110 protein-coding genes, 2 tRNA genes and 4 pseudogenes (1 of these 116 cut by a window edge) are annotated in these 110,799 nt (G+C 65.6%); 58 read left to right on the top strand and 58 right to left on the bottom strand.

Annotation, left to right across the window (positions count from 1 at the left end; all coding sequences use genetic code 11):
- From yjjJ to solA, 4 genes are all read right to left on the bottom strand, one after another.
- Positions 1-439, bottom strand: partial view of a type II toxin-antitoxin system HipA family toxin YjjJ gene (gene yjjJ, locus QF040_RS08665; RefSeq protein WP_429610696.1) — the beginning only. 890 nt of this gene lie to the left of the window's left edge; 439 of the gene's 1,329 nt are visible here — the first part of the coding sequence; it begins with the start codon at positions 437-439; its stop codon lies beyond the left edge, outside the window.
- Between the two features lie 90 nt (positions 440-529).
- A complete protein-coding gene (locus QF040_RS08660) occupies positions 530-1,225 on the bottom strand; it encodes an Asp/Glu/hydantoin racemase (RefSeq protein ID WP_429610695.1) in 696 nt (231 codons plus the stop codon).
- 31 nt (positions 1,226-1,256) lie between these two features.
- A complete protein-coding gene (gene panE, locus QF040_RS08655) occupies positions 1,257-2,189 on the bottom strand; it encodes a 2-dehydropantoate 2-reductase (RefSeq protein WP_429610694.1) in 933 nt (310 codons plus the stop codon).
- Between the two features lie 63 nt (positions 2,190-2,252).
- Positions 2,253-3,491, bottom strand: coding sequence for an N-methyl-L-tryptophan oxidase (gene solA / locus QF040_RS08650; protein WP_429610693.1), 1,239 nt, complete (start codon positions 3,489-3,491; stop codon positions 2,253-2,255).
- Positions 3,492-3,623: 132 nt separating this feature from the next.
- Between solA and QF040_RS08645 the strand changes: the two genes are divergently transcribed.
- Positions 3,624-4,181, top strand: a complete 558-nt coding sequence (locus QF040_RS08645; RefSeq protein WP_429610692.1) for an NADPH-dependent FMN reductase — start codon at positions 3,624-3,626, stop codon at positions 4,179-4,181.
- A 92-nt stretch (positions 4,182-4,273) separates the two neighbouring features.
- Here the strand turns inward: QF040_RS08645 and QF040_RS08640 are convergent, their stop codons facing one another.
- Positions 4,274-4,921 carry an FMN-dependent NADH-azoreductase gene (locus tag QF040_RS08640; protein WP_429610691.1) on the bottom strand — a complete coding sequence of 216 codons (648 nt, stop codon included), beginning with the start codon at positions 4,919-4,921 and terminating at the stop codon, positions 4,274-4,276.
- A gap of 132 nt (positions 4,922-5,053) precedes the next feature.
- On the opposite strand from QF040_RS08640, the gene QF040_RS08635 reads away from it, so the two are divergent.
- From QF040_RS08635 to QF040_RS08585, 11 genes and pseudogenes are all read left to right on the top strand, one after another.
- Positions 5,054-6,022, top strand: a complete 969-nt coding sequence (locus QF040_RS08635) for a LysR family transcriptional regulator (protein WP_429610689.1) — start codon at positions 5,054-5,056, stop codon at positions 6,020-6,022.
- Positions 6,023-6,098: 76 nt separating this feature from the next.
- Positions 6,099-6,740, top strand: a complete 642-nt coding sequence (locus tag QF040_RS08630) for a peroxiredoxin (RefSeq protein ID WP_108134338.1) — start codon at positions 6,099-6,101, stop codon at positions 6,738-6,740.
- A gap of 22 nt (positions 6,741-6,762) precedes the next feature.
- Positions 6,763-7,338, top strand: a complete 576-nt coding sequence (locus QF040_RS08625) for an RBBP9/YdeN family alpha/beta hydrolase (RefSeq protein ID WP_429610688.1) — start codon at positions 6,763-6,765, stop codon at positions 7,336-7,338.
- On the top strand, positions 7,335-8,351 hold the full coding sequence (locus QF040_RS08620; RefSeq protein ID WP_013541122.1) for a sulfate ABC transporter substrate-binding protein: 1,017 nt from the start codon (positions 7,335-7,337) through the stop codon (positions 8,349-8,351). Before QF040_RS08625 ends, QF040_RS08620 begins: the two co-directional genes overlap by 4 nt.
- The gene (cysT, locus tag QF040_RS08615; protein ID WP_429610687.1) at positions 8,352-9,239 is read left to right on the top strand and encodes a sulfate ABC transporter permease subunit CysT; all 888 of its coding nucleotides are present in this window, start codon (positions 8,352-8,354) and stop codon (positions 9,237-9,239) included.
- Position 9,240: 1 nt separating this feature from the next.
- The gene (gene cysW, locus QF040_RS08610) at positions 9,241-10,143 is read left to right on the top strand and encodes a sulfate ABC transporter permease subunit CysW (protein ID WP_280806923.1); all 903 of its coding nucleotides are present in this window, start codon (positions 9,241-9,243) and stop codon (positions 10,141-10,143) included.
- Between the two features lie 15 nt (positions 10,144-10,158).
- Entirely contained in the window at positions 10,159-11,256 is a 1,098-nt protein-coding gene (locus QF040_RS08605) for a sulfate/molybdate ABC transporter ATP-binding protein (protein WP_306879155.1), read from the top strand.
- Complete coding sequence (locus QF040_RS08600; RefSeq protein ID WP_429610686.1) at positions 11,253-11,756, top strand: disulfide bond formation protein B; 504 nt, start codon at positions 11,253-11,255, stop codon at positions 11,754-11,756. The genes QF040_RS08605 and QF040_RS08600 overlap by 4 nt, the downstream gene beginning before the upstream one ends.
- A gap of 205 nt (positions 11,757-11,961) precedes the next feature.
- Positions 11,962-13,128, top strand: a complete 1,167-nt coding sequence (gene macA, locus QF040_RS08595) for a macrolide transporter subunit MacA (protein WP_429610685.1) — start codon at positions 11,962-11,964, stop codon at positions 13,126-13,128.
- Positions 13,125-15,107, top strand: a complete 1,983-nt coding sequence (macB, locus tag QF040_RS08590) for a macrolide ABC transporter ATP-binding protein/permease MacB (protein ID WP_429610684.1) — start codon at positions 13,125-13,127, stop codon at positions 15,105-15,107. Before macA ends, macB begins: the two co-directional genes overlap by 4 nt.
- Positions 15,064-16,487, top strand: a pseudogene (locus QF040_RS08585) (efflux transporter outer membrane subunit). Before macB ends, QF040_RS08585 begins: the two are co-directional and overlap by 44 nt.
- A gap of 242 nt (positions 16,488-16,729) precedes the next feature.
- On the opposite strand, the gene QF040_RS08580 reads toward QF040_RS08585, so the two are convergent.
- From QF040_RS08580 to QF040_RS08565, 4 genes are read right to left on the bottom strand one after another with little or no spacing between them, the layout of a single operon-like run.
- Positions 16,730-17,506, bottom strand: coding sequence for a glycosyltransferase family 2 protein (locus tag QF040_RS08580; protein WP_429610683.1), 777 nt, complete (start codon positions 17,504-17,506; stop codon positions 16,730-16,732).
- A complete protein-coding gene (locus tag QF040_RS08575) occupies positions 17,473-18,270 on the bottom strand; it encodes a lysophospholipid acyltransferase family protein (RefSeq protein WP_429610682.1) in 798 nt (265 codons plus the stop codon). Before QF040_RS08575 ends, QF040_RS08580 begins: the two co-directional genes overlap by 34 nt.
- A 41-nt stretch (positions 18,271-18,311) precedes the next feature.
- Complete coding sequence (locus QF040_RS08570; protein ID WP_429614633.1) at positions 18,312-19,349, bottom strand: Rid family hydrolase; 1,038 nt, start codon at positions 19,347-19,349, stop codon at positions 18,312-18,314.
- A 2-nt stretch (positions 19,350-19,351) separates the two neighbouring features.
- Positions 19,352-20,140: a class I SAM-dependent methyltransferase gene (locus QF040_RS08565; protein WP_307644441.1), complete on the bottom strand. Its 789-nt coding sequence runs from the start codon at positions 20,138-20,140 to the stop codon at positions 19,352-19,354.
- Between the two features lie 117 nt (positions 20,141-20,257).
- Between QF040_RS08565 and QF040_RS08560 the strand changes: the two genes are divergently transcribed.
- The 8 genes from QF040_RS08560 to rng all read left to right on the top strand — a co-directional run bounded on the left by QF040_RS08560 (position 20,258) and on the right by rng (position 27,257).
- A complete protein-coding gene (locus QF040_RS08560; protein ID WP_306879167.1) occupies positions 20,258-20,983 on the top strand; it encodes a YebC/PmpR family DNA-binding transcriptional regulator in 726 nt (241 codons plus the stop codon).
- 46 nt (positions 20,984-21,029) lie between these two features.
- Positions 21,030-22,328: a phosphoribosylamine--glycine ligase gene (purD, locus tag QF040_RS08555; RefSeq protein WP_307644442.1), complete on the top strand. Its 1,299-nt coding sequence runs from the start codon at positions 21,030-21,032 to the stop codon at positions 22,326-22,328.
- The gene (gene hemF / locus QF040_RS08550) at positions 22,328-23,245 is read left to right on the top strand and encodes an oxygen-dependent coproporphyrinogen oxidase (protein WP_429610681.1); all 918 of its coding nucleotides are present in this window, start codon (positions 22,328-22,330) and stop codon (positions 23,243-23,245) included. The genes purD and hemF overlap by 1 nt, the downstream gene beginning before the upstream one ends.
- Positions 23,242-23,874, top strand: a complete 633-nt coding sequence (nadD, locus tag QF040_RS08545) for a nicotinate (nicotinamide) nucleotide adenylyltransferase (RefSeq protein ID WP_429610680.1) — start codon at positions 23,242-23,244, stop codon at positions 23,872-23,874. Before hemF ends, nadD begins: the two co-directional genes overlap by 4 nt.
- Positions 23,874-24,563 (top strand): ribosome silencing factor, encoded by a 690-nt coding sequence (rsfS, locus tag QF040_RS08540; RefSeq protein ID WP_429610679.1) that lies wholly within the window; start codon positions 23,874-23,876, stop codon positions 24,561-24,563. The genes nadD and rsfS overlap by 1 nt, the downstream gene beginning before the upstream one ends.
- Positions 24,560-25,027: a 23S rRNA (pseudouridine(1915)-N(3))-methyltransferase RlmH gene (gene rlmH, locus QF040_RS08535; RefSeq protein ID WP_429610678.1), complete on the top strand. Its 468-nt coding sequence runs from the start codon at positions 24,560-24,562 to the stop codon at positions 25,025-25,027. Before rsfS ends, rlmH begins: the two co-directional genes overlap by 4 nt.
- A 93-nt stretch (positions 25,028-25,120) precedes the next feature.
- The gene (locus QF040_RS08530) at positions 25,121-25,723 is read left to right on the top strand and encodes a Maf family protein (protein ID WP_429610677.1); all 603 of its coding nucleotides are present in this window, start codon (positions 25,121-25,123) and stop codon (positions 25,721-25,723) included.
- A 7-nt stretch (positions 25,724-25,730) separates the two neighbouring features.
- Complete coding sequence (gene rng, locus QF040_RS08525) at positions 25,731-27,257, top strand: ribonuclease G (RefSeq protein ID WP_429610676.1); 1,527 nt, start codon at positions 25,731-25,733, stop codon at positions 27,255-27,257.
- Between the two features lie 12 nt (positions 27,258-27,269).
- Here the strand turns inward: rng and msbA are convergent, their stop codons facing one another.
- Positions 27,270-29,054 carry a lipid A export permease/ATP-binding protein MsbA gene (gene msbA, locus QF040_RS08520; RefSeq protein WP_429610675.1) on the bottom strand — a complete coding sequence of 595 codons (1,785 nt, stop codon included), beginning with the start codon at positions 29,052-29,054 and terminating at the stop codon, positions 27,270-27,272.
- A 253-nt stretch (positions 29,055-29,307) separates the two neighbouring features.
- Between msbA and tolB the strand changes: the two genes are divergently transcribed.
- The 5 genes from tolB to QF040_RS08495 all read left to right on the top strand — a co-directional run bounded on the left by tolB (position 29,308) and on the right by QF040_RS08495 (position 32,815).
- Positions 29,308-30,534, top strand: a complete 1,227-nt coding sequence (tolB, locus tag QF040_RS08515; RefSeq protein WP_307604406.1) for a Tol-Pal system beta propeller repeat protein TolB — start codon at positions 29,308-29,310, stop codon at positions 30,532-30,534.
- A gap of 24 nt (positions 30,535-30,558) precedes the next feature.
- On the top strand, positions 30,559-31,077 hold the full coding sequence (gene pal, locus QF040_RS08510) for a peptidoglycan-associated lipoprotein Pal (protein ID WP_429610674.1): 519 nt from the start codon (positions 30,559-30,561) through the stop codon (positions 31,075-31,077).
- Positions 31,077-31,826: a tol-pal system protein YbgF gene (gene ybgF / locus QF040_RS08505; RefSeq protein ID WP_429610673.1), complete on the top strand. Its 750-nt coding sequence runs from the start codon at positions 31,077-31,079 to the stop codon at positions 31,824-31,826. The genes pal and ybgF overlap by 1 nt, the downstream gene beginning before the upstream one ends.
- Positions 31,827-31,845: 19 nt before the next feature.
- Entirely contained in the window at positions 31,846-32,691 is an 846-nt protein-coding gene (locus tag QF040_RS08500; protein WP_429610672.1) for a tRNA threonylcarbamoyladenosine dehydratase, read from the top strand.
- 48 nt (positions 32,692-32,739) lie between these two features.
- A tRNA-Lys gene (locus QF040_RS08495) sits at positions 32,740-32,815 on the top strand.
- Positions 32,816-32,986: 171 nt separating this feature from the next.
- On the opposite strand, the gene QF040_RS08490 is transcribed toward QF040_RS08495, so the two are convergent.
- Complete coding sequence (locus QF040_RS08490) at positions 32,987-34,705, bottom strand: RecQ family ATP-dependent DNA helicase (RefSeq protein ID WP_429610671.1); 1,719 nt, start codon at positions 34,703-34,705, stop codon at positions 32,987-32,989.
- On the bottom strand, positions 34,705-35,031 hold the full coding sequence (locus tag QF040_RS08485) for a hypothetical protein (RefSeq protein ID WP_429610670.1): 327 nt from the start codon (positions 35,029-35,031) through the stop codon (positions 34,705-34,707). Before QF040_RS08485 ends, QF040_RS08490 begins: the two co-directional genes overlap by 1 nt.
- Before the next feature lie 127 nt (positions 35,032-35,158).
- Here QF040_RS08485 and QF040_RS08480 point away from each other — a divergent pair, with 127 nt between their 5' ends.
- Complete coding sequence (locus QF040_RS08480; protein ID WP_429610669.1) at positions 35,159-35,320, top strand: hypothetical protein; 162 nt, start codon at positions 35,159-35,161, stop codon at positions 35,318-35,320.
- Between the two features lie 89 nt (positions 35,321-35,409).
- Here the strand turns inward: QF040_RS08480 and QF040_RS08475 are convergent, their stop codons facing one another.
- Positions 35,410-35,790 (bottom strand): hypothetical protein, encoded by a 381-nt coding sequence (locus QF040_RS08475; RefSeq protein ID WP_429610668.1) that lies wholly within the window; start codon positions 35,788-35,790, stop codon positions 35,410-35,412.
- A gap of 552 nt (positions 35,791-36,342) precedes the next feature.
- Between QF040_RS08475 and QF040_RS08470 the strand changes: the two genes are divergently transcribed.
- Positions 36,343-36,663, top strand: a complete 321-nt coding sequence (locus QF040_RS08470; RefSeq protein ID WP_429610667.1) for a hypothetical protein — start codon at positions 36,343-36,345, stop codon at positions 36,661-36,663.
- A gap of 44 nt (positions 36,664-36,707) precedes the next feature.
- Here the strand turns inward: QF040_RS08470 and QF040_RS08465 are convergent, their stop codons facing one another.
- Genes QF040_RS08465 through QF040_RS08455 form a run of 3 tightly spaced genes read right to left on the bottom strand, consistent with a single transcriptional unit; the run spans position 36,708 to position 38,799 of the window.
- Positions 36,708-37,946, bottom strand: a complete 1,239-nt coding sequence (locus QF040_RS08465) for a glycosyltransferase (protein ID WP_429610666.1) — start codon at positions 37,944-37,946, stop codon at positions 36,708-36,710.
- Positions 37,943-38,614, bottom strand: a complete 672-nt coding sequence (locus tag QF040_RS08460) for a TetR/AcrR family transcriptional regulator (protein WP_429610665.1) — start codon at positions 38,612-38,614, stop codon at positions 37,943-37,945. Before QF040_RS08460 ends, QF040_RS08465 begins: the two co-directional genes overlap by 4 nt.
- Complete coding sequence (locus QF040_RS08455) at positions 38,614-38,799, bottom strand: hypothetical protein (protein WP_429610664.1); 186 nt, start codon at positions 38,797-38,799, stop codon at positions 38,614-38,616. Before QF040_RS08455 ends, QF040_RS08460 begins: the two co-directional genes overlap by 1 nt.
- Between QF040_RS08455 and QF040_RS08450 the strand changes: the two genes are divergently transcribed.
- Complete coding sequence (locus QF040_RS08450; protein WP_429610663.1) at positions 38,798-39,358, top strand: fasciclin domain-containing protein; 561 nt, start codon at positions 38,798-38,800, stop codon at positions 39,356-39,358. The genes QF040_RS08455 and QF040_RS08450 overlap by 2 nt on opposite strands.
- Before the next feature lie 315 nt (positions 39,359-39,673).
- On the opposite strand, the gene QF040_RS08445 is transcribed toward QF040_RS08450, so the two are convergent.
- A complete protein-coding gene (locus tag QF040_RS08445; RefSeq protein WP_429610662.1) occupies positions 39,674-40,384 on the bottom strand; it encodes a helix-turn-helix domain-containing protein in 711 nt (236 codons plus the stop codon).
- Positions 40,385-40,452: 68 nt separating this feature from the next.
- Between QF040_RS08445 and QF040_RS08440 the strand changes: the two genes are divergently transcribed.
- Positions 40,453-40,695: an XRE family transcriptional regulator gene (locus QF040_RS08440; RefSeq protein ID WP_306879224.1), complete on the top strand. Its 243-nt coding sequence runs from the start codon at positions 40,453-40,455 to the stop codon at positions 40,693-40,695.
- A gap of 181 nt (positions 40,696-40,876) precedes the next feature.
- Here QF040_RS08440 and QF040_RS08435 read toward each other — a convergent pair whose 3' ends face one another.
- From QF040_RS08435 to QF040_RS08390, 10 genes are all read right to left on the bottom strand, one after another.
- Complete coding sequence (locus tag QF040_RS08435; protein WP_307650578.1) at positions 40,877-41,386, bottom strand: hypothetical protein; 510 nt, start codon at positions 41,384-41,386, stop codon at positions 40,877-40,879.
- A gap of 52 nt (positions 41,387-41,438) precedes the next feature.
- Positions 41,439-43,409, bottom strand: coding sequence for an ABC-F family ATP-binding cassette domain-containing protein (locus QF040_RS08430; protein WP_429610661.1), 1,971 nt, complete (start codon positions 43,407-43,409; stop codon positions 41,439-41,441).
- Between the two features lie 170 nt (positions 43,410-43,579).
- The gene (gene prmB / locus QF040_RS08425; RefSeq protein ID WP_429610660.1) at positions 43,580-44,458 is read right to left on the bottom strand and encodes a 50S ribosomal protein L3 N(5)-glutamine methyltransferase; all 879 of its coding nucleotides are present in this window, start codon (positions 44,456-44,458) and stop codon (positions 43,580-43,582) included.
- Positions 44,455-45,630 carry a succinyl-diaminopimelate desuccinylase gene (dapE, locus tag QF040_RS08420; protein WP_429610659.1) on the bottom strand — a complete coding sequence of 392 codons (1,176 nt, stop codon included), beginning with the start codon at positions 45,628-45,630 and terminating at the stop codon, positions 44,455-44,457. Before dapE ends, prmB begins: the two co-directional genes overlap by 4 nt.
- 15 nt (positions 45,631-45,645) lie before the next feature.
- On the bottom strand, positions 45,646-46,794 hold the full coding sequence (locus QF040_RS08415) for a PilT/PilU family type 4a pilus ATPase (RefSeq protein ID WP_013541234.1): 1,149 nt from the start codon (positions 46,792-46,794) through the stop codon (positions 45,646-45,648).
- Between the two features lie 50 nt (positions 46,795-46,844).
- Entirely contained in the window at positions 46,845-47,678 is an 834-nt protein-coding gene (dapD, locus tag QF040_RS08410; protein WP_429610657.1) for a 2,3,4,5-tetrahydropyridine-2,6-dicarboxylate N-succinyltransferase, read from the bottom strand.
- A gap of 60 nt (positions 47,679-47,738) precedes the next feature.
- Complete coding sequence (gene dapC, locus QF040_RS08405) at positions 47,739-48,950, bottom strand: succinyldiaminopimelate transaminase (protein WP_429610656.1); 1,212 nt, start codon at positions 48,948-48,950, stop codon at positions 47,739-47,741.
- 100 nt (positions 48,951-49,050) lie between these two features.
- Complete coding sequence (locus tag QF040_RS08400) at positions 49,051-49,689, bottom strand: LysE family translocator (RefSeq protein WP_429610655.1); 639 nt, start codon at positions 49,687-49,689, stop codon at positions 49,051-49,053.
- Positions 49,690-49,714: 25 nt separating this feature from the next.
- Positions 49,715-51,061, bottom strand: a complete 1,347-nt coding sequence (gene argA / locus QF040_RS08395) for an amino-acid N-acetyltransferase (protein ID WP_013541239.1) — start codon at positions 51,059-51,061, stop codon at positions 49,715-49,717.
- Positions 51,062-51,101: 40 nt separating this feature from the next.
- Complete coding sequence (locus tag QF040_RS08390; protein ID WP_429610654.1) at positions 51,102-53,084, bottom strand: AAA family ATPase; 1,983 nt, start codon at positions 53,082-53,084, stop codon at positions 51,102-51,104.
- Between the two features lie 382 nt (positions 53,085-53,466).
- On the opposite strand from QF040_RS08390, the gene hrpA reads away from it, so the two are divergent.
- The gene (hrpA, locus tag QF040_RS08385) at positions 53,467-57,330 is read left to right on the top strand and encodes an ATP-dependent RNA helicase HrpA (protein ID WP_429610653.1); all 3,864 of its coding nucleotides are present in this window, start codon (positions 53,467-53,469) and stop codon (positions 57,328-57,330) included.
- A gap of 45 nt (positions 57,331-57,375) precedes the next feature.
- Here hrpA and QF040_RS08380 read toward each other — a convergent pair whose 3' ends face one another.
- The 8 genes from QF040_RS08380 to lptF form a co-directional block, all read right to left on the bottom strand.
- Entirely contained in the window at positions 57,376-57,534 is a 159-nt protein-coding gene (locus tag QF040_RS08380) for a DUF3309 family protein (protein WP_013541242.1), read from the bottom strand.
- A gap of 99 nt (positions 57,535-57,633) precedes the next feature.
- On the bottom strand, positions 57,634-58,086 hold the full coding sequence (locus QF040_RS08375) for a DUF3592 domain-containing protein (protein WP_429610652.1): 453 nt from the start codon (positions 58,084-58,086) through the stop codon (positions 57,634-57,636).
- A gap of 12 nt (positions 58,087-58,098) precedes the next feature.
- A complete protein-coding gene (locus tag QF040_RS08370) occupies positions 58,099-58,467 on the bottom strand; it encodes a rard protein (RefSeq protein ID WP_429610651.1) in 369 nt (122 codons plus the stop codon).
- A gap of 34 nt (positions 58,468-58,501) precedes the next feature.
- A complete protein-coding gene (locus QF040_RS08365; protein ID WP_429610649.1) occupies positions 58,502-59,674 on the bottom strand; it encodes a pyridoxal phosphate-dependent aminotransferase in 1,173 nt (390 codons plus the stop codon).
- On the bottom strand, positions 59,671-60,612 hold the full coding sequence (locus tag QF040_RS08360) for a CysB family HTH-type transcriptional regulator (protein WP_013541245.1): 942 nt from the start codon (positions 60,610-60,612) through the stop codon (positions 59,671-59,673). Before QF040_RS08360 ends, QF040_RS08365 begins: the two co-directional genes overlap by 4 nt.
- A 62-nt stretch (positions 60,613-60,674) precedes the next feature.
- Positions 60,675-61,046: a sirohydrochlorin chelatase gene (locus tag QF040_RS08355; RefSeq protein ID WP_429614632.1), complete on the bottom strand. Its 372-nt coding sequence runs from the start codon at positions 61,044-61,046 to the stop codon at positions 60,675-60,677.
- A gap of 2 nt (positions 61,047-61,048) precedes the next feature.
- Complete coding sequence (gene lptG / locus QF040_RS08350) at positions 61,049-62,158, bottom strand: LPS export ABC transporter permease LptG (protein ID WP_429610648.1); 1,110 nt, start codon at positions 62,156-62,158, stop codon at positions 61,049-61,051.
- Positions 62,155-63,294: an LPS export ABC transporter permease LptF gene (gene lptF, locus QF040_RS08345; protein ID WP_429610647.1), complete on the bottom strand. Its 1,140-nt coding sequence runs from the start codon at positions 63,292-63,294 to the stop codon at positions 62,155-62,157. Before lptF ends, lptG begins: the two co-directional genes overlap by 4 nt.
- Positions 63,295-63,315: 21 nt before the next feature.
- Here lptF and QF040_RS08340 point away from each other — a divergent pair, with 21 nt between their 5' ends.
- The 4 genes from QF040_RS08340 to QF040_RS08325 all read left to right on the top strand — a co-directional run bounded on the left by QF040_RS08340 (position 63,316) and on the right by QF040_RS08325 (position 67,019).
- The gene (locus tag QF040_RS08340) at positions 63,316-64,836 is read left to right on the top strand and encodes a leucyl aminopeptidase (RefSeq protein ID WP_429610646.1); all 1,521 of its coding nucleotides are present in this window, start codon (positions 63,316-63,318) and stop codon (positions 64,834-64,836) included.
- Complete coding sequence (locus tag QF040_RS08335) at positions 64,833-65,276, top strand: DNA polymerase III subunit chi (RefSeq protein ID WP_307506137.1); 444 nt, start codon at positions 64,833-64,835, stop codon at positions 65,274-65,276. The genes QF040_RS08340 and QF040_RS08335 overlap by 4 nt, the downstream gene beginning before the upstream one ends.
- A gap of 1 nt (position 65,277) precedes the next feature.
- A complete protein-coding gene (locus QF040_RS08330; RefSeq protein ID WP_429610645.1) occupies positions 65,278-65,673 on the top strand; it encodes a hypothetical protein in 396 nt (131 codons plus the stop codon).
- A gap of 137 nt (positions 65,674-65,810) precedes the next feature.
- A complete protein-coding gene (locus QF040_RS08325; protein ID WP_429610644.1) occupies positions 65,811-67,019 on the top strand; it encodes a branched-chain amino acid ABC transporter substrate-binding protein in 1,209 nt (402 codons plus the stop codon).
- 96 nt (positions 67,020-67,115) lie between these two features.
- Here the strand turns inward: QF040_RS08325 and QF040_RS08320 are convergent, their stop codons facing one another.
- From QF040_RS08320 to QF040_RS08300, 5 genes are all read right to left on the bottom strand, one after another.
- Complete coding sequence (locus QF040_RS08320) at positions 67,116-67,505, bottom strand: response regulator (protein ID WP_429610643.1); 390 nt, start codon at positions 67,503-67,505, stop codon at positions 67,116-67,118.
- Between the two features lie 102 nt (positions 67,506-67,607).
- Positions 67,608-67,964 (bottom strand): hypothetical protein, encoded by a 357-nt coding sequence (locus QF040_RS08315; RefSeq protein ID WP_429610642.1) that lies wholly within the window; start codon positions 67,962-67,964, stop codon positions 67,608-67,610.
- Positions 67,965-68,166: 202 nt separating this feature from the next.
- Positions 68,167-68,257 (bottom strand) — tRNA-Ser (locus QF040_RS08310).
- A gap of 24 nt (positions 68,258-68,281) precedes the next feature.
- Positions 68,282-69,211, bottom strand: a complete 930-nt coding sequence (locus QF040_RS08305) for an SPFH domain-containing protein (RefSeq protein ID WP_116907582.1) — start codon at positions 69,209-69,211, stop codon at positions 68,282-68,284.
- Between the two features lie 39 nt (positions 69,212-69,250).
- Positions 69,251-69,676, bottom strand: a complete 426-nt coding sequence (locus tag QF040_RS08300; RefSeq protein WP_306879250.1) for an NfeD family protein — start codon at positions 69,674-69,676, stop codon at positions 69,251-69,253.
- 197 nt (positions 69,677-69,873) lie between these two features.
- Here QF040_RS08300 and QF040_RS08295 point away from each other — a divergent pair, with 197 nt between their 5' ends.
- On the top strand, positions 69,874-72,171 hold the full coding sequence (locus QF040_RS08295) for an arginine/lysine/ornithine decarboxylase (protein WP_013541259.1): 2,298 nt from the start codon (positions 69,874-69,876) through the stop codon (positions 72,169-72,171).
- Between the two features lie 10 nt (positions 72,172-72,181).
- On the opposite strand, the gene QF040_RS08290 is transcribed toward QF040_RS08295, so the two are convergent.
- Together QF040_RS08290 and fabI are read right to left on the bottom strand one after the other, a co-directional pair.
- Entirely contained in the window at positions 72,182-73,036 is an 855-nt protein-coding gene (locus QF040_RS08290) for a DNA ligase (protein ID WP_429610641.1), read from the bottom strand.
- 70 nt (positions 73,037-73,106) lie between these two features.
- The gene (gene fabI / locus QF040_RS08285; protein WP_429610640.1) at positions 73,107-73,889 is read right to left on the bottom strand and encodes an enoyl-ACP reductase FabI; all 783 of its coding nucleotides are present in this window, start codon (positions 73,887-73,889) and stop codon (positions 73,107-73,109) included.
- Between the two features lie 37 nt (positions 73,890-73,926).
- On the opposite strand from fabI, the gene QF040_RS08280 reads away from it, so the two are divergent.
- From QF040_RS08280 to QF040_RS08225, 12 genes and pseudogenes are all read left to right on the top strand, one after another.
- Positions 73,927-75,741, top strand: a complete 1,815-nt coding sequence (locus QF040_RS08280) for an extracellular solute-binding protein (RefSeq protein ID WP_429610639.1) — start codon at positions 73,927-73,929, stop codon at positions 75,739-75,741.
- Between the two features lie 18 nt (positions 75,742-75,759).
- Positions 75,760-76,800 (top strand): microcin C ABC transporter permease YejB, encoded by a 1,041-nt coding sequence (locus QF040_RS08275; protein ID WP_307644521.1) that lies wholly within the window; start codon positions 75,760-75,762, stop codon positions 76,798-76,800.
- Positions 76,784-77,833, top strand: coding sequence for an ABC transporter permease (locus QF040_RS08270; protein WP_429610638.1), 1,050 nt, complete (start codon positions 76,784-76,786; stop codon positions 77,831-77,833). Before QF040_RS08275 ends, QF040_RS08270 begins: the two co-directional genes overlap by 17 nt.
- Positions 77,834-77,838: 5 nt before the next feature.
- Positions 77,839-79,471: pseudogene (locus QF040_RS08265) on the top strand (ABC transporter ATP-binding protein).
- 19 nt (positions 79,472-79,490) lie between these two features.
- Positions 79,491-80,687, top strand: a complete 1,197-nt coding sequence (locus QF040_RS08260) for a YbfB/YjiJ family MFS transporter (RefSeq protein ID WP_429610637.1) — start codon at positions 79,491-79,493, stop codon at positions 80,685-80,687.
- 198 nt (positions 80,688-80,885) lie between these two features.
- Positions 80,886-81,533, top strand: a complete 648-nt coding sequence (gene rimP, locus QF040_RS08255) for a ribosome maturation factor RimP (RefSeq protein ID WP_429610636.1) — start codon at positions 80,886-80,888, stop codon at positions 81,531-81,533.
- Between the two features lie 16 nt (positions 81,534-81,549).
- The gene (gene nusA, locus QF040_RS08250; RefSeq protein WP_013541268.1) at positions 81,550-83,043 is read left to right on the top strand and encodes a transcription termination factor NusA; all 1,494 of its coding nucleotides are present in this window, start codon (positions 81,550-81,552) and stop codon (positions 83,041-83,043) included.
- A gap of 24 nt (positions 83,044-83,067) precedes the next feature.
- On the top strand, positions 83,068-86,022 hold the full coding sequence (gene infB, locus QF040_RS08245; RefSeq protein ID WP_429610635.1) for a translation initiation factor IF-2: 2,955 nt from the start codon (positions 83,068-83,070) through the stop codon (positions 86,020-86,022).
- A gap of 117 nt (positions 86,023-86,139) precedes the next feature.
- Positions 86,140-86,511, top strand: a complete 372-nt coding sequence (gene rbfA, locus QF040_RS08240) for a 30S ribosome-binding factor RbfA (RefSeq protein ID WP_429610634.1) — start codon at positions 86,140-86,142, stop codon at positions 86,509-86,511.
- A gap of 2 nt (positions 86,512-86,513) precedes the next feature.
- The gene (gene truB / locus QF040_RS08235; protein ID WP_429610633.1) at positions 86,514-87,482 is read left to right on the top strand and encodes a tRNA pseudouridine(55) synthase TruB; all 969 of its coding nucleotides are present in this window, start codon (positions 86,514-86,516) and stop codon (positions 87,480-87,482) included.
- Positions 87,479-89,317: a translational GTPase TypA gene (gene typA / locus QF040_RS08230; protein ID WP_429610632.1), complete on the top strand. Its 1,839-nt coding sequence runs from the start codon at positions 87,479-87,481 to the stop codon at positions 89,315-89,317. The genes truB and typA overlap by 4 nt, the downstream gene beginning before the upstream one ends.
- 36 nt (positions 89,318-89,353) lie before the next feature.
- Positions 89,354-90,277, top strand: a complete 924-nt coding sequence (locus QF040_RS08225; RefSeq protein WP_429610631.1) for a DMT family transporter — start codon at positions 89,354-89,356, stop codon at positions 90,275-90,277.
- 11 nt (positions 90,278-90,288) lie between these two features.
- On the opposite strand, the gene QF040_RS08220 is transcribed toward QF040_RS08225, so the two are convergent.
- The 6 genes from QF040_RS08220 to smpB form a co-directional block, all read right to left on the bottom strand.
- Positions 90,289-91,731 carry a hypothetical protein gene (locus QF040_RS08220; protein WP_429610630.1) on the bottom strand — a complete coding sequence of 481 codons (1,443 nt, stop codon included), beginning with the start codon at positions 91,729-91,731 and terminating at the stop codon, positions 90,289-90,291.
- A gap of 85 nt (positions 91,732-91,816) precedes the next feature.
- The gene (locus QF040_RS08215; RefSeq protein ID WP_429610629.1) at positions 91,817-92,209 is read right to left on the bottom strand and encodes a COG4315 family predicted lipoprotein; all 393 of its coding nucleotides are present in this window, start codon (positions 92,207-92,209) and stop codon (positions 91,817-91,819) included.
- A gap of 81 nt (positions 92,210-92,290) precedes the next feature.
- Entirely contained in the window at positions 92,291-93,127 is an 837-nt protein-coding gene (locus QF040_RS08210; RefSeq protein WP_429610628.1) for an anti-sigma factor family protein, read from the bottom strand.
- 10 nt (positions 93,128-93,137) lie between these two features.
- A complete protein-coding gene (locus tag QF040_RS08205; protein WP_307506175.1) occupies positions 93,138-93,653 on the bottom strand; it encodes a sigma-70 family RNA polymerase sigma factor in 516 nt (171 codons plus the stop codon).
- Between the two features lie 27 nt (positions 93,654-93,680).
- Positions 93,681-94,061, bottom strand: a complete 381-nt coding sequence (locus QF040_RS08200; protein WP_429610627.1) for a COG4315 family predicted lipoprotein — start codon at positions 94,059-94,061, stop codon at positions 93,681-93,683.
- A gap of 97 nt (positions 94,062-94,158) precedes the next feature.
- Positions 94,159-94,635, bottom strand: a complete 477-nt coding sequence (gene smpB / locus QF040_RS08195) for an SsrA-binding protein SmpB (protein WP_013541279.1) — start codon at positions 94,633-94,635, stop codon at positions 94,159-94,161.
- 62 nt (positions 94,636-94,697) lie between these two features.
- Here smpB and QF040_RS08190 point away from each other — a divergent pair, with 62 nt between their 5' ends.
- Both QF040_RS08190 and QF040_RS08185 read left to right on the top strand, forming a co-directional pair.
- A complete protein-coding gene (locus QF040_RS08190; protein WP_429610626.1) occupies positions 94,698-95,144 on the top strand; it encodes a type II toxin-antitoxin system RatA family toxin in 447 nt (148 codons plus the stop codon).
- Positions 95,145-95,480, top strand: a complete 336-nt coding sequence (locus QF040_RS08185; protein WP_429610625.1) for an RnfH family protein — start codon at positions 95,145-95,147, stop codon at positions 95,478-95,480.
- 22 nt (positions 95,481-95,502) lie between these two features.
- Here the strand turns inward: QF040_RS08185 and QF040_RS08180 are convergent, their stop codons facing one another.
- Positions 95,503-96,027, bottom strand: a complete 525-nt coding sequence (locus tag QF040_RS08180; RefSeq protein WP_429610624.1) for a DUF4124 domain-containing protein — start codon at positions 96,025-96,027, stop codon at positions 95,503-95,505.
- A 128-nt stretch (positions 96,028-96,155) separates the two neighbouring features.
- Here QF040_RS08180 and guaB point away from each other — a divergent pair, with 128 nt between their 5' ends.
- From guaB to QF040_RS08150, 6 genes are all read left to right on the top strand, one after another.
- Entirely contained in the window at positions 96,156-97,625 is a 1,470-nt protein-coding gene (guaB, locus tag QF040_RS08175; protein WP_013541283.1) for an IMP dehydrogenase, read from the top strand.
- A 77-nt stretch (positions 97,626-97,702) separates the two neighbouring features.
- Positions 97,703-97,951, top strand: a complete 249-nt coding sequence (locus tag QF040_RS08170; RefSeq protein ID WP_013541284.1) for a type II toxin-antitoxin system Phd/YefM family antitoxin — start codon at positions 97,703-97,705, stop codon at positions 97,949-97,951.
- 11 nt (positions 97,952-97,962) lie between these two features.
- Positions 97,963-98,382 (top strand): type II toxin-antitoxin system VapC family toxin, encoded by a 420-nt coding sequence (locus QF040_RS08165; RefSeq protein ID WP_306879688.1) that lies wholly within the window; start codon positions 97,963-97,965, stop codon positions 98,380-98,382.
- 11 nt (positions 98,383-98,393) lie between these two features.
- Positions 98,394-100,010 carry a glutamine-hydrolyzing GMP synthase gene (gene guaA / locus QF040_RS08160; RefSeq protein ID WP_429610623.1) on the top strand — a complete coding sequence of 539 codons (1,617 nt, stop codon included), beginning with the start codon at positions 98,394-98,396 and terminating at the stop codon, positions 100,008-100,010.
- Positions 100,011-100,233: 223 nt separating this feature from the next.
- Positions 100,234-101,586, top strand: coding sequence for a tyrosine-type recombinase/integrase (locus QF040_RS08155; RefSeq protein ID WP_307683483.1), 1,353 nt, complete (start codon positions 100,234-100,236; stop codon positions 101,584-101,586).
- A 220-nt stretch (positions 101,587-101,806) separates the two neighbouring features.
- Positions 101,807-102,133 (top strand): NIPSNAP family protein, encoded by a 327-nt coding sequence (locus QF040_RS08150; protein WP_307506200.1) that lies wholly within the window; start codon positions 101,807-101,809, stop codon positions 102,131-102,133.
- Between the two features lie 167 nt (positions 102,134-102,300).
- Here QF040_RS08150 and QF040_RS08145 read toward each other — a convergent pair whose 3' ends face one another.
- A complete protein-coding gene (locus QF040_RS08145) occupies positions 102,301-102,522 on the bottom strand; it encodes a hypothetical protein (RefSeq protein WP_307506203.1) in 222 nt (73 codons plus the stop codon).
- Between the two features lie 465 nt (positions 102,523-102,987).
- On the opposite strand from QF040_RS08145, the gene QF040_RS08140 reads away from it, so the two are divergent.
- The 3 genes from QF040_RS08140 (at position 102,988) to QF040_RS08130 (ending at position 105,163) form a co-directional block, all read left to right on the top strand.
- The gene (locus QF040_RS08140; protein ID WP_429614631.1) at positions 102,988-103,986 is read left to right on the top strand and encodes a Bug family tripartite tricarboxylate transporter substrate binding protein; all 999 of its coding nucleotides are present in this window, start codon (positions 102,988-102,990) and stop codon (positions 103,984-103,986) included.
- Positions 103,987-103,996: 10 nt separating this feature from the next.
- Positions 103,997-104,383: a chorismate mutase family protein gene (locus QF040_RS08135; protein WP_429610622.1), complete on the top strand. Its 387-nt coding sequence runs from the start codon at positions 103,997-103,999 to the stop codon at positions 104,381-104,383.
- A gap of 72 nt (positions 104,384-104,455) precedes the next feature.
- Positions 104,456-105,163, top strand: a complete 708-nt coding sequence (locus QF040_RS08130) for a hypothetical protein (protein WP_429614736.1) — start codon at positions 104,456-104,458, stop codon at positions 105,161-105,163.
- Between the two features lie 123 nt (positions 105,164-105,286).
- Here QF040_RS08130 and QF040_RS08125 read toward each other — a convergent pair.
- From QF040_RS08125 to QF040_RS08090, 8 genes and pseudogenes are all read right to left on the bottom strand, one after another.
- Positions 105,287-105,511 (bottom strand): annotated as a pseudogene (locus tag QF040_RS08125) (YbaN family protein); the annotation flags it as partial.
- Positions 105,502-105,720 (bottom strand): tannase/feruloyl esterase family alpha/beta hydrolase, encoded by a 219-nt coding sequence (locus QF040_RS08120; protein WP_429610621.1) that lies wholly within the window; start codon positions 105,718-105,720, stop codon positions 105,502-105,504. The pseudogene QF040_RS08125 and the gene QF040_RS08120, both read right to left, overlap by 10 nt.
- Positions 105,710-105,889, bottom strand: a complete 180-nt coding sequence (locus QF040_RS08115) for a hypothetical protein (RefSeq protein WP_429610620.1) — start codon at positions 105,887-105,889, stop codon at positions 105,710-105,712. The genes QF040_RS08120 and QF040_RS08115 overlap by 11 nt, the downstream gene beginning before the upstream one ends.
- 678 nt (positions 105,890-106,567) lie before the next feature.
- Complete coding sequence (locus tag QF040_RS08110) at positions 106,568-107,707, bottom strand: ATP-binding protein (RefSeq protein WP_429610619.1); 1,140 nt, start codon at positions 107,705-107,707, stop codon at positions 106,568-106,570.
- A 30-nt stretch (positions 107,708-107,737) separates the two neighbouring features.
- A pseudogene (locus QF040_RS08105) lies at positions 107,738-108,334 on the bottom strand (IS66 family transposase); the annotation flags it as partial.
- 198 nt (positions 108,335-108,532) lie between these two features.
- On the bottom strand, positions 108,533-109,174 hold the full coding sequence (locus QF040_RS08100; protein WP_429610618.1) for an AAA family ATPase: 642 nt from the start codon (positions 109,172-109,174) through the stop codon (positions 108,533-108,535).
- Positions 109,175-109,179: 5 nt separating this feature from the next.
- The gene (locus QF040_RS08095) at positions 109,180-109,527 is read right to left on the bottom strand and encodes a type II toxin-antitoxin system prevent-host-death family antitoxin (RefSeq protein ID WP_429610617.1); all 348 of its coding nucleotides are present in this window, start codon (positions 109,525-109,527) and stop codon (positions 109,180-109,182) included.
- Between the two features lie 505 nt (positions 109,528-110,032).
- A complete protein-coding gene (locus QF040_RS08090) occupies positions 110,033-110,437 on the bottom strand; it encodes a helix-turn-helix domain-containing protein (protein ID WP_429610616.1) in 405 nt (134 codons plus the stop codon).
- Positions 110,438-110,799 lie beyond the last annotated feature (362 nt).

The following is a 110,799-nucleotide window of genomic DNA, read 5'->3' as shown; positions in this document are numbered from 1 at the left end:
CGGGGTTCGCAGGCAATCCCAGTTCGGGGTGACCTTGGGCGAATGCGCGGCCAATGAAACCCTGGGGACGCATGTCGGACAGGAACCAGGGCAGGCCGTCATGCAGCGCGCTGCGGCCCTCCCGCTCGTCCATCCAGCAACGGCCGCCCTGGAGGGGAACGATGCGGCCGAATGGCAAGGCATTGCCTGCGTCATCGATCTTGACGACCGGCACTTCGGTGCCGACGCGCTCGACATGCCGCGGAACCACATACATCTGGGAGCGTGCGGCGCCCACCTTGAGCATTTCCGCGCTGCGGATCAGCGGTGCCAAGGTTCGCGAGGCAGTCGCCTGGCTGACACCGAGGTGAGCCTGTATCTCGGCGCTGGTGACCGCACCCCGTGCGCGGACCAACGCAAGCACGGCGGCGGCGTTCTGGGATGGTGCGGGGAGAGGCATTGAATATCAAAGTGAATAGATAAATTATCCTATTCCTCATTGACGTATTCAAGTCATATGAATATTTTTATGAATAGATACTCGAAGCTATCACGGCGCATTAATGGTACTGAGATTCCACGCAGTGCCCGACGCCCGCAGCGTTGCCACCGCATGCGCAACGCCCAACCCCGGGCTGCTGAGCACATCGATGCCGAGGTCGGCAAGCAGCGGCGTCACTGGCGCCATCGAGGCCTGCGCCAGCACCACGACATCGGCCTTGCCGACCGCCCCGCGGATCGCGGCTGCCAGCGTCTCCACATAGCGGCCGGTGTCACCGGCCTGGAAATGCGTCCATGCTTCTTCGACGAGCAGCGTGCTCGGCCGCGTGCCGACGCCGGCCTGTGTCGCCGCCGAGAGGATCAGCGCCGTCGTCGGCTCCAGCGTGCTTTCGACGGCCGCGACGATCAGCACGCGCGGGCCGGTGCGCACCGCGCGGTCGGCCATGGCGCGGTCGATGCGCAGGGCCGAGAAGGCGCCGCCTGTGGCGGTTTTCTCGGCGATGCCGCCGATGGTCGAACAGGTGCACACGACCACCGCGGCGCCGTCCGACGCCGCCTCGCGCATGGCTTCCTGCACGCGCCTGACCAGCGCCGCATTGTCGACGCCCACGACGCGCGCATCGTCCAGGAGCTCTTCCATCACCAGGTGGCGCACCTCCAGTTCGGGCGCCATCTCGTTGACCAGGCGCCCGAAGGTCTGTACGTGCGACTTGGCCGTGTGGAGGAAGGCGAGCGCGTCGGCCATGGTCGGTGGGCGTGGGATCGCGGGTTCGGGATCAGCCGGCTTCGCGAGCGCGGCGGGCCTCGTAGGCCTTGAGGTGGACGTACGCGGTGCGCAGTACCGTGGGCACGGGCGAATCGCTTTTGGGCGCTCGGCTGAGGAGGTCGCCGACGATGTGGTCGGCCTCCACCGCTGCGCCGCGCACCATGTCCTTGTACATCGATGCCGTCATCGGCGAGCCGGCGGTGGTCACCACCGCGCGGCCGCGCTGGATGGCGGCGGGGCGCGGCGCGAAGCCGTTGTGCGCGGCGATGGCGCAGCATTCGTCGAAGATCGAGAGCGCCACGTCCTGGCCTCCGGCCGCGACGATGTCGCCGATGGAGGCGCGCATCAGGCTCGTGAGGCCGGCCGCGGAGGCGATGAAGACCCACTTCTCCCACATGTCCTGCGCGATGGTTTCGCTCGCGGTGGCTTCGAACTTCGCACCCGCGAACTGGGCCGCGATGGCATCGACGCGCGCCGAGCGTCCACCGGCGCGCTCGCCATAGCTCAGGCCGTGCAGGTCGTTCAGGTGCAGCACGCGGCCTTCGTCGTCCAGCGTGGCCGAGATCATGCAGAGGCCGCCGAGCACGCGCTCGTCGCCGAAGCGTTCGACCAGCTGATCGATGTGCTTCATGCCATTCAGGAGCGGGAGGATCACGGTGTTCGGGCCGACCGCGGGCGCGAACGAATCCATCGTCGATTCGAGGTCGTAGGCCTTGCTGCCGACGACCACCACGTCATAGGGGCCGTCGATGTTCTCGGCCAGCACATGCTTGGGTGCGGGAAGTTCGAGGTTGCCGAAAGGGCTCTGCACCACGAGCCCGGTTTTCGCGAGCTGGGCCGCACGGCGCGGACGAAGAAGAAAGGTCACATCGCGCCCGGCCTCGAGCAAACGGCCGCCGAAATAACCACCGAGTGCACCGGCACCCACCACCAGGAATCTCATCGCACATTGCTCCAGAAATCAAAAGATCGGGAGCGATGATGCCCGCGTTCGCGCCGGGCCGCTCTAGGCAGTTTCCTTCTCCAGCAGGCGCTGGCGGGCAAAGGGGCGCAGGTCGAGGCCGTGGGACACGGCGCGGCCGAGCACCTGGTCGGCGATCGCTTCGCCCAGACCGGCCGAATGCTTGAAGCCGTGGCCCGAGCAGGCCGAGGCGATCAGCACGTGGGGAAGGCCCTCGAGCGCGTCGATGACGAAGCGGCGGTCGGGCGTCACGGTGTACATGCAGGCGCGCGCCTTGAGGGCGCGGCCGCCGATCTGCGGGAAGCGGCCAGCGACGCGGTCGCGGTACATCGCCGCGGTTTCCTCGGGGCTCACGCTGCGGTCGATGGTGTCCGGCGTGGTGGCGGCGACGTACTGCTCGGTCGCGACCTTGAGCGCGGGCTGGGCGGGGTCGGAGGACGGGAACCCGTACATGTAGTCCTCCTGCCCGTCGCCGAACATCCAGATGAAGATCGGGAAGCGGCCGGGCGAGAAGTCGGCCGCCGCGCTGCCGGTGTCGAACCAGTGCATCACCTGCCGATGCACCGAAAAGTTCGCCTGCCAGTCGGCACGGGCCTGCCGGCCGAGGAATTCGGGCAGCCACGCGCCCGCTGCAATCACCACGCGATCTGCCGTGAAGCTCGCCGTTTCCGTTCGCACGCGGACCGTGTCGCCGTTGCCCACCGGTTCGACGGACTGCACGCGCTCGCCGGTGCGTGTCTGCGCACCCGAGGCGCGAGCGACCGCGAGCTGCGCGCCGATGGCGGCCTCGGGGCGCACGAAGCCGGCGTCGCGCTCGTGGTAGCCGATTTCGTCGCCCTGCAGGACGAACTGCGGAAAGCGCGCTCGGATGCCGGCAGCGTCGAGCACTTCGTGTGCGATGCCGAAGCGCTCGGCGCAGGCGATGGTGCGGCGCACGAAATCCGATTTGCCGTGGTGCTCGGCCACGCGGTCGCGCGGCGCGAGGACGAGGCCGCCGGTGGTGGTCATGAGCGGCGTGCCGATGCGGGCTTCGAGCTCGCGCCAGATGGCGTGCGAGCGCTGCACGAAGGGCACGTACTCGTCGCCTTCGCCGACCGCCAGCCGCGTGATGCGCGAGTCGCCGTGCGAGGAGCCCTGGTCGTGCGGCGGCGCGAACTGGTCGATGCCGAGCACGCGGGCGCCGCGCTGCGAGAGTTGGTAGAGCGTGGCCGCGCCGAGGGCGCCGAGGGCGCCGAGGCCGACGACGATGACGTCGTAGTGGGTGGAAGAGGCGGGCTGGGTCATGGGCTCCAGCATCTTTCAGGGCGTGGGACAGCACAAGAGCTTTTCCAGAAAAGGTCATGGGCGATTCGCATAATCGCTTTCGTCCTCGGACCTTCCCTCCAGATCTCTCATTCACACCAAGGAGTTTTACCCATGGCACAGACCCGGATCGCCGTCGTTGTCGGCAGCCTTCGCAAGGATTCGTTCAACCAGAAGCTCGCGCTCGCGCTGGCCCATCTCGCGCCCGCGGACTTCACTTTCGAACACCTGCGCATCGACGACCTGCCGCTCTACAACCAGGACGACGATGGCAACCAGGCGCCCGCTGTGAAGCGCCTGAAGAGCGAAATCGCGGCCGCGCAAGGCCTCCTGTTCGTAACGCCCGAATACAACCGCTCGATCCCCGGCGTGCTCAAGAACGCCATCGACCACGCCTCGCGCCCCTACGGCCAGAGCGTCTGGGGCGGCAAGCCGGCCGGCGTGGTCGGCATCTCGGTGGGCGCCATCGGCACCGCGCTGGCACAGCAACACCTGCGCAACATCCTGGCGTACCTGGACGTGCCCACGCTGGGCTCGCCCGAAGTGTTCCTGCAGACCAAGGACGACCTGTTCGACGACAAGGGCCACATCGGCAACGAAGGCTCGAAGAAATTCCTGCAGGGGTGGATGGACAAGTACGTGGCGTGGGTCAAGAGCCATTCGGCAGTCTGATCGACGACGAACCCATTGAATCGGGTGCCGGCAGGCGTCCATGAAGAAAGCCGCCCTCGGGCGGCTTTCTTCTTTTGGAGCCGAGGCTTGGCTCAGGCCACCTGGGCCACATCCTTCTGGTTCGCGGCTTCGGCCGTTGCCACCAGGACGTCCGAACGCGCTGCAGCCAGCGCGGCAGCCTTCGGCTCGTCGCCCATCGCCACGCCTTCGGCGCGCACGATGCGCACATCGGTGATGCCGAAGAAGCCGAAGATGACCTTGAGGTAGCTCTCCTGGTGCTCGGCGCCCTGGCCCCAGTCGCTGGTCGAGTAAATGCCGCCGCGGCTGGAAGCCACGATCACCGTCTTGCCGCCGGCCAGTCCGACGGGGCCGGTCTCGGTGTACTTGAAGGTGCGGCCGACTTGGCCGAGGCGGTCGATCCAGGCCTTGAGCTGGGTCGGAATCGAGAAGTTGTAGAGCGGGGCGCCGATGACGACCACGTCGGCGGCCAGGAACTGGCTCACCAGCTTTTCGGACAGCGCGTTCTCGCGCTGCTGGGCTTCGGTCGGCTCGGCCTGCGGGCCGGTCTTGATGGCCAGGGCGTCGGCGCTGAAGTGGCCGGGGGCGTCGACCGCGAGATCGAGGTATTCGACGGTGGTGTCGGGGTGCGCGGCCTTCCAGGCGGCGACGGTTTCCGCCGTCAGCAGGCGGGAGGTCGAGTAGGCACCGAGGATGCTGGAGTCAACATGGAGCAGCTTCATATCAATCACTTTCGAGTGGATGGTGTCGGCGCTCAAAGTGGCCGGCGTTGAGAGAATTCTATTTTTGAGTCGAGTGATTGATAAGTAGCCAAAATTTGCATAGATCGTCCTGATTGCAGGACAATCTACGGCATGCAAGATCTCAACGACATGGTTTTTTTCGCCGAAGTGGCAGAGCGGGGCGGGTTTGCCGCGGCCAGCCGGGCGCTCGGCATTCCCAAGTCGCGCCTGTCGCGCCGCGTGGCGGAACTGGAGGAGCGCCTGGGCGTGCAGCTCATGCAGCGCAGCACCCGGCGCCTGTCGCTCACGCCGGCCGGCGAGATCTACCTGCGGCACGCCGCCGCCATGCGCGATGCGGCGCAGGCCGCGGCCGAATCGGTGGCGCAGGTGCAGAACGAGCCGAGCGGGCTGGTGCGGCTTAGCGTGCCGATCACGATGGCGTACAGCGGGGTGGCCCAGCTGCTGCCGCTCTTCATGGAGCGCTACCCGGCGGTGCGGGTCGATGTGCGGGTCATCAACCGCCCGGTGGACCTGATCGAGGAGGGCTTCGATATCGCGCTGCGCGTGCGGCCCGTGGTCGAGGAAAGCGCCACGCTGGTGGCCAAGATCCTGGGCACCGGCCGCGGGGTGCTGGTGGCCAGCCCGACACTGATGCAGCGGCAGGGGCCGGTGGAAACGCCGGCCGATCTGGCCCGGCTGGACACCATGGCGATGTCGGTCAACGGCGAGGGCCGCGCCGAATGGCGGCTGGCGGGCCCCAAAGGCAAGACCTATGTCCACACCCACACGCCGCGCTACGTGGCGGACGACATCGCGACGCTGCAGATCGCCGCGATCGCCGGCATCGGCGCCACGATGCTGCCGGGCTACATGTGCGCGGCCGATGTCGAGGCGGGCCGGCTGGAAAAAGTGCTGTGCGACTGGGGGCCGGAGGAAGCCATCGCGCACATGGTGTTCCCGCCGCGTCGCGCGCTGGTGCCGGCGGTGCGGCGGCTGATCGATTTTCTCTTCGAGCACCTGCAGGGCATCGAGGGTGCGCCTCTGCTCAGGCCGGACGGGGAACCCTGCAATTCCCACCCCGATATGCGGAAACCGACATAACCAAACAAGTAGATATTCGTTTGTCATCCTTGCCGGGCTTCGCACAATCCAGGGCTCCATCCATCCAGGAGCGACCATGGCTACTCTGCGACTCGGCGATACCGCCCCTAATTTCACCCAGGACTCCAGCGAAGGCCCCCTCGACTTCTATCAGTGGGCCGGCGATTCGTGGGTCGTGTTCTTCTCGCATCCGGCCGATTTCACGCCCGTCTGCACCACCGAACTGGGCAAGACGGCGGCGCTGTCGGGCGAATTCGCCAAGCGCGGCGTCAAGCCCATCGCGCTGAGCGTCGACCCGGCCACCAAGCACAAGGAATGGATCGGCGACATCAACGAAACGCAGAACACCACGGTCAACTTCCCGATCATTGCGGACGCCGACCGCAAGGTGGCCGACCTGTACGACCTGATCCACCCGAACGCCTCGGCCACCGCCACCGTTCGCAGCGTGTTCATCATCGATCCGAAGAAGGTGATCCGCACCACCATCACCTACCCGGCATCGACCGGCCGCAACTTCGACGAGATCCTGCGCGTGATCGACTCGCTGCAGCTCACCGACAGCCATAAAGTGGCGACCCCCGTGAACTGGAAGGACGGCGACGACGTGGTCATCGTCCCCAGCATCCAGGACCCGGCCGAACTGGCCGAGCGCTTCCCCAAGGGCTTCAAGGCCGTGAAGCCCTACCTGCGCATCACGCCGCAGCCCAACAAGTAAGCGGCACGGGCGGCATTCGCAGATGCAGACGCGCGTCGTCATCGTCCCCGGCTGGAGGGACTCGGGCCCGGGCCATTGGCAGAGCCTGTGGGAAGAGCGCATCCCGGGCGCTGCGCGCGTGGTGCAGGACGACTGGGCCTCGCCCAAGCGCGACGCCTGGGTGCCGGCGCTCGCCAGGCTGGTGATGGAGACGCCCGGCCCGGTGGTGATTGCGGCGCACAGCCTGGGCTGCATCGCCACAGCCCACCTGCCGCCCGAAGCCGCCGCCCGTATCCAGGGCGCGCTGCTGGTGGCCCCGGCCGACCCCGAGCGCCGCGCGGTGCTCTCCGACTTCGCGCCCGTGCCCTACGCGACGCTGCCGTACCGCAGCATCGTGGTGGCCAGCAGCAACGACCCCTACTGCCCGATCCGGCTGGCAGGTGCATATTCGCGGGCCTGGGGCAGCGAATTCGTGCGCATGCAGAATGCGGGCCACATCAACATCGATTCGGGGCACGGAGACTGGCCGCTCGGCCTGGCCTTGCTCCAATCCTTGACCGACGAGCCCGCCGCCTGGTCGGCGGGCCGTGATTTTTCAGAAACCTTGGCAATCACATGACTTCCAGAATCAAGACCTTCGTCGCCGTGCTCGCGCTGGCGTCCTCCGCACTCGCCGGCAGCAGCGCCTTTGCCCAAGGCACGACGCTGCTGAACGCCTCGTACGACGTGGCCCGCGAGTTCTACAAGGACTACAACGCAGCGTTCGTGGCGCACTACAAGAAGGCCACCGGCAAGGACGTGAAGATCGACCAGTCGCACGGCGGCTCCAGCGCCCAGGCGCGCTCGGTGGCCGACGGTCTCGATGCCGATGTGGTGACCATGAACACCTCGACCGACATCGACTTCCTGGCCAACGCCGGCGTGGTCGCCAAGGACTGGAACAAGAAATTCCCCGAGAACGCATCGCCGACCACCTCGACCATGCTGTTCCTCGTGCGCAACGGCAACCCCAAGGGCATCAAGGACTGGGACGACCTGGTCAAGCCCGGCATTCAGGTCGTGATCGTCAACCCCAAGACCGGCGGCAACGGGCGCTATGCCTACCTCGCCGCATGGGGCTACATCAAGAAGAAGGGCGGCACCGACGCGCAGGCTGCCGAGTTCGTGGGCAAGCTCTTCAAGAACACGCCGGTGCTGGCGCGCGGCGGACGCGACGCCACCACCGCCTTCCTGCAACGCAACATCGGCGACGCGCTGATCACTTTCGAATCCGAAGTGGTCTCCATCGACCGCGAATTCGGCACCGGCAAGGTCGACTCGGTGTACCCGTCGATCAGCATCGTGGCCGAGAACCCGGTCGCCGTGGTCGAGCGTACGGTCAACAAGAAGGGCACCGGCGAACTCGCCAAGGCCTACCTCGACTGGCTCTATTCCGAAGAAGCACAGGAAATCGCCGCCAAGCATGCGCTGCGTCCGCGCTCGCAAGCTGTGCTCAAGAAGCACGCCGCGACCTTCAAGCCGCTGCAGCTCTTCACCGTGCAGGAACTGTTCGGCAGCCTGACCGAAGCACAGAAGGTGCACTTCAACGACGGCGGCCAGTTCGACAAGCTCTACACGCCTGGCGCGAAGTAAATGAGCGGCGCTGTTTCTTCGGCGCTCCCGTCGGCGGGAGCGCCTTTTTCGCGTGCCAACCGGGCAGGAGGCGCCAAGCGCGTGCTGCCCGGTTTTCACATCACGCTCGGCTTCTCGGTTCTGTACCTGAGCCTGATCGTGCTGATCCCGCTGTCGGCGCTGGTCTTCAAGACCTTCACGCTGACCTGGGACCAGTTCTGGGTGGCCGTGACCGCACCGCGCGTGATGGCCTCCTACCGCCTGACCTTCGGCGCCTCGCTGCTTGCGGCCATCGTGAATGCGGTGTTCGGCCTGCTGGTGGCCTGGGTGCTGGTGCGCTACAAGTTTCCCGGCAAGCGCATCGTCGATGCGCTGGTCGACCTGCCGTTCGCCTTGCCGACGGCCGTGGCCGGCATCTCGCTCACGGCGCTGCTCGCAGGCAACGGCTGGATCGGGCAACTGCTCGAGCCGCACGGCATCAAGCTGGCCTTCACGCCGGCGGGCATCGTGATCGCGCTGATCTTCATCGGGCTGCCGTTCGTGGTGCGCACGGTGCAGCCGGTGCTCGAAGACGCCGAGAAAGAACTCGAAGAAGCCGCGACCTCGCTGGGCGCGACTCGGTTGCAGACCTTCACCAAGGTGATCCTGCCTTCCATCGGTCCTGCGCTGCTCACCGGCTTTGCCATGGCCTTCGCGCGCGCGATCGGCGAATACGGTTCGGTGATCTTCATCGCCGGCAACATGCCGATGATCTCGGAGATCACGCCGCTCATCATCATCGGCAAGCTGGAGCAGTACGACTACGCGGGCGCCACGGCGGTCGCGCTGGTGATGCTGGTCATCTCGTTCCTGCTGCTGCTGGTCATCAACGGCCTGCAGGCGTGGCAACGTCGCAGGGCGGGGGGCTGACATGAGCGCACCTTCCAAGATCATTCGCCGGGCGCAGGCCGGCACCACCGAAGCCGCCTGGGTCCGCTGGACGCTGATCGGCATCGCGCTCGCGTTCATGTTCCTGTTTCTCGTGCTGCCGCTGGCGGCCGTGGCGACCGAGGCGCTGCGCAAGGGCGTTTCGGCCTACCTCGAGGCGCTGAAGGAGCCCGACGCCTGGAGCGCCATCCGCCTCACGCTGATCACGGCCGCCATCACGGTGCCGTTGAACCTCGTGTTCGGCGTGGCCGCGGCCTGGGCCATCGCCAAGTTCGAGTTCCGCGGCAAGGCCTTTCTCACCACGCTGATCGACCTGCCGTTCGCGGTGTCGCCGGTGGTGGCGGGCCTGATCTACGTGCTGGTGTTCGGCGCACAGGGCTGGCTTGGCCCGTGGCTCGCCGAGCACGACATCAAGATCATCTTCGCCGTGCCCGGCATCGTGCTGGCCACCGTGTTCGTGACCTTCCCCTTCATCGCGCGCGAACTGATCCCGCTGATGCAGGCGCAGGGCACCGACGAGGAGCAGGCCGCCATCGTGCTCGGCGCGACCGGCTGGCAGACCTTCTGGCGCGTGACGCTGCCCAACATCAAGTGGGGCCTGCTGTACGGCGTGATCCTCTGCAACGCGCGCGCCATGGGCGAGTTCGGCGCGGTGTCGGTGGTGTCGGGCCACATCCGCGGCCAGACCAACACCATGCCGCTGCATGTGGAAGTGCTCTACAACGAATACCAGTCGGTGGCCGCGTTCGCGGTGGCGTCGCTGCTGGCGATCCTGGCGCTGGTCACGCTGGTGATCAAGTCGGTGATCGAGTGGCGCCATGAGCGCGAGATGAAGGCCATTGCAGAACTGCCCCCCGAGCGCCCGCCCGAAACGACGGCGGCCTGAGAGAGAGAAGAAATCATGAGCATCGAAATCCGCAACATCAGCAAGCAGTTCGGCGACTTTCGCGCGCTGCGCAACGTGAACCTCGACGTGGAATCGGGCGAGCTCGTCGCGCTGCTCGGCCCCTCGGGCTGTGGCAAGACCACGCTGCTGCGCATCATCGCGGGGCTGGAGACGGCCGACACCGGCAGCATCCATTTCTCGGGCGAAGACACCACCGACGTGCATGTGCGCGAACGCCAGGTCGGCTTCGTGTTCCAGCACTACGCGCTGTTCCGCCACATGACCGTGTTCGAGAACGTCGCCTTCGGCCTGCGCGTGAAGCCACGCAAGGAGCGCCCGAGCGACGCGCAGATCAAGGCCAAGGTGACCGACCTGCTCAAGCTCGTGCAGCTCGACTGGCTGGCCGACCGCTATCCGTCGCAGCTCTCGGGCGGCCAGCGCCAGCGCATTGCGCTCGCGCGTGCGCTCGCTGTGGAGCCCAAGGTGCTGCTGCTCGACGAACCCTTCGGCGCGCTCGATGCCAAGGTTCGCAAGGAGTTGCGCCGGTGGCTGCGCCGGCTGCACGACGAACTGCACGTCACCTCGATCTTCGTCACGCACGACCAGGAAGAAGCGCTCGAAGTGGCCGACCGCGTGGTGGTCATCAACAAGGGGCAGATCGAACAGGTCGGCTCGCCGCAGGACGTGTGGGACAAGCCCGCGAGTCCTTTCGTCTACGGCTTCCTGGGCGACGTGAACCTGTTCCACGGCCGTGCCGACAACGGCCAGGTGCAGCTCGACGGCATGCGGCTGGATTCGCCCGAGCACAGCGGCGCGCGCGATGCCAAGGCCATGGCCTACGTTCGGCCGCATGACCTGGATGTGACACGGTATGTTTCGGGTGCCACCGGCATCGTCGCCACGCTGTCGCGCGCGATCGTCGTCGGTCCCATCGCGCGGCTGGAACTTGAGCCCACCGAATCGAATCCAGATAATCCGGGCTCCGGAACCATCATCGAGGCGCAACTCCCTGCGCAACAGTTCCGCGACCTGGGCTTGAAGGAGGGCGACACCGTCGTCGCCAATCCGCGCAAGGCCAGGGTGTTCGTAGAAGAAGATTGGGTGTCTCCTTGATCGATTGGTACTTCGGCGCGCCGCGCCGCGCGCTCGGGCTGATCTGCCTGGCCTGTGTCCTCATGCTGGCCTTCGGGCTCTACCTGCAGCACGTGGTGGGGCTCGAGCCCTGTCCCATGTGCATCGTGCAGCGGTATGCGCTGGTGCTGGTGGCGCTCTTCACCGGGCTGGCCGCCATCTTCCGCAGCCGCCCGTTGCAGGTGACCGGCGGGGTGTTGGCACTGGTGTCCGCGGTGGGCGGCGCCTACACGGCGGCCTCGCAGAGCTGGCTTCAGTGGTATCCGCCTGAAGTCGTGTCCTGCGGGCGCGACCTCTACGGAATGATCGAGACCTTCCCGCTCAAGCGCGCACTGCCGCTGATCTTCCGCGGCGGCGGCGACTGCTCCAAGGTCGACTGGTCGCTGTTCGGGCTGACGCTGGCGAACTGGTCGTTCGTCGCGTTCGTGGTGCTCTCGCTGCTGCTGATCACGCTGCTCCTGCGCCGCCGCACCGCGCGCTGAGTTCTTTCTTCGCATCCAAGAAAACGGCGTGGCTCGCCGGCCCTGGAAGGGGCGGCGGGCCACGCCGTTTTTTTCATGCACGCCGGCGACAACAATGGCACGAAGTAGCCCTTTGCGGGAACTCCCTCTTTAGCAGGCCTTCAGAAAGCGGGGCTAGGATCGATTCGCTCCTGTCCCGCAGCCTGTTCCACTCCCGCCTCATTGCATGCCTAACACCCCCCCGCGGCGATCGCGCAAAGTCCTTCTCGGTATTGCAGCGCTCGTCGTCCTGGCCGCCGTCGCCTTCTTCTGGCTGAGCCCGGCCAAGAAAACCGAATACCTCACCGCCACCGTGCAGCGCACCGACCTGGAGAACGCGGTGCTCGCCACCGGCGTGCTGCAGGCGCTCCGGCAAGTGGAGGTGGGCGCGCAGGTCAGCGGCCAGCTGAAGTCGCTCAAGGTGGCGTTGGGGCAGACGGTGAAGAAGGGCGATTGGCTCGCCGAGATCGATCCGGTCATCTCGCAGAACACGCTGGCGCAGGAACAGGCCAAGCTGGAGAACCTGCAGGCCCAGAAGCTCGCGAAGGAAGTGCGCATCAAGCAGGCCGAGCTCACCTGGGCCCGGCAGCGCGAAATGCTGGCGCAAGACGCCGCACCGCGCCAGGACATGGAAAGCGCCGATGCCGAGTTGCGCGCATTGCGTGCCGACGGCGTTTCGCTGGAGGCGCAGATCCGCCAGCAGAAACTGGCCATGGCCTCGGCGCAGACCAATCTTTCGTACACCCGCATCGTTGCGCCCATCGACGGCGACGTGGTCTCCATCAGCACGCTCGAAGGCCAGACCGTGGTGGCCGCCTTCCAGGTGCCCACGCTGATGAAGCTGGCCGACCTCTCGACCATGACGGTGAAGGCGCAGGTCTCCGAAGCCGACGTGGTGCGGGTGAAGGCGGGGCTGCCGGTGTACTTCACCATCCTCGGCGACCCCGACAAGCGCTACCACGGCACGCTGCGCGCGGTGCAGCCGTCGCCCGAGAAGATCAACAACGCGGTGTTCTTCAACGCGCTGTTCGACGTGCCGAACCCCGACCGCACGCTGCGCGTCGACATGACGGCGCAAGTGACCATCCTGCTCGGCGAAGCGAAACAGGCGCTCACGGTGCCGCTCACCGCGCTCGGCGCGCGCGACAAGGACGGCCGCCAGGAAGTGCGCGTGCTCAAGCCCGACCACACCGTGGAAAAGCGCCAGGTGCGCGTGGGCATCAGCAACAACTTCCAGGCGCAGGTGCTCGAAGGGCTGAAGGAGGGCGATGTCGTCATCACGGGCGATGCCTCCGCACTCGACCCGGCGAGCAGCGGCAACGAAGGCGGCGGCAACAGAGGAAAGCGCCAGTGACCGAGCCGCTGCTGAAGCTGCGAGGCATCGGCCGCAGCTTTCCCTCGGGCGAGCAGGAAGTGCAGGTGCTGAAAGACGTCGACCTGGACATCGGCAACGGCGAAATGCTGGCCATCGTCGGCGCCTCGGGCTCGGGCAAGTCGACGCTGATGAACATCCTCGGTTGCCTCGACCGGCCGAGCAGCGGCACCTACACCGTCTCGGGGCAAGACGTGGGCACGCTCGACAGCGACGCGCTCGCCCAGCTGCGTCGCGAGCATTTCGGCTTCATCTTCCAGCGCTACCACCTGATGCAGCACCTGACGGCCACAGGCAACGTCGAGGTGCCCGCCGTGTATGCCGGCACAGACGGCGAGGCGCGCGAGGCGCGGGCGCGGCAACTGCTCGCGCGCCTCGGCCTCGAAGACCGTACCGAGCACAGGCCGAGCCAGCTCTCGGGCGGCCAGCAGCAGCGTGTGAGCATCGCGCGCGCGCTGATGAATGGCGGGCAGGTCATCCTGGCCGACGAGCCGACCGGCGCGCTCGACAGCAAGAGCGGCCAGGAGGTCATCGGCATCCTGCGGGAACTGCATGCGCAGGGGCACACGATCATCATCGTGACGCACGACATGCAGGTGGCGAGCTGCACCGAACGCATCATCGAGATCGCCGACGGCGTGATCGTGGGCGACAGGCCCAATGTGCCGACCGTCGCGGCGCCTGCGCAGACGGTCGGCGCCGATGCGTCGACGCCGCCCGCGATGACCAGGCCCAACCTCGGCATCGCGCGCTTCAGCACCGGCTGGGCCCGCTTCGCCGAAGCCTTCCGCATGGCGTGGCGCTCGATGATGGCGCACCGCATGCGCACGGCGCTCACCATGCTGGGCATCGTCATCGGCATCACCTCGGTGGTGTCGATCGTGGCCATCGGCGAGGGCGCCAAGCGCTTCGTGCTCTCGGACATCCGCGCCATCGGCACCAACACGCTCGATGTGTATCCGGGCCGCGACTTCGGCGACGACAAGGCCGCGAGCATCCGCACGCTGACGCCGCCCGACCTGCAGGCCATCGCCGCGCAACCCTATGTGCACAGCGTGACGCCCACCACCATGCGCGGCCTGCGCCTGCGCTACCGCAGCGCCGACATCAACGGCAACGTGAACGGCGTGAGCGATGCGTTCTTCCGCGTGCGCGACATCCAGATGGCGAGCGGCACCGCCTTCACCGCCGAGGACGTGCGCCACCAGTCGCAGGTGGTGGTGATCGACCAGAACACGCGGCGCAAGCTTTTCCCCGATGGCACCGAGCCGGTCGGCAAGGTCATCCTGGTCGGCAACCTGCCGTGCACCGTGATCGGCGTCTCGCAGGAGAAGAAGAGCATGTTCGGCGAGAACAAGTCGCTCAACATCTGGCTGCCCTACAGCACCGGCGCGAGCCGCCTCTTCGGGCAGCAGCACTTCGATGGCATTACGGTGCGCATCCGCGACGACCAGCCGACCAAGGCGGCGGAGGACAGCATCGTGCGGCTGCTCACGCTGCGCCACGGCACCAAGGATTTCTTCACCTTCAACATGGACAGCATCGTGAAGACGGCCGAGCGCACGAGCCAGTCGCTCACGCTGCTGCTTTCGCTGATCGCGGTGATCTCGCTCGTGGTGGGCGGCATCGGGGTGATGAACATCATGCTGGTGTCGGTGACCGAGCGCACCCGCGAGATCGGCATCCGCATGGCCGTGGGCGCGCGACAGAGCGACGTGCTGCAGCAGTTCCTGACCGAGGCGGTGCTCGTGTGCCTGGTGGGCGGTTTCATCGGCGTGGTGCTGTCGTACGGCATCAGCTTTCTGTTTTCGTTGTTCGTGACGCAATGGCAAATGATCTTTTCGATGGGCGCCGTGGTGTCGGCATTTCTTTGCGCGTCGCTGATCGGCGTGCTGTTCGGTTACCTGCCGGCGCGCAATGCGGCGCGGCTCGACCCCATCGAGGCGTTGGCCCGTGAGTAGCGCGCGTCTGGCTCTGGGTTCGCTCGCCGTGGTGATGGCGCTGGGCGGCTGCACGCTGTTCCAGCCGGAGCAGCGCGAGCAGCGGCCGCTCGAAGTGCCGGGGGCGTGGCAGCAGCCGCAGCCCGGTACGCCGAGCGCGGCCGCGGCGTTTCCGGCGCGCTGGTGGCGCGCGTTCAACGATCCGCAGCTCGATGCGTTGATCGACGACGCACTGCGCACGAACAACAACCTCGCCGCGGCCGGCATTCGCGTGCAGCGCGCGCAGTTGCAGGCGGGGCTGGCGAACACCAATCTCACGCCCAGCGTGGTGGGGCAGGCCAGCACCGGCCGCAGCTACGACTTGAAGCGCGGCGGCGTGGCCGGGTCGAGTTCGACATCCCTCGTCACGCTGAGCTACGAGTTCGACCTGTGGGGCCGGTTGGCGGCGCAGCGCAGTGCCGCCGATTGGGAACTGAAAGCCACCGAGTCGGACCGGCAGGCCACGGCGCTTTCGCTGGTCGGCACCACTGCAGGGCTCTATTGGCAAGTGGGCTATCTGAACCAGCGGATCGTGTTGAGCGAAGCGGGTATGGAAGACGCGCGCCGCATCCTTGCGTTGGTGCGCGCCAAGTACGCCGCGGGGGCGGTGTCGGGGCTCGACGTCGCGCAGGCTGGCCAGAACCTGGCGAGCCAGGAGGCGGCGCACACGCAACTGCTTCAACAGCGCGTCGAGGCGCGCAATGCGCTCGCGATCCTGTTCGACCGTCCACCGGAAATCGCAGCGCGGGAGCCCTCTCGCAACTGCCGAACATCGCGTTGCCCACGATCGATGCCGGCCTGCCCGCGAGCCTGCTGAGCCGCCGGCCCGACTTGCGCGCCGCGGAGCAGCGCCTGCGCGGATCGCTGGCGAATGTCGATGCGACGCGGATCAGTTTCTATCCGGCGCTGAGCCTGACCGGTTCGCTCGGCACATCGAGCACTGCGCTGGGCGAGCTGTTGAAGAACCCAGTCGCCACGCTCGGCGTCGGGCTGGCGCTGCCTTTTCTGCAATGGAACACCGCGCGGCTGACGGTGGCCGTCTCGCAGACGCAGTACGAAGAGGCTGTGCTCGGCTTCCGCCAACCGCTCTACACGGCGCTGTCGGAGGTGGAGAACACCTTGTCATCGCGAACCCAGTTGCGTGACGAAAGCGAAAAGCTGGCCGTGGCGCTGCAACAGGCGCAGCGCGCGGAAACGCTGTCCGAAGTCCGTTACCGCGCAGGTGCCACCGCATTGCAACCCGTGCTCGATGCCAAGGACCGGCGCCGCTCGGCCGAAGTGTCACTGGCCCTCAACCAGTTGAACCAGCTCAACGCGACGATGACGCTCTACAAGGCACTGGGCGGCGCTGCGGCCGAATAGATAACGGGAAGGGCACCGACCTTCACGCCACGACAGGCGCTCGGGATACGGTGCGGTGCGGACGGCCCCTCTGTGCCGCCGAGGAGCGCAGCGTTTCGCGGATCGGGGCTCGCAGCTGTTTGAGCCGCAGGCGAGTTCTGCGAGACCCCGCGAAGCGCGAGCACCGCAGGGGAGCCCGAAGGGCCGGCACAGTGGGGCCGACCGCGCCGCACCGTGTCCCGGGCGCGCCCCCACAAGAAGCGCTACTTCTGAAAAGGCGGCGCCCCCCGCAGCTTGCGAAAAATCAATCCAGGCAGCCGCAGGACAAACTCCACCATCAACCGCGTGTGCATCCACGTCAGCAGCACGTTGTCGCGCCCGTACCGGAAGTGCGAAACCCCACCTTCCTCAGCCGTCAGGTACTTCACCGGCGCATCGATGTTGACGGGCTTGACGCCGCGCCAGGCGAGGCGCACGACCGCTTCGGTATCGAAGTCGAAGCGACGCATCCACGGTTGACGTGCCATCACCGCGATCAGGTCGGCGACCGGGTACACGCGAAAGCCGTAGAGCGAATCGCCGATGCCCGCGAACAGCGTCTCCAGTTGCGTCCACCCGTTCGACACGCGACGCCCGCGCACCCGCAGCAATGGCGCGCTGGCGTCGAACACGGGCCTACCGAGCACCATCGTCTCGGGCCGGGCGAGCGAGGCCTGCATGAACGAGGGGATGAGGTCCGCCGGATGCTGCCCATCGGAATCCATCGTGAGGGCGTGCGTGAAGCCGGCGTCCTTCGCCATGCGCAACCCGTGCAACACGGCCGCGCCCTTGCCCTGGTTCTGCGGCAGCACCCACACGCGCAGGCCCGGATCGCTGGCCGCCAGTTGCTGCAGCCGCTCGCCGGTGCCGTCGTCGCTGCCGTCGACGACCACCCACACCGGGTTCCACTGCGCCCGCGCGCCCTCGACGGTCGAGAACAGGCGTTCGCCCGCGTTGTAGCTGGGGATCAGGACAAGGTGGGTGCGCGAGGCGTCTGGCATTCGGGGGACGCGTCGGTTGCGCGCTGCTCCATGTTTTGGCGGAAGTATTGTTCGAGATCGGCCTGCAGGATGTCGCTGTCGGACGTCGGCGAAAAGCGCTGGCCCAGCCGCAGGGTGAACACGATCGGCAGCGGCGGCACGCGCCACAGCGGCCAGCCCTTGCTCAGATAAGGCGAGTCGGTATCGATGAACACCGTCTGGATCGGCGCCTGTGCCAGCTTGGCGATGAGCGTCACGCCGGGGCGAAACGCGTTGAGCGGCGGCGTCACCGTGCGCGTGCCCTCGGGAAAGATCACCAGCTGGCCGCCGTTGCGCAGGTCGTCCACCGCCAGCCGCACCATCATGCGTGCCGACTCGTTGCTGATGTAGCGCGCGAGCCGCGCACCCGCGCCCAGGAAGATGTTGCGCAGCAGGTCCGCCTTCATGATGCAGGCGCTGCGCGGCAGGCGCGCCACCAGCAGGAGCGCATCCAGCATCGTCGGATGGTTGGCCACGAAGATCACGCCGGGCTCGTTGCGCATCGGGTCGAGGCAGGCCGCGTCGATGCGCATCATGCCGGTGACGGAAGCGAGCCACCAGAACATGCGGTAGGCGAAGGCGATCGTCATGCGTCCCAGCGTGCGCGCGGGCGCGACCGGCATCACCGGATAGAGCAGCATCGCGACGAAGTTCCAGACCAGCGATATCAGGCCGAGGAACAGCAGCAGCGCGTAGAGCATCAGCGCGAGCGGGATCGTCCAGAGAATGCGCAGCACGCGGGTCATCTTCGCGGAGTGAATGGTGCCCCGATCGGTCGCGCCGCGGCTCAAACCCGCAGCCCGCCGGCGGCAACCGTGTGGGCCTCGATCTCGACCAGCAGATCGCTGCGGCAGATGTCCGCTTCCAGGTACACCGCGTGACGCACCATCGGGGCGTCCGAGCCGAGCGCGCTTTCGATCACGTCGCGCACCGCGTCGGTGTCCGAGGGATGACGCACGTACACCACGCAATCGAGTTCGGCCAGAGAGAAGGTCGCGGTGACCCGCTCGTTGGCGGCAGCGATCACGGCGGCGAGGTTGCGCAGCGTTTCGCGCGTTTGCTCCTGCACGTCGTCGTGGTGCTGCGTCTCGTGACCGACGATGCTCGCGGTGCCGGAGATGAAGAGGGCGATGTTGCCGTCGCCGATGTCCGACAGCGCGGCGCGCGAGAAGGTCGGCGAACGGGGACCATAGGTTTCGGGATAGCGGTAGGCCGAAACCTGCCGGGGGTTCTCAACCGGCAGCGGCGCCGCCTGGCCTGCCAGGAAACGGATCGACAGCATGCCCTGATGAATGCCCAACGCACACGCCGCCGGAGCACCTTCGAATGCGGCGCGCCCGGCTTCGAAGAAAGCTTCCTGCCGGCCGAGATTGAACTGGCGATAGCGCTCAAGCCCGCCGCCATCGGCGTTGATCTGCGGCAGGTAGTTCCAGATGCGCTGCAGGTGCGGCGTGCCGGCCTGCTCGAGCGTCTTGAAGAGATCGCGGTAGGCGCGGTGCGCGAGTTCGGCGAGACCCTGCTTCTCCGCGGCTTCATCGAGGTCGATGGCGCCGAGCAGCCAGTGGCCGTCGGTGCGCCAGCGCGCAATGCCGGTGGTGCCCGACTCGATGTGCTGCGCGCCCGTCACGTCCCACACATCGGCCATGGCACCGTGCGACGACAGCACGCGTGCATTGACGGTCGGCATCCATGCCACGCTGTGCGGCGTGCCGTAGCCGAGGGCGGCGAAGGGCGCCTTGCCGGCCGTGGCCAGCGCGAGGCTGTCGGTCAGCGAAAGGCGCTCGACGCGCAGGTGGGAGGAAGAGTTGTCGTCCTGAACTCGCACTGTCAAGCGGCCTTAGCGATCTGTTCTGGTTTGCGGGCGGTGTAGGAAGAAAAGACGCCCAGACTCGGATGGCGGCGCACCTCGGTGAAGCCCGCATCGCCCAGCGCCTGCATCACCCGCTCGGGCGGAATGCAGGCCTCGATGGTGTCCCAGTAGTAGCGCCACAGTTCGGAGGTGTTGCGCTGGCGGCCAACCACGCGGGCGATCAGCGGCACCACGGCGCGCATGTAGCCCTTGAGCAGAGCCGTTGCGATGCGGCCTTCGGGCTTGGTGATTTCGAGCACGATCACGCGTCCGCCCGGTCGCAGCACGCGATGGAATTCGCTGAAGGCGGCCGCCACGTCGCTGATGTGGCGCATCGCGTAACCCATGCTCACGAAATCGGCGCTGGCATCGGGGCGGGGAATTGCTTCGGCCACGCCTTCCAGCAGTTCGACGCCAGGCAGCTTGACCTGTTCCATCATGCCGGCGCTCGGGTCGACGCCGGTGAGTTTGCCCGTGGGGCCGATGATCTTGAGCGCCTCGCGCGCCACGAGGCCGGTGCCGATGCCCACGTCGAGCACCTCTGCGCCGGCGGCAAGGCCGGCTTGCTGCAGTGCAGCGCGGCGGTACGAGGGGCCGGTGCCGAAGGCCAGCACGGCCTCGATGCGATCGTAGTCCGCCGCGGTGCTGTCGAAGATGCGGCGAAGGAATGCCTGGTGCTCTACCTCATTGTTGTAATACAGCGGAAGGGGCGCGTGAGGCGCGAGGGTGTCGGGATTCCCGGTTCCGACGGTAGGCGATGGCGTCATCGAAAGATTATCGCCAAAAGCCCCGGTCCGAATTCCGGGGTGCCGGCGGGCGTTGCGTGCGCCGGACAGTAAACTCGCACCTTGCTTTGAAAACACAAGACAGCGAGATAGAAAGCCATGGCCGGACACAGCAAATGGGCGAATATTCAGCACCGGAAGGGCCGCCAGGACGAGAAGCGCGGCAAGCTCTGGACCCGCGCCATCCGTGAAATCACCGTGGCCGCCCGCGCCGGCGGCGGCGACCTGAGCGCCAATCCGCGGCTGCGGCTGGCGGTCGAAAAAGCCAAGGCGGTCAACCTGCCGATCGACACGGTCAAGCGCAACATCGACAAGGCCACCGGCAACCTCGAAGGCGTCAACTACGAGGAAATTCGTTACGAGGGGTACGGCATCGGCGGCGCGGCGATCATCGTCGACACCATGACCGACAACCGCGTGCGCACGGTGGCCGAAGTGCGCCACGCCTTCTCCAAGCACGGCGGCAACATGGGCACCGAAGGCTCGGTGGCCTTCCAGTTCAAGCACTGCGGCCAGATCATCTTTGCGCCCGGCACCGATGAAGACAAGGTGATGGAAGTGGCGCTCGAAGCGGGCGCCGAAGACGTCGTGACCGACGACGACGGCGCGATCGAGGTGATCACCGCCGTCGGCGATTTCGAAGCCGTGAAAAACGCGCTCGAAGCCGCCGGCCTCGCTCCCGACGCCGCCGAAGTCACCATGCGCGCCGAGAACCCGATCGAGGTCGCTGGCGAAGACGCCGCCAAGATGCAGAAATTGCTCGACGTGCTCGAGGACCTGGACGACGTGCAGGCCGTCTATCACAACGCCTCACTCACTGAATGAGCGAGCGAATGAACATTGATCCACAGCGAATGAAGAAGGCCCACGAATGAAGGTACTGGTTATTGGAGGAGGGGGCCGTGAACACGCCTTGGCATGGCGACTGGCACAGGCCGCCCGTGTCAGCCGCGTGTACGTGGCGCCGGGCAACGGCGGCACCGTGAGCGACGAGCGCTACGACTGCATCGACATCACCGAGCCCGCCGCGCTGCGCGAGTGGGCCATCAAGGAAAAGATCTCGCTGACCGTGGTCGGCCCCGAGGCGCCGCTCGCCGCGGGCGTGGTCGATGAATTCCGCGCGCACGGCCTGCGCATCTTCGGCCCGACGCAGGCGGCCGCGCAGCTGGAGAGCTCCAAGGCGTTCTCCAAGGCGTTCATGAAGCGCCACAAGATTCCGACGGCCGAATACGAAGCCTTCACCGACGCGGCAGCAGCCCATGCCTACATCGACGCCAAGGGCGCGCCGATCGTCGTCAAGGCCGACGGCCTGGCCGCCGGCAAGGGCGTGGTCGTGGCCATGACGGCAGAAGAAGCGCACGAGGCTGTCGACTTCATGCTGGTCGACAACAAGTTCGGCGTGTCGCACAACGACGGCGGCGCGCGCGTGGTCATCGAGGAATTCCTGCAGGGCGAAGAAGCCAGCTTCATCGTGCTGTGCGACGGCAAGAACGTCACCGCGCTCGCCACCAGCCAGGACCACAAGCGCCTGCTCGACGGCGACGAAGGTCCCAACACCGGCGGCATGGGCGCGTATTCGCCCGCACCGGTGGTCACGGCCGAAGTGCATGCGCGTGCGATGCGCGAGATCATCCTGCCGACCATCCGCGGCATGGAAAAGGACGGCATCCCGTACACCGGCTTCCTGTACGCGGGTCTCATGATCGACGCGTCCGGCCATCCGAAGACGCTCGAATTCAATTGCCGCATGGGCGACCCCGAGACGCAGCCGATCATGATGCGGCTCAAGTCGGACCTGTTCGAGGTGTTCTGGCACGCCACCGATGGCACGCTGGACCAGGTCGAGCTGCAGTGGGACCGTCGCGTCGCGCTCGGCGTGGTGATGGCGGCACATGGCTATCCGCTCTCGCCGCGCAAGGGCGACCGCATCACTGGCATCCCTCCCGAGGCGCCCGATGCCGTGGTGTTCCATGCGGGAACGACCATGCAGGACGGCGAACTCAAGACCAGCGGCGGCCGCGTGCTCTGCGTGACCGTGTTGGCAGACAGCGTGAAGCTCGCGCAGCAGCGGGTCTACGAGGTCGCAGCGCGCGTGCGTTTCGACGGCGCGCAATACCGCAAGGACATCGGATTCCGCGCATTGCATGCGCGCAACGCCCCTCAAGCCTGATGCAGCAGACGAACCCTGCGGCAGTCGGCAGCTACCTGCGCGGTCTGCAGCAGTCGATCATCGCTGCGGTCGAGAAGGCCGACGGCGGCACCTGCCTGCACGATGCCTGGCACAAGGCGCCGGGCGAGCCGCTGCAAGGCAATGGCCTCACCTGCATCCTCGAACGCGGGGCGCTGTTCGAGCGCGCGGGCTGCGGGTTCTCTCAGGTGCGCGGGCCCAAGCTGCCGCCTTCGGCCACGCAGAACCGGCCTGAACTGGCCGGTGCGCCGTTCGAGGCGATGGGCGTGTCGCTGGTGTTCCATCCGCGCAATCCGTATGTGCCGATCGTCCACATGAACGTGCGCATGCTGGCCGCGCTGCCCGAGGGCGGAGAGCCGGTTTGCTGGTTCGGCGGCGGTATGGACCTGACGCCCTGCTACGGCTTCGAGGAAGACGCGGTGCACTTTCACACCGTGTGCCGCGATGCGCTCGCGCCCTTCGGCGACGACAAGTACCCGCGCTTCAAGACTTGGTGCGACGAGTATTTTTTCCTCAAGCACCGGAACGAGCAGCGCGGCATCGGTGGCATCTTCTTCGACGATTTCGCCGAAGGCGGTTTCGAGAATGGCTTTGCGTTGATCCGCTCGGTTGGCGATGCGCTCCTGCCTGCGTACCTGCCGCTGGTCGAGCGCCGTCGCCACACGCACTACGACGAACGCGAGCGCGAATTCCAGCTGTACCGGCGCGGTCGATATGTCGAGTTCAACCTCGTGTGGGATCGGGGCACGCACTTCGGATTGCAGTCGGGCGGGCGCACTGAATCGATCCTGCTCTCTATGCCGCCGCTCGCAAGCTGGGCTTACCGTCAGCAGCCAGAACCCGGCAGCCCCGAAGCCGCGCTGTACAGCGACTTTCTTCCGCGGCGCGACTGGCTGTGAACTCTTCCGGCAAGGCTCCGCGCATCGGCGTCTTCGGCGGCGCTTTCGATCCGCCGCACAACGCCCACATCGCGCTGGCCGAAGCCGCATTGGCGCAGCTCGACCTGGCCGAGCTCCACGTCATTCCGACAGGGCAGGCATGGCACAAGAGCCGTACGCTCACGTCGAAGGAAGATCGCCTCGCGATGACGCGGCTGGCCTTCGGTGACCTGAAAGGCGGCAAGGTCGTCATCGACAGCCGCGAAGTGTTGCGCGACGGCCCCACCTACACGCTGGACACGCTGCACGAGTTGCAGAAAGAGCAGCCCCGCGCTCAACTGATCTTGATCATGGGCGCCGACCAGGCGAGCGCGCTGCCGAGCTGGCACGGCTGGCAGGCTATACTCGGCATTGCTATCGTTTCTGTAGCGTATCGCGCACTATCGACGGGCGGCATTGCCCGTTTTGATCCGAACATGCTGCCCAACCTCCCGGCTGGCGCGCGTTTCGAGGCGCTAGAACTGCCTGCCATGGACACCAGCGCCACCGAGATTCGGCGGCGCGCTGCACTGGGCGTGGACATTTCCTCGCTGGTTCCGCCCACGGTTGCACGCTATATTGACCAACACCACCTCTACCGCTCTGCCTGATGACCACTGAAGCCGCCGCCAAGAAAGACACCCAGAAACTCCAGCGAGCCATCATCGATGGACTCGAAGACGTCAAGGCGCAGGACATCCAGGTATTCGACACAGAGCACTTGTCGCCGCTGTTCGAGCGAGTGATCGTCGCGTCGGGCACTTCGAACCGCCAGACCAAGGCGCTCGCCGCCAGCGTGCGTGATGCGGTCCGCGAAGCCGGCTTCGGCAAGCCGCGCATCGAGGGCGAGGACAACGGCGAGTGGATCATCGTGGACTGCGGCGCGGCCGTCGCGCACATCATGCAGCCCGCCATCCGCCAGTACTACCACCTCGAAGAGATCTGGGGCGACAAGCCGGTGCGCGCCAAGCTGGGCGGTGCCAAGCCTGCCGCCAGCACCTCGTCGAGCACGGAAGAGGCGAGCGAGAAGAAGAAAAAGCCTGCCGCCAAAGAACCTTCGCTGCGCCGCTCGAGCGCCGCCAAGACGGCTGTCAAGGCAGCCGAGCAGGAGGCCAGGGAAGAGAAAGCCCGCCGCTCGCCGGCAAGAAAAACCGCCGCGAAGAAGGCACCTGCCAAGAAGACCTCGACCACCGCGCGCACGCCGGTCAAGGTAATAGGCAAGCCCGCCGCCAAGAAGACTGCAGCCAAGCCAGCGGCAAAGAAGGCGCCTGCCAAGAAGGCGCCAGCCCGCCGCGCATGAAGCTCTTGGTGGTCGCCGTCGGGCAGCGCATGCCCGACTGGGCGCAGACTGCCTGGGACGACTACGCCAAGCGCTTCCCACCCGAGCTCAAGCTTGAGCTGCGCGCCGTCAAGACCGAACCCCGCGGCTCCAAGTCATTGGAGACGCTCTACGCCGCCGAGCGCGAACGCATCGAAGGTGCCATCGCCCGCGGCATGCGCATCGTGGCGCTCGACGAGCGCGGCACCGCACTAACCACCAAGGCACTCGCCACGCGCCTGCAGGCTTGGCAGATCGAGGGCGACGACGTGGCCCTTGTCATCGGCGGGCCTGATGGCCTCGACCCCGCCTTCAAGGCCGCGGCGCACGAACGGGTCCGCCTCTCGGACCTGACCCTGCCGCATGCGATGGCGCGGGTGCTGCTGGTCGAGCAGCTGTACCGGGCGTGGTCGGTCAACGCGGGCCATCCGTACCACCGGGAATGATGGGCCGATCGCCTTGCTCGATGAGGCGAACTGCGAACCTGTGCCCGCGCTGCTGCCGCATGAACTGGTCTCGAACCTCACGGAGCCTTGAACTTGCCCGACTTCATTTATCTCGCGTCGCAAAGCCCACGCCGCGCTCAACTGCTGGGCCAACTTGGCGTTCGCCATGAACTGCTGCTGGCCACGCCCGAGGAAGACGCCGAATCGCTCGAAGTCGTGCTGCCCAACGAGTCGCCGACGGCATATGTGCAACGCGTCACCGCCCTCAAGCTCGATGCAGCAATCGCGCGACACAAGCGCCTCGGTCTCGCCGACGCGCCCGTGCTTTGCGCCGACACCACGGTAGCGCTCGGTCGCACCATTCTCGGCAAGCCCGAGGACGCGCGCGATGCCGAGCGCATGCTGGCACTGCTGTCCGACAGCACCCACCGCGTGCTGACCGCCGTCGCGCTGCAGCACGGCGGCCGACGCCATGCGGCGCTCAGCGTGTCGCGCGTGCGCTTCGCCGCGATCACGAAGAAACAGATCGCCGGCTATGCAGCCAGCGGCGAGCCGCTCGGCAAGGCCGGCGCCTATGCGATCCAGGGCGCTGCTGCGGCTTTCATCGAGCACATCAGCGGGTCCTATTCGGGCATCATGGGACTCCCGATGTTCGAGACCGCGCAGCTGCTTCGCGGTGCCGGTTTCAATACTTGAGAATTCCATGCAAGACATCCTGATCAACTGGTCCCCTCAAGAGACCCGTGTGGCACTGGTCGAGCACGGCGCGGTGCAAGAACTGCACGTCGAACGCACGCTGGAGCGTGGGCTGGTCGGCAACATCTACCTGGGCAAGGTCTCGCGCGTGCTGCCGGGCATGCAGTCGGCGTTCATCGACATCGGCCTGGAGCGCACGGCCTTCCTGCACGTGGCCGACATCGTCGCGCCATTCACGCCGGGCTCGCGGCCGAGCGCACCGGCGCCCGAGCGCGATCACCGCAACGGCGGGCCGATGGTGCCGATCGAGAAGCAGGTGTTCGAAGGGCAGTCGCTGCTGGTGCAGGTGATCAAGGACCCGATCGGCACCAAGGGCGCGCGGCTGTCGACGCAGATCAGCATTGCCGGACGGCTGCTGGTGTTCCTGCCGCAGGACAACCACATCGGTGTCTCACAGAAGATTCCGTCGGAGCAGCGCGAATCGCTGCGCACGCGCATGCTGACGCTGATCGAGGCGGCTGCTGCAGCCGACAGCGGCGGTGTGGTGCCGGCCAATACCGGTGGCTTCATCCTGCGTACCAATGGCGAGGATTCGTCCGATGCCGAGCTGGCCGAAGACATCGCCTACCTGCGCAAGACCTGGTCGCGCATCCGCGATGCATCGAGCAAGCTGCCCGCGATGTCGCTGCTGCACCAGGACCTGAGCCTGCTGCAGCGCGTGCTGCGCGACATGACCAGCGAAGACACGCAGACCATCCGCATCGATTCGCGCGAGCAGTTCGAGGTGCTGCTGAAGTTCGGGCTCGAATTCATGCCGCAGGCGGCGGGCAAGCTGCAGCACTACAAGGGCGAGCGGCCGATCTTCGACCTGTATTCGGTGGACGAGGAAATCGCCAAGGCACTGGGCCGGCGCGTCGAACTCAAGTCGGGCGGCTACCTTGTGGTCGATCAGACCGAGGCACTCACCACGGTGGACGTCAACACCGGCGGCTTTGTGGGCGCGCGCAATTTCGACGACACGATCTTCAAGACGAACCTCGAGGCGGCGCAGGCGATTGCGCGGCAACTGCGGCTGCGCAACCTGGGCGGAATCATCATCGTCGACTTCATCGACATGGGGCGCGACGACCATCGTGAGCAGGTGCTGGCGGAGTTTCGCAAGCAGCTGGCACGCGACCGGGTCAAGACGACTGCGGGCGGGTTCTCGCAGCTCGGATTGGTCGAAATGACGCGCAAGCGCACGCGCGAATCATTGGCCCACATGCTGTGCGAACCGTGCGCAGCCTGCGGCGGGCAAGGCATCGTGAAAACTGCGCGCAGCGTGGCTTACGACGTGATGCGCGAGATCCTGCGGGAAGCCCGACAGTTCACGCCGCGCGAGTTCCGCATCGTGTCGTCGCCGCAGGTGATTGAGCTGTTCCTCGACGAGGAAAGCCAGCACCTCGCGGGGTTGAGCGACTTCATCGGCAAGCCGATTTCGCTGCAGTCCGAGCCGGCCATCGGGCAGGGGCAGTACGACATCGTGCTGCTCTGAGCGAGCGGCGGCTCAGAGCGTCGGGTCTTGCCCCGGCGTGGCGCTGCGCACGGCCAGCGTCTGCAGGCGGGCATAAAGGCCGTCGAGCGCCATCAACTGCTCGTGACTGCCTTGCTCGGCGATGCGGCCTTGCTCCATGACGATGATGCGGTCGGCGTGCTGGATGGTCGAGAGCCGGTGCGCCACGATCAGCGTGGTGCGGTTCTGCATCAGGCGATGCAGGGCGTCCTGCACCAGCCGTTCCGATTCGGTGTCGAGCGCCGAGGTGGCTTCGTCGAGCAGCAGCACGGGCGCGTTCTTGTAGAGAGCGCGCGCGATCGCGAGACGCTGGCGTTGGCCACCGGAGAGCTGCGTGGCGTTGTGGCCCAGCACCGTGTCCATGCCCTGCGGCAGGTTGTCGACATGGGCGCTCAGGTTGGCGGCGACCAGGCATTCGTTGACACGCTCGCGATCGATCTCCGAGCCCAGCGCCACATTGGCCGCCAGCGTGTCGTTGAGCATGACCACGTCCTGGCTCACCATCGCGAACTGTGCGCGCAGGCTCTTGAGCTTCCACTCGCTGGTGTCGTGACCATCGAGCAGCACCTGCCCGCCGCTGGGCTGCACGAAGCGCGGCAGCAGGTTGACCAGCGTGGTCTTGCCAGAGCCTGAAGGTCCGACGAAGGCCACCACCTGGCCAGGCTGGATGGTCAGGCTCACGCCGTCGAGCGCGCGCTGTTCATCGTCGCCGCGGTAGCTGACCTGCACGTTGCGCAATTCGATGTGGCCGTCGGCGTGCGCCATCTCGAAGCTGCCTTGCGATTCGGGCGCGACCTCGTCGACCAGGATCAGGCCACGTTCCAGCGCAGCAAGCCCGCGCGTGATCGGCCCGGCCACTTCGGCGAGGCGCCGGATCGGCGCAATCAACATCAGCATGGCGGTGATGTAGGCGACGAATCCGCCCACGGTGAAGCCCTGCTTGCCGCTTTGCCAGAGGGCGATCATCACGACGATCGACAGCGCGAGCGAGGCCATCATCTGCGTGAGCGGCGTGGTCGCGGCCTGAGCGATGGTGGACTTCACGGCCAGGCGGTTGAGCCGCTGGCTCAGTTGTTCGAAGCGGCGCTCCTGGGCCTGCTCGGCGCCATGCAATCGCACGACGCGATGGGCGAGCACGTTCTCCTCAACCACGTAGGCCAACTCGTCGGTCGCCTGCTGGCCCTGCTGGGTGAGCTTGTAGAGGCGCTTGGAGAACACCTTCATGATCCAGGAGATGCTGGGCACCAGGAAGGCGACGATCAGCGTCAGCTTCCAGTTCAGATAGACCAGATAGCCCAGAAGCGCGATGAGCGTGAAGCCATCGCGCGAAAGCCCGAGCAGCGCCTGCACCAGCAGCATCGCGCCCGTCTGTACCTCGTACACCACTGTGTTCGACAGCGCGCTCGCCGACTGGCGCGTGAAGAGGGCGAGCTCGGCGCCGAGCAGGCGTTCGAACAGCACCCGGCGCAGCTTCTGCATGCCTTCATTGGCGATACGCGACAAGGCATATTGAGAAATGAATTGCGCGATGCCGCGCACGGCGAACAGCAGCAGCACGGCGGCGGGCACGAACCACAGCGGCATCTCGCCGCGGGTGAAGCCGCGGTCGAGCAGCGGCTTCAGAAGGGCGGCCATCAGCGGCTCGGTGATAGCCGCCAGCATGGCCCCGCAGAGGCCCACGGCCCACCATTTGCGCGAGCTGCCGAACCAGGTCATGAGACGCGCCAGGCGGCGCATCAGGGGAGGGCGCGGGGTCTCGCTGCCAGGGGATGCTTGCATGGCGGCGGATTCTACGGGTCGTCCCGAGGCTCGCTTTTTGCCGGAGTCGTGTAGGACCGAACCGATGGATAAACGTTTTGTGACGGGAGCACCGGGCCAGTGTGTAACATGTGGCCCCTTGCGTCGGACCGAAACTTTTTGTCCGAAAACCTCTCCGAACCGCATGAACAAGCCGTTGTCAGCTCCTACCCCAACTCCTTCTTCATCGCTATTTGCACGCCGCAGTCTCATTGCGGCCCTTGCTGCCACCCCCATGCTTCCAGCGCTCGCCCAGTTCCGGGTCGAAGTGTCGGGCGTCGGGTTGACGCAATTGCCGATCGCGTTGGTCCCCTTCAAGGGCCAGGATTCATCGCCGCAGAAGATCTCCGACATCGTCCAGGCCGACCTGGAACGCAGCGGCCAGTTCCGCGGCGTCGATGCCTCGGGCCAGGCGCTGGACGAGGCCTCGCGCCCCGACCTGTCGCTGTGGCGCCAACGCACAGCCGACTCGCTGGTGGTGGGCAGCGTCACCCGCCTCGCGGACGGACGCTTCGATGTGAAGTTCCGCCTGTGGGACGTGGTCAAGGGCCAGGACCTCGGTGGCCAGAGCTACACCGTGCCGCAAGGCGACCTGCGCCTTGCCTCGCACCGCATCGCCGACTTTGTCTATGAAAAGCTGACCGGCGAAAAGGGCATCTTTTCGACCCGCATCGCGTACGTCACCAAGGGCGGCAGCCGCTATTCGCTGTGGGTGGCCGACGCCGACGGCGAGAACGCGCAGGCCGCACTCGCGAGCCCCGAGCCGATCATCTCGCCGTGCTGGTCGTCCAACGGCCAGCAACTGGCGTACGTGTCCTTCGAATCGCGCAAGCCCGTGGTCTACGTGCACAACGTGGCCAGCGGCCAGCGCCGCCTGCTGGCGAACTTCAAGGGCTCCAACAGCGCGCCTGCTTGGGCGCCGGACGGCAACTCGCTCGCCGTCACGCTCAGCCGCGACGGCGGCTCGCAGCTCTACACGATCCCTGCCAGCGGCGGCGAGCCGCGCCGGCTCACCCAGAGCGCGAGCATCGACACCGAGCCGGTGTATTCGGCCGACGGCAGCACGATCTACTTCGTGAGCGACCGCGGCGGTGCTCCCCAGATCTACAAGATGAGTGCCAGCGGCGGCAACCCGACCCGCGTCACCTTCAGTGGCACCTACAACATTTCTCCGTCCGTCAGCGGCGATGGCCGGTGGTTGGCCTACATCTCGCGCATTGGCGGTGCCTTCAAACTCCAGGTGATGGAGTTGGCGACCGGCAATGTGGCGTCCATCACCGACACCAACGCCGACGAGAGCCCGAGTTTTGCCCCCAATAGCAAGCTGATCGTCTACGCAACGCACCTGCAAGGCCGCGAAGCGCTGATGACGACCACGCTCGACGGAAAAATAAAGGCACGACTGGCGGGACAGGCGGGAGACATCAGGGAACCGGACTGGGGTCCGTTTCAAAAGCAATGATTAGGTTTATTTGAGGAGTTCGTAATGTTGAAACGCACAATTTATTCGCTGGCCATCGTGGCTCTCATCGCTGGTTGCTCGTCGGGCACGAAGCTCAACGAGACGCCCGTCACCGACGGCCGCGGCACCGCGGGCCAGCAAGGCGGCGGCGCCAGCACGGTGACCCCGGTCAACGCTGACCAGAGCGCGGCCACGGCACAAGGGCCGGTCGGCGTGGCTCGCATCGTGTACTTCGACTACGACAGCTACACGGTCAAGCCCGAGTTCCAGTCGATCATCGACGGCCACGCCCGCTTCCTGAAGAGCGCACCGCAGCGTCGCATCTCGATCGAAGGCCATACCGATGAGCGCGGTGGCCGTGAGTACAACCTGGCCCTCGGCCAGAAGCGCGCCGAAGCCGTTCGCCGTGCGCTGACCCTGCTGGGCGTGAACGACAGCCAGATCGAAGCCGTGAGCTTCGGCAAGGAAAAGCCGGCCGTTCAAGGTGGCGGCGAAGAGGCGTGGGCACAGAACCGCCGCGCTGAAATCCGCTACACCCGGTGATGCCACGCGCTCTGTTGCGGGGCGCGGCGCTGGCTGCCGCCCTGCTTTGCGTCTCGATGGGCTCGCAGGCTGCGTTGTTCGAGGATGACGAGGCCCGCAAGGCCATCCTCGACCTGCGCCAGCGCGTCGAGGCCATGCGACAGCAAACCGACCAGCGGCTGACCGACGAAAACGGCCAGTTGCGCCGCAGCCTGCTCGATCTGCAAAACCAGATCGAGCAGATGCGTGGCGACCTGGCGCGCATGACCGGACAGAACGAGCAGCTCACGCGCACGCTGAGCGAAATGCAGTCGCGCCAGACCACCATCGATGACAAGCTCAGGCAGAACGAGCCGTCCAAGGTAACGGTCGACGGCCGCGAGTTCAACGCCGATCCCAAGGAAAAGGCCGACTTCGAAGCTGCACTCGGCATCTTCCGTGCCGGTCAGTTCGCGCAGTCGCAAACGGCCTTTGCCGAATTCGTCAAACGCTACCCGCAGAGCGGCTACAACGCCTCGGCGCTGTTCTGGCTCGGCAATGCGCAATACGCCACGCGCAACTACAACGAGGCCATCGCGAACTTCCGCTCGATGCTCTCGCTCGCGCCCGATCATGCCAAGGCACCCGAGGCCGTGCTGTCGATCGCGAACTGCCAGATCGAGTTGAAGGACACGCGCTCGGCACGCCGCACGCTGGAAGACCTGACCAAGGCCTATCCGCAGTCCGAAGCGGCACAGGCCGGCCGCGAGCGTCTCTCGCGCCTGCGCTGAAGCCAGCGGAGCACTCCGCTTGAGCGCAACCCTTCCTGCAGCGTTCACACCGGTCGCCGCGGATGTCTTCACCGACACCGCGGCGCCTGACTTTGCGCGCCGCTTCGGCGGCCTCGAACGGCTCTATGGGGTTGCTGGTGCCGCGCGCATCCGCAACGCGCATGTGCTCGTCGCCGGCATCGGCGGCGTGGGCTCGTGGGCGGTGGAGGCGTTGGCGCGCAGCGGGGTGGGGCGGCTGACGCTGGTCGATCTGGATCATGTGTCGGAGTCGAACATCAACCGGCAGATCCACGCACTCGAAGCGACCGTGGGGCAGGCCAAGGTCGAGGCCATGCGCGATCGCATCGCGCAGATCAATCCTGACTGCAAGGTGCTCGCGATCGACGAGTTCGTGGAGCCCGGCAACTGGACGGCCTTGCTCGATGCCGCACAGGCCGCGAACGGCCCGGCCACCGCAGTCATCGACGCCTGCGACCAGGTGAAGGCCAAGCTGACCATGGCCGCATGGGCACGCGCATCGCGTGATGCCGCATTCATCACGGTGGGCGCGGCGGGCGGCAAACGACAGGCACACAAGGTCGACATCGACGATCTTTCGCTCGTCACGCACGATCCGCTGCTGGCCCAGCTTCGCCAGCGCCTGCGCAAAGAACATGGCGCGCCGCGCGAAGGCAAGAAGATCGGCGTGACCTGCGTCTTCAGCCGCGAGAGCGTTGCGCCGCCCGATGCGTCCTGCGCGATCGAAGAAGGCGACGGTTCGCTCAATTGCCATGGCTATGGATCGGTCGTGAGCGTCACGGCCACCTTCGGACAATGTGCAGCAGGTTGGGTTCTCGACAAAATCGCGAGCAACGCCACGCTATAATCTTTGGCTTTGCCGGATTCAACTTCGGCAGAAGCAAAAAATGGTTCCGGGACGTTAGCTCAGTTGGTAGAGCAGCGGACTTTTAATCCGTTGGTCACTGGTTCGAATCCAGTACGTCCTACCAACAATCTCGAGGGTTAGCCGGTAAATACCGGCTAACCCTTTTTCTTTGCCCCGCGCTCTTGTCGCGATCTGTCTCACGATCCGTGGTTGGCTGAGGCATTGGCCCAACCTCCCATTGCAGCGCGCATGCTGGGCTGGTGGAGCGGCAGGCATCTGCCATGTACCAAGGCAATCAGCCGTGCACGCGGGCAGCGCCCGATGCGCGGCGCAGACGGGTCACATAGTCCGGATGGAAGCAGCGTTGGGTCCCGTCCTCGAATCCGACGGTGATCGACGTCGCGTCCGAAGCGATGACCACACCCAGCCCGAAGCGCCGCACACGCACCCGATCGTGGGCAGCGAAAGCCGGCAGGGTGCGCACGGCAGGCCCCGCGTCGTCGTCCACGAAGATGGGTTGCGCCATTTCTTTTTCATGGGCCGCGATGCGCCGGCAGTTATCGCACGTGCCGCAGCGCTTGGGTTTCGCCGCCTGATCGAGATCGCTCAGGAGCAACTGCCAACGGCACTGGCCCGACTGCGCGTACGACACCATGCGCTCGAGCGTTTCACGGTCCTGCTGCCGCCGGGTCTTGTAGGCATCGAGCACCGCGGAGAAGTCGACCTTGCCGGCCGCGCGCTGGCGCACCGACAGTCGTCCGCGCCGGTCGGCCTGGAGCACCTGCGCGTGCTTCAGCACCGCGATGCCCGACTGCATTCGGGTGCGTGGCCGGCCCAGCGCGTCGAGCAGGCGCGCGGCGGTCCATCCACCGGCCTCGGGCGGCTCGGCGAGCAACTGCCGGTAGATCGCGTCCAGATCCTCCAGCTGCGGATACTTTCCGGCCAGAAAGAACTGCTGCACCGTGCGGTCCTTGGCATGGAACAGGAGCAGGCAGCGCGCCTCTTTTCCATCGCGTCCAGCGCGTCCGGCCTCCTGGTAATAGGCATGCAGGCTCGCCGGCATCTGGCAGTGCAGAACGAAGCGGATGTCGGGCTTGTCGATGCCCATGCCGAAGGCGTTGGTGGCAACCATGACGCGCACCTCGCCCGCCATGAAGGCCTCCTGCGCGGCGCCGCGCTCGCGCGCCCCGAGCTTGCCGTGATAGAGCGCCACCGATTCATCGCGCACCTTCAGCGCATCGAACGCATGCTCGGCGGCCTTCACCGTGGCGGCGTAGACAATGCCGCTGCCCGGCGTTTCGCGCACGAATTCGACCGTGCGGCGCAAGCGCTCCTTTTCATTGGCGAGCTGTTCGACGGCAAAGCGCAGGTTGGCGCGGTAGGCGCCGGTATCGACCAGCCCCGAGCGCGGGATGTCCAGGTGCTTCATCACATCGGCGGCCACGTCGTCGCCCGCGGTCGCCGTCAGCGCGAGCACGGTCGGACTGCCCAAGGCCCGGATGGCGGGGCCGATCTCCAGGAATGCGGGCCGGAAGTCGTGGCCCCATTGCGAGATGCAATGCGCCTCGTCGACCGCGACCAGCGCCACAGGATGCGCAGCCAGGCGCCGCAGGAAATCCGGATCGGACAACCGCTCGGGCGTCGTCAACACGATCCGCGCGCTCCCGGCGGCGATGTCGGCTTCCGATTGCGCCAGCTCCTCGGCACCGAGCGAACTGTTGACCTGCACGGCGCGAATGCCGAGCGCCCGCAGCCTGTCGCACTGGTCTTTCATCAACGCGATGAGTGGGGAGACCACGACGGTCTGGCCTTCGAGCAGTACAGCGGGCAACTGGTAGCAGAGCGACTTGCCGGCGCCCGTGGGCATCACCGCGAGCGTGGACAGGCCAGCCAGCACGCGCTCGATCACGTCCGCCTGGCCGGCGCGCAGACGCTTGTGGCCGAAGACATCGCGCAAGGCCTGGTCCACGCGGCGCGCGGGCGGCTTTTCCCTTGGCGATTTGCCGGCGGGCATCAGGCGTTCTCGGGCTCGCCGTCTTCGTTGTCTTCGCGGTCTTCGTGGTCTTCGTTCTCCTCGGCAAGGTCCTCGACGCGGGCCGCTTCCGGATCTTCGGCGGCCGTGTCCACTTCATGCGCCGCATCCGGGATCACGCCGACGCGGTCGGGGAGGATGTCCGAATCGGTCGGCTCCTCGAGCCCGGCCTCGGCCGCCGCGCGATTGCCCGTGCCTGCGGCATCGCTGCCGCTGTCGCTGGAGTCGGAGGGACCGAGGCTGTCTTCGTCGGTACCCTTGGGTTCGATGGGTGCGCGTTCGCCGCCCAGGATGCTGCTGGTCGCCATGGTGTCGGGATTCCTCGTGTTTCTGTTGCTGGGTGAACTTCAAAGCCCAGGCTGCAGGTTTCCTTCGTCGGGCCGTCATCCTTCATCGGCCATGCTTGGCTTGCGCTGTAGGAAGTTTTCCCGCGGGATGAAAACAGGCGACCGCCTGAACGTGACCACCGACCTGCTCACCGCGCTCGGCATGGTCGGCCTGTTCGATGCGAAGTTCGACCGGCTGCTGGCCGACTGCGAGTCGATCCGCCAGATCGAGCGCAGCTTCTTCTCGGACCCTGAGGCGCTTGCTGCTTGAGCTTGCGGGAGTAAGAGAGGAGCTCACGCTGAGCCAGTCTTGTCCGCTCTCCCGCTCGCGGGACAGGGAGCTAGACCGCGAATTGATGCTTAGACGCTCACCAGCGCCGCATCCACACGCCGCGCCCGGTGATCGACGTAGTAGCCGCCGAACTCGGTGTACCGCAGCACCAGCCGCGCGCAGGCGGTGCACCGGAACACGTCGCAGCGATTGAAGGGAAAGTGCGCGACCGAGATCGGCGCGTCCACCGCGTCGTAGCGCGTGCCGTGCGGATGGAATTCTTCAAAGGTCGGCTCGTCGATATCGTCGGCGCGCAGCGTGCCCAAACGCTCCATCAGGTCGGCGGGCCAGCGGTCCTCGGTGAAGCTCTCCCAGGCCTGCGTCCGGTGCAGCCAGCACCCGCAAACGGGTTCGGCGGATTGTTCGGCGGTTTCGGCGAGCTGCTTCAGTTCGTGGGCATTCAATGGCATCTGGGTTCCGGGAGAGGGGAAAAACGGCTCACCGAATATAGGCGTCCGCGAAATTCGCCTCCACCCCATCACTCATCAGCGGATGGTCGTGACGCGAGCATCCAGCCGTACCCGTTCAATCCGAAGGCGGCCAAGGCGGCGCTCGATGCGGCCGGCTTCACGCGCGGTGCGAGCGGAACGCGGCTGAAGCTGCGCGTGCTCTGCAACCCGTTTCAGGAGCGGCGCGCGGCGGACTTCGTGCGCCAGTCGCTCGGGCGCATCGGCATCGCGACATCACGCTGGACAGCCTCACGAACCTGTTCGACCCGACGGTGGGCGTGCAGCGGGTGTTCTGGTCGAAGAACTTCCAGCAGCCCCAACCCTGAGGTCATTTGCTGCTGCTGCTGCTGCTGGTGCTGGTGCTGGTGCTGGTGCTGGTGCTGGTGCTGGTGCTGGTGTTGGGACGAGCGCGCGCCTTCGGCCTACGCGAACGTCCGCCACCCGCTGAGCAAGGCCGGCGGGTTCGCGGGCCAAGCTCGGCGGTGAGATCAACCTACAAGGAAAGGCTTTCGCATGAGCGCCCACGACACCCGGCTTTCGGGCCCGATCGCAGAAGAACTGACGCCGCTGGAGATTTCCCAAGGCATTCTCGAAAGCGAAGAGAACCCGAGCGCCTTGCGCGCGGTCACACCGCTGGAGCGGGCGGCTTCTGGCGAGGGGGAGAGCGGCGAACGGCAGCGCTCGCGCATCGGGCGCTTCCTCTTGAACCCGGTGGTGCTCGCCGGCGCGGCCGCGACGGGCGTGGGCCTGATCCTGGCGCTGGCCTATGCGAAGAAGACGCCACGCTCGGAATTGCGCGCGCACTTGCGGACGCTGGGCTCGTTCCGGTTCTGAGGACGGCTGCGGGCGGCGTGTTTCAAGTGCCGTCCGGCGCGCGGTCAGACCGATTTTTTCACCATCCGCTCGATGGCTTCCACGGCGCAAGCCAGCCCATCTTCCGCACGCATCCGTTCGCCGAGCGCTCGCGCCTTTTCGCGCGCCTCGGGTCGGCCGGCGAAAGCGATGCCGCGCGCCAGGTCTTCCGCCGTGAGGCGGTTGCCTGCCACCGCGCTGTCGGCCACGCCCGCTCGCGCGAGCCTGTCGGCCCAGAAGAACTGATCGCCCGCAAACGGGACCACCACCGAAGGCACGCCCGCGCGAGCCGCTGAATGCGTGGTGCCCGATCCGCCGTGATGCACCACCAGTGCCATGCGGGGAAAGAGCCAGTCGTGCGGTGTGTTGCCCACCACGTGAAAGTTGGCGGGCAGGTTTGCGGCATCGATGCCGCTCCAACCTGGATTGAGCACGGCACGGCGGCCTGCAACGGCCGTCACCACGATCTCGCGCAGCCGGGCGGCATCGAAGCCGGTCATGCTGCCGAAGCCGATGTAGAGGGGCGCCTCGCCGGCCACGAGAAATGCGTTCAGCGCAGCCGGAGGCTGCCAGTCGGCGGCAGGCGGAATCCATTGGCCGCAGACGCTCGCGTTCGCGGGCCAGTCGCCGGGGCGCGGCACGAGGTGACGTGAAAAGCCGTAGAGCATCGGATGGTCGGACCACATGCGCTGGCGCGCCGGCAGGCCGCACACCTCTGCACGGGCGGCGTTCACGGCCGGCCTGAAAGCTCGCCAGAGCATTGCGTTCACGAAGTGATGGCTCAGGCGGTTGAGAAAGCGGGGAACACGCGAAGGTGGCAGGAAAGGGGAGGCGAAATCGCGGGTCGGCGTGAGCGGGAACATGCCGGCGCCGATGACCGGCACGCCGAGCGCATCAGCCGCCGAAAGTCCGGTGAAGGCGGCCAGCCCGGACGCCACGATGAGGTCGCAGCCCTCTGCCGTTTCAACGGTCTGCCGGAGCCATGAGTTGGCATTGGTATTGGCGATCGCGGCGAGCGCCTGGGCGGCTGCGCCGGGTCGATCGCTCTGCGCCACGACGTTGGCAATGGCGCCGTGCGTGCCGAGCGCGCCCTGGATGTCGCCCGCCAGTGCCTGGGTCTTCACTTGCAGCTTCTGCGCCGTCTCCAGCGTCGAGGCATCGGCGAGCAAGACCGATGCGTGGCCCGCATCGTCCAGCGCGCGGCACAGGGCGGCGAGCGGGCGTGCGTCGCCCTCGGTGCCATAGGTGACCACGGCGATCTTCATGCGCGTTTCCTCCGGGGCGGCCTGGCGGCGTCTTGAGCGTCTGGAGCATCTGCTGCCTCTTGCGCGCCATGCACGAAGAGGTCGACGACCACCGCGAACTCCTTGCGAAGGTTCAGCCCCGGCAGTGTGAGCCAGCGCATCAGCGCGCCGAAATACATGTGGTGCAGCAGCGAGGCGAGGTGTTCGGCCGACACGTCGGTGCGCAGTTCGCCGCTCTCTTGCGCCTGCACGATCAGCAGCGCGAAGAGGCCCGCAAGATCGCGCGGACGGTGGTCGGGATTGCCCGCGGCGAGTTCGTCCTCGATGTTCAGGAAGCGGAACCGGAAGTAGTCGAGCAGGTAGTCGCGGTGACGTTCGGACCAGACGGCGGATTCGTCGAGCAGGCGCTTCAGGCGCGGTTCGAAGCGGCCCGCCGCGGCCACCAGGCCGCGAAGGCGCTCCGTGTCGGCCGCCAGCTCCAGGTGCACCCAGTGCGCGAGGATCGCTTCCTTGGTGGAGAAGTGGTTGTAGAGCGTGCCCTTGGCCACGTCGGCCTGCAGCGCGATCTGCTCCATCGTCGTTGCGGTGTAGCCGTTGGATTCGAAGAGCTGCATGGCGGTGACCGCCACATGGTCGAGCGTTTGCATTCGCCGCCGCTCGCGGCGGCCCGGGGGTTCGATGGCAATCATCAAGGCGCCTCCTGAAATTGGACGTCGTTCAAGTTTATACGACGGCTATTTTCAGTGCCCATGGCCGCTTCACTGGCGGTGTTTCTTTTTCGAGGGAAACGAATCTGTTGCGCGAAACGCCCCGTATTGAAGGCAGCCGTCGCGCATTTCGCGGCGTGCCCGTCACACAACAGGAGCACCTTCATGCAGAGCAAACTTCATCGCCTCGCTGCCGTCACCCTCGCCGTCGCGCTTTCCGCCGGAGCCTATTCGGCGATGGCGGCCAGCGTCATGGTCGGCGGCGCGCCGATGCTGCCCACCAAGGACATCATCGACAACGCAGTCAATTCCAAGGACCACACCACGCTGGTTGCGGCCGTCAAGGCGGCGGGCCTGGTTGACACGCTCAAGGGCCCGGGTCCGTTCACCGTGTTCGCGCCGACCAACGCGGCCTTCGCGAAGCTGCCGGCGGGCACCGTCGACACGCTCCTCAAGCCCGAGAGCAAGGATGCGTTGACCGGCGTGCTCACCTACCACGTGGTGTCGGGCAAGCTCGATGCGGCCGCGCTCAAGAAAGAGATCAAGGCCGGCAAGGGTTCCGCCGAACTGAAGACCGTGGCCGGCGGCACGCTCGTCGCCAAGAGCAAGGGCGGCAAGATCACGCTCACCGACGAGAAGGGCGGCACCGCCACCGTCACGATCCCGAACGTCTACCAGTCGAACGGCGTGATCCACGTGGTCGACAAGGTGCTCTTGCCCAAGTAAGGCCAAGCCGGACCCGCCCCCTGTCTCTGTCTTCTTCCAGCGAACACCGCGGAACTGGCTTCGCCAGGCCGCAGGTGTTGCCCCCGGTAGGGGGTGGGAGAAGCGACACGAAGTGCGCGCAGCCTGGGGGCGAGCAACAGTGCTTTAAAAAAAAAGCCCGCACGAAGGCGGGCTTGAAGGTGACCTGCTGGAGGAGGGAGGATCAGAGAGGATGCAGGCCACGGGAGAGACCCAACTATGCGTTCCGAAACTGAAAGCCACCTGACCTGTTCGCACTCTCGCCCGGTCCTCATTCCGCGCTAACTCGGTCCGCAATCAATCCTCGTCTTCCCACTTGCCGATGACCGTGCCGAGCACGACGAATGCGGTGCGGATCGGCTCGTGCTTCGGGTTGAGCGGCAGCAGCCATCGCGGACCGTCCTGCTCCTTGAATTCCTTGAACGTGAGCTTGCCGCCCTCGGTGATCAGAGCAATGACCCGCTCGCCGTCGGCGGGGGTCTTGAGGTTGGTGTCCACGAAGATGATCGAGCCTTCGGGATAGCTCTTGAGCTCGCCGCTGGCCGCGGCCATGCTGTCGCCCTCCACCCGCAGCGCATAGGTCTTCTCGGGGCTGTGGTGGGCGATGCAGGGAATCCAGCGGTCGGTCGTGTGCTTGCCCGCGATTTCCCAGTTGGCGGCCTGCGACCAGGAAATGAGCGGCACCGTGTCCGGCGTTCCGGGCTTGAAGTACGGCAGTTCCGGCGGTACGCGCACCACCCGGTAGATGGCGGCGGGCTCGTTGGCTTGGTGCTGCGCCTGGCGGATCTGGATGGGGTCCCACGGCGCCGGGCCGTCGCCGGTGTCCAGCCAGTTGGGATCGGCCCGGTAGGCGCGGGCCAGGGCCAGCAGGCCTCCGGTGCGGATCGTCGCCCCGCGCTCGATCTTCGAGATGCTTGCCTGTTTCACGCCTGAGACGACTTCGGCCTGCTTCTGGGTCAGTTTGGCGTATTCGCGTGCCGCCTTTGCACGTTTGGCAATAGTCTCCATAGCAGGCCATTTAAGCCTGAATGAATATTACCTCTAGAATTCAAAATATAAAGCAGGGAGTATTTTCAATGAAGCCACGCGAGTTGGTGCATGCGTTGCGGGCCATGGGCCTCACGCAAAAGCAGATCCAGGAACGCACCGGGATCCCACAACCCACGGTCAGCAAGATCGGCCTCGGGAGGGTGCGCGACGTGATGTCGCGCCACTACGTGGCGCTGTTGACCGCCTACGAACACCAGGTGAAGGTGCAGGCCGCTGCTGCGGTGGCGCCGGCCCCGGCTTCGTTTCACTGGCCCCGCGTCAATGAATGAGCGGTGCGCCGTCCTTCATCGCCGGGCTTGTGGCTCGACGGCGCACTGTGCGCGTTGGTGGCGCTGCTGTCCACGGCGGCGCTGTTCTACGGGGTCTTAAAAGGCATCCCGGCGGTGACCGGCATGGCGGCGTTCGGGCTGTCGGGGGCGGCCTGGGCCGCGATCGTGCTGCTGGACGGCGCTAGGCGCCAACGGGCACGTGCTGTGCGGGAGGCGCTAGACCGAGAGTGGCGCTGACGCGCACGCAGTCCTTGATGTGCTGCTCGCCCAGTGCGCGCAGGGCCGCGTAGCCGAGCGCCGCCGACACGATCTGCCCCGCGATCGGCACGTACTTGGTGGCCTGCTTGGCCGTCAGGCGCACGCCGGCGTGCTTGGCCAGCTTGATCAGCAGGTCGCGCGTCACGAGCCGGCCGACCAGCAGCGCGCCCACGGTGGTGGCGGCCTTCTGGATGCGCTCGCGCTGGTGCGGCGCGAGCTTTTCGACCTGGGTGACCGAGAGCCCGAACTCCGCGCTGATCTGCGGCACCAGCCGCGAGAGCAGGGCCGCATCGGCCGCCCAGTCGATGCCGGGCAGCGGAATCGCGCTGGCGGCCGCCGCCATCAGGGCCTTGCGGCCGATCAGCTTCCGGCTGCGGTGGATGGCCGCGATGATTTTTTCGTCACCATGGGCCAGTTCGATCGCGGACGGCATGCGGCGTCTCTCCTTGATGGGCGGTGCCGGCAAGAGTGCCGGCGGGTTCAGGTCAGGCTGCCAGGGCCTCCAGCTGGTCCGAGAGGGCCAGCCAGCGCTCCTCGAGCTTGGCGATTTCTTCGTTCAGGGCCTTCAGCCGCTTGCCTGCGTCGGCGAGTTCGGCCGGTGCGATCGGCTCGGCCAAGCGGGCTTCCAGCGCAGACCGTTCGACGCCGGCCGCGGCCAGGCGTTCATCGATCTGGGCAATTTCGCGCTTGATCGGCTTGGCCTGGTCGCTGCGCTGCTGGCGCTCCTGCGCGCTGGGCTTGGCCGCGACGGCTGCGGCGGCCGCAGCAGCCACCGCGCTCTCCGCCTCGCGCACAGCGATCTTGGCCTCTTCGCGCAGGCGCTTGGCTTCGTCCAGCAAGTAGCGCTGATAGTCATCCAGGTCACCGTCGAAGTCGGCAACGACACCGCGGCCCACGAGCCAGAACTCGTCGCACACCGAGCGCAGCAGCGCACGGTCGTGGCTCACCAGCATCAGCGTGCCTTCGAACTCGTTGAGCGCCACGGCCAGGGCTTCGCGGGTGGCGAGGTCCAGGTGGTTGGTGGGCTCGTCCAGCAGCAAGAGGTTGGGGCGCTGCCAGACCATCATCGCGAGCACGAGGCGGGCTTTTTCGCCGCCGCTCATGGTGCCCACGGGCTGCTTGACCATGTCGCCGCTGAAATTGAAGCTGCCCAGGAACCCGCGCAGCGCCTGCTCGCCGGTGCTTTCCTTCACCGCGCTGCCCAGCTCGCGGGCCATGCGCACCATGTGCTCCAGCGGGTTGTCCTGCGGGCGCAGCACGTCCAGTTCCTGCTGCGCGAAGTAGCCGATGTTCAGGCCCTTGCCCTCGGTGACTTCGCCGGCCAGCGCGCCCATTTCGCGCGCGATGGTCTTTACCAGCGTCGACTTGCCCTGGCCGTTCGCGCCCAGGATGCCGATGCGCTGGCCCGCCAGCACCGAGCGGCTCACGCCGCGCAGGATGGTCTTGGGCGCTTCGTCCTCGATCTCGTAGCCGAAGCTCGCATTGGCAATCGACAGCATCGGGTTGGGAATGTTGCCCGGCTCCTTGAATTCGAAGGTGAAGTCGGCCTCGGCCAGCAGCGGCGCAACCCGCTCCATGCGCTCCAGCGCCTTGACCCGGCTCTGCGCCTGCTTGGCCTTGCTGGCCTTGGCCTTGAAGCGGTCGATGAACTTCTGCAGGTGGGCGATCTTGTCCTGCTGCTTGGAGAACGCGACCTGCTGCTGCTCCATCTGCAGCGCGCGCATGTCCTCGAACTTGCTGTAGTTGCCGCCGTAGCGCGTGAGCTGGGCGTTGGCGATGTGCAGGGTGACGTCGGTCACGGCGTCGAGGAACTCGCGGTCGTGGCTGATGACGATCATGGTGCCGGGATACTTCTGCAGCCAGGCTTCGAGCCAGACGAGCGCATCCAGGTCCAAGTGGTTGGTGGGTTCGTCGAGCAGCAGCAGGTCGCTCGGACACATCAGCGCGCGGGCCAGTTGCAGGCGCATGCGCCAGCCGCCCGAGAAGCTGTTGACCGGACCGTCGAGTTCGTGCGACTTGAAGCCCAGACCCAGGATCAACGCCTGCGCGCGCGGCACGGCGTCGTGCTCGCCGGCATCGGCCAGGTCGGTGTAGGCGTGGGCCAGTTCCATGCCGATGTCGGCGTCGTCGGGGTTCTCGGCGTAGGCGGCCTCGATGGCTGCGAGCGTGGCGCGCAGCTCGGCCAGGCGGGTGTCGCCGCCCACCACGAAGTCGGTGGCCGACTCCTCGGTTTCGGGCATGTCCTGCGCCACCTGGGCCATGCGCCACTGCTTGGGCACGTAGAAGTCGCCGCCGTCTTCGTGCAGCGAGCCGTTGAAGAGCGCGAACAGCGTCGACTTGCCAGCGCCGTTGCGCCCGACGAGACCGACCTTTTCACCGGGGTTGATGGTGACGGTGGCGCCGTCGAGCAGTTTCTTGGCGCTGCGGCGAAGAATGACGTTTTTGAGAGTAATCATGAAATAGGAACCGTAGGGGCGATTATCCCGTCCGGCCCGGGGCGTCCTGGCGCGAAGGGGCAAAAGGGAACATCACCCGATGAAGGGGGACCGCAGCCAGCGCTGCGACAAATCGGCGGAAAGGAGCTTGGGCGGGCGCAGCTAACGCACGCCTGCGCCGGCCAGCACCGTCATGGCGGGGAGAGCGACGCGAGGGCCGCCCGGGTCACGAGCAGGACCTGGTCCTCGCCCGCCGAGGTTTCGAGCCACACCACTTCGAGCTGCGGGAATGCCGCCTCGAAGTAGTCGCGCTCGTTGCCGATTTCCAGCACCAGCACCGCCTGCTCGCTCATGCGGGAAGGCGCGTCGGCAAAGAGCTGGCGGATGAAGTCCATGCCGTCCGTGCCGCCGGCCAGGGCCAGTTCGGGCTCCGCCAGGTACTCGGCGGGCAGGGCGGCCATGCTGGCGCTGTTCACATAGGGCGGGTTGCAGAGCACCAGGTCGTACGGGCCGGGGAGGTTTGCCAGGCCATCGGACTCGACCAGCTTCACGCGCGCATCGAGTTCGTGCCGGGTGACATTGATGGCCGCGACTTCCAGCGCCTCGACGGACAGGTCGGCGGCGTCCACCGTCACGTCCGGGTACGTCAGCGCCGCGAGCACGGCCAGGCTGCCGTTGCCGGTGCACAGGTCGAGAACGCGCTGGGTGTGCGGGCCAAGCCAGTAGTCGATGCTGCCGTCGGCGATCAGTTCGGCGATGAAGCTGCGCGGCACGATGGCGCGCTCGTCCACATAGAAGGGCACGCCCTGCAGCCAGGCTTCCTTGGTGAGGTAGGCGGCGGGTTTGCGCGTGGCGATGCGTTCGTCGAGCAGCGCCGCAACCTTTCCGGCATCGGCCGGCGAGACAGCGGTGTCAGCCACCGCGTCGATGTCGTCCAGCGGCAGCTTCAGGCGCCACAGCACCAGCCATGCGGCTTCGTCGAAGGCATTGGCCGTGCCATGCCCGAAGGCGACACCGGCTTCTTCCAGCCGCTTCGCGCCGGCCTCGATGAGTTCGATGACCGTGCTCATCGAGCGAGCGAGGCTTCGAGCCGTTCCAGCGTGCGCTTGTAGATGTTCTTCAGCGTCTCGATCTCGGCCACGTCGATGTGCTCGTCGATCTTGTGGATGCTGGCGTTGACCGGGCCGACCTCGACCACCTGCTTGCAGATCTTGGCGATGAAGCGCGCATCGCTCGTGCCGCCGCTGGTCGAGAGTTCGGTCGCGATGCCGGTCTCATCCGCAATGGCCGCCTGCACCGAAGTGACGAGCTCGCCGGGCGTGGTCAAGAAGGGCAGGCCGCCGACCGTCCAGGCGAGCGTGTAGTCGACGCCGTGCGCATCGAGCACCGCATGCACGCGCTGCTGCAGCGATTCGGGCGTCGATTCGGTCGAGAAGCGGAAGTTGAAGTCGATCACCGCATTTCCGGGAATCACATTGCTCGCGCCCGTGCCCGAATGGAAATTGCTGATCTGCCAGCTGGTCGGCTGGAAATAGCCGTTGCCCGCGTCCCAGCCGCCGGCGGTGTTGATGGCCACCAGTTCGGCCAGCGCGGGCGCCACCGAATGCACCGGATTTTTTGCCAGGTGCGGGTAGGCGATGTGCCCTTGCACGCCCTTGACCGTGAGCTTGCCGCTCATGGTGCCGCGGCGGCCGTTCTTGATCATGTCGCCGCAGCGCTCCACGGCCGTGGGCTCGCCGACGATGCAGTAGTCGATGACCTCGCCGCGGGCGGCCAGCGTGTTGCAGACGATGACGGTGCCGTCGACGCCGGGGCCTTCTTCATCGCTCGTGAGCAACAGGGCCAGCGTGAGCTTCGGGTCGGGCGTGCCTTGCAGGAATTCTTCGATGGACACGACGAACGCCGCCACCGAGGTCTTCATGTCGCAGGCGCCGCGGCCGTACAGCTTGCCGTCGCGGTGCGTGGGCGTGAACGGGTGGCTGGTCCATTGCTCGACGGGGCCGGTGGGCACCACGTCGGTGTGGCCGGCGAACACCAGCGTCTTGCTGCCGGCGGCGTTGGCCGGGCGGCGCACCGCCCAGAGGTTGGTCACGCGGAAGTCGGCCGGCCCGCTCTCGATGGTTTCGAGTGCAAAGCCCAGCTGCGCCAGCCGTTCGCCGAGGATCTGTTGGCAGCCCGCGTCGTCAGGGGTGACCGAGGGGCGCGAGATGAGTTGTTCGGCGAGCTGGAGCGTGCGGGACATCGGGAAAGGCTTGGTTCAGAACTTCACGTCGAGCGTGATGTCGGTGAAAGTCGGTTCGTCGACTTGGTCGGTCAGGTGGCGGTCGTCGACCTGCTGCTTCGGCGCAGCGCGGTTCTGCAGGCGCCACAGCAGGTTGGTGGGCGAGTCGGAATGGGCCAGGCCCTCTTCGCGCGTCACGCGCTCCTCGATGATGAGGCGGGCGATGTCTTCCTCGAAGGTCTGCGAGCCTTCAGCCATCGACTGCTGCATGGCTTCCTTCACCGCGGAGAAGTCGCCCTTTTCGATCAGGTCGGCCACCAGCGCGGTGTTCAGCATGACTTCGAGCGCCGGCACGCGCGCGCCGGCCGGCGTGCGCAGCAGCCGCTGCGACACGATGGCGCGCAGCGCGCCGCCCAGGTCGCCCAGCAGCGTGGGGCGCACTTCCACCGGGAAGAAGCTCAGGATGCGGTTCAGCGCGCGGTAGCTGTTGTTGGCATGCAGCGTGGCCACGCACAGGTGGCCCGATTGCGCATAGGCGATGGCGGCCGTCATGGTCTCGCGGTCGCGGATTTCGCCGATCTGGATCACGTCGGGCGCCTGGCGCAGCGCGTTCTTGAGCGCGACGTGCAGCGAGGTGGTGTCGCTGCCCACGTCGCGCTGGTTCACCAGCGATTTCTTGTTGGTGTAGGTGAACTCGATCGGCTCCTCCACCGTGAGGATGTGGCCGCTGGCGTTCTCGTTGCGGTAGTCCAGCATCGAGGCGAGCGTGGTCGTCTTGCCCGCGCCGGTCGCGCCGACCATCAGGATCAGCCCGCGCTTGTCCATGATCAGCGTCTTCAGGATGTCGGGCAGGTTCAGGTCGGCAAAGCTCGGGATGACCGAGGCGATGTGCCGCACCACCACCGCATAGGTGCCGCGCTGGCGCATGGCGCTGATGCGGTAGTTGCCGGCGCCTTCGAGGGCGACGGCCATGTTCAGTTCGCCCGTGTTCTCCAGCTCCTGGATGCGGGCTTCGGGCACCACCTCGGACAGCAGCGCGAGCGGCGCCGTCGCGGGCAATACCTGCGCATTGATCGGCACGCAGATGCCGTTGATGCGGATCATCACCGGGGAGTGAGCCGAGAGGTAGATGTCGGAGGCCTTGCGCTCGGCCATCAAACGAAGAATTCGCTCCATCATGTTCATCGGTCTCTCTCCTCGGGTCTGTTGTTTTCTAACGGGACAAAAGCAGGGGATCAGTCGCGCAGCAGGTCGTTCAGGCTGGTCTTGGAGCGCGTTTGCGCATCGACCGTCTTGACGATGATCGCGGCGTAGGTGCTGTAGTCCTGGCCCGACTTGGTCTTCTTGGGCAGGTTGCCGCTGATGACCACACTGCCGGCCGGCACGCGGCCGAAGAAGGTCTCGCCGGTGTCGCGGTTGAAGATCGGGGTGCTCTGGCCGATGTACACGCCCATGCCGAGCACCGAGTTTTCTTCGATCACCACGCCTTCGACCACTTCGGAGCGGGCGCCGATGAAGCAGTTGTCTTCGATGATGGTCGGGCCGGCCTGCAGCGGCTCGAGCACGCCGCCGATGCCAACGCCGCCCGACAGGTGCACGTTGGCGCCGATCTGCGCGCACGAACCCACGGTGGCCCAGGTGTCGACCATGGTGCCTTCGCCCACATAGGCGCCGATGTTCACGTAAGAAGGCATCAGGATCGCGCCCTTGGCGATGTAGCTGCCGCGGCGGGCCACGGCCGGCGGCACGATGCGCACGCCCGATTCCTTGAGTTCGGCGGCCGATAGGTGCGAGAACTTGGTCGGCACCTTGTCGAAGAAACCGAGCGAGCCGGCCTGCATCTGCTCGTTGTCCTTCAGGCGGAACGACAGCAGCACGGCCTTCTTGATCCACTGGTGCACGGTCCACTTGCCGACGCTTTCGCGGGTGGCAACGCGCAGCTTGCCGTTGTTGAGTTCGGTGATCACGCTCTCGACGGCGTCGCGCACTTCGGCGGGGGCGGCGGAGGGCGAGATGTTGGCGCGGTCTTCCCACGCGGCGTCGATGATTTGTTGCAGTTGCTGGGTCATGGAGAGAGTCTCGGGTGAAAAATCGGGGCCAGGAGCCGTGGGAAGCGGTGCGTCAGCGGGTCAGGGCCGGCCGTCCTGCACGAAACGGACGATGCGTTCGGCGGCTTCCACGCACTCGGCCGTTTCGGCCACCAGGGCCATGCGGATGCGGCCCCGGCCGGGGTTGGCGCTGTGCGTGGTGTTTCGCGCCAGATAGCTCCCCGGCAGAACCGTGACATTGTATTGAGCGTAGAGCGCACGGGCGAAGGCTTCGTCGTCGCCAGCCCACACTTCGGGCACGCCCGCCCAGAGGTAGAAACTGGCGTCGGGCAGGCGCACGTCGAGCACGGGTTCGAGCAGCGGCGTGACCGCGGCGAACTTGGCGCGGTACTTGGCGCGGTTCTCGACCACATGCGCCTCGTCGCCCCAGGCCGCGATGCTGGCGGCGGCCACGGTGCCGCTCATGGCGCTCCCGTGGTAGGTGCGGTAGAGCAAGAACTTCTTGATGATGGCCGCATCGCCTGCCACGAAGCCGCTGCGAAGGCCCGGCACGTTGCTGCGCTTCGAAAGCGAGGTGAGGGCGATCAGGTTCTGGAAGTCGGGCCGGCCCAGCTTCACCGACGCTTCGAGGCCGCTGAGCGGGGGCTCCTCGCGGAAGTAGATTTCGCTGTAGCACTCGTCGGCCGCGATCACGAAGCCATGGCGGTCCGACAGGGCGAAGAGCTTCTGCCATTCATCCAGCGGCATGACGGCGCCGGTCGGGTTGCCCGGCGAGCAGACGAACACAAGCTGGGTGCGGGCCCAGATGTCTTCCGGCACGCTGTCCCAATCGACCGCGAAATTGCGCGACGCCATGCTCGGCACGTAGTACGGCTCGGCGCCCGAGAGCAGGGCTGCGCCCTCGTAGATTTGATAGAACGGATTGGGCGACAGCACCACCGGCTGCGGCGAGACGGTGGCATCGATCACCGTTTGCGCCAGCGAGAACAGCGCCTCGCGCGAACCGTTGACCGGCAACACCTGCGTGGCCGGATCTAGCACGAGGCTGTAGCGGGTCTGGAGCCAGTCGGTGAAGGCGGTGCGCAGTTTCAGGTCGCCGGCGGTAGCGGGGTAGGCGGCCAGGGCACCGAGGCTGGCGGTCAGGGCTTCCTTGATGAAGTCTGGCGTCGCGTGCTTGGGTTCGCCGATGCCGAGGCTGATGGGTGCGTATTCGGGAACGGGCGTGACGCCCGCGAACAGTTGCTTCAGCCGCTCGAAGGGGTACGGCTGCAACCTGGAAAGCAAGGGATTCATGCCCGGGATTATCGGTGACACCTGTTACCGCGCTTGGTGAAACGGTGACAGGTGTCGCTATCCGGCGGCCCACCTGCCGCACCGACGGTCCGGGCGGATGTCAGGTCGCGCTGCGCCGGTAGAAGGCGAGCGAACCCGCCAGCGCCAGCAGCATGCCGCCGCAGGCGCGGTCGATCCAGCGCGTGGCCGAGATCGTCAGGAGCCGGATCGCGCGGGCGCCGACGAAGGCGTAGGCCAGCATCACCAGCGTGTCCAGGCCCGCGAAGATCAGCGCAATGATGAGGTACTGCGGCGCCTGCGCGGCCGTCGGGTCGATGAACTGCGGCAGCAGGGCCGAGCAGAAGATGTAGCCCTTGGGGTTGGTCACCGCCACGAGAAAAGACTTGAAGAAGATGCGCCGGCTTTCGCCCGCCGTGACCGTGGCCGCGGCGTCCGCATCCGGCAACTGGAAGCCGCCCTTGGAGCGCAGCATGCGCAGCCCGAGCCAGGCCAGGTAGGCCGCGCCGACCCACTTGAGCATCGAGAACCAGAACTCCGACGCCGCCAGCAGCGCGCCGAGCCCAAGCGCGACGGCACCGACCAGCACGAAGTCGGACAGCACGGCGCCGAACATCCCCGGCAGCGCGCGCCGAACGCCGTGGCGCGAGCCGTTGCTGAGCGCCAGCAAAACGGTGGGGCCGGGCGTGGCGATGGCGGCGAAGGCCACGATGGCGAACAGCAGGGCGGTGGCGAGCGTCATCGGGGTGTCTCCGTCTGGGTGTTCTTCAGATCTTCTTGACCAGGACCATGCTCTTGCGGTCCCAGTTGTACTTGCGCTTGCGGGCCTCGGGCAGCCAGTCGGGGTTGACCTGCTGGAAGCCGCGCTTCAAGAACCAGTGCATGGTGCGCGTGGTGAGCACGAAAATGCTTTCCAGGCCCATCGACTTGGCGCGGTGCTCGATGCGCTTGAGGATGCGTTCGCCGTCGCCCTGCGACTGCGATAGCGGCGAGACGGTCAGCGCCGCCATCTCGGCCGTCTTCGCCTCGGGATACGGGTACAGCGCCGCGCAGCCGAAGATCACGCCATCGTGCTCGATCACCGTGTAGTGGCCCACGTCGCGCTCGATCTCGGTGCGATCGCGCTTGACCAGCGTGCCGTCGCGCTCGAAGGGCTCGATCAGTTGCAGGATGCCGCCGATGTCGTCCACCGTGGCTTCGCGCAGGCTCTCAAGCTTTTCGTCGATCACCATGGTGCCGACGCCGTCGTGCACATAGATCTCCAGCAGCAGCGAGCCGTCGAGCGCGAACGGCAGGATGTGGTTGCGCTCCACGCCGGCCTTGCAGGCTTTCACGCAATGCTGCAGATAGAACGCGGTGTCGGTGGGTTTCTGCGCGGGGGGAAGGGAAGCGAGCAGCTTCTCGGCGGCGTCCAGCGGCAGTTCGGTGTCGATCGGGTTGTCCTCGCTCTCGGGCAGCTCGCTGTCGATGCGGATGCCCGGAATCTCGGTCAGGAAGATCAGCTTGTCGGCCTGGATCGAGATGGCCACGCTGGTGGCGACTTCTTCCATCGTGAGGTTGAAGGCCTCGCCGGTGGGCGAGAAGCCGAAGGGCGACATGAGCACCATCGCGCCGAAATCGAGCGTGCGCCGGATGCCGGACGCATCGACCTTGCGCACGAGGCCCGAATGCTTGAAGTCCACGCCATCGACCACGCCCACGGGGCGCGCGGTGATGAAGTTGCCCGAGATCACCCGCACTGTCGAGCCGGCCATCGGGGTGTTCGGCAGGCCTTGGCTGAAGGCCGCTTCGATCTCGTAGCGCAACTGGCCGGCGGCTTCCTGGGCCGAGTCGAGCGCCACCGCATCGGTGATGCGGATGCCATGCGAGTACTGCGCCTCGTGGCCCTTGGCCGCCAACTGCTCGTTGACCTGCGGACGGAAGCCGTGCACCAGCACGATCTTCACGCCCATGCTCTGGATCAGCGCCAGGTCTTGCGCGATGTTCTGCAGCTTGCCGGCCGCAATCGCCTCGCCGGCGAGGGCCACCACGAAAGTCTTACCGCGGTGCGTGTGGATGTAGGGCGCGACCGAGCGGAACCAGGGCACGAAGGTGAAATTGAAGACGGTGGACATGGGGCGTGATTGTGCATTCTTGGAAGGCATTTCGTACGGCTCAGGCCAATGCGCGCAGCACGCGGGCCGCGACCGCGGGCGGACCCGCGCCGCGGCCTTCGTCGGCCGCCGGCTGCAGCACATCCGCCTTGCGGGCGCGGAAGGTCGCAAGCAGCGCCGCATAGGCGTCGGTCGACTCGCCCGCCGGGATGGCTGGCAGGTCGAGCAGGGCGGCCAGTTCGGCGGGCGCGATCGATCCTTCGCGCATGAGCGCATCGACCACCGCCATCAGCGCGGCCGTGTGCGCTTCGAGCACCGCCAGCGCGCGTGCGTGCTCCTGCATGAGCAGCGCCTCGATCTCGGGGTTCGTCGCCTCGACGTCGGTGTTCAGGTCGTCGTTGGCGTCGTTCGCGATGTCGGTGCGGCTGAAGCGCGAGCCGAAGGCGTAGTGGCGCACGTACTGCGCGGCATTGGCCGTGGCCTGCATGAAGTCCTGCGAGGCGCCCGAGGTGCAGGCCTCGCCGCCGAACACCATCTGCTCGGCGGCGCGGCCCGCGAGGCTCACGCAGATGCGGTCGCGCAGGTTCTCCTTCGACCAGGCCTTGCGCTGCTCGTAGCTGTTGTAGCCGCCCTCGAACGAGGCCACGTTGATCTTGATCTCCTGCGGCGCGCGGCCGAAGAGCACGCCGTAGACCACGCCGTGGCCCGCCTCGTGCACAGCAAGCAGGGCGCGGAAGTCCTCGCTCGAGCGCTGCTTCAGTCGATTGAGCTCGAGCGTGACCGGGAACTGGCGGCGTGCCTTGCGGTACTTCGCCACGATGCACGGCACGGTAGCGTCCAGCGAGAGCCACACCGGTTCAGCGCCGTCCGCGCCGCGCTCCAGCGCCCACAGCGCGGCGTTGACCAGCGTCGCGCTCAGGATTGCGTGGATCGAGGAGAACAGCGGGCGCGTGCCCTGCGCCGGGAACACGGCGTTGGCGTAGATCTGCTCGTACACGCCCGCGTCGAGCACGAAGCGCACGCCGGAGCTCTCCTGGATCTCGCTCACATAGCGGTCGCAGATCGACAGGATCAGCTGCACGTAGGTCGCACGGTTGAACGACGGGTAGATCACATGGTTGTTGCCCAGGCGCGCGATCTGCTCGGGACGGAAGCGATTGGCGAGCGCCTTCTTCACGTCGATGACCGAGAGCTTCTTTGTGAGCGCATGGAAGATGTCGGCGTCGGTGTCGCAGTCCTCGACGCGCTGGGCGGTCTCGGCGTACATCTCGTCCAGGTTGCCCGAGACGAACACCAGCAGCTTGCTGTAGTCGGTTTCCCAGTTCTGTTGCGTGTCTCGGAAGGCGCGCAGGCGCGCATGCACCTCGGCGGGCTTCCACGCCATGATCTGCAGCAGGGTCTCGGGCAGCTTCAGGCAGCGCTTGACCTCGCGCGCCTCCCAGGGCGAGAGGTGCAGCTTGCGCTTCTTGAGCTTCTTCTTGTCGGCGGGGCCGTCGCGATCCTGCTCGTACTCGGCGTACGCGAGCGAGGACTCGATCTCGCCGAGCATCGAGAGCGCCGGCGGCAGGCGCCCGTCGGACAGCAGCGCCCACACGTCCTGGTAGCGCTCGACCTTGGCGTCGTGGCCGTTGCCGTCCACTGTGCGAAAGCGCTGGAACTCGTCGAGCACCAGGATGCCCGGCGTGCCCTCGACGATGCCCGACTCGGCCAGCATGGCCGAGATGGAGCCGCGGCTGTGGTGGCCGGAGCCGTGGCTGAAGCCGTCCATCTGCACTTCGATGAAGCGGTCGTAGAAGCCCAGGTGCTGGGCGAGCTTGCGCACCAGCTGCGTCTTGCCGGTGCCGGTCAGGCCCCAGAGACACACGATGACCGGGCGGCTGATGAGCTGCGGCAGCACATACCAGGCGCGCAGCGATTCGATCACGCGATCGATGATGTCGTCGATGCCGAAGAGTTCTTCCTTCAGCGATCGGGCGACGGTCTGCAGGTGCTTCGTGCGCTCGGCGAGCTCGGCATGCAGTTCGGAATGGATGTCGGTGGACATGGAATGATTTCTTTGAATGAAACAGGTACGAAAAAGCGGCCACCCCTCGCAAAGAGGGAGCGGCAAGCAGACGCTGTGAAGGGACGGTTGCTGCGCTTCCGAGACTGAAGCGCGCGACTCGAAAAAGTGGCGCGGGCCTCAGGCCGGGCGGAGCAACCTGACCCGGCCATGCGTTGGGAGCGCATGGCGTGCGCAGCGGCTGCGCAACGGGGTGAGGGCAAGGAAGGACATGGACGCGATCCTAGCGACGAGTTGCGGTTGAGTAAAGAATATTTACGCCACGCGTTGCGTGAAGGCCGCCGCTCTGTGGAAGCCGTGCAACAGCCGCGCTGCGCGCCGATAATCCGTGGTTTGCCCGCCGCGTCCCGACGACTGCTTTCCCTTGACGACCACGACACCCTCCGCCCCCTTGCGCATCGAGTTCCCCGAATCGCTTCCCGTCTCCGGCAGGCGCGACGAAATCATGGCCGCCATCCAGGCGAACCAGGTCGTGATCGTCTGCGGCGAAACCGGCTCGGGCAAGACCACGCAGTTGCCCAAGATCGCGCTGGCGCTCGGCCGCGGCAAGATCAACGCCGAGCCGGGCAAGGGCCGGCTCATCGGCCACACGCAGCCGCGACGCATTGCCGCAAGCTCGGTGGCCAAGCGCATCGCCGAAGAACTGAAGACGTCGCTGGGCGACGTGGTCGGCTTCAAGGTGCGCTTTCAGGATCGCTTGAGCCGCGATGCCTCGGTCAAGCTCATGACCGACGGCATCCTGCTCGCCGAGACGCAGACCGATCCGCTGCTCAAGGCCTACGACACGCTCATCATCGACGAGGCTCACGAGCGTTCGCTGAACATCGACTTCCTGCTCGGCTACCTGCGCGAGATCCTTCCGCGCCGTCCCGACCTGAAGGTGATCGTCACTTCGGCAACCATCGACGCCGACCGCTTCGCGCAGCACTTCGGATCGGCCAAGGGACCGGCGCCGATCATCTATGTGTCGGGCCGCACCTTCCCGGTCGAGCAGCGCTATCGCCCCTTCGAGGAATCGCGCGAGCACGACCTGAACGACGCGATTGCAGACGGCGTCGACGAGCTCTGGCGCGATCCGCACAACGCGGGCGACATCCTCGTCTTCCTGCCCGGCGAGCGCGAGATCCGCGAGGCCGCCGACCATCTGCGCCGCCACCTGAGCCACCACCCGCTGTTCCGCAACGCCGAGGTGCTGCCGTTGTTCGCGCGGCTCTCGGGCCCGGAGCAGGACCGCATCTTCGACAGCCACACCGGCCGGCGCATCGTGCTCGCCACCAACGTGGCCGAGACCTCGCTCACGGTGCCCGGCACCCGCTACGTGATCGACACCGGCACGGCGCGCGTCAAGCGCTACAGCTTCCGCAGCAAGGTCGAGCAGTTGCTGGTCGAGCCGATCAGCCAGGCCGCGGCCAACCAGCGCGCGGGCCGCTGCGGCCGCGTGGCGAACGGCATCTGCATCCGGCTCTACGACGAGAAGGATTTCCAGGGCCGCCCGCGCTTCACCGATCCGGAAATCCTGCGCTCTTCGCTCGCGGGCGTGATCCTGCGGATGAAGTCGCTGCGGCTGGGCGACGTGGCGCAGTTTCCGTTTCTCGAAGCGCCGTCGCCGCGCGCGATTGCCGACGGCTACCAGCTGCTCAACGAACTCGGTGCGGTCGACGACGCGAACGAGCTCACCGCCACCGGCGCCGAGCTCGCCAAGCTCCCGCTCGACCCGCGCGTCGGCCGGATGATTCTCGAAGCCCGCACGCGCGGCGCGCTCGAGGAAGTGCTGGTCATCGCCTCGGCCCTCAGCGTGCAGGACGTGCGCGACCGGCCAATGGAAGCGCAGCAGCAGGCCGACCAGGCGCATTCGAAGTTCGACGACGAGAAGAGCGAATTCAGCGGCTACCTGCGTTTGTGGAAATGGATCGCCGATGCGCGCGGCGGCCACGGTGACACGCACAAGCTCAGCAACCGCCAGTACGAGCAGTTGCTGCGCCAGAACTTCATCAACATCCGCCGCGTGCGCGAGTGGCGCGACATCCACTCGCAACTGCTCACCGTGGTCACCGAGCACAAGTGGCGCATCAACGCCGAGCCGGCAGGCTATGAGCCGCTGCATCTGTCGATGCTCGCCGGCCTGCTGGGCAACGTCGGCTGGAAGCTCGAGGACGACGAGGCCTACCTCGGTGCGCGCGGCATCAAGTTCTACAAGCACCCCGGTGCTCACCTGAAGAAGAAGCCGGGCCGCTGGATCGTCGCGGCCGAGCTGGTCGAGACCACGCGGCTCTTCGGCCGCGGCATCGCCAACATCGAGCCGCAGTGGCTTGAACAGGTGGCGGGGCATCTGCTGAAGAAGCAGTTGCTCGACCCGCACTGGGAGAAGAAGGGCGCGCAGGTCTCGGCGCTGGAGCGTGCGACCTTGTACGGCCTCGTGGTGTACAGCGGGCGCCGCGTCGATTTCACCAAGGTCGATCCGGTCGCGGCGCGCGAGATCTTCATCCGCGAAGCGCTGGTCGGCGGCCAGTGGGAAAGCAAGTTCCCGTTCCTCACCGCCAATCGCAAGCTGGTGCGCGAGGTCGAAGGCCTGGAGCACAAGGCGCGCCGGCAGGACGTGCTGGTCGATGAGGAACTGATCTTCGCGTTCTACGACGCGCAACTGCCCGCCGACGTGGCGAGCGGCATCAGCTTCGAGAACTGGTACCGCCATGCTTCGCGGGAGCAGCCGCGCCTCCTGTACCTCACGCGCGACGAGCTGATGCGCCACCAGGCGGCCGGCATCACGACGCAATCGTTCCCGCCGACGCTGCGGCTTGGCGGCGTCGATTGCGCCGCGAGCTACCTGCATGAGCCCGGCGATGCGAAGGACGGCTTGACGGTCAGCGTGCCGCTCTTCGTGCTCAACCAGGTGAGCGAGGAGCGCTGCGAGTGGCTGGTGACCGGCATGCTCAAGGACAAGATCCAGGCGCTGCTCAAGAGCCTGCCGCAGCGCCCGCGCTCGCGGCTGGTGCCGCTGCCCGAATCGGCGGCGAAGCTGGCGGAAGAACTCTCGGCGCCCGAGCTGTTCGGCGCCGGCTCGCTCACCGACGTGCTGCTCAAGCGCGTGCGCGACATGACCAGCATCGACGTGAAGCGCGCCGACTTCAAGCTCGACATGCTGCCGCCGCACCTGTTCATGAACCTGCGCATCGTGGACGAGCACGGCCGTCAGCTCGGCATGGGGCGCAACCTCGGCGCGCTGAAGGCCGAGCTGGGCGCGCAGGCGCGCGGCGCCTTCCAGGCGCTCGCGGGGCTGAATGTGAAGGCATCGCCGGCGCCGAAGGCTTCGGCCGCCGACGAAGGCAAGGCGCCTGCGAAGAGCGCGTCGCCCGAGAAGGCCACGCCCGCGCTGCCCGCCGGCCAGCGCTACACGGCCTGGACCTTCGGCGAACTGCCGGAGCTGATGGAGGTGCGGCGCGGATCGCAGTCGCTCATCGGCTTCCCCGCGCTGCGCGACGAAGGCGACGCAGTGACGATCGAGGTGTTCGACGAACCCGCAGTGGCCGCCGCGAAGCACCGCGCGGGCCTGCGCCGCCTGTTCGCGCTGCAACTGAAGGACGCGCTCAAGTACCTCGAGAAGAACATCCCCGATCTGCAGAAGATGGCCGTGGCCTATATGCCGCTCGGCACCTCGGAGGAACTGCGCGCGCAGATCATCGACGTGGCGATCGACCGCGCCTTCCTGCAGGAACCGCTGCCCACGGACGAGTTCGCCTTCAAGCGCCGGCTGGAAGAGGGACGCGGGCGGCTCACGCTGATCGCCAATGAAGTGGCGCGGCTCGCGTCGACCATCCTCGTCGAGTACGCCGCCGCCGCGCGCAAGATCAAGGACACGAAGATCCAGCCCGAAGCCGTGCAGGACGCCGCTCAACAACTGCAGAAGCTCGTCGGCAAGCGCTTCATCGCCGATTCGCCGTGGACGCAGCTGCAGCACTTCGCGCGCTACCTGAAGGCCATCGTGCTGCGCCTGGACAAGCTGCGCGCCGACCCCGCGCGCGACGCCTCGAAGCTCGCCGAACTTCGCCCGCAGGAGCAGCGCTACTGGCGTCTCGTGGCCGAGCGCAAGGGCGTGGTGGACGACCGCATGCTCGAATTCCGCTGGCTGCTGGAGGAGCTTCGCGTGAGCTTCTTCGCGCAGGAACTGCGCACGCCGCAGCCGGTGAGCGTCAAGCGGCTGGACAAGGCCTGGGCCCAACTGCAGGCATGAAAAAGCCCGCTGCAAAGCGGGCTTCTTTTCAGTGCAAGGCGGGCGCTATATGCGGCCCATCAGCACCAGGATGACGACGATCAGCACGATGAGGCCGACGCCGCCGCTTGGCCCATAACCCCAGGAGCGGCTGTAACCCCAGCTCGGCAGCGCGCCGATCAATATCAGGATCAGGACGATGAGCAGAATGAACGAGAGGGACATGGTTTTCTCCTGGGACGTTTGTTGTAACGAGCCTTGATGCTCATCGTCCCGGGGCGCGCGAGGCGCCGGAGAGCCGCCCCTTCGGCGGTCAGGGCTGTCCTACCGTGGGCGTCGGCGCTTGGCGCTTGCTTCGTCGGAAAGCAGGAAGTGCATGCCGATGGCGAACGCCAGGAACACGGCGCCCAGCCCGCCGACGATGGCCGCGCCGCCCCAGAGGTCGAAGAAGCCGTCGAGCCGGGCGTCCTTCGGATCGGCGGGATTGAAGAACACCTCCACGATCTCTCCCTTGTCGTAGGCGGGCGGGCTGCTGCTGCTCGACGGCGTGAACTCGATGATTTCGCCGGACGGCAGCTTGAAATGCACCATCGGGCGCCATGTGTCCGAGCTGTTGCGGCGCGAACTCTCTACGCGCAGCAAGTCGATCACCTCGCCTTGCGCCCGGCTGGCCGAAGCGATGAACTTCGTGGTGTTCTGGTACAGCAGCCCGGCGCCGACGAGCATCAGCACGCCGACGAGGCCGAAGACGAATTTGATGATGCGGGCGGAGTTCATTGGAGATGCCTTTCAGCTTCGCACCAGCTCGCTCGACAGGGTGCCAACAGCGGCCAGCACGAGGCCCATAGCCAGGAAATCCACCGCCCACAGCGTGGACACCAGCGCCCGCCGCCAGGGGCGGGTGCGAAAGAAATAGACCGGAATACCCAGCAGCGGAAACATGCCCGCGAGCAGCGCCGAGCGACCGGGCGGGATCACGCCGCGCGCGAGGCCCTCGGCGCGGCACCACGTGTAGCAGAGCGCCGAGATCAGGATCGCATGCGCCACGTCGAGCACGCTGTAGCCTTTGCCGCGCAGCGGTGGCATGAAGGCGTCGGCCACGTCAACGATGAAGAACGAGAGGCCCAGCGCCAGCAGGATCCAACGGGGCCGGTTCATCGTCATCGCGGCGCCTGGATCCTGGTGTCCGCTGTCAGAGCTTCGCGAGCCGGTCCAGCGCCGCGACCAGCGTCTCGTCCTTCTTGGCGAAACAGAAGCGCACCACGCGCTGGTCGAAGCCGTTGCCGTAGAACGCCGACAGTGGAATGGCAGCCACGCCGATCTCGCGGGTGAGCCAGAGGCAGAAGTCGGCTTCGGAGAGATCGCTCACGGCCGAGATGTCCACGCACTGGAAGTAGCTGCCTTCGCTGCGCAAGAGCCTGAAGCGCGTCTTCTCGGCCAGGCCTGCGGCGAACAGATCGCGCTTGCGCTGATAGAACGCCGGCAGTTCGAGGTAGGGCTTCGGCTCGGCCATGTACTGCGCGAGCGCGTGCTGCATCGGCGTGTTGACGGTGAACACGTTGAACTGGTGCACCTTGCGGAACTCGGCCATCAGCGGGGCGGGCGCGGCCACGTAGCCGACCTTCCAGCCGGTCACGTGGTAGGTCTTGCCGAAGCTGCTGACGATGAAGCTGCGCGCCGCCAGGCCCGGAAAGCGGGCCACGCTTTCGTGGCGGGCGTCGTCGAACACCATGTGCTCGTAGACCTCGTCGGCGATCACGAACACGTCGGTCGGCGCGAGCAACTCTTCGAGCTTGCGCATCTCGGCCTCGGTCCAGACCGTCGCGCTCGGGTTGTGTGGCGTGTTGATGATGATCGCGCGGGTGCGCGGGCTCATCGCCGCAGCGATCTTGTCGAAGTCGGGGCGGAAGGTGCCGGGCACGAGCGGCACGCGCACCACGCTGCCGCCTGCGAGATCGATGTTGGGCACGTAGCTGTCGTAGCAGGGCTCCAGCACGATCACCTCGTCGCCCGGCCGCACGATGGCCAGGATGGCGGTGATGATGGCCTGCGTCGCGCCCGCGGTGACGGTGATCTCGGTGCCAGCGTTGTAGCTGTGGCCGTAGAGCGCGGAAATCTTGGCGGCAATGGCGTCGCGCAGCGCCGTAATGCCCGGCATCGGCGGGTACTGGTTGTGGCCCGCAGCCATGGCGGCCGTCACGTCTTCGAGCAGCTTCGGATCGCAGTGGAAATCCGGAAATCCCTGGCCGAGGTTGACCGCGTTCTTCTCGGCGGCCAGCGCCGACATGACGGTGAAGATGGTGGTGCCGACGGCCGGCAGCTTGGTCGTGATTTCGGGCGTGCGTGGGGAAAGCACAGTGCTCATAGCTCGTAGTCTTGTTGATGGCCGCTCAGGGCCTTGGCGATCAGGTTGCGGTCGAGCCGGTCGCTCAGCAGTTCGGCGAACTTGAAGACGAAGTTGCGCAGATACGCGCTGCGCTTGAACGCGACACGGGCAATATTCTGGCCGAACACATGGCCCATCGGGCGCACCACGAGATCGGCATTCGACTCGTCGCGCACCGCCATTTCGGCCACGATGCCGACGCCAAGGCCGAGGCGCACGTAGGTCTTGATCACGTCGGAATCGATCGCTTCGAGCGCGATGCGCGGCGTGAGCTTCTTCTGCGCGAAGGCGTGGTCGATGCGCGTGCGGCCGGTGAACGACGGGTGGTAGGTGATGATCGGCTCGAGCGCCAGGTCCTCGAGCGAAATGCGCTCCTTGGCGGCCAGAGGATGGTCCTTCGGCAGCACCAGCACGTGCTGCCATTCGTAGCAGGGCAGGGTCACGAGTTCGGCATAGCCGTCGAGCGATTCGGTGGCGATGCCGATCTCGGCGATTTCGTCGATCACCATGCGCGCGACCTGATCGGGCGAGCCCTGGTGCAGGCTCACGTTGACCTTCGGGTAAGCCTCGCGCAGGTTGGCCACGGGCACCGGCAGCACGTAGCGCGCCTGGGTGTGGGTGGTGGCAATGGAGAGGGTGCCGCTGTCCTGCGCGCTGAACTGTTCGCCGATGCGCTTCAGGTTGCCCACCTCGCGCATGATCAATTCGATGCTGGCAATGACGTGCTGGCCCGGTTCGGTCACGCGTTTGAGGCGCTTGCCGTGGCGCGCGAAGATCTCGACGCCCAGTTCTTCTTCCAGTTCGATGATGGCTTTGGAGACGCCAGGCTGCGAGGTGTGGAGCGCCTTGGCGGCCTCGGTGAGGTTCAGGTTGCGCCGCACGGCTTCCTGAACAAACTTGAATTGGTGCAGATTCATATCAAATTCCGTCTTATTGCGGAATTCATTATGCCTTCGCAATCTATCGAAATTGCCGGGTCTCAGGATTTGGCCGCAATTCTGGCCAGCAATTTGACCAGTTCCGGCTCCTCGCCGACGATGCGGGCGAGAGAGAAATCGACCTGCGGCCATGCCTTGCGGAGGGCGTCGAGCTGCAGAGGCAAATCTTCGCGGGCATGCTTGCCCATGCCGAGGAACAGGGGAACGACGCGGATGGCGGTGGCGCCATCGGCAATCAGCCCGGCTGCGGCTGAATGGAGATCCGGCGTGGCCAGTTCCATGTACGCGCACACGACGCGGGCTGCGGGGTCGTCCTGCAGGACCCGCGCGGCCACCGCTTCGATGGGTTCGCGCCAGCGCTCGTCGCGCGAACCGTGTGCCAGCAGCACGATGCCGCGCATTCCGGCCGCCATCGTCATCTTCGAAGAACCAGCCAGCTGAAGGCCGTCAACGACATCACCGAGTAGATGAGCCCCGGCGCCGCTGCCGTGAGCCATGGCGACCAGTTGCTGAGATTGCCGAGGTAGCCGAACACGTTGTTCAGCAGGAAGAAGCTGATGCCGATCATCACGCCGCCGAACACGTAGGTGGTGATGCCGGCCTGGCGGAAGTGCAGGTAGGCGAAGGGAAGGGCGAGCACCACCATCACCAGGCACGACAGCGGATAGAACACCTTGCGCCAGAACTCGATTTCGTAGCGCTGCGCCGTCTGGCCGTTGGCATCGAGGTGGCGGATGTAATCGAACAGGTCGATCGTGCTCATGCGGTCCGGCCGCAGCAGCGCCACCGACACCATTTCGGCCGTCAGCGACGTCGGCCAGTCCATCTGCGGGATCTCGGTGGTGACGATGCGGGCCTTGTCCGCCGCGCTGCGCGTGTCGTAGTCCTGCTTCTCGATGTCCGCCAGCGCCCAGTGCCCGTCGAGGATGCGGGCGGACTTGACGACCAGCTGCTTGCTCACGTAGCCGTTGGCGTCGAACTCGAAGATGCGCGCGTTCTTGAGCGAGCCGTCGCGCGAGATCGACAGCACGTTCACGGCATACGACACGTTGTCGCGCTTCTCCTTGAGCCAGGCGCCGGTGTTGCCTACCAGCGAGTAGGTGCCCTGGTAGCGCGACTTGAGCAACTGCCCGGTGCGCTCCGACAGCGGCGCGATGTAGTCACCCACGGCGAAGGTGAGGATGACGAAGCCCACGCCGAGCAGCAGCAGCGTGCGGAGTGCCCGCCACGGCCCAAGGCCGCTGGTGCGCAGGATGGTGTATTCGGAGCTCTGCGCGAGGCGCGCCATCACGAAGATGCAGCCGATCAGCACGGTGATCGGCAGCAGCTCGTAGAGGTGGCTCGGGACCAGCAGCGTCACGTAGATCAGCGCCTGCATCGGACCGTAGGCGAGGCTTTCGGGCTTGCCTACGGATTGCAGTTCATCGACGAAGTCGAAGAAGAAGAACAGGCACAGGAAGCCGAGCGTCACGAAGGCCACCGCCTTCAGTGCCTCGACATAGATCAGGCGTCGGATGGTTTTCACGTGGTCGGGTCGATCTTGGAAGGCTGCGGGGTCGCCAGGCCGCCGGCGATCACGCGGCCGGGCTTGCTGCGGCGAACCCAGTTGTTGTTGCGCAGGCCCAGCCAAGCCACTGCGATCAGAAAGACGCCGCCGTGCAGCAGGAGCATGAAGGTGCCCATGCCGTAGCGGCCGGAGCTGATCCAGCTCTGTCCCAGGTTCAGCAGGTTGTAGTAGATGACGAAGGCAAACAGCGCGAACAGCAGGTTGCCGCTGCGGCCCACGCGCGGATTCACGCTCGAGACCGTCAGCGCCAGCAGCACGAAATTGATGGCGGCCAGCAGCATGCCGATGCGCCAGCCCAGTTCGCCGAGCGCCGCGGTGCTGCGGTCGCGCAGCAGCGACAGCGTGGTGCGCGCGCGCGGCGGGGTGGTGTTGGCCGTGGCGTCGGAGCTGCCGCCGGCGCGGGTGCCGTAGGTCTTGAATTCGCTGATCTTGAGGCCCGAGGTCGGCAGCAGCGGGCGCTCCAGGCGCTGGCCGTTGCTGAGCATCAGGAAGCGATTGGGGCCGACGTCCTCGATGCGGCCGCTGCGCGCAGAAGTGGTGATCTGCAAGCCGCGCTCGATGGCCCAGATGAAGACGTTGGTGGCGGTGGCGCCGTCCGGCGTGTCCTTGTCGATGAAGAAGACGCGCATGCGGCCCGACGATTCACGGAACTCACCGGGCGTGACGCGTTCGATGTCGCTGCGCTGCTCGTATTGCTGGCGCATGCCCATGGTCTGCGAGTTGGCCCACGGCCAGCCCACCAGCGCCATCACGGCGATCAGGATCAGCACCGGCCAGGCGAAGCGGAACAGCGGCTCCACGAAGTCGGCCAGGCCCCGGCCGCTGGAGAACCAGATGACCATCTCGCTGTCGCGGTACATGCGCGAGAGGGTGCCGACGATGGCGATGAACAGGCTCAGGCTCAGGATGGTCGGCATGTAGCCGAGCACCGTATAGGCCATCACCAGGAACACCTCTTGCGGGTTCACACTGCCCTTGGACGCGAGCCCGAGGGTACGGATGAGCATCATGGTCATCACGATGGTGACCAGAACCACGAGGGTCGCTCCGAAGCTGCGCGACAGCTCCTTGCGTAGGGAAGAATGGAATAACATCGTTCGAGGAAAAAAAGGATTATGGACTTTCAACTCAAGCCCCTCACCATCGCCCAGGCCGCAGCCGAAAAATCCGACGTCCTCATCGTGCTCGTCGGCAGCGCGCCCATCGCCTCCAAAGACTCTCTTTCCGTGCTGGCCGCCAGTGCCCGCAAGGCCGGCGATCTGCCCGACAAGGCCGGCAAGCTCCTCTCACTCTACCGCCCCGACGACGTCGTGGCTTCCCGCGTCGTGCTCGCGGCCATCGGCGACGGCAAGCCGGCATCGGTGCGCAGCGGCGTGATCGCGGCGGTCAACGCGGCCAAGACCCATCGGCCCAAGCGGGCTGTCATCGTGTTTGCCCAGCCGGCCGATGGCGCTGCCGTGGCCAGCGCCGTCGCGGCGGCGGCTGATGCCAGCTATGTCTACACAACGACCAAGCCGAAGGCCGAGGCGCGCAGCATCCGCCACCTGACGGTCGGCGTGGCCGACGCGGCCGGCGCGAACAAAGCTTTCGACGAGGCCCGCGCCACCGTGCTGGGCATCGAACTGGCCAAGGAGTGGGGCAACCGTCCCGCCAACCATGCCACGCCCACGTTGCTGGCCGAGGCCGCCAAAGAGCTGAGCAGGCTCGCCAACATCAAGTGCGAGGTGCTCGGGCCCAAGGAAGTCGAGAAGCTGGGCATGGGCTCCTTCGCCGCGGTGGCGCAGGGCTCGTCCGAGCCGCTGCGCTTCATCGTGCTGCGCTACCAGGGCGCGCCCAAGGACGAGGCGCCGGTGGTGCTGGTCGGCAAGGGCATCACCTTCGACACCGGCGGCGTTTCGCTCAAGCCCGCGGCCGAGATGGACGAGATGAAGTTCGACATGTGCGGCGCCGCGAGCGTGCTGGGCACCTTTCGCGCGCTTGGCGAGATTCAGCCGGCGATCAACGTGGTCGGCCTCATCCCTTCGTGCGAGAACATGAACGACGGCAAGGCCGTGAAGCCCGGCGACGTGGTCACCAGCATGAGCGGGCAGACCATCGAGGTGCTCAACACCGACGCCGAGGGGCGGCTCATCCTGTGCGATGCGCTGACCTATGCCAAGCGCTTCGAGCCGGCGGCGGTGATCGACATCGCCACGCTCACCGGCGCCTGCGTGATCGCGCTCGGCGGCGTGCGCAGCGGCCTCTTCGCGAGCGACGAAACACTGGCTGGGGCGCTGCAGGCGGCCGGCGAGCAGTCGCAGGATCGCTGCTGGCGCCTGCCGCTCGACGACGACTACGCCGAAGGCCTCAAGAGCAACTTCGCCGACGTGGCCAACATCGGCGGGCGTGCCGGCGGTGCGGTCGTCGCGGCCAAATTCCTGCAGCGCTTCGTCGGCGACTTTCCCTGGGCACACCTGGACATCGCAGGAACCGCATGGAAGAGCGGGGCGGCCAAGGGCTCGACGGGTCGCCCCGTTGGGCTGCTGGTGTCCTACCTGACGACGCGCGCGGCCGACAAGGCCGCCATCGCCACGCCCAAGGCCAAGACGAAGGCAGAGCCGAAGGTCTCGGCACGCAAGGCCAAGTCCCCGAAGTGACGGAAATCGGCTTTCACTTCAACGCGCCCGACAAGCTGAACTACGCTTGCCGGCTCGTTCGCAAGGCCGTGAATGCACGTGGCCTGCGGGTTGTGGTGGTCGGCGACGCCGAGGCGCTCGACGTGGTCGATGCGGCGCTCTGGCAACTGTCGCCCGTCGACTTCGTCGCGCATTGCCGCAGCGATGCGCAGCCCCACGTGATGGCCCGCTCGCCGGTGATTCTTTCGTCGGAAGGCGCCGATGCGGCATCGCTGCCGCACCGAGAAATGCTGGTGAACCTGGGCCTCGAAGTGCCCGCCGGTTTCGAGCGCTTCGAGCGCCTGATCGACATCGTGAGCGACGAGGCCAACGACCGGCAGGTCGGCCGCTCGCGTTGGCGCCATTACGCTGATCGCGGCTACACCATCCAGCCGCACGACTTCGCAAGGAGCGCTTCCTGACATGGCCAGCACGCTGCGCACGCCGCCCCGGTTCGTCCCCACCCTGACCACGGTGCTCGATATCCCCGCGGAGCCCGCGAGCCCCGAGCCGGCCGATGCGCCGGCGCCGCAGCCCGACCCCGCCAGCGCGGTCGCGCTGCCGCCCGCGGTGCAGCTCACGCAGGCTGAAATCGTCAGCCTCGAAGAGCAGCTTTTGCATCGCGTGCTGCAGCGCGTGGACCTCTCTCTTGAAGAGCGATTGAGCGACGCGGTGTCCGCCGCGGTCCAGCAGCAACTCGACGACATGGTGCCGCGCTTGCGCGGTGAAATCGAGGCCGTTTTGCGCGCGCTGGTGATCGAATCCATGGCCGCCGAACTCTCCGAAAACACAGGGTCTACGCCAGCTTCCGGCGCATAAATCCTCGGCTAAACTGCGCCGCAGGTCGGAATGGCGTGAGGGTGCCGCTGGTCTGCGGCGCGAAACTTGCGAGGTCTGCGCGCCCGGATCACACGACCGGTTTTTTATTGTTTTCATCCAAGTTCTGGAGGTTTCCCATGCAATTGAAATGGACTGCGGTCGCACTGGCTGCACTCACGCTGGTGGCTTGCGGCAAGAAAGAAGAAGCTGCTGCGCCCGCTGCGACGCCGGCGCCCACGGCGGCTGCCCCCGCACCCGCAGCACCTCCTGCCGACGCACTGGTCGTCAAGATCGGTCACGTCGGCCCGACCAGCGGTCCCATTGCCCACCTCGGCAAGGACAACGAGTTCGGCGCCAAGATGGCCATCGAAGACCTGAATGCCAAGGGCCTCAAGATCGGCGACAAGGTTGCCAAGTTCGTGCTGGTGCCGGAAGACGACGCTGGCGATCCGAAGCAAGGCACGGCCGTCGCGCAGAAGCTGGTCGACGAAAAGGTCAACGGCGTGGTCGGTCACCTGAATTCGGGCACCACCATTCCCGCCTCCAAGCTCTACAGCGACGCCGGCATTCCGCAGGTCTCGCCGTCGGCAACCAACCCCAAGTACACGCGCCAAGGTTTCAAGACCACGTTCCGCGTGGTGGCTGACGACACGCAACTGGGCGGCACGCTCGGCAAGTACGCCGTCGACACGCTCAAGGGCAAGAACATCGCCGTGATCGACGACCGCACGGCTTATGGCCAAGGCGTTGCCGAAGAATTCGAGAAGGCCGCGAAGGCCGCTGGCGCCACCATCGTGGGCCACGAGTTCACCACCGACAAGTCGACCGACTTCAACGCCATCCTGACCAAGCTGAAGGCTGCCAAGCCCGACGTCCTGTTCTTTGGTGGCATGGACGCCGTCGGCGGCCCGATGCTCAAGCAAGTCAAGCAACTCGGCCTGAACGTCAAGTTCATGGGCGGCGACGGCCTGTGCACCGGCGAACTGCCGAAGCTGGCTGGCGATGCCATCGGCGAAGACATGGTGGTCTGCGCCGAAGCCGGCGGTGTCGACGGCGACTTCAAGCAGCCGCTGGAAGACTTCAAGGCCAAGTTCAAGGCCAAGAACGGCGTCGAAGTGCAGATCTATGCACCGTACGTCTATGACGCGGTCAACGTGCTGGCCGAAGCCATGGTCAAGGCCGGTTCGTCGGACCCGGAAAAGTACCTGCCTGAAGTTGGCAAGCTGCAATACAAGGGCGTGACCGGCCCGATCGCCTTCGACGAAAAGGGCGACATCAAGAACGGTGCGCTGACCTTGTTCACGTACAAGGGTGGCGTGCGCACGCAGATCGCCGTGGTGCGCTGAGGCGCATTGGCGGCCGCGCAATCCGCGCGGCTTGTCTGCTGAAAAAGAAAAGGGCCTTCGGGCCCTTTTTTCATGTGCGCGGCGATCGCTGCAGCGTCAGAGCGCGGCGAGGCCCGAGGGGCGGTCGGTGTTGCAGTACTCGATGAAGGCGTCGAGATCCCGGGATTTGTCGAACACGGCGTCGGCACCCAGCGCCTCGCATCGAGCCCGGATGTCCACGGTCACGTAGTTGCTCAGTACCACGACCCGTTGGCCCTCTGAGCGGGTCTTGCAGCCAGCCAGCACGCCCAGACCGGAGCCTTCTTTCAGGAACAGGTCGACGATCAGGAGTTGCCAGTCATCGGGATGGGCCGCCAGCCAGGCCAGTGCATCCGACTCTGTCTCGGCAAAGCCGACCACCCGGCCGTTCACCAGGTCTTCCAGTGCCGGCACCAGGTTGTCTCTGATGGTCTTGTTGTCCTCGACGAGGAACGTGATGAGGGCCATGCCTTGGTTTCGCTTTGAGAACCAATAGCGTAGCGTGCCGAACGTGGCCGCAGCGTAGGAGAAGGGAGACGACGGACCGAGGGAGGCAGTTCCTGGGCTGATTCAGTCCGAGCCGTTGGTCCGGATCTTTGCCTTGAGCTTTTCGGCCAGTGCCAGGCTCTCGTCGCGCTCGGCCGTCGCTTCGCGGCGCTTCTCGATTTCTTCGCTCAGCGCGGCATTCACCTCGCCCAATTTCTCGGCGGACTTGGCCAGCTTTTCTTCGAGCTGGTTTGTGTGCTCGATGGCCTGCGCCACCTCGCCGACCTGGATCTCGTCAGGCAGTTCCTGCTCGAGCACCGTGCTCACCACGGCCAGGTTGTCCGATGCCCGCTGCACGTCGGCAGCGACTTCTTCGCTTTTTTGAAGCGTCCTGTCGAGGGAGGTCTTGTCACGCGGCGTCGTTGAGGTCTGTCCGGCCATCGAGGCTCCTTGCGAAATTTTCGCGCTTGAAAGTAAAACCTTTGGATCGTACCGCTGGACGGGAGCGTCGGTGGCTTGACCCTGGTAGTTATGAAGCAACGTGTCATATGACACTCTGGAACACAAAAAAGCCCAAGTGCTTGTGGCGACTTGGGCTTCTTGCTATCTGCATGTTCGCGAACGGTTACGAACAATCAATCTCTGGCGGAGCAGGCGGGATTCGAACCCGCGGAGGGCTATTAACCCTCACACGCTTTCCAGGCGTGCGACTTAAACCGCTCATCCACCGCTCCTGAGCCCACGATTGTAGCAGTCCGTCAGCTCGGATTCGACGGCTTGCCGGCCTGAACCATGCGCATGGCCGATGCGATGAGTGCCGCCGTCTCGCTCATGTTGCTCGGAACGATCAGCGTGGTCTTGGAGTCGGCCGCGACCTTGCCGTAGGCATCGACCGCACGCTCGGCCACCTTGAGCTGCACGGCCTGCTCGCCGCCGGGCTGGCGGATCGCGGCAGCCACACGCTCGATCGCGTCGGCAGTGGCTGTGGCCACCGCAGTGATGGCGGCCGCCTCGCCCTGCGCGTTGTTGATCTGGGCCTGCTTTTCACCTTCGGAGCGGGCGATGAAGGCCTCGCGCTCGCCGGTGGCGATGTTGATCTGCTCCTGGCGACGGCCTTCCGATGCTGCGATCAGCGCTCGCTTGCCGCGCTCGGCGGTGATCTGCGCTTGCATGGCCAAGAGGATTTCCTTCGGCGGCGTGAGGTCCTTGATTTCGTAGCGCAGCACCTTCACGCCCCAGTTGAGCGCAGCCTCGTCGATGGCGGCCACCACCTGGGCGTTGATGACATCGCGCTCCTCGAAGGTCTTGTCGAGCTCGAGCTTGCCGATCACGCTGCGCAGCGACGTCTGCGCAAGTTGCGTCACAGCCACGATGTAGTTCGACGAGCCGTAGCTCGCGCGCATCGGGTCGGTCACCTGGAAGTACAGGATGCCGTCGACCTGCAGCTGTGTGTTGTCGCGCGTGATGCAGATCTGGCTCGGCACGTCGAGCGGAATTTCCTTCAGGCTGTGCTTGTAGGCCACCCGGTCGATGAACGGGATCAGGAAATTGGGGCCGGGCGTCATGGTGCCGTGGTACTTGCCCAGACGCTCGCGCACCCAGGCGTTCTGCTGCGGCACGAACTTGACCGACTGGCTGATGAAGATGATCGCGATGACCAGGATGATGAGGGGGACCGAAAATTCCATGGTGCTCTTCCTTGTTCCGAGTTCTTGAGTTCTGACTGACTAGATCTTGTCGACGACGAGGCGGCTGCCGACCACCTCGACCACGCGGTGCTCGCCCGTCGAAGGCGCATGCCCTGCGCGCTGCACTACCGTCCATTGAGCGCCGCGGTAGCGCACGGTGGCGGTGCCGTCGGAGTTCCATGCATCGACCTGCACGCTCTCGCCAATGTCGAGATTCACGTCGCGGTTGGTGCCGGCGCCCGCTGCCCGCGGGCGCTTGCGCTGGATCGAGTACCAGACCAGTACGGCCCCCACGCCGATCACTGCCGCAACGATCAATTGGGTGATGGTGCCGAAGCCCAGGTGCGCTGCGATGGCGGCTGCCGCGAAGCCGGCTGCCAGCAGAAGCAGGTAGACCGTGCCCGAGAGCAGCTCGACCACGATGGCGGCGCCCGCGATCAGCCACCAGATGGTGGAATTCGCCATGACAACTCCTCTTTTTTGCTTGTTCGATGCGCGCCATTCTGAGGCATACGGCGCCATGCGCTTGCCTCACGTAGGGGTACTGGCCCCAGGGGAGTGCCTCATGCCGCCATCGCTCGAATGTCTTGCACCAGGCTGACCGGATTCTTCATCTGAATTCCGTACACTTCGCGCCTCATTGCCTGTCCGGAGCCCCGCTCATGAAATTTCGCTTTCCCATTGTCATCATCGACGAGGACTTCCGCTCCGAAAACACTTCGGGCCTTGGCATTCGCGCGCTCGCGCAGGCCTTCGAAAGCGAGGGCTTCGAAGTGCTGGGCGTCACGAGCTACGGCGACCTGAGCCAATTCGCGCAGCAGCAAAGCCGCGCCAGCGCCTTCATCCTGTCGATCGACGACGAGGAATTCACGGTCGGCCCCGACCTTGATCCTGCCGTGCTGAACCTGCGCACCTTCATCGGCGAGGTGCGGCGCAAGAACGCGGACGTGCCCATCTACATCTACGGCGAGACGAAAACCGCGCGCCACATTCCGAACGACATCCTGCGGGAGCTGCACGGCTTCATCCACATGTTCGAGGACACGCCGGAGTTCGTGGCGCGCCACATCATCCGCGAGGCCAAGAGCTACCTGGAAGGCGTGCAGCCGCCGTTCTTCAGGGCGCTGATCGACTATGCGGAAGACGGCTCGTACTCCTGGCACTGCCCGGGCCACTCGGGCGGCGTGGCGTTCTTGAAGAGCCCGGTGGGCCGCATGTTCCATCAGTTCTTCGGCGAGAACATGCTGCGCGCCGACGTCTGCAACGCGGTCGAGGAACTGGGCCAGCTGCTCGACCACACCGGCCCGGTGGCGGCCAGCGAGCGCAATGCGGCGCGGATCTTCAACGCCGACCACTGCTTCTTCGTGACCAACGGCACCAGCACCAGCAACAAGATGGTGTGGCACCACACGGTGGCGCCCGACGACGTCGTGGTGGTCGACCGCAACTGCCACAAGTCGATCCTGCACGCGATCATCATGACCGGCGCGATTCCGGTGTTCATGAAGCCCACGCGCAATCACTTCGGCATCATCGGCCCGATCCCCAAGAGCGAGTTCGAGCAGAGCGCCATCAAGGCCAAGATCAAGGCCAACCCGCTGCTGGCCGACGTCGACCACGAGAAAGTCAAGCCGCGCGTGATGACGCTCACCCAGTCGACCTACGACGGCGTGATCTACAACACCGAAACCATCAAGAACATGCTCGACGGCTACGTCGACACGCTGCACTTCGACGAGGCCTGGCTGCCGCACGCCGCTTTCCACCCGTTCTACGGCGCCTATCACGCGATGGGCAAGCGCCGCGTGCGTCCGAAGGAATCGCTGGTGTTCGCCACGCAGTCCACACACAAGCTGCTGGCCGGCATCAGCCAGGCGAGCCACGTGCTCGTGCAGGACTCGCAGAACCGCGCGCTCGACCGTGACCTCTTCAACGAGGCCTACCTGATGCACTCGTCCACCAGCCCGCAGTACGCGATCATCGCGAGCTGCGACGTGGCCGCCGCGATGATGGAGCCGCCCGGCGGCACCGCGCTGGTGGAGGAGAGCATTCTCGAAGCGCTCGACTTCCGCCGCGCCATGCGCAAGGTCGAGGAAGAGTTCGGCAAGGACGAGTGGTGGTTCAAGGTCTGGGGCCCCGAAAAGCTCGTCGACGAAGGCATCGGCCGCGCCGACGACTGGATCATGAAGGGCGAGAAGGACGGAAAGCCCAAGAACAAGAAGAGCCCGCGCAACTGGCACGGCTTCGGCGATCTGGCCGATGGCTTCAACATGCTCGACCCGATCAAGTCGACCATCGTGACGCCCGGCCTCGACCTCGAAGGCAACTTCGCCGAGACCGGCATTCCCGCGAGCGTGGTGACCAAGTTCCTCGCCGAGCATGGCGTGATCGTGGAGAAGACCGGGCTCTACAGCTTCTTCATCATGTTCACCATCGGCATCACCAAGGGCCGCTGGAACACGCTGCTCACGGCGCTGCAGCAGTTCAAGGACGACTACGCGCGCAACCAGCCGATGTGGCGCATCCTTCCCGAGTTCTGCCAGCAGCACCCGGGCTACGAGCGCCTGGGCCTGCGCGACCTGTGCCAGCACATCCATCAGCTCTATGCACGCTACGACGTGGCGCGCCTGACGACCGAGATGTACCTGAGCGACCTCACGCCGGCCATGAAGCCCAGCGACGCCTTCGCCCACATCGCGCACAGGAAGACCGAGCGCGTGGAAATCGACGAGCTCGAAGGCCGCATCACGACCAGCCTGATCACGCCGTACCCGCCGGGCATTCCGCTCCTGATTCCGGGCGAAGTGTTCAACAAGAAGATCGTCGACTACCTGAAGTTCTCGCGCGAATTCAACCTGCAGTGCCCGGGTTTCGAGACTGACATCCACGGTCTTGTGGCGCGCATCGACGAGACCGGCAAGAAGCGCTACTACGCTGACTGCGTGCGCAAGGCCGGTTGATCGATCAGGGTCAGGAGTGCGGGGCGTCTTCGCGCACCCGCATGAAGCGCGCAAACCGCGGCAGGCCGCTGGCATTCGTGCCGTTGAAGCGGTAGGTGACCCAGGCGCCGATGGCGGGCGGGTTTTCGCGCTCGGCATCGGTCAAGCCGCTGCCGAGCTTGAAGCGCTTGCCCTCGGGTGTCTCGACGACCAGGGCGCCGAGTCGGTGGCTGTTGCGGCCCTTGCCGGTCACGTGGCCCACCACCCGGGCCTCGGCATCGTCGTAGGGCTTGACCTTGAGCAGGTCGTTGTTGCGCTCGCCACGGTAGAGCGAGCTGCCACGATGCAGCATCAAGCCTTCGCCGCCCATCTTCACCGTCTTGTCGAGCAGGGCCTGCAGTTCGGCGTGCGTGGTGGCGCGTTCCTGCGGCACGAGCACGACCCACGGCGCGTCGGTGATCGGGAGCAGCTTGCGGAGGGCCGCCAAACGGGCGGTGAAGTCGCCGGGCTGCGCCGGCATGTCGAAGACCATGAAGCGCATCTCGCGCCAGGCGACATCATTCGGCGTCTGGCTGCGCGCGGTGGAGACCGCATGCGAGAAGCGACCGCGACCCGCCCACAACTCCCCATCGAGCGGTTGCTTGGGGAGCGATGCGATAAACCACGCGGGCGCCGCAACGGGCTCGCCGCCGCGCGTCCAGAGCTGCTTGCCGTCCCAGTAGCCGCGCACGCCGTCGTATTTCTCGCTGACCCAGTAATCGGCCAGCGACATGCCGAGGCGGTAGACGTCGGCCAGCATCAGCGAGGGCGCGGCGTTGCGCGCAAGCGCCGGTTGGACCAGGGCCAGGCCCAGGGTCGCGAGCAAAAGGGAGCGTCGGTTCAGCACGATGCTATGGAATAAATAGCGGGATAGCGAAAACGGCCGCAGGGCGGCCGCTTGCCGGGTTGGATGGACCTTATTCGGCCATGCCCCCGACGACATTGCTGAAGCCGCCGTCCACGTAGGTGATCTCGGCCGTCACGCCGCTCGCCAGGTCGCTCAGCAGGAAAGCGGCGACGTTGCCCACTTCCTCAATGGTCACGTTGCGGCGGATCGGCGAGGCATCGGCCACGGCCGCCAGCATCTTGCCGAAGCCCTTGATGCCGCTTGCGGCCAGCGTCTTGATCGGGCCGGCGCTGATGCCGTTCACCCGCATGCCCTTCGGGCCGAGCGACGAGGCCGTGTAGCGCACGGAGGCTTCGAGCGAGGCCTTGGCCAGGCCCATTGTGTTGTAGTTGGGCAGCGCCCGCTCGGCGCCCAGGTAGGTGAGCGTGAGCAGCGCCGACTTGTCGTTGAGGTAGGGCAGGGCCGCCTTGGCCATGGCCGGGAAGCTGTAGGCGCTGATGTCGTGCGCGATCTTGAAGCCTTCGCGCGAGAGGCCGTCGAGGAAGTCGCCGGCAATGGCTTCGCGCGGGGCGAAGCCGATGCTGTGGACGAAGCCGTCGAACTTCGGCCAGGTCTGGGCGAGGTCGGCGAAGAGCTTTTCAATCTGCGCGTCGTCGCTCACGTCGCAGTCGAAAATCAATTTCGAGTCGAAGTCTGCGGCATATTCGGTGATACGGTCCTTGAATCGCTCGCCGACATAACTGAAGGCGAGTTCCGCGCCTTGTTCGTGGCACGCCTTGGCGATGCCGTAAGCGATCGAGCGATTGCTCAACACACCGGTGATCAACAGTTTTTTGCCGGAAAGAAAGCCCATGAAATTGCCTTGTGAAAATCTTGGGCAGAATTCTCGCATGCGGTTTCTCCGGGTCGGTTGGTTGTTGGTGTGTGCGGTTCCCGCGTGGGCCGCGCATGGATATGCACTTTGGGACGACCTGAAGTACGCACCCGGCTTCACCGCCTTCGACTACGTCAACCCCGATGCGCCCAAGGGCGGCGAGCTGCGCCTGGTCAGCAATCTGCGCGTTTCCACCTTCGACAAGTACAACCCGTTCACCATCAAGGGCTCGGCACCGGCTTACCTCGACAGCCTGATCTTCGAGACGCTGCTGGCCGGCTCGATGGACGAAACCGCTTCCGGCTACGGCCTGCTGGCAGAAGACGTGGCGGTTGCCCCCGACCGCCTCAGCGTGACCTTTCGCCTCCGGCCCGAGGCGAAGTTCCACAACGGCAAGCCGGTCGAGGCGGCCGATGTGAAGCACAGCTACGACACGCTGATCGGCCCCTTCACTTCGCCGGGCTACAAGACACTGCTGCAGGAGGTCGACGGTGCCGATGTGATCGATGCCCGCACGATCCGCTTCCGCTTCAAGACCCCGAACCGCGAATTGCCGCTCACTGTGGGCAGCTTGCCGGTCTTCAGCCGCGATTGGGGCATGGAGAACGGCAAGGCCAAGCCTTTCGATCAAGTCGTGATGGACATCCCCATCGGCAGCGGTGCCTACAAGATCGGGCCGGTGCGTTTCGGCAAGGACATCACCTACGTGCGCGACCCGGGCTATTGGGGCCGCAACCTCGCGGTGAACCGCGGCAGCTACAACTTCGATCGCATCACCGTCAAGATCTACAAGGACAACACGGCCCGCCTGGAGGCCCTGAAGGCCGGCGAGTTCGACATGATGAGCTTCTACTCGGCCGGCGACTGGGCGCGGCGGGTCACCGGCAAGCGCTTCGATAGCGGCGAGCTCATCAAGCACGAGTTCCAGCACAAGAAGCCCGCGGGCTTCCAGAGCTACGTGCTCAACAGCCGCCGGGACAAGCTCAAGGACCCACGCGTGCGCGAAGCGCTCGGGCTGGCGTTGGACTACGAGTGGATGAACCGCCAGATGTTCTACGGCGGCTATCCGCGCGTGAAGGACCTGTTCGGCAACACCGACTGTGAAGCGCAGGGCCTGCCTTCGGCGGAGGAAAAGGCCTTGCTGGAGCGCTGGCGCGGCAAGATTCCCGACGCCAGCTTCGGTCCGATGTACACGCCGCCCACGACCGAGGGTGCGGATCACTCGCTGCGCAACAACCTGCGCCGCGCGCGCGAGTTGCTCAAGGAAGCTGGCTGGGAGTACCGCGACGGCGCGCTGCGCAATGCGAAGGGCGATGCCATGACGCTCGAGTATCTGGACAGCAGGGAAGGCGGCGTGCGCACGGTATCGCCGTGGGTCCGCAATCTCGAGAAGCTCGGCATCACGCTCAATTTCTCGTCCGTCGATTTCGCGCTCTACCAGGAGCGGCTCGACCGGTTCGAGTTCGACATCACCACCATCAATTTCCCCGGCACCAACAACCCGGGCCAGCAACTGCTCGAAATTTTCGGCAGCAAGGCCGCCAAGACGGAAAGTTCGGGCAACTACATGGGCGTGTCTACGCCGGCGGTCGATGCCTTGCTCAAGGACATCGTCGATGCCGACACGAAGGCCGAACTGCTGCCTGCCTGCCGGGCGCTGGACCGGGTCATCATGCACAGCCACTACCTGATTCCCCAGTGGACGCTGAGTTCGCACCGTGTCGTGTACGACGACTGGCGACTGGCGTTCAAGGCGCCGATGCCGCCATATGCCGCGGCCGAGGGCTGGATCATGGGCACCTGGTGGGCCAAGCCGCCGAAGAAGCCATAGAAGAGAAAGAACGCCACCATGCTCTCCTATGTCCTCAAGCGACTGCTGCTGTTCATTCCCACGCTGCTGGGCGTGCTCCTGGTTACCTTCCTCGTCATCCAGTTCGTGCCCGGGGGACCGGTTGAGCAATACCTGGCCGAGGCGAAAACCGCGGGCGTCGGCGGGGGGGGCGGTGGTTTCGAGTCGGGTGGCGGCTCCTACCGGGGCAACCAGGGCGTCGATCCCAAGCGCCTGGAGCAGATCAAGGCGCTGTACGGCTTCGACAAGCCGCCGCACGAGCGCCTCTGGCAGATGCTCGGGCAGTTCGCGCGCTTCGACCTGGGCAAGAGCTTTTTCCAGAACAAGGACGTGTGGACGCTGATCCTCGATAAGTTGCCCGTATCGATCAGCCTCGGCCTCTGGACCTTCTTCATCAGCTACGGCGTGGCGGTGCCGCTGGGCGTGGCCAAGGCGGTGCGCGCCGGTTCGCGCTTCGACCTCATCACCACGCTCATCGTGCTGATCGGCTATGCCATTCCAGGCTTCGTATTGGGCGTGGCGCTGCTGGTGATCTTCGGGGGGCAGCTGCAGTGGTTTCCGCTGCGCGGGCTGACTTCCTCGAACTGGGACGAACTCAGTTGGGGCGCCCGCATCGTCGACTACCTCTGGCACATCACCTTGCCGGTCACGGCCATGGTGCTCGGCAGCTTCGCGGTGACGGCCATGCTGACCAAGAACTCGTTCCTCGAGGAGATCCGAAAGCAATACGTGCTGACCGCGCGAGCCAAGGGACTGGGCGAACGGCAGGTGCTCTGGAAGCATGTGTTCCGCAACGCGCTGATCCCCATCATCACAGGGCTGCCGGCGGCTTTCATCGGCTCGTTCTTCGCGGGATCGCTGCTCATCGAGACGCTGTTCTCGCTCGACGGCCTGGGCCTGCTGGGCTACGAAAGCGTGATCCGCCGCGACTACCCCGTGGTGCTGGGCACCCTCTACATCTTTACGCTGATCGGCCTGGTGACCAAGCTGATCTCCGATCTCTGCTACGTCTGGGTGGACCCGCGTGTCAAATTCGACTGAGACGGCCCCGCACATCTCGCCCGGCCGCCGCGCCTGGATGCGCTTCAAGCGCAACCGGCTCGGTTACTGGAGCCTTGTGCTCTTCACGCTCATGGTGGTGCTGAGCCTCTTTGCCGAGGTGCTGTCCACGGACAAGCCGCTGATCGTGCGCTACCAGGGCCAGACCTATTTCCCCGTGCTGCGCGACTATTCCGAGAAGACCTTCGGCGGCGACTTCGAAACGCCGGCCGACTACCTCGACCCCTTCATTCGCGACCGGATCACTGCCGGCGACAACTGGGCGGTCTTCGCGCCCAACACCTACGGTGCCAAGACGCTCAATTACTTCGCCAAGGCGCCGAGCCCGGCGGCGCCATCGGCCGACAACTGGCTCGGCACCGACGACCGCGGCCGTGACCTGCTGGCCCAGCTGATCTACGGCTTTCGGGTGAGCGTGCTGTTCGCGCTTGCGCTCACGGTCATCGGCACGGTGCTGGGGGTGGCGGCCGGCGCGGTGCAGGGCTACTTCGCGGGGAGGATCGACCTCGCGTTCCAGCGCTTCATCGAAATCTGGGGCTCGATGCCGGAGCTCTACCTGCTGATCATCTTCAGCGCCATCTTCAAGCCGAGCGTGACGCTGCTGCTCATCTTGCTGAGCCTGTTCGGCTGGATGGCCCTGTCGGACTACGTGCGCGCCGAGTTCCTGCGCAACCGCCAGATGGATTACGTGCGCGCCGCGCGTGCGCTCGGCGTGAGCAACCTGCAGATCATGTGGCGCCACATCCTGCCGAACAGCATGGTGCCTGTCGTCACCTTCCTGCCGTTTCGCATGAGTGCGGCGATTCTGGCGCTGACCTCGCTCGACTTTCTCGGTCTCGGGGTGCCGCCCGGCACGCCGTCGCTGGGCGAATTGCTGAACCAGGGCAAGTCGAGCATCGATGCCTGGTGGATCTCGCTGTCGACCTTCGGCGTGCTGGTCATCACGCTCATGCTGCTGACCTTCATGGGTGACGCGCTGCGCGATGCGCTCGATCCGCGGAAGGCTGACAAGTGAGCGATATGAATCCAGCAACGAAGAAGCCCTTGCTCGACGTGAAGGGCCTGCAGGTCTCGTTCAGCGGCAAGGAGGTCGTGCACAGCATCGACTTCCAGATTGCCGCGGGCGAAAAACTCGCGCTGGTGGGTGAATCGGGCTCGGGCAAGACCGTCACAGCGCTGTCGCTGCTGCGCCTCGTCCAGAACGCCGACCTCGCGGGCGCCGCAAGGCTCTTCGGCCCCGAATCCTCGCAGGGCGCACGCGACCTGCTGGCGATTCCCGAGCGCGAGTTGCGCGGCATCCGCGGCAAGGAGATCGCGATGATCTTCCAGGAGCCGATGACCGCCCTCAACGCGCTCTACAGCGTGGGCGACCAGATCGCCGAGGTGCTGGAGCTGCACGAAGGGCTGTCCGCCCGCGCGGCACAAGCGGCGGCAGTACAGCTGCTGGCGGACACCGGCATTCCGGAGCCGGCGCGGCGGGCGAGGTCGTTCCCGCACCAACTCTCGGGCGGCCAGCGCCAGCGCGCCATGATCGCGATGGCGCTCGCCTGCAAGCCGCGCCTCCTGCTGGCCGATGAACCGACCACCGCGCTCGACGTCACAGTGCGCGCGCAGATCCTCGAACTGCTCGCCGATTTGCAGCGCAAGTACGGCATGGCCGTGCTGCTGATCACCCACGACCTGAACCTCGTGCGCCGTTTTGCCGACCGCGTGGCGGTGATGGAGAACGGCCACATCGTCGAGCACGGCGCCGTGGCCACCGTGTTCGACGCTCCGCAGCACGCCTACACACGGAAGCTGATCGACAGCCATCCGGAGCGCGACGTCGCGGCGGTGGTGGCGCGGGCAGACGCTGCCCCTCTGCTCGAAGCCAAGGCCTTGCGCGTGAGCTATCCGGTGCCGAGGCCCGGTTTTGCCGGCTGGTTCCGCAAGGGCGAATTCATTGCGGTGCAGGGCGCCGATTTCCGCATCGTGCCGGGCGAGACGCTGGGCGTGGTCGGCGAATCGGGCTCGGGCAAGTCGACGCTGGCGCTCGCGGCGCTCGGGCTGCTGAAGCATCGGGGCGAGCTGAAGGTTGACGGCAAGGGGTGGGCGGTCGACCGCGCATCGGACCTGGCGCTTCGCCGCACGATGCAGGTGGTGTTCCAGGACCCGTTCTCCTCGCTCTCGCCGCGCATGACGGTCGAGCAGATCGTGGGGGAGGGTCTGCGCGTCCACGCACCGGAACTCGATACGAAGGCGCGCAGGGCTCGCTCGCTCACTGCGCTGGCGGACGTGGGGCTGACCGAGGCGCAGTTTCCCGCGCTGCTCGACCGCTATCCGCACGAGTTCTCGGGTGGGCAGCGGCAGCGGCTGGCGATCGCGCGTGCCTTGATCGTCGATCCGCAACTGCTGGTGCTCGACGAGCCGACCAGCGCGCTCGATGTGACGATCCAGAAGCAGGTGCTGGGCCTGCTGCAGCGCCTGCAGCGGGAGCGGGGGCTGAGCTATTTGCTGATCACCCATGACGTCGAGGTCATCCGCGCCATGGCGCACCAGGTCATCGTGATGAAGGATGGGGCAAATCCTCGAAACCGGGACTGTCGAGCGCGTGCTGGATGCGCCGGAGCATCCCTATACGCAGAAGCTGGTGGCCGCCGCGCTGCTGGAATAAAACGAAAAGAGAAGAAGAAATGTCGGTAAACGGACAGGACCGCCGCGGCGCCTGGCGCGCAGCGCTGGCCTGCATGGTCACGCTGGCGGTGGCGATGGGTCTCGGGCGATTCGCCTTCACGCCAATGCTGCCCATCATGCTGGGCGAGGGGAAACTGGAACTGGCCGGGGGCGGGGTGCTGGCGTCGCTCAACTACCTGGGCTATTTCCTCGGGGCGGTGAGCTGCGCGGCGATCGGGATCAAGGCGTCGAGCATGGTCCGGGGCGGGCTGGCCGCGACGGCGGCCTTGCTGATCGGCATGGGGCTGCTCCACAGCTTCACCGGCTGGGGCATCCTGCGCGGGGCGGCGGGCGTGATGAGCGCCTGGGTCTTTGTCTTTGCCTCGGGCTGGGGCCTGCGGCGGCTGGCCGAAACGAATTCGCCAATGCTGGCCGGCGTTATTTATACGGGGCCTGGGATCGGGATCGCGATGACCGGTCTGCTCGGCGGGGCCTTGGGGCGCTGGGGCTCGGAGGTGGGCTGGATCGGGCTGGGCTTGCTGGCCGTGGTGCTCATCGCGATCATCTGGCGAGTGTTCGATGACGGTGAAGCCGCGCAGGGCAACGGCACGAAGGCGCCTGTGGCCGCAAGCAGCGCCAGGGCATCAGGCGCGGATCGCAGCGACGCGATCTGGCTGGTGGCGCTCTATGGGCTGGCAGGCTTCGGCTACATCATCACGGCCACCTTCCTGCCCGTGATCGCGCGCCATGCGCTGCCGGAATCGTCGTGGCCCGACTTCTTCTGGCCGCTGTTCGGTGCGGCCATCATTCCGGGTGCGTTGATCGGTGCCCGCGCGCCTACCCATTGGGACAACCGGCTGCTCCTGGCAGCCGCTTATGCGCTGCAAGCGCTGGGTGTGGTGCTTTCCGTGGCGTGGCCCACGATCGGCGGATTCGCGTTGGGCAGCCTGCTGCTGGGAATGCCGTTCACTGCGATCACTCTTTTTGCCATGCGGGAGGCGCGCCGGCTGCGTGGCAATTCAGCGGCGGGGCTGATCGGCTACGCCACGGCGTCTTATGGAGTGGGGCAGATCATCGGCCCGCTGTTCGCGGCGCCGCTGGCCCAGCGCACCGGCTCCTTCGAGCAGCCCCTGCTGGTCGCGGCGGCGGCGCTGGCACTCGGCGCGGTGCTGTTTGCGGTGGTCTGGTCGAAATCTCGCCGTCTGAATGCCGCCTGAGCGCCAAAGCCCCTTCATTTATCACACGAATAGCATATAATTCGAGGCTCACGACCAAACGGGCGGGTACCAACCGCCCGTTTTTTTTGGTCTATGCATTCTTGATCATTCGTTACGTTCGCTGAGAACGCGGCATTCGTGCATTGGCGGATATCGCGAATTCGGCGAATTGAGTATTTAAAAGGCACTTTCGAACACGTGGCATTGCAGCAAATAGTGGAACAAACCGTGGCCGGTCTTGGCTACGACCTGGTCGAGATCGAACGCTCGGCCGGGGGATTGCTGCGCGTGACGATTGATTTGCCTTGGACGGCCCCCACCTCCGAAGCTGTGGCGGCCGGTGTGCCAGAGCCCTTCGTGACGGTCGAAGACTGCGAGAAGGTGACGCGGCAACTGCAGTTCGCGCTCGAGGTCGATGGTGTCGATTACAAGCGGCTCGAGGTGTCCTCGCCCGGTATCGACAGGCCGTTGCGCAACGAGCAGGATTTCGAGCGTTTCGTGGGTGCGGTGATCGACATCACGCTCAAGGCGCCCATGGGCGCAGCGGCTGCGGGCCAGGTGTCCGCCACCCGCAAGAAATTTCGCGGCACGCTGGAGCGTGCTGAAAAGGCAGAAGGGGCTGACGCAGCCCCGGGCTGGCAAATCGTCTGGAGCGATGCGCCCAAGCCCAAGCCGGGTCAAAAAGTGAGCAAGAAGCGCGCGCCTGCACCGTTGCATGCGCTGGGCTTCGTATTGGACGAGCTGCGCGACGCGCGGCTCGCGCCGATTGTGGATTTCAAGGGCCGCAAGGCCAAAACCCAACCGGGTTTTTCGGACATTGACGACGGAACGAATGTTCCTGACTGACAAGAGGAGTGGTGGCATGAATCGCGAAATGTTGATGTTGGTGGATGCGATCTCGCGCGAGAAGAACGTCGAACGTGACGTCGTCTTCGGCGCGGTCGAATCCGCACTGGCGCAAGCCACCAAGAAGCTCCATCAGGGCGATGTGGACATCCGCGTCGCCGTCGATCGCGACAGCGGCGACTACGAAACCTTCCGTCGCTGGCACGTCGTTCCCGACGAAGCCGGCCTGCAGCTGCCCGACCAGGAAATCCTCCTGTTCGAAGCCAAGGAAGAAATGTCGGACATCGAAGTCGGCGAGTACATCGAAGAAGCGGTGGACTCGGTGCCGATCGGCCGCATCGGCGCCATGGCCGCCAAGCAGGTCATCCTGCAGAAGATCCGCGACGCCGAGCGCGAGATGCTGCTCAACGACTTCATGTCGCGCGGCGACAAGATCTTTGTCGGCACCGTCAAGCGCCTGGACAAGGGCGACATCATCGTGGAGGCCGGCCGCGTCGAAGGGCGCCTGCGTCGCAGCGAGATGATCGCCAAGGAAAACCTGCGCAATGGCGACCGCGTGCGGGCCATGATCATGGAAGTCGACCTGACGCTGCGCGGCGCGCCGATCATCCTGTCGCGCTCGGCCCCCGAGTTCATGATCGAGCTGTTCCGCCAGGAAGTGCCCGAAATCGAACAGGGCCTGCTCGAAATCAAGAGCTGCGCCCGTGACCCGGGTTCGCGCGCCAAGATCGCCGTGCTTTCGCACGACAAGCGCGTCGACCCGATCGGCACCTGTGTCGGCGTGCGCGGCACCCGCGTCAACGCCGTGACCAACGAGCTCGCCGGCGAGCGCGTCGACATCGTGCTGTGGAGCGAAGACCCGGCCCAATTCGTGATCGGTGCGCTGGCTCCGGCGAACGTGTCGTCCATCGTGGTGGACGAAGAAAAGCACGCCATGGACGTGGTGGTCGACGAGGAAAACCTCGCCATCGCCATCGGCCGTGGCGGCCAGAACGTGCGCCTGGCTTCCGACCTCACCGGTTGGAAGATCAACATCATGGACGCCAACGAGTCGGCCCAGAAGCAGGCGACCGAAACGGATGCCAGCCGCAAGCTCTTCATGGAAAAGCTCGATGTCGATGAAGAAATCGCCGACATCCTGATCGCCGAAGGCTTCAACAGCCTGGAAGAAGTCGCCTATGTGCCGATTTCCGAAATGCTCGAGATCGAAGCGTTCGACGAAGACACCATCAATGAGCTGCGCTCGCGTGCCAAGGATGCGCTTCTGACCATGGAAATCGCCAAGGAAGAGGGCGTCGAGACCCAGTCGTCGGTATCGCAGAACCTGCGCGACCTCGAAGGCCTGGACCCCGAGCTGATTCCCAAGTTGGCCGAAGCGGGTGTGAACACCCGTGACGACCTCGCCGACCTCGCGGTCGATGAACTCACCGAGATCACCGGCCACAGCGCCGATGACGCCAAAGCCCTCATCTTGAAAGCCCGCGAACATTGGTTCGCCGGCCAAGAGTGATGGTCATGGAGGCACGAAACCAATATGTCCAGTACCACTGTCGCCGAGTTCGCGAACGAGCTCAAGAAGACTCCCGAAACCTTGCTTGACCAGCTCAAGAGCGCAGGCGTGCCCAAAGCGGCGCCCACCGATGCACTCACCGAGGCTGACAAGCAGCGCCTGCTCGGCTTTCTCAAAGCCAGCCACGGCACCGCCGAGCCCGAGCGCAAGAAGATCACGCTGACCAAGAAGTCGACCAGCGAGATCAAGCAGGCCGACGCCACCGGCCGCGCCCGCACCATTCAGGTGGAAGTGCGCAAGAAGCGCACCTTCATCCAGCGCGATGAAGGCCACCCGGCCGAGCCCGTGCAGCAAACCGCCGAGGTGCCTGCCGCCACGCCGGCCGCACCCCACGTGGACGAGGCCGAACTGGCCCGCCGCGAGGAAGAAGCGCGCCGCCAGGCCGAGCTGATCCGCCGCCAGGAAGAAGAGCTGGTCGAGAAGCGTCGCCTGCGTGAAGAAGCCGAAGCCCGCGAACGCGAGCAGGCCGAAAAGGCCGAGCGCGCCGAACAGGCCGAGCAGGAAGCTGCCCGCATCGCCGCCGAAAAGAAGGCTGCCGCCGAAGCCGCTGCTGCGCCCGCGAAGGAAGCCGCCAAGCCGGTCGAAGCGCCTGCGGCAGTCGCCGCGGCCGCCGCTGCGGAACAGCAAGCCGCCGACACCAAGCTGGCCGCCCAGACCGCCGCCACGCAAGCCAAGGAAGACGCGAAGGCCAAGGCCGCCGCCGAATCGAAGGCTCGTGCCGACGAGGAGGCCGCCCGTGCCAAGGACCTGGACGAGCGTCGCCGCAAGGCCCTCGCCGAGGCCGAAGCCATCCGCGCCATGATGAATGCACCGGCCCGCGTGCTGGTGCCGCACAAGGCGCCCGAGAAGCCGCAGCCAGAAAAGGCCGCGGTAAAGGGCACGCTGCACAAGCCGGCCACGCCGGCGGCGCGTCCCGGTGCGCCGGCCGCTCCGGGTGCTGCTGCAGCCCCTGGCGCCGCAGCCGGCGCGGGCAAGGAAGTCAAATCGGCCAAGCTCTCGTCGAGCTGGGCGGGCGATCCTGCCAAGAAGAAGGAAATCAAGACCCGCGGCGATGCCAGCGGTGGTGTCGGTCGCGGCAACTGGCGCGGAGGCCCGCGCGGCCGTCGCGGCAACGACCGCGGCGGTCATGAAGAGCACACGCCGGCCGCACCGGTCGAGGCGCGCATTCTGGAAGTGCACGTTCCCGAGACCATCACCGTGGCCGAGCTCGCGCACAAGATGGCCGTGAAGGCCGGCGAAGTCATCAAGCAATTGATGAAGCTGGGCCAGATGGCGACCATCAACCAGTCGCTCGACCAAGACACCGCCATGATCCTGGTGGAGGAAATGGGTCACAACGCGGTGGTTGCCGCGCTGGACGATCCGGAAGCCTTCACCGACGAGGACGTGTCGGCGCAAACGGCGGAAGCCCTGCCGCGCGCACCGGTCGTGACCGTCATGGGTCACGTCGACCACGGCAAGACCTCGCTGCTCGACTACATCCGCCGCGCCAAGGTCGCAGCGGGCGAAGCCGGCGGCATTACGCAGCACATTGGTGCCTACCACGTCGAAACCGAACGCGGCATGGTGTCGTTCCTCGACACCCCGGGTCACGAGGCGTTCACCGCCATGCGTGCCCGCGGTGCGCAGGCCACCGACATCGTGATCCTGGTGGTGGCGGCCGACGACGGCGTCATGCCCCAGACCAAGGAAGCCATCAAGCACGCGAAGGCTGCGGGTGTGCCGATCGTGGTTGCCATCAACAAGGTGGACAAGCCCGACGCCAACCTGGACCGCGTGAAGCAGGAACTGGTGGCCGAAGAGGTCGTTCCCGAAGAGTACGGCGGCGACGTGCCGTTCGTGCCGGTGTCGGCCAAGACCGGCCAGGGCATCGACGACCTGCTCGAGCAAGTGCTGCTGCAGGCCGAAGTGCTGGAACTCAAGGCGCCGGTGGATGCCGCGGCCAAGGGCCTGGTCATCGAAGCGCAGCTCGACAAGGGCCGCGGCCCGGTTGCGACCGTGCTGATCCAGTCGGGCACGCTGAAGGCGGGTGACGTGGTGCTGGCCGGTTCGACCTATGGCCGCGTGCGCGCCATGCTGGACGAGAACGGCAAGACCATCAAGACCGCGGGTCCGTCGATCCCGGTCGAGATCCAGGGTCTGACCGAAGTGCCGCAGGCGGGCGACGAGTTCATGGTGATGGCCGACGAGCGCCGTGCGCGCGAAATCGCCACCTACCGTGCCGGCAAGTTCCGCAACACGAAGCTGGCGAAGGCCCAGGCCGCGAACCTGCAGAACATGTTCACCGACCTGTCGGCGGGCGAAGTGCAGACGCTGCGGATCATCATCAAGGCCGACGTGCAGGGCTCGCAGGAAGCGCTGGCCCAGTCGCTGCTCAAGCTGGCGACCGAGGAAGTCAAGGTGCAAATGGTGTACGCCGGCGTCGGCGGCATCAGCGAAAGCGACATCAACCTCGCCATCGCCTCCAAGGCCATCGTGATCGGCTTCAACGTGCGTGCCGATGCCGGTGCGCGCAAGCTGGCCGAGAGCAACGGCGTGCAACTGAACTACTACAGCATCATTTACGACGCCGTGGACGAGATCAAGGTTGCGATGTCGGGCATGCTGGCACCGGAGCGCCGCGAAGAGATCATCGGTTCGGCCGAGATCCGCACGGTGTTCGTGGCTTCGAAGATCGGTACGGTCGCGGGTTCCTACATCACCTCGGGCTCGGTCAACCGCAGTGCGCATTTCCGCCTGCTGCGCGACAACGTGGTGATCTACACCGGCGAAGTCGACTCGATCAAGCGCATGAAGGACGATGTCCGCGAAGTCCGCGAAGGTTTTGAGTGCGGTATCAAGCTCAAGAACTACAACGACATCAAAGAGGGCGATCAGCTCGAATTCTTTGAGATCAAGGAGATCGCGCGTACGTTGTAACGCGCGCCGCGATATCGAACTCATTGCCGCGTTGCAGCCGTCTTGCCGTACTGAAGTACTGTCTGCGACGGCGCGCCTTGCACTGAGTCCGATCTCGCGACGCTTGTGATTGATCAAATGCCCAAAAGAAAAGCTGCCACTCCCAACCGCGCCTTCAAGGTCGCCGATCAGATCCAGCGCGATCTGACGGAACTGATCGCGCGCGAGTTGAAGGACCCGCGCGTGGGCATGGTCACGATCCAGGCGGTCGAGGTCACGCCCGACTATGCGCACGCGAAGGTCTACTTCAGCGTGCTCACGGGCGACGTGACCGAGACCACCGACGCGCTGAACCAGGCTGCGGGGTTCCTGCGCAACGGCCTGTTCAAGCGCCTCCATATCCACACCGTGCCGACGCTGCACTTCCTGTTCGACCGCACCACCGAGCGTGCGGCCGACATGAACGCGCTGATCGCGCAGGCTGTCGCTTCGCGCTCGAAAGACGAATAGCGATGAATGCGCCACGCACACGGGTGCAGCGGCGCCCTGTGCATGGGGTGTTGTTGCTCGACAAACCGCTGGGACTTTCCAGCAACCAGGCCTTGCAAAAGGCCAAGTGGTTGCTGCGTGCCGAAAAAGCGGGCCATACCGGCACGCTCGATCCATTGGCCACCGGCGTCCTGCCGCTGTGCTTTGGCGCGGCCACCAAGTTCAGCCAACTGCACCTCGATGCCGACAAGACCTATGAAGCCACGGCACGCCTTGGCATCAAGACCTCGACCGGCGATGCCGAGGGCGAGGTGATTGCCGAGCGCCCGGTGCACGTCACCGCCGAAGACCTGGCCCGCGCCGAGGCGCAGTTCAACGGCCCGATCCGCCAGGTTCCGCCGATGCACAGCGCCCTCAAGAAGGACGGCAAGGCGCTCTACGAATACGCCCGCGAAGGCATCGAGATCGAACGCGCACCGCGCGACGTCGTGATCCATGCATTGAAGATCACGCAGGCCGCCTCCGAATCGGCGGGCAACGCGATCCGCATCGTGGCCTCGGTGAGCAAGGGCACCTACATCCGCACGTTGGGCGAAGACATCGGCGAAGCCTTGGGCTGCGGCGCGCATCTCACGTCGCTGCGCCGCACGGCCACCGGCGGTTTCGGCGTGGCGCAGTGCATCACGCTCGAAGCGCTCGAAGCCATGGACGAGGAAGAGCAGCTGGCCCAGTTGTTGCCTGCCGAATCCCTGGTCGAGGGCCACACGATCGTCACGCTCGGCAGCGAAGATGCGGGGCGCTTTTTGTCCGGCCTGCGCCGCCGTGGAACCTGGCCTGATTCAGACCAAGTGGCAGTTTTCGGCGACATGCCTCCTGTCTTCCTGGGTACGGCGCACGTCGCCGCCAACGAACTGATCCCGGGGCGCTTGCTGAACCCCATCGAAATTCAGCAAATTCTTTTGAACGCACAACAGACAGAAGCGACACCATGAGTACCAAGCAAATCCGCAATATCGCCATCATTGCCCACGTGGACCATGGCAAGACCACCATGGTCGACCAGCTGCTGCGCCAGTCCGGCACCTTCGCCGAGCACGAAAAAGTCGTCGACACGGTGATGGACAACAACGCCATCGAAAAGGAACGTGGCATCACGATCCTGGCCAAGAACTGCGCCGTGACCTGGGAAGGCACGCACATCAACATCGTCGACACCCCGGGCCACGCGGACTTCGGTGGTGAAGTGGAACGCGCGCTGTCGATGGTCGACGGCGTGGTGCTGCTGATCGACGCGCAGGAAGGCCCGATGCCGCAGACGCGCTTCGTGACCAAGAAGGCGCTGGCCCTTGGCCTCAAGCCCATCCTGGTCGTGAACAAGGTCGACAAGCCCGGTGCGAACCCCGACAAGGTGGTCAACGCCGCCTTCGACCTGTTCGACAAGCTCGGCGCGACCGACGAACAGCTCGATTTCCCCGTGGTGTACGCCTCGGGCATCAACGGCTGGTCGTCGCTCGAAGAAGGCGCTGCCGGCGAGCAGTGGGGCCCCGACATGTCGGCCCTCTTCAACACCATCCTGAAGCATGTGCCGTCGCAAAAGGGTGACCCGAACGCGCCGCTGCAACTGCAGATTTCCGCGCTCGACTTCTCGACCTTCGTCGGCCGCATCGGCGTGGGCCGCATCAGCCAGGGCACGCTCAAGCCCATGACCGACGTGCTGGTCATGGAAGGCCCGGATGGCAAGGCCATCAAGGGCCGCGTCAATCAGGTGCTGACCTTCCAGGGCCTGGACCGCGTGCAATCGACCGAAGCCGGCCCCGGCGAAATCGTGTTGATCAACGGCATCACCGACATCGGCATCGGCGTCACCGTGACCGACAAGGACAAGCCCGCACCGCTGCCCATGCTCAAGGTCGACGAACCGACCCTGACCATGAACTTCTGCGTGAACACCAGCCCGCTGGCCGGCCGCGAAGGCAAGTTCGTGACCAGCCGCCAGATCTGGGACCGTCTGCAAAAGGAACTGCAGCACAACGTGGCGCTGCGCGTGAGCGAGACCGACGAAGAAGGCATCTTCGAAGTCATGGGTCGCGGCGAACTGCACCTGACCATCCTCTTGGAAAACATGCGTCGCGAAGGCTATGAAATGGCCGTGTCGAAGCCGCGCGTGGTGTTCCGCACCGTGGACGGCGAAAAGCACGAGCCCATCGAAATGGTCACGGCCGACATCGAAGAAGGCCACCAGGGCGGCGTGATGCAGGCACTGGGCGAACGCAAGGGCGAGCTGGTCAACATGGAACCGGACGGCCGCGGCCGCGTGCGCCTGGAGTACCGCATTCCGGCGCGTGGCCTCATCGGCTTCACCAACGAATTCCTGAACCTGACGCGTGGCTCGGGCCTCATCAGCAACATCTTCGACAGCTACGAGCCGCACAAGGGCGAGATCGGCGGCCGCAAGAACGGCGTGCTGATCTCCATGGACGACGGTGAAATCTTCACCTACGCCCTGGGCAAGCTGGACGACCGCGGCCGCATGTTCGTGAAGGCGAACGATCCGGTGTACGAAGGCATGATCGTGGGCATCCACAGCCGCGACAACGACCTCGTCGTGAACGCCACGCGCACCAAGCAGCTGACCAACTTCCGCGTGAGCGGCAAGGAAGACGCGATCAAGATCACGCCGCCGATCGACCTCACGCTGGAATACGGCGTCGAGTTCATCGAGGACGACGAGCTGGTCGAAATCACGCCCAAGAGCGTGCGCCTGCGCAAGCGTTTCCTCAAGGAAAGCGACCGCAAGCGCGCTGGCCGCGACACGTCGATGGGCTGATCGCCTCCTCGCGTACAACAGCTCTTTCGCAATCCCATGCGCCTGACGCACGGCGGGGCTGTGTGGCTGATGGTCGTCGTGACCCTGATGTGGGGCACGGCGGGCGTCGTCACACGGCACCTCACGCAGGCGCACAGCTTCGAGATCACCTTCTGGCGCAGCCTCTTCACGATGCTGGCGCTGCTGGTGATCTTGCCGCTTTGGCGGGGACGCGCCGTGTTCTCGCAGCTGCGAAGCGGTGGGCGCGAGCTCTGGATCTCGGGCGTCTGCTGGGCCGTGATGTTCACGGCCTTCATGGTGGCGCTCACGATGGCTTCGACGGCGAGCGTGCTGGTCACGATGTCGCTCGGGCCGCTGCTCACCGCGCTCGCCGCGCGCATCTTCATCGGTCACCGCTTGCCCGCGCGCACCTGGGTGGCCATCGTGGTGGCCGGGCTGGGCATCGGCTGGATGTATGGCACGCAGTTGATGCAGGGCGGGGCGGGCGGTGCTTCGCTGCTCGGCACGCTGGTCGCGCTGTGCGTGCCGCTGGCCGGCGCCACCAACTGGACCGTGGTCCAGCACGCGCACGCCAAGGGACATGACATCGACCTGGTGCCCGCCGTGCTGATCGGCGCCGTGCTCACCGCCTTGTTCACCTTGCCTTTCGCCTTGCCGTTCCAGGCGAGTGCGCACGACCTCGGCTTGCTGGCATTCCTGGGCGTGTTCCAGCTGGCCATTCCCTGTGTGCTGTCGGTGCTGTGTGCGCAAGTGCTGAAGGCGCCCGAGGTGGCTCTGCTGGCGCTGCTCGAAGTGATCTTCGGCATCGCGCTGGCCTGGCTCGGCGCGGGCGAGGAGCCGGCGGCCAGCGTGCTGACAGGCGGCGCGCTGGTCATCGGGGCACTGGTGTTCAACGAGTTGCTGGCGCTGCGCGGGCGCCGCACGACGGCGGCCGACACCGTCGTGCCTAGCGCGCACTAGGCGCGCAAGACTTACTCGGGCGCCGCAGCGGCGTCCGCCACGCCCATGCCGACCAGCCGGGCTTCCATCACCGCCCGGGTGAAGCGCTTTGCGAAGTCGTCACCCATGCGCCAGTTGTCGTTGTCCTGCACGAAGGTGAACTCGCCGGTCAGCGGCAGCGACTGCGCGCGGCCGATGGTGGCCAGCAGGCTGTCGTTGTATTCGACGACCAGCGGACAGACCCGGCTCACCCCGTCTTCGTGCGCGCGGCAGGGACCGGTGGGCTCGAAGTCGGCGATCTCGCGTTCGCGATCCGCGTCTGTGACCACGAGGCCGGTGGTGGAGCGCTGCCGCGCGCGCTGGCGTTCGAGCTGGCGCTGGAGCATTGCCGCGGCGGGCGAGCTCGCCTGCAGGGCAGTCACGCCGTCACGGAAGGCCTTCTCCGCCGCCACGCGCCCGATGGGCTCGGCGTTGTAGAGCGGCTTGCCTTTGGCATCCAGATTGCCGAACCGAGCCTCCACGATGACCGGGTCGGCGCCGCGCACCGTCATCTTGTCGTCGTCGGCCGAGGCCGGGCCGACCGTGTACGCGATGGCCTTGGTGTCGTCGCCCCGTGTCATCGTCGCCATGCAGCCGCGGATGCGTTCGTCCTTGCGATAGCCGATTTCGCGCAGGCCGCTCAGGCTCGGGATGCCGACTTCGCGCAGGCCCTGGGTTCGTGCGTCGATCGATATGCGGAACATCAGGCCCTGCAGTGTCTTGCGCGTGGCATCGGCATCGCAGGCCGGCACGCCTGCCGGCGCGAAGAGGTACCAGCCCAGCCCGCCTGCGATCGCCAGCGTGACCAGCCCGGAGGTCCAGGCACTCCGGCGGCGCTTGCCCTGCGCGGTGGCGCGCCACGCGCCGACTGCCTTTTCGTCGGCCGCGATCTCGTCTTGCGCCTCGGCCACGATGCGGGCCCGGTCCGCCGCCATGGCAAAGGCCGGCTCGGCCGCGACCTCGGCACGCGTGGCCTCGAACACTTCCCTCTCGAGCGGGCCGTCGAGCACCATCCAGGCCAGCGTCGCGGCCGGTGCGGCGGGCACGCTGCCGACCAGCGGCGTTTCCTCCAGTGCCATGTCCCGTGTCTCGGCATCGACGAGGCCGTCATTGAAGAGCGCGTTCACTGCCTCGTGGGTGATGCCGCGGTCGCCGAGCTCCCCGAATTCCTCGGCGTCGTAGGCGATATAGGACGCATCGTCGGCGGTGGCGATGGGCGGCGAGGCCTCTTCGAGCCGGTCGACGGCGGCGTCGATTTCTTCCTGGGTGACGAGGCCCTTCAGGCACATCCAGGCCAGTGCGTGCGCGGGGCCGGGGATCGGCGGGAGCGCGGCGGTCTCGGGATGGGCGAGCACGGCGTCGTGCTGCGCATCGGTGATCAGGCCATGGGAAAGAAGGGCGAGGAACGCATCCGGATTCGCAGCTGCAGGATTCATGCGGCGATTCTGCCGTGGCGCACGCGCCAACAAAAAAGCCCCGGTGTGAGCCGGAGCCTTTGCGATCAGGTGATCACCGTGCCGCTCAGGGGCGGGCGATCTTCCAGTTGCCGCCTACGCCGTCGCCGGTCTTGTCGCCCGGCTTGGCGTCCTTGGCCCAGTAGTACAGTGGCCAGCCCTTGTAGGCCCATTGGCGCTTGCCGTCTTCGCGAATGATGATGGTGTAGCCGCCCATCGGCTTGGCAGCCTCGGCCACGGGGAGCGGCGGCCAGTTGGCGGCGCACTGGGCGTTGCAGGCGGAGGTGCCCGCGCCGGCCGTGTCCTTGGTGAAGGTGTAGAGCGTCATGCCGTTCGGTCCGACCAGCACGCCGTCGGCGGTGCGGGTGGGCGTATCGGGCGCGCTGGCGGTCTTGTTGGACATGCCGCCGCAGCCGGCGAGCAGGGCCGCCGCGAGGATCGAGGCGCTGAGCAATTTCATGCAGTTTCTCCTTCGGTTGAAAAATCGCGAAAACAAACAAGGCAAGCGGGTTGTTGCGCGAGCCGGCAGTTTATGCCGGGCTCACGACAAATCGCGGTAGGCGAGGGTCGCGAGTTTGAGCAAAACATCGCGCGGCAGCTTGCCCGCAAAGGCATAGCCGAAGCCCTGGTCGACCCAGTAGAAGCTCGGCACGGGGCCTTCGGAGGCGAATCGGAAGGCGGTTTCCTTCAACGCGTCCGGTGACGAGCCCACGGCCCGGGCGTCGAGGGTGCCGACGTAGAGCGTGACGCGCTCGCCCGCCGCGTCTTCGAACATGAACTGGGCGCGCGCGCCGGTTTCGCCGGGCAGCAGGCGACCACCGACGAGGGTGTAGCCCAGGGTGCTGAGGTCGGGCACCTTGAGCGGGCGGTCGAGCCGCTTGGAGAGCCACTGCACGAGGTGCTGCTGTTCGGAGGCGGCGACTTCGACCGGGTGCCTTTTTTCAGGTGCGTAGACGACGTGGGCGATCGATGCGTCGTGCACGAACTCGCGCATCGCGGGCGCCTTGGCCAGTTGGGTCGATGGGGCGCGCGATGCCGACCATTGCGCGTTGCCGAGCCAGCCCGCGGCAAACGCGACGAGCACGCCGGCGGCCATGCCGCCCCAGCGCATCCAGATGCTGCGCCGGGCTTGCCGGGGCAGATGGCGGTCGAGGGCGCTCATCAGCGGCGCGGGAATGGGGTCGTCCATCAGCTCGCCATGCAGGCGGCGCAGGGCATCGCGCTGCGTGTGCCAGGCCGCGACCTTCGCGGCCATGGCGGGGTCGCGCGCCAGGGCTTCTTCGACCGCGGAACGGCGATCCGGGGCGAGCTGGCCATCGACCAGCGCGTGCAGTTCGTCGTCGGTGATGTCGGTGGGAGGCGGGGCGGGGCGGTTCATGGGACGGGCTTCATTTGAGACGGCGCAAGCCGGGGCGATGCGGCGCGGCGGCGCCGTCCAGCAGTTCCTGCAACCGCACGCGGGCGCGCGAGAGGCGGGACATCACAGTGCCGGCAGGAATGCCCAGCACCTTCGCCACCTCGGCATAGGACATGTCTTCGAGCGTCACCAGCAGCAGCACCGCGCGCTGCTCCTCGGGCAATTGCAGCAGGCAGCGTTGCAGGTCGAGGCCTGTGCCCTGGTCGCGGCCGGGGTCGATTCCGCCGTGCAGCTCATGCGTGGCGTCGTCGAGCGGCACCACGCTGTGCGGCGGTGGCGTGCGCCGCACCTGGCTCGCGAAGATGTTGTGCATGACGGTGAAGAGCCATGCGCGAAGGTCGCTCCCCACCACCCAGAGCCGCCACTTGCTGCAGGCCCGCTCCAGGGTGTCCTGCACAAGGTCGTCGGCCGCCCACGTGTTGCCCGTGAGCGCGCGCGCATAGCGGCGCAGGCTCGGGATGTGGTCGACCAGCAGGCGGGCGTCCATGGGTGGGCCGGGAGCGCGAGTTCCGGATCAGGGCTTGGCGGTTTTCCAGTTGCCGCCCACGCCGTCGCCGGTCTTGTCGCCCGGCTTGGTGTCCTTCACCCAGTAGTAGAGCGGCCAGCCCTTGGCGGCCCATTGCTTCTTGCCGTCGTCGCGCGTGACGATGGTGAAGTCGCCGCTCGGCTTGTCGCTGTCGGCGGCCATGAAGGGCGGCCAGTTGGTGGCGCAGCCGCCGTTGCAGACCGATTTGCCGTTGCCGGCCGTGTCCTTCTCGAAGGTGTAGAGCGTCATGCCGTTCGGCCCGACCAGGGCGCCGTCGGCCGCCTTGGGTTGAGCGAATGCGGGAAGGGCGAGCAGGCTGCCGAGCAGTGCGGCGGCGAAGCCGAGGGAAGAAGCGCGAAGTGGCGACATGGAATCTCCTGGTTGGATGGCATCGGCAATCCGATGACACCGCACAAACGCCCGCAGAGCGCGTTTTATTCCATGCTGCGCAAAAAAAGAACGGCTGTTAGCGGCTGCGGCTCTTCATCGCGCGCTCGACCTCGCGCTTGCCTTCGCGGTCCTTGATGGTGTCGCGCTTGTCGTGCTCGGCCTTGCCCTTGGCCAGCGCGATGTCGCATTTGACCTTGCCCGCCTTCCAGTGCAGGTTGAGCGGCACCAGCGTGTAGCCCTTCTGCTCGACCTTGCCGACGAGCCGGCGGATTTCTTCCTTGTGCAGCAGCAACTTCTTGGTGCGGATCGAATCGGGATTGACGTGCGTCGAAGCGCTCTTGAGCGGGTTGATCTGCAGGCCCACGACGAACAGTTCGCCGTCGCGGATTACCACGTAGCCGTCGGTCAGCTGCACCTTGCCTTCGCGCAGCGACTTGACTTCCCAGCCCTCGAGCACGATGCCGGCCTCGAAGCGTTCTTCGAAGAAATAGTTGTACGCGGCCTTCTTGTTGTCGGCAATGCGGGAGGAGGTATCTTGTTTCTTTGTGGCCATGGCTCGGGAAGATGGGGACGCATGGCTTCAATACAATCCGTCGCGCACGCTGCACCGATTCTATGAAAACAGTCAACAAGTCCGTCCTCATCTGGTACAGCGCCGAAGAGATGTACGCGCTCGTCACCGATGTGGCGAAGTATCCGCAGTTCCTTCCATGGTGCGACAAGGCCCGGATCCTCGAAGAGGACGAAGCCGGCATGACCGCCGAAGTCGGCCTGGCCTTCGCCGGCCTGCACCAGAGCTTTACCACCCGCAACACCCACATTCCCGGCCGGGAAGTGCAACTCAAGCTGGTCGACGGCCCGTTCTCCAACCTCGACGGCAACTGGAAGTTCGTGCCCGTGGGCGAAGCGGGCGAACGCGCCTGCCGCGTCGAACTGCACATGAGCTACGGCTTCAGCAACTTCGCCCTGCAAGCGCTCGTGGGGCCGGTGTTCGACACCGTTGCATCGAGCCTGGTCGAAGCCTTCGTCAAGCGTGCCGAGCAGGTCTACGGCAGCGCCTGAATGATCGAGGTCACGCTGACCTGCTCACCCGCGGCACGCGAGGTGTTCGAGCAGGTCCTGCAGCTTGAAGAAGGCATCGTCCTGAGCGACGCGGTGCAGGCGAGCGGGTTGTCGCAGCGCTTTACCGATCTCGATTGGCGGCATGCCATGACACCGGGTGTCTGGGGCAGGGCGGTCGAGTGGGGCCAGGTGCTGAAGGACGGCGACCGCATCGAGCTGTGCCGGCCGCTCACTGTCGATCCGAAGGTGGCGCGCCGCGAGCGCTTCAAGCGCCAGGGCGCGCGGGGCACCGGCCTCTTCGCGAGCCAGCGCAAGGGCGGCAAGACCGGCTACTGAGGCAGCCGGGTCCGCCGGCTTTTTATTTGCAGTCGCTGTCGATGACCGACTGGATCCGCTTCTGCTCGGCCACGCGCGCGGAGTCGTCCATGATCTCGCGCTCGCCCTTGGCATTCACCTTCGCGATGCGGATGCCGCTGTCCAGCGTGGACTTGCCTTCGCGGGCGCGGGCGCAGTTGTCGGCCTTGGCCTTGGCGACCTTCGCCTCTTCGGCTGCGCGCTTGGCCTTTTCTTCGGCCTCGGCTTTCTTCGTCTTTTCCTCGAGTTCCTTGTCGACGCCGCTCGGTTTGGGCGCTGCAGCGCTTTCGCGCGCCTTGGGCGCCACTCCAGCTTCGGCGCCCTCGGCCGCTGGAGCGTCAATGCCGGCGGCAGGCCGCGGCGGCGGTGTGCCCGAACGGCGCAGGATGTTCTTCTCGGGAACATCGGGCGGCGGCGCCTGGTCGCTGAAGACCTTCTTGCCGTCCTTGTCGATCCATTGCCATTGCGCGCTCGCAGAGAGCGGCAGCGCCACGACACATCCCACCAGCAGCCAGTGCATGAATTTCATGCCCGAAGTTTAGCCGCGCCTTACTTCTTGCAACATCCTCGGTGGGTGCTTTTGCAACGGTCCTGAAAAGCCCGGCCGGGCGGACGGCCCGGGAGCCTCGTTACAATCCGTCTTTTGGAGCTTCACCCATGCGCCTTCTCGGCAAAGCGCTCACCTTCGACGACGTGTTGTTGGTGCCAGCGTTCTCCCAGGTCCTGCCCAAGGACACCTCTCTCGCCACCAAACTCTCCCGCAACATCACGCTGAACCTGCCGCTCGTCTCGGCGGCCATGGACACCGTGACAGAAGCCCGCCTAGCGATCGCGATCGCGCAGGAGGGCGGCATCGGGATCGTTCACAAGAACCTCACCGCGCAACAGCAGGCCGCCGAAGTGGCCCGCGTGAAGCGCTACGAATCGGGCGTGCTGCGCGACCCGGTGGTGATCACGCCGACGCACTCTGTGCGCCAGGTGATGGCGCTGTCTGACCAGCTCGGCATCTCCGGTTTCCCGGTGGTGGATGCGGGCAAGGTGGTCGGCATCGTCACCGGCCGCGACCTGCGCTTCGAGAACCGCTACGACGTCCCCGTCAGCGAAATCATGACGCAGCGCGACAAGCTCATCACCGTGCCCGACGGCACCACGCTGGCCGAAGCCAAGGCGCTGCTGAACAAGTACAAGCTCGAGCGCCTCCTGGTCATCAACGGCGACTGGGAGCTCAAGGGCCTCATCACCGTCAAGGACATCACCAAGCAGACCAGCTTCCCGAATGCCGCACGCGATGCCAACGGCCGCCTGCGCGTGGGCGCGGCGGTGGGCGTGGGCGACGGCACCGAGGAGCGCGTCGAAGCGCTCGTGAAGGCCGGCGTCGATGCCATCGTGGTCGACACCGCACACGGCCACAGCGCCGGCGTGATCGAGCGCGTGCGCTGGGTCAAGCGCAACTATCCGCAGGTCGACGTGATCGGCGGCAACATCGCCACCGGTGATGCGGCGCGTGCGCTGGCCGATGTCGGCGCCGACGCGGTCAAGGTCGGCATCGGCCCGGGCTCCATCTGCACCACCCGCATCGTGGCGGGCGTGGGCGTGCCGCAGATCATGGCGGTCGACAGCGTTGCCACCGCACTGCAGGGCACGGGCATTCCGCTGATCTCCGACGGCGGCGTGCGCTACTCGGGCGACATCGCCAAGGCGATCGCCGCAGGCGCCAGCACCGTGATGATGGGCAGCATGTTCGCCGGCACCGAAGAGGCACCCGGTGAAATCGTGCTGTACCAGGGCCGCAGCTACAAGAGCTACCGCGGCATGGGCTCCATCGGCGCGATGCAGCAGGGCAGCGCCGACCGGTACTTCCAGGAATCGACCACCGGCAACCCCAACACCGACAAGCTCGTGCCCGAAGGCATCGAAGGCCGCGTGCCCTACAAGGGCTCGATCGTCTCGATCGTCTACCAGATGGCGGGCGGCGTGCGCGCCAGCATGGGCTACTGCGGCTGCGCGACCATCGCGGACATGCAGAACAAGGCCGAGTTCGTCGAGATCACCACAGCCGGTATCCGTGAGAGCCACGTGCACGACGTGCAGATCACGAAAGAAGCGCCGAACTACCGCGCTGAATAAACCCAATCTGGCCAGACCTTGAAAGTCAGGCCAGACTCGGTTTAGAATTTGGGCCAGACTTAATTTTTCTGGCCCAAATGCAATCCATCGGCATCGCTGAAGCCAAGAACAACTTCTCCGCCCTGATCGACCTGGTCGAAAAGGGCGAGGAGGTTCGCATCACCCGCCACGGCAAGGAAGTCGTGCGCATGCTGCCGGTGCGGCGCAAGCCGGTCATCACCGACGAGCAGATCGCCCGCGAACTCGGCCAGATCGACGCGCTGCACGCCGCCATCCAGCCCGGTCTCTCTCTTCGCGCATTGCTCGACGAAGGGCGCCAATCGTGACAGCCTTCGTCATGGACGCCTCCGTCACTGCCGCCTGGCTGCTGCCAGACCAGGCCAGCGAGCACACCCGCAAGCTCTACGCCGCCATCCGCCGCGACGAGGTCGAGCCACAGGCGCCCAACGCCTGGCAATGGGAGTGCGCCAACATCCTCGCGAACGGCGTGCGCAGCGGCCGCATTCCGACCTCCGCGGTCGAAGGACTGTGGAGCGTGCTCGACGCCATCCGCCACCGCGTCGAGTTGCACGAACTCGCACCCGCCCAGCACAAGGCCGTGCTCGCGGTCGCCATCGACGCCGGCATCTCGATCTACGACGCGGGCTATCTCTGGCTCGCCAAGTCGCTCAATCTCCCGCTCGCCACCTTCGACGAGCAACTCATCCAGGCAGCGCCCCATGCGGGCGTGAAGCTGTTCGACATTTCAACGCTCTGAGTCCTCTCGCCATGCAACACGACAAGATCCTCATCCTCGACTTCGGCTCGCAAGTTACCCAACTCATCGCACGCCGCGTGCGCGAGGCGCATGTGCTGAGCGAAGTGCATCCCTGCGACGTCACCGACGAATGGGTGCGCGAATACGCGGCCGACGGCCACCTGAAAGGCGTGATCCTTTCGGGCAGCCACGCGAGCGTCTATGAAGAGACCACCGACAAGTGCCCGCAAGCCGTGTTCGACCTTGGCATTCCGGTGCTCGGCATCTGCTACGGCATGCAGACGATGGCCCACCAATTGGGTGGCAAGGTCGAAGGCGGCCACAAGCGCGAGTTCGGCTTCGCCGCCGTGCGCGCGCATGGCCACACCGCGCTCTTGAAAGACATCGCCGACTTCACCACGCCCGAAGGCCACGGCATGCTCAACGTGTGGATGAGCCACGGCGACAAGGTCACCGAGCTGCCCCCGGGCTTCAAGCTCATGGCCAGCACCGACAGCTGCCCGATCGCCGGCATGGCCGACGAGGCGCGCCGCTACTACGCGCTGCAGTTCCACCCCGAAGTCACGCACACGGTGCAGGGCAAGGCAATCATCGAGCGCTTCGTGCTCGGCATCTGCGAAGCCAAGCCCGATTGGGTCATGCGCGACCACATCGCCGAAGCCGTCGAGAAAATCCGCGAGCAGGTGGGCGATGAAGAAGTCATCCTCGGCCTCTCGGGCGGTGTCGATTCGAGCGTGGCTGCCGCGCTCATCCACCGCGCCATCGGCGACCAACTGACCTGCGTGTTCGTCGACCACGGCCTCTTGCGCCTGAATGAAGGCGACATGGTCATGGAGATGTTCGAAGGCAAGCTGCATGCGAAGGTGATTCGCGTGGATGCCAGCGACCTGTTCCTCGGAAAGCTCGCTGGCGTGAGCGACCCCGAAGCCAAGCGCAAGATCATCGGCGGCGAGTTCGTCACGGTGTTCAAGCAGGAGGCCGCGAAGCTCAAGGCCGGCGACGGCGGCCACAAGGGTGCGACCTTCCTGGCGCAAGGAACGATCTACCCCGACGTGATCGAGTCGGGCGGCGCAAAGAGCAAGAAGGCCGTCACCATCAAGAGCCACCACAACGTCGGTGGCCTGCCCGAGCAACTGGGCCTGAAGCTGCTCGAACCGCTGCGTGATTTGTTCAAGGACGAAGTGCGCGAACTCGGCGTGGCGCTCGGCCTGCCGCCCGAGATGGTCTACCGCCATCCGTTCCCCGGCCCCGGTCTGGGCGTGCGCATCCTGGGCGAAGTGAAGAAGGAATACGCCGACCTGCTGCGCCGCGCCGACGCGATCTTCATCGAGGAACTGCGCAACTTCAAGGACGAAACCGGCAAGACCTGGTACGACCTCACGAGCCAGGCCTTCACCGTGTTCCTGCCCGTCAAGAGCGTGGGCGTGATGGGCGACGGCCGCACCTATGACTACGTCGTCGCACTGCGCGCCGTGCAGACCAGCGACTTCATGACCGCCGACTGGGCGGAGTTGCCGTACGCGCTGCTCAAGAAGGTGTCGGGGCGGATCATCAACGAGGTGCGCGGGATCAACCGGGTGACCTACGACGTGTCGAGCAAGCCGCCGGCGACGATCGAGTGGGAATGATCCGGTGCTGTGTCACAGGGTTCCACTGAGTATCGGGTTTTTCCAAAAAATCGATACGCGACAAGGGTTTAGTTGTTCCTTGCCGTATCAAGCGATATCTCTGGGTCATGGGCTTGTTGTCGGTACAGGTGACGGTATAGTTTGGAGCCGAGAAAATCGCGGCTGACGATACCGTCAGGCAAGGTTGACGGTATCAAATATCGAATCCGACCTGGAGGGTGCTTTGCCTGGTCTCACCGACAAAACGCTGGGGGCACTGAAGCCCAAGGACAAGCCCTACAAGGTGAGCGACCGCGATGGCATGTATGCCGCCGTCCTGCCCACCGGCACGATTTCCTTCCGCTACGACTACCGCATCAACGGCAGGCGCGAGACGCTGGCGATCGGGCGGTATGAAAGTTCGCCTGGGCACAGCAGGCAGACACGCGAGCCCGAGGCGCTGGAATTCGGCATGGACGTCTCGCTGCGCGAGGCACGCACGCTGCTCGATCGCGCCAGGCGCGATGTCGAGCGGGGCGAGTCGCCGTCACGTGCGAAGGTGGAGAAACGTACCCAAGTGGCCGAGGCGCCGAGTTTCGCGAGCTGGGCAGAGCGCTACTTCCAACACAAGGCTGATCCGAAGAGCGGAGCCGAGCAACTGGCGGACAGCACGCTGGCGTTTCGCCGCTCCACGTACCGCCGCGTCATCGAGCCGCAGCTAGGCCGGCTCAAGTTGGAGGAAGTGACACCGCAACGCCTAATGAGGCTGTGCGACGACGTTAAGGCGAAGCGCGGCCCGGCCGTGGCCGTCCACGTCCGCGACGTGGTGCTGGCCGTCTTCAGGCACGCGCAGGGAAGGGGGCAGGCGGTCAGCAACCCGGCTGAAGCGGTGCGAGCAAGTGCCATTGCCACGTTCAAACCCCGCGACCGGGCATTGACGCCGGCCGAGATTCGCAAATTTCTTGCTGCACTGGAGCAGGTTGCCACTACACCCACGTTGCGCCTGGCGTTGAAGTTCATTTTGTTGAGCGGCGTTCGCAAGAGCGAATTCATCGATGCAACTTGGGGAGAGGTCGATTTCGACACCGAGCGTTGGACGATTCCAGCCGCAAGAATGAAAGTCGGGAACGCGCACGTTGTGCCATTGAGTGAACAAGCACTGGACATCCTGACGGCATTGCGTTCGTGTTTCGGGTCGAGCCTGTATCTGCACCCGGGCAGATACGACAGCGACAAGCCGATCTCCGATGCGACATTGAATCGGGTGATCGATGCTGCCGTGGAGCGAATCAAAAGAGACGACCCCGAGTTTCAGAGTTTCGGGGTGCACGATCTGCGCCGCACCTTTTCGACTGGACTGAATCGAGCGAAATTCGATGAGCGTTGGATTGAAATGTCGTTGGCGCACGCACCGCGGAATCGAATTGCAGCGGTCTACAACGTCAATCGATATCTAACGGAACGAAAAATCATGCTCCAGTGCTGGGCAGACATGGTCGACGCTTGGGTACGGGGGGAGTCAGCGCGCGAGTTGATCGCAGACGCCAAACGGCGCGCGGCCGAGGTTCATGAAGATGACCTGGACGATGACTTGTAAAGTTGAACGAGATACCAAGAAAAACTCTTGGCTTTCAGCCGCCGGCTGAGATGTTCAGCCAGACCGTCGTATCGACCGGGTGAATCCGCCGCCGAGAGCGGCTTTCGTATGGGCAGATCATGCCCTTTGACGGCCGCTGGAACTCTGGCAGCACAATGTGAGTCCGGCGCTCACGCCCGCTACCCGTCAACTCGCAATTATCTTTTCGGGACTGATGTCGATGATCTACGAACTACGCGTCTATACCGCAATGCCTGGCCGGCTACCCGACGTTCTTGCCAGATTTCGCGATCACACCGTGGGAATCTGGAACCGGCTGGGAATTCGTCAACTCGGCTATTGGACGACCGCAGTCGGACCTGATAGCAACGTGCTCACCTACATGCTTGTCTGGGAGAGTCTGGCCGATCGTGAAGCCCTGTGGGGCAAGTTTGTCGTCGATCCCGAATGGGTTGAAGTTAGAAAGGCGAGCGAGGCAGCAGGACCAATCGTTGCGAAGATGGACAACTCGTTCTTGGCGCCGACCTCGTTCTCGCCTGCGAAATAGCCTGTTCGGTGGACAACAGTTGGCTGATAAGCGGTATCAACGTCCAATGCCTCTTCAGGTGAGCCTAGGGTCCTACGTGACCTTCGTGGCATCCGGTTGCTAGTACCGACACGTGAAACTGTGTAGTGCGCGGTACTTGCTCGGGTAGCGCGCAAGGTGCAGTCGCTTTATCGAAGGCGTGATTTCTCGCGCTCTTCGGCAAGATGCTGCAGCGCAGCTTCGAGCATCGGCCAATTGGCGAAGAGATAGACGCGTTCTGCCTGATGCCATGTGCCGCCGAATTCTTCGAGGATCTTTGCGGATCCCGACAGGCTGCCCAGCAGCGCGGGCTTCGCGCGGCCGCCCGCTTCATCGAGTTCGCCGACGACGCAGCCGAGCTTGGCGGCCAAGGTCTGCGCGCGCTCGGTGCCTTTTGGCGGGTGAATGAACATGTCGTGGATTTTCTCCGAGAGCGCGCCGGCGACGAGTCACCCATTGGCTTGCTTGCCGGATTGGCTCTTCGCGTATCTCGCAGCCTCCACAGATTGCCAGATGACGCGACAGAGCCTGGGAGAGGTTGAGGGATCGGGTCGCGCCGCAGCAATTCCTGCATGGATGAGATCAGTCGCGGTATCGCGCCGCCGACGTCGGACAACGATCTTGCAGGACAGGCAAGTACGGCATGCCACGGATTCGCCCCGCTCGTGGGCAAGTCGGGCCTTCGCAGCCTCGATGCCACGCGGGGCTTTTTGCGCGCCATGCAGGAGTTGATTCGACGCATTGTGGAAGCAAGACTTGGCTTCCAATTCTCATCCGGTGCTGCCATGTTCCTCCTGGTTTTTCGAACGCGTATCGCGCGTCTGCTCTGTCTTTTCATGGCGCTCGCCTGTGCGGGTATCGCCAGCGCGCAATCGTCGGGCGCGAATCGCTCCGGTCCCGACGCGGCTGGCGCCACGAGCACCCGTCCGGCGGATCTGAACTGGCCGGTGCGACCGCTGCGCCTGGTCGTCGGCTTCGGAGGCGGCTCGTCGCCGGACTTCGTGGCACGCGTCCTGGCCGCGCCCATGGCGACGGCGCTGGGTCAGCCTGTGATCGTCGAGAACCATCCAGGCGCCAGCGGCAACATCGCGGCGGAGATCGTCGCGAAGTCCACCGACAGGCACACGGTCGGCATCCTAATCAACGGCAACATGACGATCGCCAAGATCCTCAATCCGGCGACCTCCTACGACCCGCAGAAGGACCTGGTGCCGCTGAGCATCATCTGCACCGCGCCCCTGGTGCTCGCCACGACGCCGGCGGTCTCGACGGCCGATCCCCGCGGCTTCCTCGAGGCGGCGCGCGGCGCCGGAAGCAAGTGGAGCTATGGCACACCCGGCATCGGCACGATCGGCCACCTCGGCATGGAGCTTCTGAAGGCCCGTACAGGCATCGGCGCCGTGCATGTGCCGTACCAGGGCAATCCGCAGGTCATCACCGGGCTGATCGGAGCGCAGTTGCAACTGGCGCTCCTTCCGCCGGGTCTTGCTCAGGAGCAAGTCAAGGCCGGAAAGCTGCGCGCGATCGGCGTGACCTCGGCGCGCCGCTCCGAACTCGTGCCGGACTACCCGACGCTGCGGGAAGCGGGCCTCAAGGATTTCGAACTCGAGATCTGGACCGCTGCGGCGGCCCCCGCCAGCTTGCCTGCCCCCATCGTGCAGCGCCTGATCCAGGTTCTCTCGGAGGTCATTCGCCTGCCCGAGGTGCGGCAGAAGCTTTTCCAGCATGGCTACGAGGCCGTCGGCATCTCGGGCGAGGCGCTGGTGCGCCGGGTGAAGGCCGACACGGCCACGCTCACCGAGATCATCGCGAGCCAGGGCATCAAGCTCGAATAAGGAGACATCCATGAATTCAGAACAAAGGCGCCCGAGCGGGCGCCAGGAAACCGGTACCGCGGCCCTTGACGCAACTCCGGTTGCTATCGGCAGCGGTGAGGATGCCCAACGAATCCTGCAGTCGCTGCGCGACGAACTCGATGGCTTGGACAGAACGCTGCTAGAGACCATAAGGCGCAGGCTCGATTGCTGCTGCCGGATCGGACTGCACAAGCGCGATCATGCGATTCCGATGATGCAGCCCCATCGCATTGGCGTGGTGCAGGAGCGTGCCGCCGCTTTTGCCGCCGAGCACGGCGTGAGCCCGACGTTCCTGCGTGCTCTCTACGAACTGATCATCACGGAGACATGCCGGCTTGAGGATGAGATCATCGGTACGCCCTCGACGTCTGCATGAATCGCTCGTTCTGCGCTCGAGCAAGCGCCGGCCAAGGCTTCGCGGCTCTCGCGCAAGCCGCGAACCTCGCAGATGGCCGTCGAGGCCGACGCACTGTCACCCGTCATGTTCCACCGCCAAGGCGAACACATGCTGATCTTTTCAACGCTGGGCCATGAGGGCAGCAACCATCACTTCGTGCTCCAGCAGTACCTGGCCGCGCAGGGCATCGCGCAGGCCTGCCGCATCGTGTTGTTCGACGACTTCCACAGCGGTGCGCGCGCGCTGATCGCCGGTGAGGCGGACTACCTGCTTCAGTGCGCCGTGCATCCGGCTGCAGCCGAGATCACGGGCACCTATCGCACGGCCATGGTGGTGGTGGACGCCTTCATTTCTCCCAGCCAGTCCATGGCGCTGGTGCGGTCCAAGGGAAGCGGGGAGGGCGCTGGCAAGGTGGGTGTGCAGACTGCCACTCAGAGCTATGCCGACCTTTCCGCCTGGCCGAACATCGTCCACGAGCCGACGGTACTCGCGGTCCAATCCGGTCTGACAGAAGGGCGCTACAGCGCGGGTATCGTCTTCACTTCCTTCGCCATGGCGCATGCAGAACGCTTCGAGGTGGTCGAGTCCATCGGCACCGTCTGCGATGCATGGATCGTCTACGGACGCCAGGCCGTCGACGATGGCAGGGCCGTGGTTTGGGGCGACAGTCCGGTCGCACGGCAGTTCCAAAAACGGATCGAGCGATCTTCCGAGCCAACGGCGGTTGAGGCCATGGTCAACGGTCGTGCCGCGGCGTAGCTCCGGTGCATGTGAGCGAATAGATCCAGGCCGGGTTTCGAGCGGCGCCGCTCGCGGAAGGCTCGAGCTCGCTAAAGCTTCTAGGCCGCTACGGGCACGCTCGGCTGCTCCGGTCGTCGCCACACATAGACCGGTGACGACCCACTTCGCCGTACGTGAGATCGCCCTAGCTGTCTGCCAATTGGTGATCAGCTTGCCGAATCGTGGATGCGTCGTCAGCCACTTGTCCATTGTGGGCGACGAGCGGGAAAAGCAAGCAGCGGCAAGAGCAAGGAAAACGATGCCTGGAATCAGGGGGACGACGAGCGCGACGATGCTGATAGCCAGGCTGACGCACCCTAGAACCATATAGATTGGGCGTTGTCACGAGGGCGTGAGGGTCGGTCCACGACCGCTCCAGTTCGATGGCTCGCCAGAACAGAGGTTGGTGCAACACCCGATTCCAACCATTCGACCATCTTGTGGAGCAAGTCGAATGGGTCGGAATGAGGACCCTCGCCGCCGCCGCAATGATTGACACCGGGCGCAAAGAGAGTCCGGAGGAATTCAGGGGGCATGGCTTGCGCCGTATCGCGCGTTGACGGCCTCCACGTAGTTGAATCGGGTGAGATCCGTACTCACGGCGTCAAAGTGCGCACTGAGCTTGTTCGACGCAAAGTTGTAGTCGACGTCGGTGTCCACGTTCAGATTGGCAATGATGCTGTACGACGGGTTCTCGTAGATCACGTTGGGCCAGTTCGCGGTTTGTGCAGGACGTCCAATCTGTCGTGAGCCGAGAAAAGGAACCCGCGGAGTTCGGCGTCGTAACGGTAGGAGCCTTCCAGGCGGCAGTGCGGGAAATATCATTCCAGATCGCGTGGTTGTGCGTGGAACCATACGTTCATACCAGCCGCCAGTTCGCGAAAAGCTCGTGGCAGGCGTACGTCGCACAGCGCTGGCGGCAGCGGCCATGGCGGCTGCACCAGAACCGGCGATCGAGTTCGGCGCAGCAATGGGCTCCGTTATCAACAGCGAGGAACTGGTGAATGGCACCATCGCGGGCTTCGGAAAGCATTTGGTGAAATGGTGGTGCAAGTCCCGGCGAGTGGCGCGAGCGAGGACTTTTCGGCGTTATCAGAAGCCGGCATTCTGGCAATGTTTTTCTTCATAGGCGGTCTTGACCCACGGGCAATCGCTTCTGCGAAGACCGATGGCAGAGGAGTGCTAGCGAATCACTCCCCCTATTTCGCACCAGTCGCAGAAACCTCGATAAAGACCGCAGTCCGGGCAATGTCCATTTCGGTGTTGAACGCTTTGTCTGCCGCGCGCAAATAGCGTGTCTCGCCGAGCTCCACGAGTGGCAGCTCGGCAGGTCATAGGGTGAAGCTCGCTGGAGGGCTGCCCCGCTTCAACTCACTGTGCGTCTCAAGAACCCGCCGAGTTAGATAGGGGCAAGCGCACGACAAAGGACGTTCCCTCACTTTCCGAGGAAGTCACGGTGATCGTGCCCGTATGGCCTTTCACTATCTCGCGGGCGATGAACAAACCGAGGCCCAAACTAGTGGCCGGACGTTCGTGGGGCTCCGACTCCTTGGAGGCAACCTGCACCAAGGGATTGAAGATGACCTGCATCGAGTCTGCGGGAATTGGAGTGCCGCGGTTCTTCACGATCAACTGCGCCACGTTGCCATCGATGCGGGCCTCGACAACCACCGGAAAATCCGGATCACCGTGCTGAACAGCATTGCTCAGAAGATTGGAGAGCACCTGGCGCATGCGCGACGCATCGAAGTTCATCATCACGCCTGGAGCAATGTCAGCTTCGAGTTTGCGGTGCGGGTATGCAGCACAGACTTGGTCGAAAGCCTCTTCGCACAAGGCGCTGAAATTGCCCGCTTGAGGCGTCACTTCGATGCCGCGGCCCAACCGGGTGCGGGTGTACTCGAGCAGGTCGGTGATCATCTCGCTGATTGACGTGACGCTTTGCCTCGCAATGCGTAGCGCGCGTTCGTTCGGCTTGCCGTCGACGACGTGCCCCAGCAGATGTACACAGGAACTGAGCGCGCCGAGCGGACTGCGCAAGTCGTGGCCGAGCACGGCGAGGAAGGTATCCCGCGAGCTGGCCATGTGCTCCGAGTAGGTGAGCATGGCTTCGGCAAGCCCCTGGTCGATGCCCTCATTGAAACGCATGAGTTCCTCGAGCACGGTGGCATCGACTTCGCCGATGCGGGCCATCCAGAGCCGCAGCACGGATGCGCGCAGGGCGCGGTATTCCGCGCTCAACTGGGTCAGGTCGAAGCCAACGCGCTGGCGCAGCGTGCCGTGTACTCCCGCAAAGGTGGCCTTGATCCCCGACTCTGCGAGGCCTTTGGATTTCGCTTCACGCTCGGCTTCGGACTGGCTCGATTCCATCTCATCGGCGATTGCGAGAAGGATTTCATGCGCATGGTCGCGCAGTTCGACGACGGACATAGTCTCCGCCGGGGGAATCATTGTCCTAGCAAACTTTTCCCACTCCACCAGAATCGGCTCGACGTTGTCCCTGATGAATTGGCTTAGGCGCATTGCGGGAGTATGCGCCTTGTAGGAGAACGCTCACAGCATGGTGAAGATTGATGGGCAGAGCCGGGCAGTCGCCAACCAGGCTGGTAGCCAGCGATGCGGCAACAGCTCCGCAACGCGTCTGGCCGGCTGGGTGGGCAGCCCCTCAAGAATGTCTCTGAGGTACACGTGCGCCTCATGTCCGTTGAGCTTCGCTGACTGTATCAAGCTCATGACGGCCGCGGCGCGCTGGCCTGCCCGTAGCGATCCCGCCAACAGCCGATTCGATCGTCCGATGGCGATCGGGCGGATCTGGTTCTCCACCCAGTTGTGGTCCGCCGGCAGATCGCCGTCGTCGATGTAGCGCGTGAGCGCCTGTCAGCGCTTGAGGCTGTAGTCGATTGCCCTGGCCGTGGCCGAACCATCCGGCACCCGCTGCCGTTGCCCGGCGAGCCATTGCTGCAGGGCATCAGCCACCTTACGCGACCTCTCTTGTCGGATTCGCCTTCGATCCTCAGGCTCAAGCTCGGTGACCTCGCGTTCGACGGCGTAGAGCTCGCCGAAGAACTTCAGCGCCCGCTCGCCCACCGGGCTGCCGTGATTGGCCCAGAGTTCGTGGAACTTGCGCCTCGCGTGCGCCAAGCAGCCCACCGACAAGGGCCGGCGGCAAAGGTCTCGTTCAAGGACCGCGTCCTCAGCCGACCGGATGCCGGGATCCCTGGACAGTTTGAGTGAATCCCAGGATCAGAGATCGAGCGAATTCGGTTGCACGGGGACCACCACCAACAACCCCGGGGCTGGATGTAGCCTCCACGGGACCGCCCGAGCAGTTGCCGGTCGTGGCGTTCGTCAGCCCAGCAACTCGATGGCCGCTTGGACGATGGGGCGAGCCCACGGTGGTGTCGCAGCGAGCGCCGCCTGGTCGTTGGGCTGAGGAAAAATGGGCGCGCCGGAGTTCAATTCGAGCACCAGGACCGGATCCGCGATGTCTTCTCCGGTCGCCGCTTCGGCGCTGTTGTCGAAGACCTGCAGTCGCCTCAGCTTCGGCAGCAGCTGGATGAGATTGGCGCGGGATGCAATCCAGCGCTCGCGGATCTTGGCTTCGGGAATGTGGTGGCCACCACGTTCCACCCGCGATTGAACCCGTGCCATGTGTTGCTCGGGTGAGGAAAGACCGCAATAGATCATGATCACGTCATGGCTTGCTGCGGCCCGCGCGAGCAAGGAGGGGATGGTTTTCGCGCCCAGAGTGGTTTCGAACGCATAGCTGGAACCTTGTGCAATCGCCGTCTCCAGTCGCTCGCGCCCTAGGTGCCATGCGCGGGCATTCGCTTCTTCTTGCGTCAACCCGAGCTGCGTGACCAGTTCCCGCGCGCAGGTGTCCGGATTGAACCAGGTCAGCCCGTGCTCTTCGAGCAAGGCGCCTGCGACAGAGCTTTTGCCAGCGCCATTGACGCCGGCCAGCACCAGGATGAACGGGCGCGCACCCACCGCGATCAGAACGTCTCGCCCGCCTTGGGACGTCGTGCCAGCTTGCCCTTGGCCGCGAACAGGCCACCCACCTTCGCCGAGGCATCCGGCTGCTGCAGCATGTCAAGACGCGCGTCGAAGCGTCGGCCGAGTTCGTCGAGCACCGACTGCTCACGTGCCTTGAGCGCTTGTGCGTCTTCCACCAGTTGGTTGTATGTGGCTGCGGTCAGGAGCACCATTTCCACCGTGGAGTGGTTGGTGACCGCCACACTGCCCGACTGCTGGACCTGGCGCACCACGTCGCCCCATCGGTTCTTGACGTGGGAGGCGTTCTGACGGGGAAGGTCGTTGAGGCTGGGAAGGACGGCGGCCATGAAGTTCCTTTTGGGCCATTATGGCAAAAATGGCAAAAATAGACAATTCACCCCAACGACACCGCGCTCAAGTTGGAACGTGAGGCGAGCATCACCGATCTTCGACGCCTGGCACATGGCTCGCCGACGGCGCTTCGCTGCCATCAATTGCCAAGGCGTCCTCCGAACGTGCCGCCCTGTCCAAAAACTCCCCCTCGCTGACAGATCGTGAAGGGCAGGGGGTCGCAGGCTTGAGCGGCGACCGTACCTACGGGTGAGCGTGGCCTTCGTCCAAGCGTACCGCCAGCTCCGTCTCACAGGGTATCGACGCCAGTTGCGGGCTCTCCAGCTACGCGCATGTCGGGGCCTGCTGAACGAGTTCGAAGGGATCGTGGCGGTGCCCAGCCAGCCTGTGCCGCAGGCAGCTGACGACACCCGCGGGCGCCGCTGGATTCTCGCCAGCGCCAAAGGAGCGGTGCTGTCAGCCTCAGGGCGGCCCGGGTGAGGCCACTGCCGTCCGCGGGCGTCAACCTGTGGTTCGCGAGGCGGCCGGTTCCTGAGGACTCGGTCTCTCGTCGGCCAGCCAGATGTAGAGCTCGATGCGGTCGGATTCGCTCATCTGCTCGCGCCGGGCGGTCACCTCCTCGAACTTGTGCAGCACCTCACCCACCGTGGGATGCACATGCTTCGACAGATCCATCGGGATCTCGGTCCACTTGGGTCCGGCGCCGGTGGCCAACCATCGCGGGTTGACCCGGAAATAATCGGCAACAGCAAAGAGGTGAGTCGACTCGATGCCCTTGTTTCGACCCGAAAGCCAGTTGGTGATCGCGGCACGCGTCACCCCGCAGTGGCGGGCGAGGCTGGACTGCCAGCCGCGGCCGATGTCCGCCGTGAGTTCCTTCAGACGCTCGGTGAACGTATTGTTCATCGCGGGCACTTCGTGCAGTGCTCCCGAGGCAGCAGCGAAGCGAAGTGGCTCAAGAAGCGATGCGGCACGATCCGGATTGCGAATGTCATGGGCCCCTTGCCCTTGGTGATTTTTAGTACTGAATTGAAGCGTGAAGGGCCGCCAAGGTCTGACGCGCCCGATCTCCGGTGAACCTGTCTCACCATAACATGGTGATGTTATCTTCGTAACCAAAGATTGCAATCGCCCAAAAGTTCCTTTTCAGCCCGATGTGCTCTTGCCTGCGGCACCATGGCAGCGGCTGAACCTGATCCAGTTGTTGAAGGCGCAGGCGGGACGCCCTGGAAGCGTCGAGCGTTCGGAACTGCCAGCGCCCAAGGCGC

The sequence above is a fragment of the Variovorax sp. W2I14 genome (assembly GCF_050435205.1).
GTDB classification, from domain to species: Bacteria; Pseudomonadota; Gammaproteobacteria; order Burkholderiales; family Burkholderiaceae_C; genus Variovorax; species Variovorax paradoxus_C.
Note: the sequence above shows the minus strand (reverse complement) of the source record. Positions and strands in the feature narration are given on the sequence as shown.

Excerpts from the sequence above, each read along its gene's own strand:
- QF040_RS08370 (WP_429610651.1), bottom strand. The coding sequence starts at position 58,467 with ATGAACCGGCCCCGTTGGATCCTGCTGGCGCTGGGCCTCTCGTTCTTC.
- rlmH (WP_429610678.1), top strand. The coding sequence starts at position 24,560 with ATGAAGCTCTTGGTGGTCGCCGTCGGGCAGCGCATGCCCGACTGGGCG.
- solA (WP_429610693.1), bottom strand. The coding sequence starts at position 3,491 with ATGACCCAGCCCGCCTCTTCCACCCACTACGACGTCATCGTCGTCGGC.
- QF040_RS08190 (WP_429610626.1), top strand. The coding sequence starts at position 94,698 with ATGAAAACAGTCAACAAGTCCGTCCTCATCTGGTACAGCGCCGAAGAG.
- QF040_RS08455 (WP_429610664.1), bottom strand. The coding sequence starts at position 38,799 with ATGAAGGTGCTCCTGTTGTGTGACGGGCACGCCGCGAAATGCGCGACG.
- QF040_RS08660 (WP_429610695.1), bottom strand. The coding sequence starts at position 1,225 with ATGGCCGACGCGCTCGCCTTCCTCCACACGGCCAAGTCGCACGTACAG.
- QF040_RS08280 (WP_429610639.1), top strand. The coding sequence starts at position 73,927 with ATGCGGTTTCTCCGGGTCGGTTGGTTGTTGGTGTGTGCGGTTCCCGCG.
- QF040_RS08490 (WP_429610671.1), bottom strand. The coding sequence starts at position 34,705 with ATGCCCGCCGGCAAATCGCCAAGGGAAAAGCCGCCCGCGCGCCGCGTG.
- lptF (WP_429610647.1), bottom strand. The coding sequence starts at position 63,294 with ATGTTATTCCATTCTTCCCTACGCAAGGAGCTGTCGCGCAGCTTCGGA.
- QF040_RS08300 (WP_306879250.1), bottom strand. The coding sequence starts at position 69,676 with ATGGCGAATTCCACCATCTGGTGGCTGATCGCGGGCGCCGCCATCGTG.
- prmB (WP_429610660.1), bottom strand. The coding sequence starts at position 44,458 with ATGAGCACGGTCATCGAACTCATCGAGGCCGGCGCGAAGCGGCTGGAA.
- QF040_RS08635 (WP_429610689.1), top strand. The coding sequence starts at position 5,054 with ATGCAAGATCTCAACGACATGGTTTTTTTCGCCGAAGTGGCAGAGCGG.
- QF040_RS08185 (WP_429610625.1), top strand. The coding sequence starts at position 95,145 with ATGATCGAGGTCACGCTGACCTGCTCACCCGCGGCACGCGAGGTGTTC.
- QF040_RS08130 (WP_429614736.1), top strand. The coding sequence starts at position 104,456 with ATGGCCGTCGAGGCCGACGCACTGTCACCCGTCATGTTCCACCGCCAA.
- QF040_RS08475 (WP_429610668.1), bottom strand. The coding sequence starts at position 35,790 with ATGCCATTGAATGCCCACGAACTGAAGCAGCTCGCCGAAACCGCCGAA.
- QF040_RS08225 (WP_429610631.1), top strand. The coding sequence starts at position 89,354 with ATGCGCCTGACGCACGGCGGGGCTGTGTGGCTGATGGTCGTCGTGACC.
- QF040_RS08210 (WP_429610628.1), bottom strand. The coding sequence starts at position 93,127 with ATGAACCGCCCCGCCCCGCCTCCCACCGACATCACCGACGACGAACTG.
- QF040_RS08450 (WP_429610663.1), top strand. The coding sequence starts at position 38,798 with ATGCAGAGCAAACTTCATCGCCTCGCTGCCGTCACCCTCGCCGTCGCG.
- QF040_RS08260 (WP_429610637.1), top strand. The coding sequence starts at position 79,491 with ATGTCGGTAAACGGACAGGACCGCCGCGGCGCCTGGCGCGCAGCGCTG.
- QF040_RS08360 (WP_013541245.1), bottom strand. The coding sequence starts at position 60,612 with ATGAATCTGCACCAATTCAAGTTTGTTCAGGAAGCCGTGCGGCGCAAC.
- cysW (WP_280806923.1), top strand. The coding sequence starts at position 9,241 with ATGAGCGCACCTTCCAAGATCATTCGCCGGGCGCAGGCCGGCACCACC.
- argA (WP_013541239.1), bottom strand. The coding sequence starts at position 51,061 with ATGTCCACCGTCTTCAATTTCACCTTCGTGCCCTGGTTCCGCTCGGTC.
- QF040_RS08150 (WP_307506200.1), top strand. The coding sequence starts at position 101,807 with ATGATCTACGAACTACGCGTCTATACCGCAATGCCTGGCCGGCTACCC.
- msbA (WP_429610675.1), bottom strand. The coding sequence starts at position 29,054 with ATGCAAGCATCCCCTGGCAGCGAGACCCCGCGCCCTCCCCTGATGCGC.
- macA (WP_429610685.1), top strand. The coding sequence starts at position 11,962 with ATGCCTAACACCCCCCCGCGGCGATCGCGCAAAGTCCTTCTCGGTATT.
- QF040_RS08430 (WP_429610661.1), bottom strand. The coding sequence starts at position 43,409 with ATGATTACTCTCAAAAACGTCATTCTTCGCCGCAGCGCCAAGAAACTG.
- QF040_RS08165 (WP_306879688.1), top strand. The coding sequence starts at position 97,963 with ATGGACGCCTCCGTCACTGCCGCCTGGCTGCTGCCAGACCAGGCCAGC.
- truB (WP_429610633.1), top strand. The coding sequence starts at position 86,514 with ATGAATGCGCCACGCACACGGGTGCAGCGGCGCCCTGTGCATGGGGTG.
- QF040_RS08620 (WP_013541122.1), top strand. The coding sequence starts at position 7,335 with ATGACTTCCAGAATCAAGACCTTCGTCGCCGTGCTCGCGCTGGCGTCC.
- dapD (WP_429610657.1), bottom strand. The coding sequence starts at position 47,678 with ATGACCCAGCAACTGCAACAAATCATCGACGCCGCGTGGGAAGACCGC.
- QF040_RS08485 (WP_429610670.1), bottom strand. The coding sequence starts at position 35,031 with ATGGCGACCAGCAGCATCCTGGGCGGCGAACGCGCACCCATCGAACCC.
- panE (WP_429610694.1), bottom strand. The coding sequence starts at position 2,189 with ATGAGATTCCTGGTGGTGGGTGCCGGTGCACTCGGTGGTTATTTCGGC.
- smpB (WP_013541279.1), bottom strand. The coding sequence starts at position 94,635 with ATGGCCACAAAGAAACAAGATACCTCCTCCCGCATTGCCGACAACAAG.
- QF040_RS08215 (WP_429610629.1), bottom strand. The coding sequence starts at position 92,209 with ATGAAATTGCTCAGCGCCTCGATCCTCGCGGCGGCCCTGCTCGCCGGC.
- QF040_RS08480 (WP_429610669.1), top strand. The coding sequence starts at position 35,159 with ATGAAAACAGGCGACCGCCTGAACGTGACCACCGACCTGCTCACCGCG.
- QF040_RS08440 (WP_306879224.1), top strand. The coding sequence starts at position 40,453 with ATGAAGCCACGCGAGTTGGTGCATGCGTTGCGGGCCATGGGCCTCACG.
- QF040_RS08220 (WP_429610630.1), bottom strand. The coding sequence starts at position 91,731 with ATGAATCCTGCAGCTGCGAATCCGGATGCGTTCCTCGCCCTTCTTTCC.
- QF040_RS08645 (WP_429610692.1), top strand. The coding sequence starts at position 3,624 with ATGGCACAGACCCGGATCGCCGTCGTTGTCGGCAGCCTTCGCAAGGAT.
- QF040_RS08095 (WP_429610617.1), bottom strand. The coding sequence starts at position 109,527 with ATGGCCGCCGTCCTTCCCAGCCTCAACGACCTTCCCCGTCAGAACGCC.
- QF040_RS08320 (WP_429610643.1), bottom strand. The coding sequence starts at position 67,505 with ATGGCCCTCATCACGTTCCTCGTCGAGGACAACAAGACCATCAGAGAC.
- purD (WP_307644442.1), top strand. The coding sequence starts at position 21,030 with ATGAAGGTACTGGTTATTGGAGGAGGGGGCCGTGAACACGCCTTGGCA.
- QF040_RS08375 (WP_429610652.1), bottom strand. The coding sequence starts at position 58,086 with ATGAACTCCGCCCGCATCATCAAATTCGTCTTCGGCCTCGTCGGCGTG.
- ybgF (WP_429610673.1), top strand. The coding sequence starts at position 31,077 with ATGCCACGCGCTCTGTTGCGGGGCGCGGCGCTGGCTGCCGCCCTGCTT.
- QF040_RS08390 (WP_429610654.1), bottom strand. The coding sequence starts at position 53,084 with ATGTCCACCGACATCCATTCCGAACTGCATGCCGAGCTCGCCGAGCGC.
- typA (WP_429610632.1), top strand. The coding sequence starts at position 87,479 with ATGAGTACCAAGCAAATCCGCAATATCGCCATCATTGCCCACGTGGAC.
- QF040_RS08365 (WP_429610649.1), bottom strand. The coding sequence starts at position 59,674 with ATGAGCACTGTGCTTTCCCCACGCACGCCCGAAATCACGACCAAGCTG.
- rng (WP_429610676.1), top strand. The coding sequence starts at position 25,731 with ATGCAAGACATCCTGATCAACTGGTCCCCTCAAGAGACCCGTGTGGCA.
- cysT (WP_429610687.1), top strand. The coding sequence starts at position 8,352 with ATGAGCGGCGCTGTTTCTTCGGCGCTCCCGTCGGCGGGAGCGCCTTTT.
- QF040_RS08380 (WP_013541242.1), bottom strand. The coding sequence starts at position 57,534 with ATGTCCCTCTCGTTCATTCTGCTCATCGTCCTGATCCTGATATTGATC.
- tolB (WP_307604406.1), top strand. The coding sequence starts at position 29,308 with ATGCTTCCAGCGCTCGCCCAGTTCCGGGTCGAAGTGTCGGGCGTCGGG.
- QF040_RS08435 (WP_307650578.1), bottom strand. The coding sequence starts at position 41,386 with ATGCCGTCCGCGATCGAACTGGCCCATGGTGACGAAAAAATCATCGCG.
- QF040_RS08315 (WP_429610642.1), bottom strand. The coding sequence starts at position 67,964 with ATGGCCGGACAGACCTCAACGACGCCGCGTGACAAGACCTCCCTCGAC.
- QF040_RS08090 (WP_429610616.1), bottom strand. The coding sequence starts at position 110,437 with ATGAACAATACGTTCACCGAGCGTCTGAAGGAACTCACGGCGGACATC.
- QF040_RS08465 (WP_429610666.1), bottom strand. The coding sequence starts at position 37,946 with ATGAAGATCGCCGTGGTCACCTATGGCACCGAGGGCGACGCACGCCCG.
- fabI (WP_429610640.1), bottom strand. The coding sequence starts at position 73,889 with ATGGGCTTTCTTTCCGGCAAAAAACTGTTGATCACCGGTGTGTTGAGC.
- QF040_RS08275 (WP_307644521.1), top strand. The coding sequence starts at position 75,760 with ATGCTCTCCTATGTCCTCAAGCGACTGCTGCTGTTCATTCCCACGCTG.
- QF040_RS08110 (WP_429610619.1), bottom strand. The coding sequence starts at position 107,707 with ATGCGCCTAAGCCAATTCATCAGGGACAACGTCGAGCCGATTCTGGTG.
- pal (WP_429610674.1), top strand. The coding sequence starts at position 30,559 with ATGTTGAAACGCACAATTTATTCGCTGGCCATCGTGGCTCTCATCGCT.
- QF040_RS08630 (WP_108134338.1), top strand. The coding sequence starts at position 6,099 with ATGGCTACTCTGCGACTCGGCGATACCGCCCCTAATTTCACCCAGGAC.
- QF040_RS08605 (WP_306879155.1), top strand. The coding sequence starts at position 10,159 with ATGAGCATCGAAATCCGCAACATCAGCAAGCAGTTCGGCGACTTTCGC.
- QF040_RS08580 (WP_429610683.1), bottom strand. The coding sequence starts at position 17,506 with ATGCCAGACGCCTCGCGCACCCACCTTGTCCTGATCCCCAGCTACAAC.
- QF040_RS08575 (WP_429610682.1), bottom strand. The coding sequence starts at position 18,270 with ATGACCCGCGTGCTGCGCATTCTCTGGACGATCCCGCTCGCGCTGATG.
- QF040_RS08565 (WP_307644441.1), bottom strand. The coding sequence starts at position 20,140 with ATGACGCCATCGCCTACCGTCGGAACCGGGAATCCCGACACCCTCGCG.
- hemF (WP_429610681.1), top strand. The coding sequence starts at position 22,328 with ATGCAGCAGACGAACCCTGCGGCAGTCGGCAGCTACCTGCGCGGTCTG.
- QF040_RS08340 (WP_429610646.1), top strand. The coding sequence starts at position 63,316 with ATGGACTTTCAACTCAAGCCCCTCACCATCGCCCAGGCCGCAGCCGAA.
- QF040_RS08330 (WP_429610645.1), top strand. The coding sequence starts at position 65,278 with ATGGCCAGCACGCTGCGCACGCCGCCCCGGTTCGTCCCCACCCTGACC.
- infB (WP_429610635.1), top strand. The coding sequence starts at position 83,068 with ATGTCCAGTACCACTGTCGCCGAGTTCGCGAACGAGCTCAAGAAGACT.
- QF040_RS08305 (WP_116907582.1), bottom strand. The coding sequence starts at position 69,211 with ATGGAATTTTCGGTCCCCCTCATCATCCTGGTCATCGCGATCATCTTC.
- QF040_RS08400 (WP_429610655.1), bottom strand. The coding sequence starts at position 49,689 with ATGACGCTCGCCACCGCCCTGCTGTTCGCCATCGTGGCCTTCGCCGCC.
- QF040_RS08325 (WP_429610644.1), top strand. The coding sequence starts at position 65,811 with ATGCAATTGAAATGGACTGCGGTCGCACTGGCTGCACTCACGCTGGTG.
- QF040_RS08205 (WP_307506175.1), bottom strand. The coding sequence starts at position 93,653 with ATGGACGCCCGCCTGCTGGTCGACCACATCCCGAGCCTGCGCCGCTAT.
- QF040_RS08200 (WP_429610627.1), bottom strand. The coding sequence starts at position 94,061 with ATGTCGCCACTTCGCGCTTCTTCCCTCGGCTTCGCCGCCGCACTGCTC.
- QF040_RS08640 (WP_429610691.1), bottom strand. The coding sequence starts at position 4,921 with ATGAAGCTGCTCCATGTTGACTCCAGCATCCTCGGTGCCTACTCGACC.
- QF040_RS08170 (WP_013541284.1), top strand. The coding sequence starts at position 97,703 with ATGCAATCCATCGGCATCGCTGAAGCCAAGAACAACTTCTCCGCCCTG.
- guaB (WP_013541283.1), top strand. The coding sequence starts at position 96,156 with ATGCGCCTTCTCGGCAAAGCGCTCACCTTCGACGACGTGTTGTTGGTG.
- QF040_RS08180 (WP_429610624.1), bottom strand. The coding sequence starts at position 96,027 with ATGAAATTCATGCACTGGCTGCTGGTGGGATGTGTCGTGGCGCTGCCG.
- guaA (WP_429610623.1), top strand. The coding sequence starts at position 98,394 with ATGCAACACGACAAGATCCTCATCCTCGACTTCGGCTCGCAAGTTACC.
- nusA (WP_013541268.1), top strand. The coding sequence starts at position 81,550 with ATGAATCGCGAAATGTTGATGTTGGTGGATGCGATCTCGCGCGAGAAG.
- QF040_RS08460 (WP_429610665.1), bottom strand. The coding sequence starts at position 38,614 with ATGATTGCCATCGAACCCCCGGGCCGCCGCGAGCGGCGGCGAATGCAA.
- QF040_RS08295 (WP_013541259.1), top strand. The coding sequence starts at position 69,874 with ATGAAATTTCGCTTTCCCATTGTCATCATCGACGAGGACTTCCGCTCC.
- rbfA (WP_429610634.1), top strand. The coding sequence starts at position 86,140 with ATGCCCAAAAGAAAAGCTGCCACTCCCAACCGCGCCTTCAAGGTCGCC.
- QF040_RS08625 (WP_429610688.1), top strand. The coding sequence starts at position 6,763 with ATGCAGACGCGCGTCGTCATCGTCCCCGGCTGGAGGGACTCGGGCCCG.
- rsfS (WP_429610679.1), top strand. The coding sequence starts at position 23,874 with ATGACCACTGAAGCCGCCGCCAAGAAAGACACCCAGAAACTCCAGCGA.
- QF040_RS08355 (WP_429614632.1), bottom strand. The coding sequence starts at position 61,046 with ATGGCGGCCGGAATGCGCGGCATCGTGCTGCTGGCACACGGTTCGCGC.
- QF040_RS08445 (WP_429610662.1), bottom strand. The coding sequence starts at position 40,384 with ATGGAGACTATTGCCAAACGTGCAAAGGCGGCACGCGAATACGCCAAA.
- dapE (WP_429610659.1), bottom strand. The coding sequence starts at position 45,630 with ATGTCCCGCACGCTCCAGCTCGCCGAACAACTCATCTCGCGCCCCTCG.
- QF040_RS08470 (WP_429610667.1), top strand. The coding sequence starts at position 36,343 with ATGAGCGCCCACGACACCCGGCTTTCGGGCCCGATCGCAGAAGAACTG.
- dapC (WP_429610656.1), bottom strand. The coding sequence starts at position 48,950 with ATGAATCCCTTGCTTTCCAGGTTGCAGCCGTACCCCTTCGAGCGGCTG.
- QF040_RS08560 (WP_306879167.1), top strand. The coding sequence starts at position 20,258 with ATGGCCGGACACAGCAAATGGGCGAATATTCAGCACCGGAAGGGCCGC.
- QF040_RS08120 (WP_429610621.1), bottom strand. The coding sequence starts at position 105,720 with ATGCCCCCTGAATTCCTCCGGACTCTCTTTGCGCCCGGTGTCAATCAT.
- QF040_RS08415 (WP_013541234.1), bottom strand. The coding sequence starts at position 46,794 with ATGAACATGATGGAGCGAATTCTTCGTTTGATGGCCGAGCGCAAGGCC.
- QF040_RS08140 (WP_429614631.1), top strand. The coding sequence starts at position 102,988 with ATGGCGCTCGCCTGTGCGGGTATCGCCAGCGCGCAATCGTCGGGCGCG.
- QF040_RS08135 (WP_429610622.1), top strand. The coding sequence starts at position 103,997 with ATGAATTCAGAACAAAGGCGCCCGAGCGGGCGCCAGGAAACCGGTACC.